Origin of the sequence: Tropicimonas marinistellae (assembly GCF_001509585.1) — a bacterium.
Lineage (GTDB): Bacteria > Pseudomonadota > Alphaproteobacteria > Rhodobacterales > Rhodobacteraceae > Tropicimonas > Tropicimonas marinistellae.
The window spans coordinates 1-114,202 of sequence record NZ_LNCI01000001.1 but is presented as its reverse complement, the minus strand read 5'-3'; the positions used below and the strand labels follow the sequence as shown (position 1 = coordinate 114,202).

Annotated in this window: 102 protein-coding genes and 1 tRNA gene (1 of these 103 cut by a window edge); 43 read left to right on the top strand and 60 right to left on the bottom strand. The window is 60.7% G+C overall.

Translation table 11 applies throughout. The features are described 5' to 3' along the window. On the top strand, window positions 1-7 hold the 3' end of the coding sequence (gene fliP, locus ARC39_RS00520; RefSeq protein WP_078059002.1) for a flagellar type III secretion system pore protein FliP. The gene continues 743 nt to the left of window position 1, outside the view; only the last 7 of its 750 coding nucleotides appear in the window; its start codon lies beyond the left edge, outside the window; the stop codon is at window positions 5-7. 84 nt (window positions 8-91) lie between these two features. On the opposite strand, the gene ARC39_RS00515 is transcribed toward fliP, so the two are convergent. From ARC39_RS00515 to ARC39_RS00475, 9 genes are read right to left on the bottom strand one after another with little or no spacing between them, the layout of a single operon-like run. Further along, window positions 92-661, bottom strand: a complete 570-nt coding sequence (locus ARC39_RS00515; RefSeq protein ID WP_068108442.1) for a flagellar basal body-associated FliL family protein — start codon at window positions 659-661, stop codon at window positions 92-94. A gap of 11 nt (window positions 662-672) precedes the next feature. Then, window positions 673-1,401: a flagellar basal body L-ring protein FlgH gene (gene flgH / locus ARC39_RS00510; protein ID WP_068108439.1), complete on the bottom strand. Its 729-nt coding sequence runs from the start codon at window positions 1,399-1,401 to the stop codon at window positions 673-675. A gap of 27 nt (window positions 1,402-1,428) precedes the next feature. Then, window positions 1,429-1,875 (bottom strand): flagellar basal body P-ring formation chaperone FlgA, encoded by a 447-nt coding sequence (gene flgA, locus ARC39_RS00505; protein ID WP_068108436.1) that lies wholly within the window; start codon window positions 1,873-1,875, stop codon window positions 1,429-1,431. Beyond that, window positions 1,872-2,657: a flagellar basal-body rod protein FlgG gene (gene flgG, locus ARC39_RS00500; RefSeq protein WP_068108433.1), complete on the bottom strand. Its 786-nt coding sequence runs from the start codon at window positions 2,655-2,657 to the stop codon at window positions 1,872-1,874. The genes flgA and flgG overlap by 4 nt, the downstream gene beginning before the upstream one ends. Window positions 2,658-2,670: 13 nt before the next feature. Further along, window positions 2,671-3,384, bottom strand: coding sequence for a flagellar hook-basal body complex protein (locus ARC39_RS00495; protein WP_068108430.1), 714 nt, complete (start codon window positions 3,382-3,384; stop codon window positions 2,671-2,673). A 3-nt stretch (window positions 3,385-3,387) separates the two neighbouring features. Continuing rightward, window positions 3,388-3,657, bottom strand: a complete 270-nt coding sequence (locus tag ARC39_RS00490; protein ID WP_068109991.1) for a flagellar biosynthetic protein FliQ — start codon at window positions 3,655-3,657, stop codon at window positions 3,388-3,390. 1 nt (window position 3,658) lies between these two features. After that, window positions 3,659-3,949 carry a flagellar hook-basal body complex protein FliE gene (fliE, locus tag ARC39_RS00485; RefSeq protein WP_068108426.1) on the bottom strand — a complete coding sequence of 97 codons (291 nt, stop codon included), beginning with the start codon at window positions 3,947-3,949 and terminating at the stop codon, window positions 3,659-3,661. A gap of 12 nt (window positions 3,950-3,961) precedes the next feature. Next, window positions 3,962-4,354: a flagellar basal body rod protein FlgC gene (gene flgC, locus ARC39_RS00480; protein ID WP_068108423.1), complete on the bottom strand. Its 393-nt coding sequence runs from the start codon at window positions 4,352-4,354 to the stop codon at window positions 3,962-3,964. An 11-nt stretch (window positions 4,355-4,365) separates the two neighbouring features. Then, a complete protein-coding gene (locus tag ARC39_RS00475; protein ID WP_068108420.1) occupies window positions 4,366-4,755 on the bottom strand; it encodes a FlgB family protein in 390 nt (129 codons plus the stop codon). Between the two features lie 79 nt (window positions 4,756-4,834). Here ARC39_RS00475 and ARC39_RS00470 point away from each other — a divergent pair, with 79 nt between their 5' ends. Continuing rightward, entirely contained in the window at window positions 4,835-6,160 is a 1,326-nt protein-coding gene (locus ARC39_RS00470) for a FliI/YscN family ATPase (protein WP_068108416.1), read from the top strand. Window positions 6,161-6,189: 29 nt separating this feature from the next. Here the strand turns inward: ARC39_RS00470 and ARC39_RS00465 are convergent, their stop codons facing one another. The 6 genes from ARC39_RS00465 to ARC39_RS26060 form a co-directional block, all read right to left on the bottom strand. Further along, window positions 6,190-6,993 carry a DUF1217 domain-containing protein gene (locus tag ARC39_RS00465; RefSeq protein ID WP_068108413.1) on the bottom strand — a complete coding sequence of 268 codons (804 nt, stop codon included), beginning with the start codon at window positions 6,991-6,993 and terminating at the stop codon, window positions 6,190-6,192. Then, window positions 6,990-7,394: a flagellar biosynthesis repressor FlbT gene (gene flbT, locus ARC39_RS00460; protein ID WP_068108411.1), complete on the bottom strand. Its 405-nt coding sequence runs from the start codon at window positions 7,392-7,394 to the stop codon at window positions 6,990-6,992. Before flbT ends, ARC39_RS00465 begins: the two co-directional genes overlap by 4 nt. Then, on the bottom strand, window positions 7,391-7,768 hold the full coding sequence (gene flaF / locus ARC39_RS00455) for a flagellar biosynthesis regulator FlaF (protein ID WP_068108409.1): 378 nt from the start codon (window positions 7,766-7,768) through the stop codon (window positions 7,391-7,393). The genes flbT and flaF overlap by 4 nt, the downstream gene beginning before the upstream one ends. An 89-nt stretch (window positions 7,769-7,857) precedes the next feature. After that, the gene (locus ARC39_RS00450; protein WP_068108405.1) at window positions 7,858-9,336 is read right to left on the bottom strand and encodes a flagellin family protein; all 1,479 of its coding nucleotides are present in this window, start codon (window positions 9,334-9,336) and stop codon (window positions 7,858-7,860) included. Window positions 9,337-9,546: 210 nt separating this feature from the next. After that, window positions 9,547-9,891, bottom strand: a complete 345-nt coding sequence (locus ARC39_RS00445) for a hypothetical protein (RefSeq protein WP_068108401.1) — start codon at window positions 9,889-9,891, stop codon at window positions 9,547-9,549. Further along, window positions 9,881-10,057: a rod-binding protein gene (locus ARC39_RS26060; protein WP_236545106.1), complete on the bottom strand. Its 177-nt coding sequence runs from the start codon at window positions 10,055-10,057 to the stop codon at window positions 9,881-9,883. The genes ARC39_RS00445 and ARC39_RS26060 overlap by 11 nt, the downstream gene beginning before the upstream one ends. A 251-nt stretch (window positions 10,058-10,308) precedes the next feature. Between ARC39_RS26060 and ARC39_RS25120 the strand changes: the two genes are divergently transcribed. Further along, window positions 10,309-12,291 carry a flagellar hook-length control protein FliK gene (locus ARC39_RS25120; RefSeq protein ID WP_078059000.1) on the top strand — a complete coding sequence of 661 codons (1,983 nt, stop codon included), beginning with the start codon at window positions 10,309-10,311 and terminating at the stop codon, window positions 12,289-12,291. 8 nt (window positions 12,292-12,299) lie between these two features. After that, on the top strand, window positions 12,300-12,977 hold the full coding sequence (locus ARC39_RS00430; protein WP_068108397.1) for a flagellar hook capping FlgD N-terminal domain-containing protein: 678 nt from the start codon (window positions 12,300-12,302) through the stop codon (window positions 12,975-12,977). 19 nt (window positions 12,978-12,996) lie between these two features. On the opposite strand, the gene ubiB is transcribed toward ARC39_RS00430, so the two are convergent. Then, window positions 12,997-14,529 (bottom strand): 2-polyprenylphenol 6-hydroxylase, encoded by a 1,533-nt coding sequence (gene ubiB / locus ARC39_RS00425; RefSeq protein ID WP_068108394.1) that lies wholly within the window; start codon window positions 14,527-14,529, stop codon window positions 12,997-12,999. A 4-nt stretch (window positions 14,530-14,533) separates the two neighbouring features. Further along, window positions 14,534-15,286 carry a bifunctional demethylmenaquinone methyltransferase/2-methoxy-6-polyprenyl-1,4-benzoquinol methylase UbiE gene (gene ubiE, locus ARC39_RS00420; RefSeq protein WP_068108391.1) on the bottom strand — a complete coding sequence of 251 codons (753 nt, stop codon included), beginning with the start codon at window positions 15,284-15,286 and terminating at the stop codon, window positions 14,534-14,536. Window positions 15,287-15,380: 94 nt separating this feature from the next. Between ubiE and mutM the strand changes: the two genes are divergently transcribed. The 7 genes from mutM to gyrB all read left to right on the top strand — a co-directional run bounded on the left by mutM (window position 15,381) and on the right by gyrB (window position 24,302). Further along, window positions 15,381-16,232, top strand: coding sequence for a bifunctional DNA-formamidopyrimidine glycosylase/DNA-(apurinic or apyrimidinic site) lyase (gene mutM / locus ARC39_RS00415; RefSeq protein WP_068108388.1), 852 nt, complete (start codon window positions 15,381-15,383; stop codon window positions 16,230-16,232). Between the two features lie 64 nt (window positions 16,233-16,296). After that, window positions 16,297-17,073, top strand: coding sequence for an enoyl-CoA hydratase (locus tag ARC39_RS00410; protein ID WP_068109985.1), 777 nt, complete (start codon window positions 16,297-16,299; stop codon window positions 17,071-17,073). A gap of 87 nt (window positions 17,074-17,160) precedes the next feature. Further along, entirely contained in the window at window positions 17,161-17,427 is a 267-nt protein-coding gene (gene rpsT, locus ARC39_RS00405) for a 30S ribosomal protein S20 (RefSeq protein ID WP_068108385.1), read from the top strand. A 569-nt stretch (window positions 17,428-17,996) separates the two neighbouring features. Continuing rightward, window positions 17,997-19,406, top strand: a complete 1,410-nt coding sequence (gene dnaA, locus ARC39_RS00400; protein WP_068108382.1) for a chromosomal replication initiator protein DnaA — start codon at window positions 17,997-17,999, stop codon at window positions 19,404-19,406. 104 nt (window positions 19,407-19,510) lie between these two features. Further along, a complete protein-coding gene (gene dnaN, locus ARC39_RS00395; protein WP_068108379.1) occupies window positions 19,511-20,629 on the top strand; it encodes a DNA polymerase III subunit beta in 1,119 nt (372 codons plus the stop codon). Window positions 20,630-20,696: 67 nt separating this feature from the next. Next, window positions 20,697-21,797 carry a DNA replication/repair protein RecF gene (recF, locus tag ARC39_RS00390; RefSeq protein WP_068108376.1) on the top strand — a complete coding sequence of 367 codons (1,101 nt, stop codon included), beginning with the start codon at window positions 20,697-20,699 and terminating at the stop codon, window positions 21,795-21,797. Between the two features lie 87 nt (window positions 21,798-21,884). Then, window positions 21,885-24,302, top strand: coding sequence for a DNA topoisomerase (ATP-hydrolyzing) subunit B (gyrB, locus tag ARC39_RS00385; RefSeq protein WP_068108373.1), 2,418 nt, complete (start codon window positions 21,885-21,887; stop codon window positions 24,300-24,302). Window positions 24,303-24,739: 437 nt separating this feature from the next. Here the strand turns inward: gyrB and cueR are convergent, their stop codons facing one another. After that, a complete protein-coding gene (cueR, locus tag ARC39_RS00380; protein ID WP_068108370.1) occupies window positions 24,740-25,165 on the bottom strand; it encodes a Cu(I)-responsive transcriptional regulator in 426 nt (141 codons plus the stop codon). Between the two features lie 10 nt (window positions 25,166-25,175). Next, window positions 25,176-27,686, bottom strand: a complete 2,511-nt coding sequence (locus ARC39_RS00375) for a heavy metal translocating P-type ATPase (RefSeq protein WP_438273247.1) — start codon at window positions 27,684-27,686, stop codon at window positions 25,176-25,178. A 170-nt stretch (window positions 27,687-27,856) separates the two neighbouring features. Between ARC39_RS00375 and ARC39_RS00370 the strand changes: the two genes are divergently transcribed. Further along, window positions 27,857-29,392, top strand: a complete 1,536-nt coding sequence (locus tag ARC39_RS00370) for a phospholipase D-like domain-containing protein (RefSeq protein ID WP_149866258.1) — start codon at window positions 27,857-27,859, stop codon at window positions 29,390-29,392. Between the two features lie 313 nt (window positions 29,393-29,705). Here the strand turns inward: ARC39_RS00370 and ARC39_RS00365 are convergent, their stop codons facing one another. The 4 genes from ARC39_RS00365 to ARC39_RS00345 all read right to left on the bottom strand — a co-directional run bounded on the left by ARC39_RS00365 (window position 29,706) and on the right by ARC39_RS00345 (window position 33,286). Further along, a complete protein-coding gene (locus ARC39_RS00365; RefSeq protein WP_068108364.1) occupies window positions 29,706-30,377 on the bottom strand; it encodes a hypothetical protein in 672 nt (223 codons plus the stop codon). Then, a complete protein-coding gene (locus tag ARC39_RS00360; protein ID WP_068108361.1) occupies window positions 30,374-31,246 on the bottom strand; it encodes an SDR family oxidoreductase in 873 nt (290 codons plus the stop codon). Before ARC39_RS00360 ends, ARC39_RS00365 begins: the two co-directional genes overlap by 4 nt. 538 nt (window positions 31,247-31,784) lie before the next feature. Next, complete coding sequence (locus ARC39_RS26575) at window positions 31,785-32,147, bottom strand: YMGG-like glycine zipper-containing protein (RefSeq protein WP_068108356.1); 363 nt, start codon at window positions 32,145-32,147, stop codon at window positions 31,785-31,787. Between the two features lie 95 nt (window positions 32,148-32,242). Beyond that, window positions 32,243-33,286, bottom strand: a complete 1,044-nt coding sequence (locus ARC39_RS00345; RefSeq protein ID WP_068108354.1) for a GlxA family transcriptional regulator — start codon at window positions 33,284-33,286, stop codon at window positions 32,243-32,245. Window positions 33,287-33,500: 214 nt separating this feature from the next. On the opposite strand from ARC39_RS00345, the gene ARC39_RS00340 reads away from it, so the two are divergent. Then, the gene (locus ARC39_RS00340) at window positions 33,501-34,754 is read left to right on the top strand and encodes a DNA polymerase IV (protein WP_068108351.1); all 1,254 of its coding nucleotides are present in this window, start codon (window positions 33,501-33,503) and stop codon (window positions 34,752-34,754) included. Between the two features lie 43 nt (window positions 34,755-34,797). On the opposite strand, the gene ARC39_RS00335 is transcribed toward ARC39_RS00340, so the two are convergent. The 3 genes from ARC39_RS00335 to ARC39_RS00325 all read right to left on the bottom strand — a co-directional run bounded on the left by ARC39_RS00335 (window position 34,798) and on the right by ARC39_RS00325 (window position 37,852). After that, the gene (locus tag ARC39_RS00335; protein ID WP_068108347.1) at window positions 34,798-36,336 is read right to left on the bottom strand and encodes a tripartite tricarboxylate transporter permease; all 1,539 of its coding nucleotides are present in this window, start codon (window positions 36,334-36,336) and stop codon (window positions 34,798-34,800) included. A 9-nt stretch (window positions 36,337-36,345) separates the two neighbouring features. Beyond that, window positions 36,346-36,777, bottom strand: a complete 432-nt coding sequence (locus ARC39_RS00330) for a tripartite tricarboxylate transporter TctB family protein (protein WP_068108344.1) — start codon at window positions 36,775-36,777, stop codon at window positions 36,346-36,348. Between the two features lie 85 nt (window positions 36,778-36,862). Then, entirely contained in the window at window positions 36,863-37,852 is a 990-nt protein-coding gene (locus ARC39_RS00325; RefSeq protein ID WP_068108341.1) for a Bug family tripartite tricarboxylate transporter substrate binding protein, read from the bottom strand. A 191-nt stretch (window positions 37,853-38,043) separates the two neighbouring features. Between ARC39_RS00325 and ARC39_RS00320 the strand changes: the two genes are divergently transcribed. From ARC39_RS00320 to ARC39_RS00310, 3 genes are read left to right on the top strand one after another with little or no spacing between them, the layout of a single operon-like run. Beyond that, window positions 38,044-38,715: a response regulator transcription factor gene (locus tag ARC39_RS00320; RefSeq protein ID WP_068108339.1), complete on the top strand. Its 672-nt coding sequence runs from the start codon at window positions 38,044-38,046 to the stop codon at window positions 38,713-38,715. Continuing rightward, window positions 38,708-40,111 carry a sensor histidine kinase gene (locus ARC39_RS00315; RefSeq protein WP_068108336.1) on the top strand — a complete coding sequence of 468 codons (1,404 nt, stop codon included), beginning with the start codon at window positions 38,708-38,710 and terminating at the stop codon, window positions 40,109-40,111. The genes ARC39_RS00320 and ARC39_RS00315 overlap by 8 nt, the downstream gene beginning before the upstream one ends. Then, complete coding sequence (locus ARC39_RS00310; protein WP_068108333.1) at window positions 40,108-41,142, top strand: ABC transporter substrate-binding protein; 1,035 nt, start codon at window positions 40,108-40,110, stop codon at window positions 41,140-41,142. The genes ARC39_RS00315 and ARC39_RS00310 overlap by 4 nt, the downstream gene beginning before the upstream one ends. Before the next feature lie 10 nt (window positions 41,143-41,152). Here ARC39_RS00310 and ARC39_RS00305 read toward each other — a convergent pair whose 3' ends face one another. Then, window positions 41,153-42,016 carry an N-formylglutamate amidohydrolase gene (locus ARC39_RS00305; protein WP_068108330.1) on the bottom strand — a complete coding sequence of 288 codons (864 nt, stop codon included), beginning with the start codon at window positions 42,014-42,016 and terminating at the stop codon, window positions 41,153-41,155. A gap of 162 nt (window positions 42,017-42,178) precedes the next feature. Here ARC39_RS00305 and ARC39_RS00300 point away from each other — a divergent pair. Then, window positions 42,179-42,253 (top strand) — tRNA-Val (locus ARC39_RS00300). Between the two features lie 84 nt (window positions 42,254-42,337). After that, window positions 42,338-42,463 carry a type B 50S ribosomal protein L36 gene (gene ykgO, locus ARC39_RS00295; RefSeq protein WP_068108327.1) on the top strand — a complete coding sequence of 42 codons (126 nt, stop codon included), beginning with the start codon at window positions 42,338-42,340 and terminating at the stop codon, window positions 42,461-42,463. A gap of 82 nt (window positions 42,464-42,545) precedes the next feature. Here the strand turns inward: ykgO and ARC39_RS00290 are convergent, their stop codons facing one another. Further along, window positions 42,546-43,007: an Lrp/AsnC family transcriptional regulator gene (locus ARC39_RS00290; protein WP_368085960.1), complete on the bottom strand. Its 462-nt coding sequence runs from the start codon at window positions 43,005-43,007 to the stop codon at window positions 42,546-42,548. Window positions 43,008-43,148: 141 nt separating this feature from the next. Between ARC39_RS00290 and ald the strand changes: the two genes are divergently transcribed. The 4 genes from ald to ARC39_RS00270 all read left to right on the top strand — a co-directional run bounded on the left by ald (window position 43,149) and on the right by ARC39_RS00270 (window position 48,608). After that, window positions 43,149-44,267: an alanine dehydrogenase gene (gene ald, locus ARC39_RS00285; RefSeq protein WP_068108324.1), complete on the top strand. Its 1,119-nt coding sequence runs from the start codon at window positions 43,149-43,151 to the stop codon at window positions 44,265-44,267. A gap of 801 nt (window positions 44,268-45,068) precedes the next feature. Further along, window positions 45,069-46,595, top strand: a complete 1,527-nt coding sequence (locus tag ARC39_RS00280) for a sugar ABC transporter ATP-binding protein (RefSeq protein WP_068108321.1) — start codon at window positions 45,069-45,071, stop codon at window positions 46,593-46,595. Continuing rightward, complete coding sequence (locus ARC39_RS00275) at window positions 46,592-47,593, top strand: ABC transporter permease (protein WP_068108318.1); 1,002 nt, start codon at window positions 46,592-46,594, stop codon at window positions 47,591-47,593. The genes ARC39_RS00280 and ARC39_RS00275 overlap by 4 nt, the downstream gene beginning before the upstream one ends. Window positions 47,594-47,663: 70 nt before the next feature. Beyond that, the gene (locus ARC39_RS00270; RefSeq protein WP_068108316.1) at window positions 47,664-48,608 is read left to right on the top strand and encodes an ABC transporter substrate-binding protein; all 945 of its coding nucleotides are present in this window, start codon (window positions 47,664-47,666) and stop codon (window positions 48,606-48,608) included. Window positions 48,609-48,744: 136 nt separating this feature from the next. Here ARC39_RS00270 and ARC39_RS00265 read toward each other — a convergent pair whose 3' ends face one another. The 3 genes from ARC39_RS00265 to ARC39_RS00255 form a co-directional block, all read right to left on the bottom strand. After that, window positions 48,745-49,392, bottom strand: a complete 648-nt coding sequence (locus ARC39_RS00265) for a class II aldolase/adducin family protein (RefSeq protein ID WP_068108313.1) — start codon at window positions 49,390-49,392, stop codon at window positions 48,745-48,747. Continuing rightward, a complete protein-coding gene (locus tag ARC39_RS00260) occupies window positions 49,389-50,798 on the bottom strand; it encodes an FGGY-family carbohydrate kinase (protein ID WP_068108310.1) in 1,410 nt (469 codons plus the stop codon). The genes ARC39_RS00265 and ARC39_RS00260 overlap by 4 nt, the downstream gene beginning before the upstream one ends. A gap of 65 nt (window positions 50,799-50,863) precedes the next feature. Continuing rightward, window positions 50,864-52,459 carry a fucose isomerase gene (locus ARC39_RS00255; protein ID WP_068108307.1) on the bottom strand — a complete coding sequence of 532 codons (1,596 nt, stop codon included), beginning with the start codon at window positions 52,457-52,459 and terminating at the stop codon, window positions 50,864-50,866. Window positions 52,460-52,924: 465 nt separating this feature from the next. Here ARC39_RS00255 and ARC39_RS00250 point away from each other — a divergent pair, with 465 nt between their 5' ends. Further along, window positions 52,925-53,941 (top strand): LacI family DNA-binding transcriptional regulator, encoded by a 1,017-nt coding sequence (locus tag ARC39_RS00250; protein WP_078058999.1) that lies wholly within the window; start codon window positions 52,925-52,927, stop codon window positions 53,939-53,941. 239 nt (window positions 53,942-54,180) lie between these two features. On the opposite strand, the gene aldA is transcribed toward ARC39_RS00250, so the two are convergent. Both aldA and ARC39_RS00240 read right to left on the bottom strand, forming a co-directional pair. Beyond that, entirely contained in the window at window positions 54,181-55,617 is a 1,437-nt protein-coding gene (aldA, locus tag ARC39_RS00245) for an aldehyde dehydrogenase (protein WP_068108303.1), read from the bottom strand. A gap of 461 nt (window positions 55,618-56,078) precedes the next feature. Next, window positions 56,079-56,993, bottom strand: a complete 915-nt coding sequence (locus ARC39_RS00240; RefSeq protein ID WP_068108300.1) for a sulfotransferase family protein — start codon at window positions 56,991-56,993, stop codon at window positions 56,079-56,081. 455 nt (window positions 56,994-57,448) lie between these two features. On the opposite strand from ARC39_RS00240, the gene ARC39_RS00235 reads away from it, so the two are divergent. From ARC39_RS00235 to ARC39_RS00225, 3 genes are all read left to right on the top strand, one after another. Beyond that, window positions 57,449-59,317, top strand: a complete 1,869-nt coding sequence (locus ARC39_RS00235) for a sialidase family protein (RefSeq protein WP_068108297.1) — start codon at window positions 57,449-57,451, stop codon at window positions 59,315-59,317. 276 nt (window positions 59,318-59,593) lie between these two features. Then, window positions 59,594-60,676, top strand: a complete 1,083-nt coding sequence (locus ARC39_RS00230) for a hypothetical protein (RefSeq protein WP_068108292.1) — start codon at window positions 59,594-59,596, stop codon at window positions 60,674-60,676. A 33-nt stretch (window positions 60,677-60,709) separates the two neighbouring features. Further along, window positions 60,710-61,750, top strand: a complete 1,041-nt coding sequence (locus ARC39_RS00225; protein WP_068108289.1) for a hypothetical protein — start codon at window positions 60,710-60,712, stop codon at window positions 61,748-61,750. A 13-nt stretch (window positions 61,751-61,763) separates the two neighbouring features. Here the strand turns inward: ARC39_RS00225 and garD are convergent, their stop codons facing one another. The 4 genes from garD to ARC39_RS00205 form a co-directional block, all read right to left on the bottom strand. After that, on the bottom strand, window positions 61,764-63,293 hold the full coding sequence (gene garD / locus ARC39_RS00220; RefSeq protein ID WP_068108287.1) for a galactarate dehydratase: 1,530 nt from the start codon (window positions 63,291-63,293) through the stop codon (window positions 61,764-61,766). Next, the gene (locus tag ARC39_RS00215) at window positions 63,290-64,795 is read right to left on the bottom strand and encodes a tripartite tricarboxylate transporter permease (protein ID WP_068108284.1); all 1,506 of its coding nucleotides are present in this window, start codon (window positions 64,793-64,795) and stop codon (window positions 63,290-63,292) included. Before ARC39_RS00215 ends, garD begins: the two co-directional genes overlap by 4 nt. A 23-nt stretch (window positions 64,796-64,818) precedes the next feature. Continuing rightward, window positions 64,819-65,259 carry a tripartite tricarboxylate transporter TctB family protein gene (locus ARC39_RS00210; RefSeq protein WP_068108281.1) on the bottom strand — a complete coding sequence of 147 codons (441 nt, stop codon included), beginning with the start codon at window positions 65,257-65,259 and terminating at the stop codon, window positions 64,819-64,821. Window positions 65,260-65,355: 96 nt separating this feature from the next. Further along, window positions 65,356-66,396, bottom strand: coding sequence for a type 2 periplasmic-binding domain-containing protein (locus ARC39_RS00205; protein ID WP_068108278.1), 1,041 nt, complete (start codon window positions 66,394-66,396; stop codon window positions 65,356-65,358). Window positions 66,397-66,785: 389 nt separating this feature from the next. On the opposite strand from ARC39_RS00205, the gene ARC39_RS00200 reads away from it, so the two are divergent. From ARC39_RS00200 to ARC39_RS00180, 5 genes are all read left to right on the top strand, one after another. After that, the gene (locus ARC39_RS00200; RefSeq protein WP_068108277.1) at window positions 66,786-67,529 is read left to right on the top strand and encodes a FadR/GntR family transcriptional regulator; all 744 of its coding nucleotides are present in this window, start codon (window positions 66,786-66,788) and stop codon (window positions 67,527-67,529) included. A gap of 209 nt (window positions 67,530-67,738) precedes the next feature. Next, complete coding sequence (locus ARC39_RS00195) at window positions 67,739-69,088, top strand: enolase C-terminal domain-like protein (RefSeq protein ID WP_068108274.1); 1,350 nt, start codon at window positions 67,739-67,741, stop codon at window positions 69,086-69,088. A gap of 12 nt (window positions 69,089-69,100) precedes the next feature. After that, complete coding sequence (locus ARC39_RS00190; RefSeq protein WP_068108271.1) at window positions 69,101-69,889, top strand: HpcH/HpaI aldolase family protein; 789 nt, start codon at window positions 69,101-69,103, stop codon at window positions 69,887-69,889. A gap of 18 nt (window positions 69,890-69,907) precedes the next feature. Further along, on the top strand, window positions 69,908-70,789 hold the full coding sequence (gene glxR, locus ARC39_RS00185; RefSeq protein WP_068108268.1) for a 2-hydroxy-3-oxopropionate reductase: 882 nt from the start codon (window positions 69,908-69,910) through the stop codon (window positions 70,787-70,789). Window positions 70,790-70,793: 4 nt separating this feature from the next. Then, on the top strand, window positions 70,794-72,056 hold the full coding sequence (locus ARC39_RS00180; protein ID WP_068108267.1) for a glycerate kinase type-2 family protein: 1,263 nt from the start codon (window positions 70,794-70,796) through the stop codon (window positions 72,054-72,056). A gap of 120 nt (window positions 72,057-72,176) precedes the next feature. Here the strand turns inward: ARC39_RS00180 and ARC39_RS00175 are convergent, their stop codons facing one another. Beyond that, window positions 72,177-75,854, bottom strand: coding sequence for a cellulase family glycosylhydrolase (locus ARC39_RS00175; RefSeq protein ID WP_068108266.1), 3,678 nt, complete (start codon window positions 75,852-75,854; stop codon window positions 72,177-72,179). 226 nt (window positions 75,855-76,080) lie between these two features. On the opposite strand from ARC39_RS00175, the gene ARC39_RS00170 reads away from it, so the two are divergent. Then, a complete protein-coding gene (locus tag ARC39_RS00170; protein WP_068108265.1) occupies window positions 76,081-76,872 on the top strand; it encodes a DUF1194 domain-containing protein in 792 nt (263 codons plus the stop codon). Between the two features lie 90 nt (window positions 76,873-76,962). Here the strand turns inward: ARC39_RS00170 and ARC39_RS00165 are convergent, their stop codons facing one another. From ARC39_RS00165 to ARC39_RS00105, 13 genes are all read right to left on the bottom strand, one after another. Next, window positions 76,963-77,988 (bottom strand): calcium-binding protein, encoded by a 1,026-nt coding sequence (locus ARC39_RS00165; RefSeq protein WP_068108263.1) that lies wholly within the window; start codon window positions 77,986-77,988, stop codon window positions 76,963-76,965. 608 nt (window positions 77,989-78,596) lie between these two features. Next, entirely contained in the window at window positions 78,597-79,406 is an 810-nt protein-coding gene (gene iolB, locus ARC39_RS00160; RefSeq protein WP_068108247.1) for a 5-deoxy-glucuronate isomerase, read from the bottom strand. A 64-nt stretch (window positions 79,407-79,470) separates the two neighbouring features. Further along, window positions 79,471-80,652, bottom strand: coding sequence for a phytanoyl-CoA dioxygenase family protein (locus tag ARC39_RS00155; RefSeq protein WP_068108244.1), 1,182 nt, complete (start codon window positions 80,650-80,652; stop codon window positions 79,471-79,473). 53 nt (window positions 80,653-80,705) lie between these two features. Then, window positions 80,706-81,611, bottom strand: a complete 906-nt coding sequence (gene iolE / locus ARC39_RS00150) for a myo-inosose-2 dehydratase (protein WP_068108241.1) — start codon at window positions 81,609-81,611, stop codon at window positions 80,706-80,708. Then, the gene (gene iolD, locus ARC39_RS00145) at window positions 81,611-83,440 is read right to left on the bottom strand and encodes a 3D-(3,5/4)-trihydroxycyclohexane-1,2-dione acylhydrolase (decyclizing) (RefSeq protein WP_068108238.1); all 1,830 of its coding nucleotides are present in this window, start codon (window positions 83,438-83,440) and stop codon (window positions 81,611-81,613) included. The genes iolE and iolD overlap by 1 nt, the downstream gene beginning before the upstream one ends. Next, window positions 83,437-85,347, bottom strand: coding sequence for a bifunctional 5-dehydro-2-deoxygluconokinase/5-dehydro-2-deoxyphosphogluconate aldolase (locus tag ARC39_RS00140; protein ID WP_068108235.1), 1,911 nt, complete (start codon window positions 85,345-85,347; stop codon window positions 83,437-83,439). The genes iolD and ARC39_RS00140 overlap by 4 nt, the downstream gene beginning before the upstream one ends. Next, on the bottom strand, window positions 85,340-86,335 hold the full coding sequence (gene iolG, locus ARC39_RS00135) for an inositol 2-dehydrogenase (RefSeq protein WP_068108232.1): 996 nt from the start codon (window positions 86,333-86,335) through the stop codon (window positions 85,340-85,342). The genes ARC39_RS00140 and iolG overlap by 8 nt, the downstream gene beginning before the upstream one ends. Window positions 86,336-86,356: 21 nt before the next feature. Next, window positions 86,357-87,130 carry a TIM barrel protein gene (locus tag ARC39_RS00130; RefSeq protein ID WP_068108230.1) on the bottom strand — a complete coding sequence of 258 codons (774 nt, stop codon included), beginning with the start codon at window positions 87,128-87,130 and terminating at the stop codon, window positions 86,357-86,359. 1 nt (window position 87,131) lies between these two features. Then, window positions 87,132-88,091, bottom strand: a complete 960-nt coding sequence (locus ARC39_RS00125; RefSeq protein WP_068108227.1) for a sugar phosphate isomerase/epimerase family protein — start codon at window positions 88,089-88,091, stop codon at window positions 87,132-87,134. Continuing rightward, a complete protein-coding gene (locus ARC39_RS00120; RefSeq protein WP_068108224.1) occupies window positions 88,088-89,110 on the bottom strand; it encodes a Gfo/Idh/MocA family oxidoreductase in 1,023 nt (340 codons plus the stop codon). The genes ARC39_RS00125 and ARC39_RS00120 overlap by 4 nt, the downstream gene beginning before the upstream one ends. A 95-nt stretch (window positions 89,111-89,205) precedes the next feature. Beyond that, entirely contained in the window at window positions 89,206-90,030 is an 825-nt protein-coding gene (locus ARC39_RS00115; RefSeq protein ID WP_068108221.1) for an ATP-binding cassette domain-containing protein, read from the bottom strand. An 11-nt stretch (window positions 90,031-90,041) separates the two neighbouring features. Further along, window positions 90,042-91,079 carry an ABC transporter permease gene (locus ARC39_RS00110; protein WP_078058996.1) on the bottom strand — a complete coding sequence of 346 codons (1,038 nt, stop codon included), beginning with the start codon at window positions 91,077-91,079 and terminating at the stop codon, window positions 90,042-90,044. Between the two features lie 95 nt (window positions 91,080-91,174). Continuing rightward, window positions 91,175-92,134 carry a substrate-binding domain-containing protein gene (locus tag ARC39_RS00105; RefSeq protein ID WP_068109973.1) on the bottom strand — a complete coding sequence of 320 codons (960 nt, stop codon included), beginning with the start codon at window positions 92,132-92,134 and terminating at the stop codon, window positions 91,175-91,177. A gap of 386 nt (window positions 92,135-92,520) precedes the next feature. Between ARC39_RS00105 and ARC39_RS00100 the strand changes: the two genes are divergently transcribed. Continuing rightward, entirely contained in the window at window positions 92,521-93,549 is a 1,029-nt protein-coding gene (locus tag ARC39_RS00100; protein ID WP_068108218.1) for a LacI family DNA-binding transcriptional regulator, read from the top strand. Window positions 93,550-93,578: 29 nt separating this feature from the next. Here ARC39_RS00100 and ARC39_RS00095 read toward each other — a convergent pair whose 3' ends face one another. From ARC39_RS00095 to ARC39_RS00075, 5 genes are all read right to left on the bottom strand, one after another. Further along, entirely contained in the window at window positions 93,579-94,607 is a 1,029-nt protein-coding gene (locus tag ARC39_RS00095; RefSeq protein ID WP_201455694.1) for a Gfo/Idh/MocA family protein, read from the bottom strand. 3 nt (window positions 94,608-94,610) lie between these two features. Further along, a complete protein-coding gene (locus tag ARC39_RS00090; protein WP_068108215.1) occupies window positions 94,611-95,429 on the bottom strand; it encodes a 3-methyl-2-oxobutanoate hydroxymethyltransferase in 819 nt (272 codons plus the stop codon). Between the two features lie 17 nt (window positions 95,430-95,446). Further along, window positions 95,447-96,640, bottom strand: coding sequence for an NAD(P)/FAD-dependent oxidoreductase (locus ARC39_RS00085; protein ID WP_068108212.1), 1,194 nt, complete (start codon window positions 96,638-96,640; stop codon window positions 95,447-95,449). An 81-nt stretch (window positions 96,641-96,721) separates the two neighbouring features. Continuing rightward, on the bottom strand, window positions 96,722-97,033 hold the full coding sequence (locus ARC39_RS00080) for a MocE family 2Fe-2S type ferredoxin (protein ID WP_068108209.1): 312 nt from the start codon (window positions 97,031-97,033) through the stop codon (window positions 96,722-96,724). Between the two features lie 188 nt (window positions 97,034-97,221). Beyond that, on the bottom strand, window positions 97,222-98,250 hold the full coding sequence (locus ARC39_RS00075; RefSeq protein ID WP_068108206.1) for a sterol desaturase family protein: 1,029 nt from the start codon (window positions 98,248-98,250) through the stop codon (window positions 97,222-97,224). 169 nt (window positions 98,251-98,419) lie between these two features. On the opposite strand from ARC39_RS00075, the gene ARC39_RS00070 reads away from it, so the two are divergent. After that, on the top strand, window positions 98,420-99,448 hold the full coding sequence (locus tag ARC39_RS00070; protein ID WP_068109968.1) for a LacI family DNA-binding transcriptional regulator: 1,029 nt from the start codon (window positions 98,420-98,422) through the stop codon (window positions 99,446-99,448). A gap of 150 nt (window positions 99,449-99,598) precedes the next feature. Next, window positions 99,599-100,597: a LacI family DNA-binding transcriptional regulator gene (locus tag ARC39_RS00065; protein ID WP_068108204.1), complete on the top strand. Its 999-nt coding sequence runs from the start codon at window positions 99,599-99,601 to the stop codon at window positions 100,595-100,597. A gap of 3 nt (window positions 100,598-100,600) precedes the next feature. On the opposite strand, the gene ARC39_RS00060 is transcribed toward ARC39_RS00065, so the two are convergent. Genes ARC39_RS00060 through ARC39_RS00050 form a run of 3 tightly spaced genes read right to left on the bottom strand, consistent with a single transcriptional unit; the run spans window position 100,601 to window position 103,762 of the window. Then, window positions 100,601-101,734, bottom strand: a complete 1,134-nt coding sequence (locus ARC39_RS00060) for a Gfo/Idh/MocA family protein (RefSeq protein ID WP_068108195.1) — start codon at window positions 101,732-101,734, stop codon at window positions 100,601-100,603. A 12-nt stretch (window positions 101,735-101,746) separates the two neighbouring features. Continuing rightward, window positions 101,747-102,640, bottom strand: a complete 894-nt coding sequence (locus ARC39_RS00055; RefSeq protein WP_068108194.1) for a TIM barrel protein — start codon at window positions 102,638-102,640, stop codon at window positions 101,747-101,749. A gap of 12 nt (window positions 102,641-102,652) precedes the next feature. Continuing rightward, entirely contained in the window at window positions 102,653-103,762 is a 1,110-nt protein-coding gene (locus ARC39_RS00050; RefSeq protein ID WP_068108193.1) for a Gfo/Idh/MocA family protein, read from the bottom strand. 122 nt (window positions 103,763-103,884) lie between these two features. Between ARC39_RS00050 and iolC the strand changes: the two genes are divergently transcribed. Genes iolC through ARC39_RS00035 form a run of 3 tightly spaced genes read left to right on the top strand, consistent with a single transcriptional unit; the run spans window position 103,885 to window position 106,567 of the window. Continuing rightward, window positions 103,885-104,868, top strand: a complete 984-nt coding sequence (iolC, locus tag ARC39_RS00045) for a 5-dehydro-2-deoxygluconokinase (RefSeq protein ID WP_068108192.1) — start codon at window positions 103,885-103,887, stop codon at window positions 104,866-104,868. A 23-nt stretch (window positions 104,869-104,891) separates the two neighbouring features. Then, window positions 104,892-105,734 (top strand): 5-deoxy-glucuronate isomerase, encoded by an 843-nt coding sequence (locus ARC39_RS00040; protein ID WP_068108190.1) that lies wholly within the window; start codon window positions 104,892-104,894, stop codon window positions 105,732-105,734. Next, on the top strand, window positions 105,731-106,567 hold the full coding sequence (locus ARC39_RS00035) for a class II fructose-bisphosphate aldolase (RefSeq protein ID WP_068108188.1): 837 nt from the start codon (window positions 105,731-105,733) through the stop codon (window positions 106,565-106,567). Before ARC39_RS00040 ends, ARC39_RS00035 begins: the two co-directional genes overlap by 4 nt. Before the next feature lie 1,031 nt (window positions 106,568-107,598). Here ARC39_RS00035 and ARC39_RS00030 read toward each other — a convergent pair. Further along, window positions 107,599-108,684, bottom strand: coding sequence for a 4-hydroxythreonine-4-phosphate dehydrogenase PdxA (locus ARC39_RS00030; protein WP_078058995.1), 1,086 nt, complete (start codon window positions 108,682-108,684; stop codon window positions 107,599-107,601). A gap of 331 nt (window positions 108,685-109,015) precedes the next feature. Here ARC39_RS00030 and ARC39_RS00025 point away from each other — a divergent pair, with 331 nt between their 5' ends. The 5 genes from ARC39_RS00025 (at window position 109,016) to ARC39_RS00005 (ending at window position 114,090) form a co-directional block, all read left to right on the top strand. Then, window positions 109,016-109,735, top strand: coding sequence for a GntR family transcriptional regulator (locus tag ARC39_RS00025; RefSeq protein ID WP_068108186.1), 720 nt, complete (start codon window positions 109,016-109,018; stop codon window positions 109,733-109,735). A gap of 152 nt (window positions 109,736-109,887) precedes the next feature. Continuing rightward, complete coding sequence (locus ARC39_RS00020; protein ID WP_068109965.1) at window positions 109,888-110,871, top strand: TRAP transporter substrate-binding protein; 984 nt, start codon at window positions 109,888-109,890, stop codon at window positions 110,869-110,871. 58 nt (window positions 110,872-110,929) lie between these two features. Further along, window positions 110,930-111,493 (top strand): TRAP transporter small permease, encoded by a 564-nt coding sequence (locus tag ARC39_RS00015; protein WP_068108183.1) that lies wholly within the window; start codon window positions 110,930-110,932, stop codon window positions 111,491-111,493. Then, entirely contained in the window at window positions 111,490-112,770 is a 1,281-nt protein-coding gene (locus tag ARC39_RS00010; protein ID WP_068108181.1) for a TRAP transporter large permease, read from the top strand. Before ARC39_RS00015 ends, ARC39_RS00010 begins: the two co-directional genes overlap by 4 nt. A gap of 348 nt (window positions 112,771-113,118) precedes the next feature. Further along, complete coding sequence (locus ARC39_RS00005) at window positions 113,119-114,090, top strand: sugar phosphate isomerase/epimerase family protein (RefSeq protein WP_068108179.1); 972 nt, start codon at window positions 113,119-113,121, stop codon at window positions 114,088-114,090. Window positions 114,091-114,202: the final 112 nt, after the last annotated feature.

Genomic DNA, 114,202 nt, shown 5'->3' with positions numbered 1-114,202 from the left:
CTTCTGAAGATACCCCAAGCCAAGGCTGGAACGTGTCGGTATTGCCCACGCCAGGCGCAATTGCACCGCCGAACGCAGAGGATAGGAATTCTCACATGTCCTGCCGCGCGATATCAGTCACAAGCACATCACGCACTCCGCCACCAACAATCCGCTGACTTTCCTCCTGAAGAGCGAGGCGCAAATGGTCCAACGCGCGCCCAGACGTAAATGTGCCGTCGAAACCGCCGGCATTGGCATGGTCGAACAAGACCTGCAACAAGCCGTCACGAATCTTCGGCTCGAGCGCATAGACCTTTTCCTTTCTGCCAATCGCAGTTTCCAAGGTGAGCGACAAAACAACCATGGAACGCATCCGTCCGTTTTCCAGAATCGGGACAATAAACTGGTTGTTGAGTTTGACGAATTCGCTTTCCGACAAGTCGCCGCGCTCGGCGCTGTGGTTTGGAGGTACACTGATATCGGTGTGCGACTCTGCATACCCGTCGGGATGACTGGTTTCCTTGGCGCCATTGCCGGGTTCGCCGTGGACATCGTGCGATTCGACGGCGTCATGCGCCCCCGCACCGGTCAGGTTGGCATCGGGTTTGAAGAAATGCCCTGCTGCCAACCCTGTGCCAGTCCCGACAACGGTAAGAACGATCGGAATAATGAGTCGCATGCGAACCTCCGTTAGAACGGCAGAACGATATCAGCGACCTGTTGGCCGTAGCGCGGCTGCTGCACGTCGGTAATCTGACCGCGCCCGCCATAAGAGATCCGCGCGGAAGCGATCTTGTCATAGGTGATCTCGTTCATGCGCGTGATATCCTCTGGCCGTACGTAACCCGTGACAAGGAGTTCCCGAATCTCGAAGTTCACGCGGACCTCCTGGCTACCCTGGATCTTGAGCACGCCATTTTGGAGAACCTCGACCACCGTCGCGGCGACCCGGAGCGTCAGCTTCTCTCGACGCTGCACAGAACCATCCCCTTCCGATGAACTTGTGGAGTTCGTTTTGACCGCCGGGTTCATCGACGCACCCTCAGGCAGTTTGGTGTCTATGTTCTGCGGCAAGCCGAAAAAATCAGTGACAGCCATCTGTTCACCGGCGCTCCGAGACCGCTCTGTGGAATTGGATATCTCGGCCTTCTCGTCTATCTCGATCACGACCGTCATGATATCGCCGCGCTTGCTGGCACGCCGGTCCCCGAGAAGAGATTGACGATCCCTGCTCCAAAGCGATGCTGTGTCAGTTGGACGGTGCTGCTCAACCGTTTCCGGAAGGGAAATCACCGACATCGCACGGTGTTCATATGTATCCGACGTCGGCGTGAACTCCGGCCTCTTTCCGACATCAGCGACACGCCCGCAACCGACAAGCACAAGTGTTGAGGCGACTAGAATTGCGGTTCGGCGCATGCGCGTCACTCCATGTTCAATGACTGCTTAGTGGTCCGCCACGGCGGACTCGATCACGATTCGTCCTGAGGGATCGACCGTTCCGGTCACCGTAGCGCGGGAGGCGAGGTTCATTGCACGGACACGCTCCCCCGCTGCAGCGCGTGCCAGCGATCGTCCATCAGCTTTGATCGAAAGCCCGCCTTGCAGATACACGAGGCTGACAAGTTGGTTTCTTTCGATCACCGCCGGTGGGCCGATGTCCTCCCTGCGCACCGGCCGGCCCGCATACAAAACGACGCGGGCTTCCATTCCGACAGCCTCGTCCGGATCGGTTAGCGCCCCGAAAACCGTGTCGGGAATGGTCGCAAGGTCCGCGGCGACCAGAACGGTGTTGCTTCGAATGGTTCGAGTCGCAACCAGCGTCTCGGCCGTCGCGGAGACGGTTCCGGCAAGAGAAGTCAGAACAAGTAGGCAGGCGGCGTGGTACATCATCTGATTTGCGTGGTCGCTCCCAGCATCTGGTCGGCGGCCGTGATGACCTTGGAGTTCAATTCATACCCACGCTGCGCCTGGATCAGATCGGTAATCTGGCGGACAGCGTCCACCGAGCTGTCTTCCAAATAACCTTGACGGATCGTTCCCAGACCATCCTCGCCGGGAGCCGCCACGCTCGGCGGACCAGACGCTGCCGACTCCAGGAATAGATTGCTTCCGATCGCTTCCAGTCCCTTTGGGTTCGAGAAGCTTGAAAGAGAGAATTCCCCCAACGACTCGGCTTCCACCTCGCCATCGAAATACGCGAAAACCTCGCCCTCGGGGCTGATCGAAAGACTGCGGGCATCGTCCGGAACCGTGATTTCCGGCACAACCGCATATCCGTCCGACGTGACGATGAGTCCGTCGGCCGAAAGCTTCAGGGCGCCATCGCGGGAGTAGGCGGAAGCGCCACTTGGCAGAGTGACCTCCAGATATCCCGAACCATCAATCGCGACGTCCAGATCGCCGCCTGTGGCCGAGAGGGTTCCCTGCTCCGACAGCACGGTCACGGCGGTCGGCCTTACGCCGAGCCCGACCTGAACCCCCGTCGGCAAAATTGTTCCGTCTGCAGCGTTGATCGTACCGGGCTTGGAATGCTGCTGATAGTGCAGATCAGCAAACTCGGCACGGCGCGCGTCGTAGGCTGTCGTGCTCATATTTGCGAGGTTGTTGGAGATGACATCGACTCGCATCTGCTGTGCGGTCATCCCCGTGGCTGCGATTCTGAGTGCTTGCATTTCTTGCTCCGAACTATCGTGCCAGGGTTTCGGTGACGCTGGAAACGCGCTTGTCGTTGCGCTCCGCAAGCGATTGGCCGAGTTCATAAGCGCGTTGCACTTCGATCATCCGGGTGATTTCCGCAACCGGATTGACGTTTGAACTCTCCAGGAAGCCTTGCTGGATCGTGCCAGCCTCAGCCGGCAAGACTTCACCCTCGACATCAAATAGAGAGCCGGACTGATGGATGAGACTGGCCGACTCGGCGGGGCTGAAAAGACCTATCCGGGACAATGGGCGCCCATCGGCGCTTAGCGTCCCATCGGCGGCGACAGCAATGGATGCGCTGTCTGGCGGGATGAATATTGGCGCACCACCTTCGTCGAGCACGAGGTGGCCGTCCGGTGTGGCCAGATCGCCAGCCTCGTTCGGCACAAATGACCCAGCGCGCGTTAGTCTCGTGCCATCTGGCGTCTGAACCTGAAAGAAGCCCTCACCCTGAATCGCCAAATCCAGCATTCCGCCGGTGGGCTCCAACGCGCCCTGCGCCATGTCGACGTGCCGCGCACGAGCTGCGGACATTGAGACGGACGTATCACTGCCGCCAGATGCCGCGATATACTCCGAAAACACGACGCCTTCTCTACGAAATCCAGTCGTCGAGAGATTTGCTATGTTGTTTGAGATCGTCTGCATTTCGCGCATCAACCCGGACTGGCGGGAAAGGGTGACAAATCCGATACTCATTGATCAGATCTCCTGTACCAGCGGGATGATACTTCCGGTGAAAAAGCTGACGAGGCTTCGGCTCATAAATCCCATCGTCATCCAGAACACGACCACGATAGCCAGCAATTTCGGAACAAAGGTGAGGGTCATTTCCTGAACGGAGGTCAGCGCTTGAAACAGCCCGACGGTCAGACCGGCGACCAGCGCCACCGACAGGATCGGCAGAGACACCATGACTGAAGTCCAGAGCCCCTCACGGAGCGTGTCGAAGAAGACCGTCTCGTTCATTATCTCAAACCGGCATCCGAAGGATTTCCTGATAGGCTTCGACAACGCGGTCCCTCAGGGTAGCCGCTGTTTCTACGGCCAGCTCGGTCTGGCTCAAAGCCATGACCAGAGCATGCGGGTCGGCCTTTCCGACCGCTGCGTTTTTTGCGACATCTTCGCCGGTTTGCAGCACCGAAACGAAGTCCCTCGCTGCACCGGCGAAAGCAGAACCGGCATCCGCTCCCCGTGCGTCTGGTGCGGTCGAGGGTTTTGCCGCCAAATAAACCCGGTCAGCCTGGGTCGAAAGGATGTCCATTCTGGTCTCCTGTTACCGTTTCAACAATTCGAGCAGGCTGGACGTCATCTGACGGGCCTGGTCGAACATCTTGAGATTCGCCTCGTAGCTACGGTGGGCCTGGCGCGCATCAGCGACCTCGATCATTAGGTCGACATTCGAGCCATCGTAGTGGCCGGTCGCGTCGGATAATGGGTGAGACGGATCGTAGATTACCTCCAGATCCGACTGATCAAGCCGCACGGGGCCGCTCTGCACACGCCCAGTGGCTTCCCCTAAGGACATTTCCTCTTCGAACGTGGAAAGCTTGCGTCGGTATCCCGGCGTGTCTGCGTTGGCAACGTTTTCTGAAACGTAGCGCAAGCGGTTTGCCTGCGCTTTCATTCCGCTGGCAGACAAAGCCAGAGACTGAATAAGATCGCTCACAACACAGTCTCCTATCGCCGTCCGAGGCTTGACCGCAGCACATTTAGGCCACTGCGGTAGATCGAAAGCGCGAGTTCGTGCTGTTGACGGACTTCTGCCGCCTTCACGATCTCTGTTTCCAGCGTGACGTTATTTCCGTTTGGTTCGGCAATCACATTCGCGACCTCGAACGTGGTTGGTTGAACCACTGCGCGGTCTGAGTCGATGTGTCCTGCTCGTGTTTGCCTAAGCTGTTCCATGCCAGCCTCCTGCTGCACGAACGCGGCGAAGGGCTCAATATCACGCTGGCGGTAACCGGGCGTGTCGGCATTGGCGATGTTTCGGGCGACAACCGAATGGCGCGAAACGGCATGTTCGGCCAGTCCTCGCGCCAGTTGCAATAGATCCAGATTGCTGAACATCGGGGCTTCTCCCACGTCTTTCAACGATGGTTTAACCCCGATTCCTTTAGAAACGGTGTGCGAGGAACCAGGAGGTCTCATGAACGTCAACACCCTCGACACCCTGGCCCGAGAGATCGAGGCAATGAAACCCGCACGCCCCGTGGGACGCATCGTGCGGGCTGGTCGCGGAACGATCCTCGTCGGCGGGCTCCAGACCGACGCGGCGCTCGGCGACCTCGTGAGCGTCGGCTCAATCGCCGGATTGCTGCGCGGCGAGATTGTGGACATTTCCGAAAGTGGCGCACTTGTTTTGCCCGATGGTGCAGGCGACGGCGTCCGGATCGGCGATCCGGTCACTCTCATGGGGGCACCGGTCATCGCGCCCTCCGACCGATGGATCGGTCGGGTCATTGACCCCTATGGCACACCAATCGATGGCAGGGGTTTGGCGCGAGGACCTATCGGTCGTTCGCTTCGCGTTCCTGCGCCCGCTGCCACACGCCGTCGGCCGCTTGGAATGAGGATTTCAACCGGTCTCGCGGTTTTCGATACATTGCTTCCCTTCGTCCGCGGTCAACGAATGGGCGTGTTCTCCGGGTCCGGAGTAGGAAAGTCCACTCTGTTGGGACAGTTGGCACGCGGTATGGAGGCGGACGTAGCCGTCATAGCCCTGGTCGGTGAGCGGGGCCGAGAGGTGCGGGAATTCGTGGATCAAACACTCGGTTCCGAGGGTCTAGCGAAGTCCGTGGTGATCGCTGCCACCTCCGATCAGCCTCCACTGACACGCCGGCGCGCGCTTTGGTCAGCCATGAGCGTGGCCGAACATTTTCGAGATCAAGGCAAGCACGTATTATTCTTGGCGGACTCGGTGACACGCTTCGCAGAGGCACACCGTGAAGTTGCGCTGGCATCCGGGGAGACGAGTTCCCTGCGCGGGTATCCACCGTCCGTCGCGCATCAGATCATGTCGTTGGCCGAACGCGCGGGCCCCGGTGTTATCGATTGCGGCGGCGATATTACGGCGATTTTCACCGTGCTCGTTGCCGGGTCCGACATGGACGAGCCGATCGCCGATATTCTAAGGGGCGTTCTCGATGGCCATATCGTGCTCGACCGTCAGATTGCTGAACGTGGCCGCTTCCCCGCTGTCGACGTCCTTCGGTCCGTTTCTCGTAGTTTGCCAAACGCATGTTCGGACGCTGAAAACGCTCTGATTCGACTGGCCCGGCAAAGACTTGGCGCTTATGACCGATCCGAAATGATGATCCAGGCCGGCCTATACACTAACGGGAGCGATCCGGACGTCGATGCCGCCATCCGGACCTGGCCTGCATTGGACGCATTTGTTGGTGAAGCCTATACTGACGGACCAGCTGTTGCATTCGAGCGGCTAGCGAGTTGTCTCGGTGTGGCCTGCGAGTGAACCGGTTTGCCAGGCACGGGCCAACGGCCTCAACCCAACCCGGCCCCACCGAGAAGTGTGAGCGCGATGCTGGACGATGATAGCCCCGTCGGGACGTCATCCAGCTCGGACCTCAGTAGAAACGTTTTTACAAGCTCATCGAGTCGATCTGTGTCGGTGAACTGTGAGACCTCTCCATCTCCGAACATTTTCGCGGCCTTGTCCCGAAACACCTCGAGTTGGTCATCCAGATCCAGCGAGGAAAAGGTATCCGGCAATCCGAATGCCGTCTCGAACACCGTTCGCAATGGAGTAGAGCCCATCACGGAATACCACATTCCGTCATCGCTCAGATCATCCGCAGCAATGGCCGACAGAGCTCGCTGTGTATCCAGTGCTAGTCGATAATCCTCGTTTTGCTCACCGACAGCGACCTCGAATTGCCGATCCTCGTAGTCCGAGACGATGCCTTCGGCGAACCCGATGATGCTCGTTCTTCGCTGCTCGCCCTCTCCGAAACCGAAGGCCTCGCTGAACGCCTTGTAGCGAGAATCCGTGAGATTGTTCGCAAAGGCATTCTCCGCTGTCGTACCCTCTTCGAGAACCTTCTGTATGAAGTACTTGTTATCAATATCGTCCTCCAAACCGAATGCTCCCAGAGCAACCTTGAGCAACCGATAGTCGCTGACAAGGTCCCTGGCTGTCCTCACCTCGGAGATGTTCTCAGTGAAGTACTCGGCATCCCTCGCAGTGGCCGGAGATTCTGCAAAGGTCTCCTTTTGCGCTTCGAGCGTCCGGTTCAGGAAAACCCATCCAGCATAGCCGCTTGCGGGCAACATCGGCTGGAAACTCATTGTGGCCTCGTTGCGAGCAGGCGCTCCTCTCTGGGTAACAATCCACGCAGGGCCTTAAGCGCTTGGTAGTGCTGACCGGAAATCACGCCAGTTGTTGCGGCATCCAATTTCTGGCGACTGTCGGGATCGGTCATGATCTGGCTAAGTTGCTCGATTCCCCTCAATAATTGCAGTCGTGCCTCGCTCGGATCCGCATCCCCGGAAAGAACGAGTTGTGCAATGTAGCAGACACGGCGAACCGGTGTGTTCACTTCTTCTGGGTGAATGGCGTCGCGCAATCGCAGGATATTCGCGTTTGGCGTAACGATGCTTAATCTGCTCCGGCGCTCACCATTCTCGATGACAGCGCCATTGATAAGGACCCGCTCCCGGGGTCCGAGCTTCAGCACCAGCCCAGTCATACCGGTGCCCCCTCTTGAGCCAAACCCCGCATCATGGCGGCATTTATCTCGATCAGCGTCTGGGCAGATGCCTCGCCTTTCAGGACCTTTCGACTGTGCTGATCAACGAATTCGCTGAGGTAAAAGATCTGTGCGCGCATTGGCGTTGGCAGTGCATTGCCGTCCTGCGCTACATCCACGGCTAGTGCCAACCACAATCGTCGGTTCTCGTAGAGCGATCTAGCGAGTTTGGCAAAGTCACTGCGACCGGACTTTACACCCTCTACGAGTAGCTTGGTCACCTTGGCGAACACTGCATACTCGGTGCTGCGACTGGTTCTGACGGGTGCTGCAGTTGCCCCGTAGGCCCTTTGGGCCAGATCGACGACGTTCACGGCAATTCCTTCCGGTGTTCGAACGTATACGGTCGCTTTGAACCGCATTTGGTGTGGGGCGCAGACTATGCCGCGCCCCTATGGTTGAATCACTGGAACAGCGACAGAACGGATTGCGGCGACTGGTTCGCAATCGACAGGGCTTGGATGCCAAGCTGTTGTTGAACCTGCAGGGCTTGGAGTTTTGCTGACGCTTCTTCCATGTCTGCGTCGACCATCGAACCGATACCCGATTTCAGCGAGTCAGTCAGATTGCTGATGAATTCGGACTGCGTTTCGATGCGCCCTTCGGCAGAGCCAAAGGCGGCGGCGGCCTCGATCGCCGAATCGATCCAGGTCTCGATATTGGAAAGCGCTGCGGAAACGCCCTCGTCTGTCGTCACGTCGATGTCGTTTACGCCGGCCAAGCCGCCGGTGGCCGTTCCATCAGACCGACCAGCAGATGAAAACGCGAGGGAAGACCCATCATTGTCCACCTGAAGAATCCACTCGCCGGTACTGCTGTCCTGCGTCACATTGGTGGAAATGTCACCGAGACCAGCGCCGTCAATTGCGATCTTTAGGCCACGCGCGACATCTTCGAAGCTCTCGCCCTTTCCGGCCACGTAGTCAAAGTCTTGCGAGCCGATCGTCACACGATAGCCGTCCCCCTCGCTCACCCCGGCAGTTGCGGAAAAAGTCACAGTCTCGGCGCGAGCTTCGAGCTTGTTGTCGCCCGTATATGCGCCTGTGGTGCTGCCCGTGGAGCCGAATGTCAGATCGGTATCTTCGAAGGCGACGGTCGACGACAAGGTGATTGCCGCGCCCGAAACGGTCGCAGAAATCCCCTCAATACCCGCAGCATTGATGGCCGCGGTCAGCCCGTCGGCGGCATCGTTCAGCGTGGTCGTGGTGGCAGTGTACGAAACGGTCGTGTCACCGATCTGCAGCCGCAGAACGTCGTCAACTGCCTGCGCCGTGGACAGAGTTAGAACCTCGGTTACCGCGGTATTGACCGCTGCCGCGGCGGAATCGCTCGTGTTACCTGACAAATCGGTACCAGACGCGTTGTAAACGCCGGCGTCGAAGGTCAGATCCTGACGATCGACGGAAATCGACGCGGAGGTCACCGACCCGTCGGAAGCCCGATCCAGTGAAGAGAGGATGTTAACCGAGTCGCTGCCCTGGATCAGGTTCAACCCGTTAAATTGTGCGGCACTCGCGATTGACGAGATCTGGTCGGTCAGTGCGTCAATGTCGTCCTGCAGTTTGGACCGGTCAACGTTCTCTTCCTGGGCTCCGACAATCTTCTCCTTGATCTCGGTCAACAGGTCAGTCACCGTTTCCGATGCTTCACGTGCTACTGCGATCGTGCTTTCGCCCAATGCCAGGCTTTCAGAGATTGCCTGAAAGCCCTGCACGTCGGATTCCATCACTTTGGAAATCGCCCAAACGGAGGCATTGTCCTTCGCGGAAGAGACGGTCTTGCCCGTGGAGATCTCGTTCTGGATGGTCTCAAGATTGTTGTTTATGCCCTTCAAGGTCTGCAGAGCGACCATCGAGCTGGTGTTCGTAAGAATGCTGGTCATGTTCCTGATGTCCTTCCGAAACGGCGCTTTACGCCGGGAACCTAACCGCCGGACCTCCGACGGCATTTCGGCCTTCTGCGCCTTACGGACGGTCGAGGGACCGTTCGTGCCACCCCTTCCGGTGTGCGTCGGCAGGATTGACCGGCAGTCCCTAAGAGAATGCTAAATCGCGCTACGTGCCTGTTCCGGATTTTATGCAATCTGTTGGCATTAGGCGCGGCGCTCTAAACGCCCACGGCTGGCAATCAGGTTTCTCAACTTGCCACAGTCAGTGTAGGTGTCCAACTGTGTCGCAGCACGGCGAACTTCAGCAAGGCGTGTTTGCGCCGCCTGCAAGCCCGCACGCGATGCCTCAAGTAGCTCGTGATTGCGGCGCGCCTTTTGTTGCAATTGCGCCAAGACCGTCGATGGTTTTCCGCCAGCCTCTCCAAGAAGAGTGATCAATTCCTCCTTCCGATCGGTTAGATCACACGCACTGGACAAGTCTCCCGACATTAGAAGCATCCGCTCCGCGTCAAGCAACTTATTGAGATTCTGTATAACTTCATCGCTCATCGACACTCTCCTTCAAGGATTCGAAAATGCACTCGGCCAATCCGACGCCACCCCTTTCCGAAATCTCCGCAGCATGCGCCTGACGAAGAAAACTGGAGAATTGTTCCTCTCCGATTCCACCGCCAAATGCATCCGACGTCTGGCCGAAGCCTGTGTGCTTCAACATTTCCGAAAGGAAGGTAGCTTCGAATTCCCGCGCGACGGCCATCAGGGCCATATCGTTGGTAGCGTTTGTTGCCTCTCTGCCGGGAACCGTGTGTCGCCTCGCAGGTGCGCTTTCGGGAAGAAGCGGAATATCCATGCGCGATCTCTCTCCAATATATCGGGTATCTCGACGAATAATCGATCGGCGGTAAAGGATCGGTAACTTGCTATGTGCAATGTTACGACGACCAGAGGCAGAAGTCCGAGAGCGGTATGCAAAACATCCAGAATTCCCTCTCGATTTCGAAATCACTTGTTGCCTCAGAACAGAATTCCGCGTCGCCCGAGATTGAAATACCCACGCAATCATCGAGAGAAACCGACGTATTCTTTAGGCTCTTGGATATTCCAGCTTCTGACAGTGAATCTGGGGGTCCGTATTTCACCAAGGTTAGTCCGTCTGGACACGTAGTCACGTCCACAATGAAAGAGGCCGTCACGCGCCAAGACGGCTTGTTGTCTAGCGCGTCTATCCTAACTGACGACTCGCCGCTGACGGTACCTGAACCTCCGATTGCCGAGGCGCCGGATGGGAAAGCTCCATTTCCGGCGCCGCGGCTCTTTGTGGATTTGGAAAGTAACTCGCAATGTAATTCTGCGGTCATTTCAACCGCGTCCACTGACCAGGAACGCGCTCCCGACGTAGCATCCGCGGCAACGAACGGCTCGACCCTGCTTCAAGAAGCGATGATCGAGCGGGCACCCGCCACGATTGAACAGCGCCCCATGGATTCGCGGCCGCCCGAGACGCGAAATCTCATCGGCAACGAGACCGCAACAGATCATCCAACCGCGACCTTGAGGGATTCACCCGTTGAGGAGGCCAGGGACACCCCTGAACCGGCAGCAATACCTGCTCGGGATGTGGTTCTGCCAACTCAAACGACACGTACAGCCCCAGATTACTCACCGGGCTCACCGACAGTGGATCCGCGATTGTCGCGCGATGTTCATTTGGACCAGTCGCCGTCGCGAAGCGCAACCGATAGCCGATTGATGTACTCGGAGCGAGCCGAAGACGTGGCTCCCATAACCACTTCGGGCGCGGAAATCGTGATTGCTCCGGCCGATCTCGGGGATGCAGGCGGGGATCAACCGGCAGGAGAGACCGGCCGAGCGGAACATTCCGCACAGGTCTTCTCGAACCCTGGGTTTCAGGTCGTATCGACCGAAACACAACCGGGCGAGGACGGAACACTGCATTCAGGACTTGCGGACGACCCGCCTCCATCGCGCGAATCGTCAATCTTGCCGACAGAAGAGATTGAGCGCCAAGCACCAGTGCCGATCGTCGAGGCGCCGGTAGCACACGTCTCCGAGCCTCCCGGCAGGTCAACTGCGATGGCTAACTCCACCGTATCGGTTCATTGGGCAAATGCCGAACTCGAGAACCGGAAGGGTTCACAATCTCAGAGCTCTTGGCAAACCGCCGCAACAGTGAACCTGTCGCAAGCCAATTCGCAAACCCTGCCTTCGCGAGATGGGAGCCCAACATTTCCCGTTTTAGGAGAAGACGTCGAGCAGTGGACACGTCCAGCCCAAGAAAAGCCCGTTGCGATGGGTGCCGATGAAACGGCCGAGATGTTCAGAAGAGCACAAGAGCCCAAACTCGATGAGGTGCGGCCCTTAGATACAGAGAAGACAGAGCCAGTGGACAGATCAAGGCTCGACACTCAACTAACCGCGCACGAAGAGGCCGGCCCTGAGAACCGCCTCCCCTCCGGCACGGTGGGACGCGACTCGGGAATCGACGCTACTGCTGCACGACTTGCGACCGCCAATGGGTCTTCACACGTGCAAACGCTACGCACGGCCGCGGCTCAGATCGCCGAGATCACGCGAAACGTTGCGGACGGAAAACTGGAGGTCCGGCTCAGCCCTGAAGAACTTGGCCGTCTGAGCATCTCGTTTTCTGCACGGGATACCGGGCTCGCCGTTACTATTCTGGCGGAACGCCCGGAAACAGTGGAACTCGTTCGCCGCAATGTGGACTCGCTAATGCAAGAGCTTCGGGACCAAGGGTTCGGGCAATTGTCCGTAGATATCGGTTCTTCCCGACAGGAAGACTCGACACACCACGAAGGCGATTCAAACGCCATTGCAGTCGTCGAGCCTGAAACCGCAGAGGAAGATTTGCGTGGCATGGGCGCGCCAGACGCCCGCATCACAACAAATGGACTCGATCTTCGACTCTAGGGGACAGAATGGACACCACCGCGACAACCACCATCTCAACCGCCGATGCTGCCAGCCTGTCGACGACCACCTCTTCGACGTCGGCAAGCGCGATATCGTCGGACTTCGAGACCTTCCTCAAGATGATGACTGCTCAGATCGAGAACCAGGACCCCCTCAATCCGCTCGATAGCTCGGATTTCGCGACGCAATTGGCGACTTTCTCCGGCGTCGAACAGCAGGTCAAAACGAACGATTTGTTGACTGAGATGCTTGCACAATCCGATGCGTTGGAACTCGGGCAGATGGCAAGCTGGATCGGCGAACGCGTGCGGGTTGCTTCGACCGTCGCCTACGAAGGCGATCCAATTCCTGTCTGGGCTGCACCAGATTCGACGGCCGCGAGCGCAGAGCTTGTGGTCTATGATAGTAGCGGAACCGAGGTGAACCGACTCGGAATTTCGACCGATGAAGCCACCGTGGAATGGAACGGTACCAATGCTGATGGCGACGGGGTCAGTTGGGGCACGTACAGCTTCGCGGTGGAGAGTTACGACACTGACGGCACACTGCTTAGCAGCGAACAAGCTGAGATCTATTCCGAGGTGATCGAGGCGCGAACGGATGGCACCGCGTTCCAACTGGTGCTGGACGGCGGCATCGAGGTTGACGCCACAGATGTCACCGCGATCCGTACCGCAGGATGAGTCCGTATGTGCAGCAGATTCAGAAGAGTGACTGGAGCCATCCAGCCAGAACCGCCACGGCCGCACCTGCAGTGAACCAGCCGAACCGACTGCCCATCCCGGGGTTTTTGGGCGCCTCCGGTACCGGCTGGGATTGTGCTGCGAGGAGATCTTCAGCCAGCTGCGGCAATTTCGGTGCGAACCGCGACAACACGACCGCCGTGCGCGAAAAATCCTTGAGCAGCGCTTTCGGTCCGATGCTATCCTTCACATAGGCCTCAACAACCGGCTGAGCGACTTCCCACATGTTGATCTGCGGATAGAGCGATCGCGCGACCCCCTCGACCACGACCATCGTGCGTTGCAGGTGTATCAACTCGACCCGCGTCTTCATACCGAAGCGCTCGGTCACTTCGAAGAGGTAGGCCAGTACCCGCCCCATAGAGATGTCGCCCGCCGACATCCCGAAAATCGGCTCGCCGACGACCCGCAGCGCACTCGCAAATTCGTCGATATCCCTGTCCGCGGGCACGTAGCCCGCTTCGAAATGCACCTCGGCAACCCGCCGGTAATCCTTCTTGATGAAACCGTAAATGATCTCGGCATAGACGCGCCGAGTATAAGCGTCCAGCCTCCCCATGATCCCAAAGTCGAGTGCAACGACGTCACCGTTGGGGGCGATCTTTAGATTTCCCTGGTGCATGTCGGCATGGAAGAACCCATCGCGAAGCGCATGTTGCAAAAACAGCGACAGAATGCGCTTGCCCAACACACTGCGGTCATGGCCAGCCGCGTCGATCGCTTCGAGTTCGTTGGCCGACAGCCCCTCTGCCCAGTCCATCGTCATGATCCGTCGATCCGACAGATCCCAGTGCAATTTCGGCACCCAGAACCCCGGATCGTTTTTTGTGCTGGCCTCGAACTCGGACGCGGACGCGGATTCGAGCCGCAAGTCCAGTTCGCCCCGTACGGATCCCTCGAAATGCTCGATCACGCCACGCGGATTCAGCCGGCGGGACCCTGGCGACAGCGTCTCGATGATCCAGGCAGCGAGATAGAACGCATCGAAATCGCGCCGGAAATCCCGCTCGATGTTCGGCCGCAACACCTTCACGGCCACGTCGCGTCCTGTATCGGCGATCCGGGCACGGTGAACCTGCGCGATCGACGCGGCCGCAATCGGCTCTGAGAACTCGGAAAAAACCTCGTCGACCCGGATTTCCAGTTCCCGCTCGATGGACTTGATGGCGATATCGCGCGGAAAGGGCGGCATCCGGTCCTGAAGGATTTTCAGTTGGCGGGACAGGTCGTCGCCCACCACGTCGGGCCGGGTCGACAGGATTTGTCCGAGCTTCACATAGGCCGGCCCCATTGCCTGCAGCGCCCGCAGCAGCGGCGGAAGGCTCGGGTCTCCCGACCGGCCCATCCAGGCAAACGTCCAGCCCACGGTGCGGGATACGATGCGGACTCCGGCCGGTGCGTTGAAGGCTTCCAGCACAACGCCCATGGCGCCGGTCCGCTGAAACGTGGCACCGGTACGGATCAGGCGCCAGATGTTGTGAGGGCCGCGCAACGGGTCAGATCTTCCAGCCGGAGTGCAGGGCGACGATCCCCATCGACATGTTGCGGTATTTCACCTGTTCGAAGCCCGCGGTTCGGATCATCGCGGCAAAACGCTCCTGATCGGGGAATTTGCGGATCGACTCGACAAGATACTGGTAGCTATCGCGATCCTGCGCCACGATTTGCCCCATCGTCGGAATCACGTTGTAAGAATACCGGTCGTAGGCCCATTGCATTGCCGGATTTGGTAGCTGGGAGAATTCCAGCGTCATCAGCCGCCCCCCGGGGCGAAGCACGCGATAGGCCTCTGACAGCGCATCCTCGATCCGGGTCACGTTGCGGGTGCCGAAGCTGTTGGTAACCACATCGAAGGAGTTGTCGTCGAAGGGCAACTCCATCGCATCGCCCACGATCCAATCGAGCTTGTCGGCGAGCTGTTCGGCCTCCGCGCGCTTGCGCCCCTCTTCCAGCATGTCCGCAGTCATGTCGCAGACCACGGCCGCGGCCCCTGGCGCGCGCCTCAAGAAGCGAAACGCGATATCGCCGGTGCCACCGGCCACGTCGAGCAGACGTTGCCCGTCGCGCGGGGCGAGCCAGTCCATCATCGCATCCTTCCACAGTCGGTGGATGCCGCCGCTCATCAGGTCGTTCATCAGGTCGTAGCGTGAGGCCACGGAAGAAAAGACGCCCTCCACGAGGCCCTTCTTCTCGTCTTCCGTCACAATGCGCTCACCAAAGTGGGTGGTTTTGGTCACGTCGTCACTCATGGGACTTGCTCCCGGTCATTTTCCACCCTCCTTATAGGGTGCTGCCGGGGGGTTACAATGGACCCTGCCCGGGCCTGCGGCGAAGGGAGACAGCATGCCGGAACTTCCGGAGGTGGAGACGGTGCGGCGCGGGCTGGAACCGGTCATGTCGGGCGCCACCATCAAGCGGGCCGACGTGCGGCGCCCGGATCTGCGCTGGCCACTTCCCGAGCGCATGGCGGAACGCCTGACTGGCCGGCAGGTACGACGTCTTCGACGTCGTTCAAAGTACGTACTTGTCGATCTTTCGGGCAACGAATCGCTGCTCATCCATCTGGGAATGAGCGGCCGAATGGTGATTTCCGGCGATGTGCCCGGCAGTTTTCACCATCATGTTCTACCGGCAGAGCGGCACGATCATGTGATCTTCGACATGGACAATGGTGCGCGCATCAAGTTCAACGATGCCCGGCGTTTCGGAGCGATGGACCTACTTGATACGGTTGGCGCAGAATCCCATCCCTTGCTCGCCTCCCTTGGTCCGGAACCGCTCGGCAACGAATTCCACGAAGCCTATCTGATCGAAGCGCTGCGAAAGCGGCGCATGCCGATCAAAAGCGCGCTGCTGGATCAGAAGTTGGTGGCCGGGCTAGGAAACATATATGTCTGCGAGGTGCTGCATCGCGCGGGCATTTCGCCAATTCGGCGCGCTGACCGCATCTCCGAACCGCGAATCGCAAGCCTTGTTCCCGTCATCCGTGAGGTGCTGACAGAGGCTATCGCGGCGGGCGGATCCAGCCTGCGCGACCACCGCCAGGCCAATGGAGACCTGGGCTATTTTCAGCACGATTTCCGTGTCTATGGACGCGAAAGTGCTCCGTGCCGCCTCAACGGATGCGCGGGCACGGTTCGGCGCGTGGTCCAGTCGGGCCGCTCGACGTTCTATTGTCCGCAATGTCAAAGATAGCTTGAATGCGGCGGAGAGGGTGATAACCCTTGCGACCTGTGAAATCACAGAAAGGCTCGGCCGCATGGCTTTCGAGACACTGATCGTCGAAGTTACCGATCACATCTGCCTCATCAGGCTGAATCGCCCCGAAGCTCTGAACGCCCTCAACACACAACTCATGGGGGAACTCGGGCAGGCGCTGACCGAGGCGGAGGAAAACGAGAAGATCCGCTGCGTTGTCCTGACCGGCTCTGACAAGGCTTTCGCTGCCGGCGCGGACATAGCGGAGATGTCTGAGAAGAGTTTTGTCGAAGTCTTCGGGTCCGATCTTTTCGGCAAGGAGGCGGAACCTATCCTGCGGTGCCGCAAGCCGATCATTGCGGCCGTCGCCGGCTATGCCCTGGGCGGCGGGTGCGAACTCGCGATGATGTGCGATTTCATCATTGCCGCCGACACTGCAAAATTCGGTCAGCCAGAGATCAATCTTGGCGTTGTCGCCGGTATTGGCGGCACCCAGCGTCTGACCCGGTTTGCCGGCAAGTCGAAGTCCATGGATATGCATCTGACAGGCCGCTTCATGGATGCCGAGGAAGCCGAACGTGCGGGCCTCGTCTCCCGAGTGGTCCCGGCGAAGAAACTGGTGGAAGAGGCCATGGGTGCGGCCGGCAAGATCTCGCGCAAATCGGCCCTTACCGTCATGGCGGTGAAGGAAGCCGTGAATCGCAGCTATGAGGTTCCGCTGCGTGAGGGTCTCCTGTTCGAAAGGCGTCTGTTTCATGCGCTATTTGCAACTGAAGACCAAAAGGAGGGCATGGGCGCCTTCCTGGAAAAACGTGAAGCCCAGTTCAGGGACAAGTAAGCAGGCTTTTTGTGGTTGACTCGTATAAGCAAGCCGCCTAGAGACGCGGCTTCAGAAAGCAATCACCGAAATTCGGAACCCGATCACATGGCCAATACGCCCCAGTCCAAGAAGCGCGCCCGCCAGAGCGAACGGCGCTATGCCGTCAATAAGGCCCGCCGGTCGCGCATCCGCACGTTCCTGCGGAACGTGGAGGAGGCGATCGCCTCTGGGGACAAGGAAGCCGCCGCCACCGCCCTTCGTGCCGCCCAGCCAGAGCTGATGCGTGGCGTGACCAAAGGCGTTATGCACAAGAACACCGCGGCGCGGAAGATGTCCCGACTCTCTTCGCGTGTGAAGGCACTGAGCGCCTAACACGCTTCAGAACTAGATTTCCGAGCGGACGCACCCCTGCAGGGCGCGTCCGCTCTTGCTTTTTAAATAATCCCTTCAAAACAAAGACTTCAGCAGGGGCGCCGGATTCGTTTAGCCAAAGCGCGAGTCAAGATCGAAGTTAAGTTGCGCCGCTGGAGTACCACTTGCTAGCTTGCTCCTGCGATTCACATCGTCCGGGGGGACATGGATCGGTCGCGGTCGTCACGAACGTTGGGGAAGGTTTCGTGCGCGGCTTGCAGCGAGATCGACCACTTGCGAAGCTGGCGCTGCCGCCAGTCAGCGAGTAGGGCGTAGGCAAAAGCGTGTTGTTTTTTCACGCCTTACCGCGCCCCATGTCCATAGTATTTGTCACGTCGAACCACTGCGCATTCGCGTCGTGGCAGGCGTCATGGGGCGGTTTTTGCCTCTTCTCACCGGTGTGTCTGCGCACCGGGTTTTGTGAGTATGACCTCGAGACGGGCGTTTTGCACATCGGCACCGAGCCCAACCGATTCTCGGAAATCGGCCGGCTTGCGTGTTAAAAAAAAACGAGAACGGAAAAGGGCAAAATGACAAACGACACCTGGGGACGTGTGCAGAAAGATCTTCTGAAGGCGGTGGGCAAGAACAACTACGTAACCTGGATCGAACCTCTGGAATTCGACACGCTTGAGAATGGCGTCGCACGGTTCCACGTGCCGACCAATTTCATTGGGAACTGGGTTTCTCGTAACTTCGCCGACCAGATTCGGCAGCAGTTTTCCCGAGAAGGCACGGACGTGGATCGCATCGAATTCACGGTGGCGCCCGGACGGATGATCAGGGCCACCGATAGAACGGTGAAACATCAACGCTCCGCGGAGTCGACCGGTGCACCACTCACAGCGCCGTCGACCGCTCCGGCGGCAACAGCAGCATCGGGTTCAGTGGCAATCGAGTTGCCCGGCGCTCCGCTGGACAAGCGCTTCACCTTTGAAACCTTCGTCGTCGGCAAGCCTAACGAACTGGCCCATGCCGCGGCACGCCGTGTCGCGGAAGGTGGCCCGGTCAGCTTCAATCCATTGTTCCTCTATGGTGGCGTGGGTCTTGGTAAGACGCACTTGATGCACGCGATTGCATGGCATCTGCAAAAGACCCGACCGGAACTCAGGGTTGTGTATCTGTCGGCCGAACAGTTCATGTACCGCTTCGTTCAGGCTCTGCGCGAGAACAGCTCAATGCAATTCAAGGAGATGTTCCGCTCCGTCGATGTTCTGATGGTGGACGATGTACAATTCCTCGCAGGCAAGGACAGCACGCAGGAGGAGTTTTTTCACACGTTCAATGCCCTTGTGGACCAGCACAAGCAGATCATTATTTCCGCCGACCGCGCGCCGGTGGAAATCAAGAAGCTGGAGGAGCGGATCGCCAGCCGACTGCAGTCCGGCCTCGTGGTGGACCTGCACCCGACCGATTACGAGTTGCGGCTCGGCATTCTCCAACACAAGGTAGATCAGTACCGCGAAAGCTATCCCGGCCTGATGATCCAGGACGGTGTGCTGGAATTCCTCGCCCACCGGATTTCTACGAATGTCCGGGTTCTCGAAGGCGCGCTAACCAAGCTCTTCGCCTTCGGCTCGCTCGTGGGCCGCGAGATCACGCTTGATCTGACACAGGATTGCCTTGCAGACGTGCTCCGCGCCTCTGACCGCAAGGTTACGGTGGAGGAGATTCAGCGAAAGGTGTCGGAGCACTACAACATGCGGCTCTCCGACATGATTGGTCCCAAGCGGCACCGCACAATCGCCCGTCCGCGGCAAATGGCCATGTACCTGTCAAAGAAGCTGACATCGCGGTCGTTGCCCGAGATCGGGAAGCGCTTCGGTGGCCGCGACCACACCACGGTCATGCATGCGGTCAAACGAATTGAGGAGCTAAAGGCGGTCGACAACCAAATCGCCGAGGATCTCGAATTGTTGCGACGGATGCTCGAAGCCTGATCGATGTCGCGAGGCGTCAAACGGCGGCACTGTGTCGAATAGGCACTTGTGCCGCATTGGGAAAGCGATAGTGTGCGGTTCCCGGCTGAAATGGGAGCGTTGGCATGAAAATCAGCATCGAACGCGGCACCCTGCTAAAGGCAGTGTCCCAGGCGCAATCTGTCGTCGAGCGGCGCAACACGATCCCAATTCTCGCCAATGTCTTGATCGAAGCCGAGGGTGATGCCGTAAGTTTCCGGGCGACCGATCTGGATATTGAAGTCGTGGACAAGGTGCCCGCGCAAGTCGAGCGCGCCGGCGCAACGACCGTCTCTGCAGTGACGCTGCACGAGATCGTTCGAAAACTACCGGACGGGGCGCTCGTCAAGCTGACAGACGATGGCGCCGCCGGACGCCTCACCGTTGAGGCAGGTCGCTCCAATTTCACTCTCGCCACCCTGCCAAAGGAAGATTTCCCGGTTATGGCGAGTGCTGAGTATTCATCGAATTTCGGTGCTCCCGCGCCAGTTCTGCGCCGCCTCTTCGACAAATCGAAATTCGCGATCTCGACCGAGGAGACGCGGTACTATCTCAACGGTGTCTACATGCACGTGGCGGATGGCGAGAGCGGGAAGGCGCTTCGCTGCGTTGCGACCGATGGCCATCGCCTGGCCCGGATAGACGCGGATCTTCCGGCGGGCGCGGAAACGATGCCTGGCGTGATCGTGCCGCGAAAGACGGTTGGCGAATTGCGTAAGCTCCTGGATGATGACGAGGCGCAGATCGCCGTCTCCGTCTCCGAGACAAAGGTGCGTTTCGCCACGCCTGAAATCACCCTGACTTCAAAGGTCATCGACGGGACTTTCCCGGATTACGCTCGCGTTATCCCGGTAGGCAACCCTCGCAAGATGGAAGTAGATGCGAGCGAATTCGCCAAGGCGGTAGATCGCGTGGCGACAGTTTCCTCGGAACGCTCCCGCGCGGTGAAACTGGCGCTGGACGAGGACAAGCTGGTTCTCTCGGTTAATGCACCCGACAGCGGCGCGGCAGAGGAAGAACTGCCCGTCGCCTACGGGGACGAGCGGTTGGAGATCGGGTTCAACGCGAAGTACCTGCTGGAGATCGCTTCCCAGGTCGACCGCGAGAATGCCGTCTTCATGTTCAATTCCTCTGGCGATCCGACTCTGATGCGCGAGGGCTCCGATACCAGCGCCGTCTATGTAGTCATGCCGATGCGCGTGTGATGGTCGTTTCGCCGAGTTTTTATGCCTTCGGCGAGGATATTTTCGGACAGAAGAAGACGAGTGCCGGATGGCTGGTCTAGCGGTTCGCTCTCTGGTTCTGTCGCATTTCCGGTCCCATAAGACAGCGCACCTGGAGCTCGGGCCGGAGCCGGTTGCGATCTTCGGACCAAATGGCGCGGGAAAGACGAACATCCTTGAAGCCGTGTCCCTGCTTTCCCCGGGGCGCGGATTGCGTCGCGCTGCGGCGGAGGAGATGGGGCGACGCCCGGAGACGATCGGCTGGAAGGTCTCTGCCGTGGTGGCCTTGCGTGGGCAGGCCCACGAGATAGAGACTTGGTCGGAGGCCGGTGCCGCGAGGCAGGTACGCGTCGACGGAAAGGCCGCGACGCAGCTTTCGCTCGGATCCATCGTGCGTGTTGTCTGGCTTATCCCAGCAATGGACCGGCTCTGGACTGAAGGCGCGGAGGGGCGGCGGCGGTTTCTCGACAGGTTGGTACTCAGCTTCGAACCGAAACACGGCGAAGTGGTGCTGACCTATGACAAGGCCATGCGAGAGCGCAACCGCCTGCTGAAGGATCAGGTGCGCGACGGGGCATGGTACGACGCATTGGAAGCTCAGATGGCAACGGCCGGTGCCACTGTAATTGCGAACCGTGAGGCGACCCTTACCCGAATTGCAGATGCCCAGCGAGATGCGGCCACCGTATTCCCCGCGGCCCATCTGGCACTGAGCGGTCCGGACGGGCCCGAGTTTCCGCAGAGCGAAGCGGAACTCCTGACGGCCTTCCGCGCCGGTCGCCGGGCCGACCTCGCCGCCGGGCGGACACTGACCGGGCCACATCGCGCGGATCTCTCTGCAATCTATGCCGACAAGGGCATTCCCGCACGCGACAGCTCCACCGGCGAACAAAAGGCGCTGCTACTGTCCCTGATCCTCTCCAATGCCCGCGCCCTCGCGACGGACCAAGGCGCACCGCCGCTTCTGCTTCTCGACGAAGTCGCAGCCCACCTTGACGAAGCGCGCCGCGCCGCTCTCTACGACGAGATTTGCGCCCTTGGAGCGCAGGCCTGGATGACCGGTACCGGCGCGGATCTCTTCGCGGAACTCGGTAGCCGCGCGCAACGGATCTCCGTCACCGCGGCCGACGGCCCAGGCGGTGTCGATTGACGAGGCTCCTACCAAATCTTGTAGCAGCTGCGTGACAATCCCCACCTGACCTCGTATAAACTTGCATACTTGGAAAGGATGAGCTGCATGTCAGATGACGCGAACCGGGCGGAAGAATACGGCGCAGAATCAATCAAGGTTCTCAAGGGCTTGGAGGCCGTTCGCAAGCGCCCCGGCATGTATATCGGAGACACGGACGATGGCTCCGGCCTGCACCACATGGTGTACGAGGTGGTCGACAACGGCATCGACGAGGCGCTTGCAGGTCATGCGGATGCAGTGAGCGTCACAATTAACGCCGACAGTTCAGTTTCGGTGCTCGACAACGGCCGCGGGATACCGGTGGATATTCACCCGGAAGAGGGCGTGAGTGCGGCAGAAGTCATCATGACCCAGCTCCACGCCGGCGGGAAGTTCGACAGCAATTCCTACAAGGTGTCCGGTGGCCTGCACGGAGTTGGCGTCTCCGTTGTGAACGCGTTGTCGGACTGGCTGGACCTGCGGATCTGGCGCGACGGCAAGGAACACTACGCGCGCTTCGAACATGGCGAATGCGTCAAGCACCTGGAAGTCGTAGGTGACGCCGAGGGCCGAAAGGGCACAGAAGTGACCTTCATGGCGTCCACCGGTACGTTTTCCAATCTCGACTATTCCTTCAAGACGCTCGAGAACCGACTTCGAGAACTGGCATTCCTCAATTCCGGCGTCCGTATCATTCTGAGGGACGAACGCCCGGCAGAACCGCTGGAAGTGGACATGTGCTACGAGGGGGGCGTGCGCGAGTTCGTGAAGTATCTCGACCGCTCCAAATCCTCCACCATGGAAGAGCCAATCTACATGTCCGGCGAGCGCGACGGGATCGGGGTCGAGGTCGCAATGTGGTGGAACGACAGCTATCACGAAAACGTCCTGCCCTTCACGAACAACATTCCCCAACGGGATGGCGGCACCCACATGGCCGGGTTCCGTGGTGCGTTGACCCGCACCATCAACCTCTATGCCAACTCCTCCGGCATTGCCCGCAAGGAGAAGGTCAACTTCACCGGCGATGATGCGCGCGAGGGGTTGACCTGCGTGCTCTCGGTCAAGGTTCCGGACCCGAAATTCTCCAGCCAGACCAAGGACAAGCTGGTGAGTTCCGAAGTGCGCCCCGCGGTCGAGGGTTTGGTGAACGAGAAACTCGGCGAGTGGTTCGAGGAGAACCCGGCCCAGGCAAAGATCATCGTCGGTAAGATCATCGAGGCAGCGCTGGCCCGGGAAGCGGCCCGAAAGGCCCGCGAGTTGACCCGCCGCAAGACGGCGATGGATGTGGCGAGCCTTCCCGGCAAACTCGCCGATTGCCAGGAGAAGGATCCTGCCAAATCGGAGCTATTCTTGGTAGAGGGCGACTCCGCCGGCGGCTCGGCCAAGCAGGGCCGCGCTCGCGGTAATCAGGCGGTGCTCCCGTTGCGCGGCAAGATCCTGAACGTGGAACGGGCGCGCTTCGACAGGATGCTGTCGAGCCAGGAGATCGGCACGCTGATCACTGCCATGGGCACCGGTATCGGGCGGGACGAGTTCGACATATCCAAACTGCGCTACCACAAGATCATCATCATGACGGATGCTGACGTGGACGGAGCGCACATCCGCACCTTGCTTCTCACGTTCTTTTTCCGCCAGATGCCGGAGATTATCGAAGGCGGCTTCCTCTACATCGCACAGCCACCGCTCTACAAGGTCGCGCGTGGCAAGTCCGAGGTCTATCTGAAGGACGAAACCGCCCTCAACGACTACCTCGTCGAAATGGGGATCGACGGGGCCCGGCTCCGCCTGGGCTCAGGTGAAGAAATTGTCGGCCAGGATCTCCGGCGCGTGATCGAGGAAGCCCGTCAGGTGCGCCGGATGCTCCGCGCTTTTCCCACTCACTATCCGCAGCATATTCTTGAGCAGGCTGCCATCGCAGGCGCCTTTGTGCCGGGGCAGGTCGATGCCGATTTGCAGGGTACGGCCGACCGCGTCGCCGCACGGCTTGATCTGGTATCTGTCGAATACGAACGTGGCTGGCAGGGCCGGCCGACGCAAGACAACGGCATCCGTCTCTCGCGGTCCGTGCGCGGCGTAGATGAGATCAGGCGGCTCGATGGACCGGTGCTCCGTTCCGGCGAAGCGCGCCGCCTAGGGGCCCACACGCAGGCACTCAGCGACACCTACGGACAAACAGCCCACCTTGTTCGCAAAGACAAGGAGGTCGCCATACACGGTCCAAACGGGTTGCTGGCCGCAATTCTCGCCGAAGGCGAAAAGGGGCTGAGCCTTCAGCGCTACAAAGGCCTGGGAGAGATGAACCCCGATCAGCTTTGGGAAACGACTTTGGACCCGGAGGCTCGGACACTCCTGCAGGTGCGAATCGAAGACATGTCCGAAGCGGACGACATCTTCACCAAACTAATGGGCGACGTGGTCGAACCGCGGCGGGAGTTCATCCAATCCAATGCACTAAGCGTGGAGAACCTGGACGCGTAAGTCCCTGTAGGGACGCGCATAGCACTGCGCGTGCCTCAATGCCCTGCCTTGTCGCCCAAAAACCTGCGCCGATTTACCGGCTTGGGTTTCTCGTGGCGAGGCGACGCTGAGTGCCGATGAACTCGCCCGAGTTGAGCGTGCCATTGGGCCGCCGGAGTGCGCGTTGGTGCGCGAGCAACGAGGGGCAAGTCAAGGGCGTTGCGATTATAGACGCTGGTTGCAGATTCACTCGACATTTGCGGAACAACGCTCGGAATGCGTGTTAATCACAGACCCTTGGGCAAAGATCGCGCGGGATCAGCGAGCGAGGACAGCCAACTTGCGACAACTGCATCGGTGAACGCCGCGCAACACTTTGGGCAGCCAATCACCCCATTGGACTCGATGTGAACTCAATCTCCGGCCTTCTGGAGCGCCAATTCAAGGTCCAACACGGGTCACGTGCTTGAAACGTGCTTTTCGCATGGTTGTTCCGCGCCTGCCGCAGCCAGGTCATCAAGGATCGGGCAGTTCGGCCGGTTGTCCCCGGCGCACTCATGCACAAGATGGCTAAGTGTTCTCTTCATTTCGAGTAGCTCATCGATCTTGGCGTCGATCTGGAGCAGGTGCTCATTGGCGATCTTTTTCACATCCGCACTGGCTCTTGAACTGTCCTCGTACAGTTCGAGCAGATTTCGGCAATCGTCGATGGAGAAGCCCAGCGACCGCGCGCGGCCGAGGAAAGCCAATTTGTGCAGGTCACTGTCCCGAAATGAGCGATAGCCGTTTTCACTACGCAGGGGCATCACGAGGCCGATGTCTTCGTAGTAGCGGATCGTCTTGGCGGGCAGGCCCGAGCGGCGGGCGACATCTCCGATGTTCATTGGAAGTCTCCTATTCCGCGGGCGCAGCGGTAAGCGGTATCTCGGCCTCAACGTGCGGCGGGTCGTCGCCCAAAACTGGCTGCACGCGGCGCAGACGCAGAGCATTGGTGAGAACAAAGACCGAGCTGAGCGCCATCGCACCGGCTGCAAGAGCAGGCGATAGCAAGAGGCCGAAGAAGGGGTAGAGAGCGCCGGCAGCGACCGGGATCAGTGCGGTGTTGTAGCCAAAGGCCCAGCCAAGATTCTGCCGGACATTACGCATCGTCCGCGCGGAGATGTCGAAAGCGTTTACCACTCCCCGCAGATCGCCGGTCATGAGCACCACATCTGCACTCTCGATGGCGACATCGGTTCCAGTGCCTATGGCGATGCCAATATCAGCATGGGCCAACGCCGGAGCGTCGTTGATACCGTCGCCCACGAAGGCGAGCTTACGTCCGCCCTCGCGCAACGCTTCGAGTGCTGTGACCTTGCCGTCGGGCAGTACCTCGGCCGCCACATGGTCAATGCCAAATTCGGCGGCAATTGCATCGGCGGTGGCCTGTGCGTCGCCCGTGATCATGGCGACCTGCAAACCGAGGTCGTGCAGCGCGGCGATGGCGGTGCGCGATGTCGGCTTGATCGGGTCGGAAACCGCGATCACGGCGGCAATTTCGCCATCGATGGCGGCAAACAGCGGCGTCTTGCCGGCGGTCGCCAGTCTCTGGCTAGCCGTGGCAAATATTCCGGCTTCGATGCCTTCGCGCTCCATAAGCCTGCGGGCGCCGACGAGGACGTCACGCCCCTCAACCGTGCCGCGCACGCCCAATCCGGTGATAGAGGTGAACCCATCCACCCCCGGCAGCGGCGCATGATCACCCGCCGCGCGCAGGATCGCCTGCGCCACGGGGTGTTCGGAGCTTGCCTCCACGGCGGCCACGAGGCGCAGAACGCTATCGCGGTCTTGGCCTGGCGCCAGCTCCATGTCGGTCAGCGCCGGCTTGCCCTCGGTGATCGTACCGGTCTTGTCCAGCGCAACCACCTGTACCTCCTGCAACCTTTGGAGCGCATCACCCTTGCGGAATAGAACCCCAAGCTCCGCTGCGCGGCCAGTGGCGACCATGATCGAGGTGGGCGTGGCGAGCCCCATCGCGCAGGGGCAGGCGATGATCAGGACAGCAACCCCGGCTACCAGCGCATAGGTCAGCGCCGGAGGCGGTCCGAAGATCAGCCACACCAGCACCGTCAGCGCAGAAAGCGCCATGACGGCGGGCACGAACCACATGGTGATACGGTCCACCACCCCCTGGATCGGCAGTTTGGCGCCCTGCGCCTCCTCGACCATCCGGATAATCTGCGCCAACATCGTATCGGCACCCACCGCGGTGGCTCTGAACGAGATCGCCCCGATACCGTTGACCGTACCGCCGACGACTCTGTCGCCGGTGCCCTTGGCGACTGGGATAGGCTCGCCGGTCAACATGCTTTCGTCGACATATGTCGCACCGGAGATGACCTCGCCATCCACCGCGATCCGTTCGCCCGGGCGCACGCGGATCACATCCCCGGTGGAGATTTGGTCGATCGGAAGCTCGACCGGGCCGGCATCGCGCTCGACAAGCGCCGATTTCGCCTGCAACCCGATGAGCTTACGAATAGCCTGTCCGGTGCGCCCCTTGGCCCGTGCTTCCAGCCAGCGGCCAAGCAGGATCAGGACCACGATGACTGCAGCGGCCTCGAAGTAGACAGCGCGGGTCTCGGCCGGCAGGAGGAACGGCAGGAAAGTAGCGATGACCGAGTAGCCGTAGGCAGCTGTGGTGCCGATGGCCACGAGGCTGTTCATGTCCGGCGCGCGGCGCAGAATTGCCGGGAAGCCCTTCAAGTAGAAGCGCCGTCCCGGTCCGAAGAGCACGATGCTCGTTAGTACGAACTGGATCATCCAGCTTGCCGTATGCCCTATGGTATTTCCGACGAAAGCGTGAAACCCGGGGAAGACATGCCCGCCCATCTCCAGCAGGACGACGGGCAAGGTGAGCGCTCCGGCAAAAATCGTCTGGCGCTTTAGGTCCTCCGTCTCGGCGACCTTTCGACGCGTATTGTCCGGAGCGTCACCGGCTGCCAGCGGAAGTGAGGCTGGATACCCGGCTTCGGTCGCCGCGCGAGCCAAGCTATCCGGCGTCACCGGGCCTTCAAGGTAGCGCACGCGCGCGGTCTCGCTGGCAAGGTTGACCGTGGCTTCGAGAACGCCCGGTACCTTCGCCAGCGCGCGCTCAACCCGGCCGACGCACGAAGCGCAGGACATCGACTCGACCCGCAACGTCACCTCGCCGGTGCGCGCCGGGTAACCCGCCCTGTCGAGAGCCGCAGTGATTTCCACCACATCCGCGGGATCGGCGAATTCCACCCTCGCGCTTTCATTGGCAAGGTTCACGACCGCTCCTTCGACCCCCGGCAGGGCCTTAAGTGTGCGTTCGACGCGGCCAACGCAGGACGCGCAGGACATTCCCTCGACTGTTAGGTTTATCGTGCTCATATCGCTCACCAACGACTCGGATTCATATTGTTGGTTCAACAGATAAAGATTCCACCAACTGGAAGGTCAAGAGTGGCCTTGCGTGTCGTGTCCGGTGGAAGGTCGCTCTCTGTGTTGCATTTCCGGTGTCCGCGCGACACTGTCTTTTGAATTCCCGATTGGCGCGTTGGAGAGCGGATTTGGCGAAGGTTGGGCGAGTAGCGGCGGTTCTGGGGCTGATTGTGCTTGCAAGTTGCACGTCCGTTCCAATCGACGAGCCGAACGTTGTAAGCCGGGCGATTGACCTTCCATTACCGGACTACTCCAACACCGCGCTGACAAGAGCGCTGGCTGCGCGGCCCGGAGACTCAGCCATACTTCCTCTCTCGGACGGAAACGATGCTCTGGGAGCGCGTATCCGCATGATCGAGACCGCCCAGCACTCGATCGACATGCAGTATTTCCTGCTGAAGCCCGATCTTGCCGGTGCGTTGGTCGCCGTTGCCCTCTTGGAGGCAGCCGACCGGGGCGTGCGGGTGCGCTTCCTGTTGGACGACGCGCTGACCACGGCAAAAGACCGGCAGATCGCGCGGCTCGACGCACATCCGAACATCGAATTCCGGATGATCAACCCGCTTTCGCGGCAAAGTCCGACGTTCTGGAACTACTTGTGGGAATTCCAGCGGGTGAACCGGCGCATGCACAACAAGTCGATGGTGGTCGACCAAAGCCTGTGCATTGTCGGCGGGCGCAACATCGCGGACGAGTATTTCCGTGTTGATACGTCCTCTGAGTTCGCTGATTTCGATATTTTCCTCGCGGGCCCAGTCGCCCATGAGATCGGCGAGCAATTCGACCTTTACTGGAACGACGGATGGTCGGTTCCCCTTGAGGCTCTGCGCCCATCCCGTTCCAAACCACTGGACTACAGGGCAGTCGAGCAGGAGATCCGCGCCCGTCGAGCCGAAGCGCTGACTGGCCTGCATCAACGCGCCATCGAGTCCACCTATCTTTCGGATGTTCGAAGCGGGCGGGTCAAACCGATTTTCGCACCGATCGAGGTTTCCTACGACAAGCCAGAAAAACTGAAAGTGCCGGTGCAGGAGGGTGAACGCCACGTTGCCAACGACCTCTTGTCGGCAATGTCGCGTGCGACATCCGAGATCATTCTTGTTAGCCCTTATTTCGTGCCAGAGGATTGGGGTGCGAGGTTCTTCCGAGATTTGGCCGCGCGGGGTGTGCGGGTCCGGATCGTCACCAATTCGCTGGCATCCAACAACCACCCCTATGTACACGCAGGGCTCATGCGGCACCGGAAAGACCTGCTCGCCGCAGGAGTGGAACTCTACGAAATCAAAGCTGACGCCCTGACCGTGACCGGAGAGGCACCGCCCGGTTCCGAAATCACGATGACGATGCACACCAAGCTGGCGGTGATCGATTCCCAGAACCTATTTGTCGGTTCCCTGAACTTCGACCCGCGCTCGATCAAGATCAACACCGAGATTGGGATATTCATCGCGGACGAAAAAGCCGGTGGGGCAATGCATGATGCGCTCGACGCCGTCATGCACGAATATGCATATCGGTTGGCGTTGGACGAAAACGGCAATCTGACATGGATCTATACGGGGGCCGACCGTCAGGACGTCGAGTACCGCGAACCGGGGGCAAGCCCGTGGCGGCTGTTCGTTGCGAACTTCACCCGCTTGTTGCCGGTTGAAGGGCAGCTCTAGCGGACGGCAATCGACGATTCCGCTTTCCGCCGCAGCGAAAGCTCATGCGAAGCAATCGGTGTTGCTGCTCCGCGAACCCCAGGGGCGCTACGCATGGCTTCCGAGTGAGCACACTTGACTGGATCGGAGCGGACGGGTTCGACTCCACTCGCGCGCGGGTGCTGGCAGAAATCATGCAACCTCGTTCAGTCGCATGATCCTCAACGTCCGTTCATCACTGAATGCCACAAGGACGAACGGCAGGGCTCGAACAACCGATTGATCGTTTTATCCAGGAAAGCTTGCCATTGCCAACTTCAGCCAGACGAAGGGCTCACGTGGCGCGGGCGCCGGTTTCACCTCGGGTTCCACGGCTCAGGGCAACTCCTATGGCCACAAACCAAGCCAGCGTTGCAAACCTGAAGACCGCCCCCATCGGCCTCGACAGAGCGGGTACCAACGTTGCCAGTCCTGCCGCGCCGGCTGCGATGCCAAGCATTCGCACCGCGACAGGCAGGGATCGAGCCGCGATCATGCTCCCTGCGAGCCAGAGCGCGCCAGCGATCTCGTTTCCGCCACCCAAACCGTCCTCCACGGCGCGAAGTACTTGCCATAGGACGGTTGCGGCGTGAACGTCCTCTCGCACGATGAACGCAACCGCCGCGAGACCGCTATTCGCGACCATGCCGGCGGCCAGCAGCAGGCCGACCCAAACCATCCCGAAGAGCGATGAGACCCGCATGAGTTGAGGCGCTTCGGACGAGATCAGTTCGTGGAGCGCGACGACGAGGACGCCAAGAAGGATCGCGTTCAGCACGTAGACGATTGTGTTCCACGCAATCATCATTTCGGAGTTACGCATGAGAAACCCAACAGCCTCCTCCGCCGCCGTCGGGTCGAAACCGTAGCCGGCCGGTATCAACACAAGGATCAACAGGGCGACTCCGACTCCGTAGGTCCCGGCAGCGCCAAAGGCGGCAAGGCTACCCGATTGTCTCAGCGTCATCTCCCAACGCCTTCAATGATTCCGGTGACGACGGAGCGAAAATGCTCGGCGAGGTGGCGGTTGCCATAGGAATCTCCAACCATGTCGCGACCCATCGCTGTCAGAAAAAACTGTGCCGGCCCCCGAATATCGCGCGGGGTCGCTACTGGCAGAATCCGCAAGACAGTTCGGCGGATCCAATCCGGCAAGCTGGAGATCGCAGGGGGTTTGCCAAGCGCCTTGAACGCCAGCCGAGCGAGGTCTTGTTGTGTGAACGTATCGGTTCCACCAACCTCCAGCGTCTCCCGTCCTGTTTCGACCGCGTCGACGACTGCCTCCGCCAGATCGGCCCCATGAATCAGGTTGAGCCGCAACGTACCGCTGCCGAAGAGCCACACGCGCCCGGATCGCGCCATCGAGAGGAAATCCTCCATATCGGAAAAGTACCCGCTCGGACAAACCACCGTGGAACGCAGTGGTGCGGCGCGCAACACGTCGACAAAGGCTTGTTTCGCGGCCACTAGCGAGACGTTCGCCATCGCCCTGGCGTTCATTACATGCACATAGCAGAAACGAGGAACACCCGCGGCGAGTGCCTCATTCAAAAGGTGAACATTGGCCTGGTAGTCTACATCGCGATAGCTCAGCCCATCGCGTTGCCGCGTGATGCCGAGCGCACTGACAACAAGGGTTGCGCCCTCCATCGTACCACGCAGCGATTCCGGATCCGTGGCATCCGCCACGACGATCTGCTCGCGTGCCAATCCCCGCGCTTCGGCGCGCGGGGCGTTGCGAACGAGGGCCCGAACCTTCCATCCCCGCGCAAGATAGGCGGAGACGAGGAATGTCCCGAGGTACCCGGACGCTCCCGCGACGACAACAGTGCTCATGGTAAGTCCTTTCAAGTATGCGTGCCCACGTCACGCCAACGGCCGGCACGACTGCGAGCCTCAATGGGGTTACGAGGGTCGCGAGAGGCCGCGCTCGGGCGCCGATTGATTGGCAGCACTTACCTCCGACGGGAGGGTGTTCACGCCGATGCCTCCGCAACCTGTACGGGGCGCGGTCCAAGGTCGGTCACTACCCCATGCTCCCGCGACGCCACCGCCGAGGCGACCTGCAACCCGCCGGTAGGGTTCCCTGTGCCGCGGCCGAGATAGCGATTGGATTTGACGTCGTTTCTGAATGACCGGCCGCCCCTCAAATCATCACGCCGAACGCCAAAGTGACCGCAGGCTGAGGGTCCGGGCCAGGCAGACCGATGTCGCGACGAAGCCACCGCGTTGTCGGAAGCGACGGCGTTGAGCGACGCGAGCGCCCGGAGCCGGAACCGGGAGAGAGAAGGCCAAACAGATTGGCCAAGCGCCCGAGCGGATATTCGGGGGAAAGGTTCATTGCTTTCTCCAAAGCTGTGTGGGGTGCCCGGCTTCAGCCAACAACTCGATGACCTCGACCCCGAAGGCACTCCACGACTATTGCTTCTCTGCGGTCGCTCGCATTCACGGCGCCCGCGGCGGCACCCGCAAAAGCCCCGGCAACGGCTCCACCGGCCGCGTCAGCCTCCTCGTCTGCTGATCCGAGCAGCGCTCCGGCGCCTGCTCCGAGCACTGCGGCTCCCGCCGTTTCCTGATCGAATTGCCGCTGATTTCGAGCGAGGGCCTGGCAAGCGGCCAGGTCCGTCCCGAATTCCTCCGATGGCGCACCATCTAAGATCGGTGTGTAGTCAGCCCCGCTTCCTGCGCAGGCGGACAGAAAGGCAGACGCAAGGATGAAATAGAGCGTTGGTTTCATTGAGAATTACCTCGAATTTGGACATAGTGGATGGATCGCGCAAATCGGATAGGATCTGCGCGGGATCGGGTAAGGTTGCTGGTATGGGGTTTAGGTCAGCCGGGGTTGTCTCGGATCGGCGGATCTCCCGAAGGCGCCCCACTGAATCGTTCGCGGTAGTCGCTGGCAGATACGCCCAAGTGACGCTGGAAGGCCCGGCGCATTCGTTCGGCACTCAGGAAACCGGTCTTTCGCGCAATCCGCTCAACCCCGTGCCCGGTCGTTTCGAGCAACACGCGCGCGGCCTGAACCCGGACGGTTTCGACATAGGCCGCGGGCGTAATCCCGGTTTCCTCCTTGAACCGCCTTGCGAAGGTGCGTTCGGACAGACAGGCTCGCGCGGCGAGCGCGGTGACTGTCAGAGGATCGCCCGGATTACCGAGGATATGGTCGATCGTCGCATTGATTGCCGGATCTTCGGCCTGTTGAGCCACCAGGTGAGCGCTGAACTGCGATTGGCCGCCGGGACGCATCATGAACATGACGTTGTATCGCGCGACCTGCAGCGCGATTTCATGCCCCCAGTCCATTTCGACCAGAGCAAGGGCGAGATCCATCCCAGCAGTCACGCCGGCGGACGTCCAGATGTTTCCGTCGCGGACGAATATCGCGTCGCGATCCACCTGAACATTCGAATAGCGCCGTTCGAGGATCGGGCACCACCACCAATGTGTGCAGGCACGCCTGTTATCGAGCAAACCGGCCTCGGCCAGGATCATCGCCCCAGTGCAGATTGACACGATCCGACGCGACCGCGCGGCCGCGCGACTTACGAACGTCATAAGCGCCTCGTCCTCGAGCGCCGCCGTTGTGCCATGCCCGCCACTGACAATCAGAGTGTCAATGTGGCTTTCGTCTGTCAGGGCATCCATGAAGCTGCGGTTCGCAGTCAGCGACAGTCCGGATGTCGTTGCCACCGGACCGACGTTTTGTGCCACCACGGAAACGACATAGGGCTCCGGACCTTGCGGCAGGAAGTACTTGGTGCCGGTCAGGACCTCGATCGGGCCAACGACATCCAGAATATGCGCTTCTGGAAAAGTGACCATCACGACGTTGCGTTCGCGCTCGTGTGTCAGGCAAGTGGGGTTCTGCTTCATGGCCCGACACTACACCATTCATCGTGACGACGGTTAGGACAACAACCCCACGATTTCTGCCAAACGGATGTATACCCCGCCACCCGTGTGATCTCCGTCAGATGTAGGCTCGGACAGCGGCATGTTTGGGCAGTGCGATACTCATTCACGTTGCTTTGTTCCCATCCAGTCCCGTATTTGTAGGGCACCCGAAGTAATCGAAACCGATGTCTCCATGGCTGCGCTCTGCCGCGACTGCCTTACGCCCTTCGACACGGGCCGCCGTTGTCCGGCCTGCGGGTCTCCGCGCATCGTGACGCATCCAGAATTGTTCGACCTGTCTATCGCGCACATGGATTGCGACGCGTTCTATGCATCGGTCGAGAAGAGGGATGACCCGTCGCTTGCCGACAAGCCGGTAATAGTCGGCGGTGGCAAACGGGGCGTTGTTTCCACCTGCTGCTATGTCGCGCGCACGTATGGTGTGCGCTCGGCAATGCCGATGTTTAAAGCGCTGAAGCTTTGCCCCGACGCTGTGGTTATCAAGCCGCGCGGCAAGGCTTACGTGGAGGCATCACGCGCCATTCGCGCGATGATGGAAGAGATGACTCCGGCCATCGAGCCGCTGTCGCTAGACGAGGCATTCCTCGACCTCAGCGGCACCGCCAGGCTGCACCACGCGCCGCCAGCAATCATGCTGGCGCGGCTGGTCAAGCGGATGGAAGACGAACTCGGACTCTCCGGCTCCGTGGGGCTCAGCCACAACAAATTTCTTGCCAAGGTTGCCTCTGATCTGGACAAGCCACGCGGCTTCTCTGTCATCGGCGCGGCTGAAACAGACTCGTTCCTGCGTGATAAGCCAGTGCGGATGATCTGGGGCGTAGGGCAAGCATTTCAGGACTCGCTTGCACGCGCCGGCATCCGAACCTTCGAGGATCTCCGACGCTGGGACCGCAAGGAATTGCACGCCCGTTTTGGTGCATCTGGCGACCGGCTGTGGCACCTTGCGCGGGGCCAGGACGCCCGCCGTGTCCACCGGAATGCGCCGGTGAAGTCGATCTCCAACGAGATGACATTCTTCGAGGATACCGCTGACGCCGACATTCTCGACGGCCACCTCTGGCGCCTGTCAGAGAAGGTGACTGACCGTGCCAAGGCCAAGGGGATTGCCGGACGGACGGTGCAACTCAAGCTGAAACGGGCAAACCACGCTCTGCTTACCCGTCGCCGGACGCTCGAAGACCCGACGCAAATGGCTGATCGTCTCTATCGGGCCGCGCGCGAGTTGTACGATCAAGTCGGAGATCGCGGGCCGTTCCGGCTGATTGGTGTCGGCCTGTCGGATCTTGTGCCGGATGCGGAGGCCGACCTTTCCGGCGATCTTCTGGACCCGCAAGCGCAACGGCGTGCACGCGCGGAGCGCGCGAGCGACGCCATTCGCGAGCGCTTTGGGCATGATGCAATCCTGAAAGGCCGTGCTCTGCGCTGAGACGCGGCCGGCAGCATGCGCAACCGGCCGAAGTCGTGGCTAATCAGTCCGAGATCGCGCCTTCCTGGTCGCGGCGTTCGTGCATCTGCGCCTTGACCTTGCGGCCAATAAGCAACGGCAAGACGAAGCCGACAATGGCAACCACCCAGAGCGCAATGGACAACGGGCTCTCGATCAGAGTCCACCAGTTGCCATTGTCGATGGTGATCGCGCGGCGCAGGTTGTTCTCCATCGCATTGCCCAGGAGGGTACCCAGGATGATTGGCACCAAAGGCACGTCGAGTTTGCGCAACACCCAGCCCATAATCCCAAACCCGATCATCACGAGCAGATCGAAAGAGGATCCGGATATCCCGTAGATGCCCACAAATGACACCATCGCGACGATCGGCATCAGGATTCGCGGCGGGATCAGCAGAAGGCGGGTGAACAGACCCACCATTGGGATGTTCATTGCCAGCAGCATGAAATTCGCGATGAACAGCGCCGCGATCAGGCCCCAGACAACATCCGGATTGTTGGCAAAGAGCAACGGCCCCGGCGTGATGTTGAGCGAAAGGAGAACCGCGAGCAGAACAGCGGTGGTTCCGGAGCCAGGAACTCCGAGCGCCAGCATCGGCACAAGCGCTCCACCAGCAGCCGCGTTGTTGCCTGCCTCCGGCGCTGCGACCGCGCGCGGATCGCCGGTTCCGAAGGTGCCTTCCTTGTCGACCAACCGCTTCTCCATCGAATAGGAGATGAACGAGCCGAGCGAAGCGCCAGCTCCCGGCAACACTCCGGCAATGAAGCCTAGCAGCGACGTGCGCAACATTGTTGGCGTGCATTGCTTCAGCATCGACAATGGCGGCGTCAGGCGGCCAACCTTCAACTGGTGTGCATCAGCCTCCGCGCTTCCGTGGCGTTCTTCAAGGAAGATGAAGACCTCCGACAACGCAAACAGGCCGACGATGGCGACCAAGAAATCCAGCCCGTCATAGAGGTGGACCTCGCCGAACGTGAAGCGCGGCACGCCTGTTTGCGTATCGACACCGATGGTCGCGAGACCGAGGCCCAGCGCTGCAGCGAAGGCGGATTTCGCCTGGTTGGTGGACGAGACACCTCCCAGGGTCATGAATGCCAGGGCAAAGAGCGCGAAGTACTCCGCCGGTCCGAACAACAGGGCGATTTTGACCAGTTGCGGCGCGAGCAGGATAAGGCCCCAGGTGGCCAGGAAGGCGCCTACAAAGGAAGCCACGCCCGACAGCGAAAGTGCCTCACCGGCCATGCCCTTTCGGGCCATTGGGTGGCCGTCTAGACAGGTCATCATCGCCGGCTCGTCACCGGGTATGTTGAGCAATATGGACGATATACGACCGCCGTACATCGCACCGTAATAGACTGACGTCAGCAAGATCAGCGACGGAGTTGCGCCGAGCCCCATGGTGAACGCCAGCGGAATGAGAATGGCGACACCGTTTGACGGGCCGAGGCCTGGAAGAGCGCCCATGACAGTGCCGAGGAAGCAACCAAGGAGCGCGAGAAGCAGGTTCTGCCATGTGAGGGCAATGGCAAAGCCGTCTGCGAGTTGTGACAGGGTATCCATGCGTCCGCCTCAGAAGCCAAACGGGCCGCGCGCGAGCGACAGTCCGAGGATGAGGTGAAAGACGACATAGATGCCCACGGATGTACCCACCCCGGTCGCCAGAGCGGAAAGCACGCTCGAACCCAGGCGCCACGAGAGATAAGCCGCAGCGACGGCCGTCGCGATGACGAAACCGGCTACGGGAAGGAACTCCGCGTAGAGGATCATGACGACGATGGCGCCTGCAACCTCGGCGAAGCGGCCGAGCGAGGGCCAACTCGGTTCTTCGTCCGGGCGCAGCAGGATGAAGAGGCTCGAAAGGCCCAGGATTGCGGCGATGATCAGGGGAAAGGCCTTGGGGCCGACGGCATCGGAGAGAAAGCTCTCCTCGATCGCCATGGCCGACAGCGCGAAACCGATGGCAAGAAGAATGCCGAAGACCCCGAATATGCGATCGCTCATGCGGATCTCCTTTGGCGGCGGGGATGGATGTATGCGAGGGGCGCCGCATGTTGCGGCACCCCTCAAGATCACGCCAAATTGGCGATTACTTGATAATGCCGATATCTTTCGAGATCTGCTGGATCTGAGCGACCGAGTCGGCAACGAAGCTCTGGAATGCCTCGCCTTGCAGGTCGAGCGGCGCCAGACCGTTGGCGGCCATTACCTCTTTCCACTCGTCGCTCGCATAAAGGTCCGAGACCTTGGCAACCCAGCCATCATATGCCTCGTCGCTCATTCCGCCAGGCGCATAGAATCCGCGCCAGTTGGCGCCGATGGCATCGATCCCCTGTTCCTTTGCAGTCGGGAAATCGGCAAACTCGCCGCCCAGGCGCTCAGGCGCAAGGATTGCGATCACACGAATGTCGCCGCTATCGACGAAACCTTTCGCCTCCGAGATGTCGCCGGTGAAGGCTTGCACCGACCCGGCCAGCAGTTGTGTCACCGCCTCGCCACCGCCATCGAATGCGATGTATTTCACGGAACGAACGTCCTCGATTCCGTAGGCGTTCGCCGCGATTAGAACCTTCAGGTGATCCCAACCGCCCACGGCCGAACCACCGGCGACGGAGATGGAGGCAGGATCGTTCTTGATCATGTCGAGAAGTCCCGGAAGGTCAGCGATCTCGCTATCTGCCGCCACCGCTATGACTCCATAGTCGGCGCCAATGGACGCGAGCCAGCGAACCTGGTCCATTGTGTTTCCGGGATAGGCGCCTTGCGCCAAGCGGGTTGCCGTGGCCGACGAGGCGGCAACGATCAGATCATTGTCATCACCACGCTTGTTCACCACTTCCGCGAATGCCACGCCGCCACCACCGCCGGCGAGATTCACGACTTGCATCGTCTTCTCGATCAGGCCGAGATCCTGCAAGGACTTGCCAACCTGCCGGCAGGTGAAGTCCCACCCGCCACCCGGGTTCGCCGGCGCGATGCATTCGGGGTTTTCAGGGCTGAAATCCTGTGCGGTCGCCGTCAGCGCAGATGCGCCAAGGATTGCCGCAGCGAGGGCTACGCGAGCTGCGTTGAGTTTCATGTTTTTCCTCCTCCTGTCTCGCGGCGCTGGCTGAATGCCTCGCGCCGCCATCCTTCCCCGCTTCGTCACGCCGCCCTTTGCAGGCCTGCCGCGCGCGGGTTAAGGAAAGGAGCTACCGCAGAAACCTGTCGCCAACCTGTCAGCGGGACAGATCGTGGGTTTCCACGGCAGTTGGGAGGGACAGGTTATCAATGCGCGTCCTGCTGGTCGAAGACGCTACCGATCTTGCCGAGGCGATCGTCGCGCGCCTTGGCCAATCCGGCGTGGCGTGCGATGCGGCTCCCAGCGTCTCGGAGGCGCGGGATTTCCTTGCCGTGCAGCGCTACGATGCGCTCGTGCTCGACATCAATCTTCCAGACGGATCGGGGACCGACCTATTGCGCGAATTGCGCGGTCGCGGGGACGGGACACCAGTGCTCATGCTCACCGCCCTGATGGCCGTGGACGACCGTGTGAACGCGCTGGATCTAGGGGCAGATGACTACCTGATAAAGCCGTTCGATCAGCGCGAACTGGAAGCTCGGCTGCGCGCCCTTGTTCGCCGGCAGGCCGAACAGAAGACCGATCTGCTTGTCCTCGGCCCGCTGGAGTTCTCGCCGTCCCAAATGACAGCCACGCTTGGCGGCAACCGGCTTGGCCTGACCCGACGCGAGGCAGCCCTGTTGGGGCTACTGATGCGCACGCCGGACCAAGTGCTGAGCAAGGAACGGCTCTATGACGGACTCTATACGTTCAGCGACGCCGACGTGGGATTGAACGCCATCGAACTCTACATTGCGCGATTGCGAAAGAAGCTCGCCGAAAGCCCGGTCTCGATCAAGACGCTGCGCGGCGTCGGCTACAGGATCGAGTGCGATGGATAACTTGTCGCGCCGAGTGTTTCGGCAGCGCAGTCTCGTCGGTCGCGTCCTGATCGCGGTTCTGACGCTGTTTTTTCTTGGCGGCCTGATCGTCGCGATTGTCGCCTGGCAGAACGGCACACAGGCCGCACGCCAGTCCTACGACCGGCTTTTGCTGGGCGCTGCAACTGACATTGCCGAAACCATTCGCATCGTCGACGGCGGGCCGGCGACAGACCTTCCGGTTTCCGCGTTCGAGTTGCTGGCACAGGCGCCCGACGACAGGATTGCCTATGCGTTGCGCGGTCCGGAAGGCACTCTTATCACTGGCCACGCTTGGGCTCCCACGCCGCCATCGACGGCGCGCCGGTCGGAAACTGTCTTCTTCGACGGCGCAATGCAGGGTGAAGATGCGCGTTTCGTACAGCTTACCCGTCGGTTCGCGGAGCTGGATTTTTCGGGTGTCGTGACGGTTACGGTCGGGCACACCTTGCAGGCCCGCAAGGCTATGGCGCTCGATCTCGTGCTGCATGCGCTGATCCCGGCAGTCGCGGCTGGCCTGGCATTGATGTTGAGCGCCTTTTTCGTGATCCGTTCTGCCATGCGCCCGCTCGCGACTATCGCGCAGGACTTGTCGGGACGCGACCCGCATGACCTGACGCCGATGGATGCAACGAACGTACCGTCCGAAGTTGGCGTGATCGTCAATGCCATGAACCGTTTCATGGGGCGGCTCGACCGGCAGGTCGAGTCGATGCAGCATCTGATCTCCGATACTGCACACCAACTCCGCACGCCCGTGGCCGCCATTCGTGCGCATGCTGAGATGGCGGTCGAGACAGACGAACGTGCGCTCGCGACGGCTTCATTGCAACGGCTGCTGCGCCGAACGCGCTCCCTTGGCAACCTGCTCGACCAACTACTGGCGCGAGCCCTCGTCATTCATCGCACCGAATCTCAACCACGCGAAACGCTTGACCTTCGCGATATCGCTTTGGGCGTCGTCGAAACCCGCGATCACGAATACCTCGCCCCCGACGTCGAGGTGGAATTGTCGATTGGCGAGGCGCCGGCAATGGTCCGCGCCGACGCGTTTTCTCTTGAGCAAGCCGCCGCGAACCTACTGTCGAACGCGCTAAAATACGGCAAACCACCAGTACGCGTTGGCGTAAGCACATCGACCACCGACGCGTGGCTCTGGGTGGAGGATGCCGGGTCCGGGCCGGGAGAGGCGGCACTCTCGCAGGGCCAACGCCGATTCGAACGCTCCGGATCGACGCGGGAGAGCGGCACGGGCCTTGGGCTTTCCATCGTGACCGAGGTCGCCGCAGCTTTCGGCGGGACGCTCGAAATGGAGCCGACATCCCGTGGCTTTCGGGCGTCCTTGTGCCTGCCGCGTTCCGGAGGCGCCCGCGAATGATCCTCCGGCTCTTCCTTTGCGTGTCGATGCTTGCAAGCGGCCACGCAGCCGCGCAAGAGGCGACGGTACAATTCGGTACCGGCGCACAGAGGCTTAACGTGCGATCGACGACCGACATTGCCATCATCGCGCCCGTCCTGGACGGGTTCATAGCGGAAAACCCGCAAATCCGGATCGACTATGAACAATGGGGCTCAAATGCCCTGCAGGAGAATACGCGGCGCGCCTGCGCGGGCGAAATCGATGCCGCCGACGCCGTCTTCTCCTCGGCCGTTCACCACATGGTTGGCTTGGTCAATAGCGCCTGCGCGCGGAGCTATCGCTCTGCCCTGACCGATGCGCTCGCCCCCACCCGGCGCTGGCGCGACGAGCTGTGGGGTATCACCGAGGAACCTGCCGTGTTGATCTACAACACTGAACACGTCGCCCCCGAAGACGTGCCACGCAGCCGTTTCGACCTTCTCGATCTGATGCGGCGCAAACCGGACTCCTACCGAAACCGGATTGCGACATACGATATCGAAGCGTCCGGACTCGGCTACCTCTACGCCTTTAGCGACAGCCTCGAAGCAACCACCTTTGGCTCGCTTCTGGAGGGTTTCGCACGGACGGAGGCCGTCGCGACCTGCTGCTCTGCCGAGATCATCGATGCCGTATCGGAGGCGCGATTTCTTTTGGGTTACAACGTCTTGGGGTCCTACGTGCAAAACGCCGCCGCACCCAATGTCGGCGTCATTCTTCCGGAGGACTACACCGTCTTCCTGTCACGCGCCTACATGATCACGACGGGTGCGAAGAATCCTGATGCTGCACAGAAATTGCTGGATTTCCTGCTCTCCCGCGAGGGACAAAACCTGCTTGCCCGTTCAGGGATGATCTATCCCGATGATCCGTCCGAAACTGGCCTCTTGCCGAGCGCCAAACGCTTTGTCGCCCTTGCGCCGCCCCTGCTCGTCGCACTGGACCGGGGCACCCGCGAGCGATTTCTTGCATTTTGGAGCCGATCCTTCTTCTCGACCCAGATCCCTTGATACGACGGGCTTATTCGGCGGCCAATGGCATGGATCGGGGCCGACCGATCGTGACGATCTCGCCGATGACGCCACGAATCGTTTCGCGAAAACCGGTGAAATCCTTGCTGGGGCGAATACGCCCCTCGTCCATGTAGAGCGCCCTGTCGATTTCAACCTGAATCACGTGTTGCTGGCGCGATGGCCGTCCGTAGTGCTGCGTAATGAAAGCACCCGCAAAGGGCGCATTTCGCGCGACCCGCAACCCCGCCCCTGAAAAGGCCGCTTCAACGCGATCCATGATGTCGGGAGAGCAAGCCGCACCAAAGCGATCACCCAGCACCACGTGCGGTTTACGTCCGTTCGGTCCTGACATCGCCTGCACCGCCTCGTGCGGCATCGAATGGCAGTCGATCAGGATAGCACTTCCAAATTCTGATTTGCTCGTGTCGATCAGCGCCTGCAACTGCGTGTGATAGGGCCGCCAGACCTCCGAAAGGCGCGCACGTGCCTCTGCCAGTTCCAGCTTACCGCTGTAGATTGCCCGACCGTTGGCCACAACGCGGGGAATCACTCCGAGACCCGACGTTACCCGCGGGTTATGGGTGACTGCGCGCACCCCCCGGACAACGGCCGGGTCCATCTCGTCCGATCCGCGGTTGAGATCCACATACGCGCGTGGAGCAAGCGACGCGAGCAACGGCGCACCGAGGCCGGGCGCCGTGTCGAACAGGCGGTCCACGAAGGCGTCCTCGGAGGACCTGATCGACATCTCATCGAGCACCGATTTCCGCAGAAAATCCCATGTATATTCTCGGCCACTATGGGGGGAAGCGAAGATCACACCCGTGGTGTGCTCCCGTGGCATATCCAGTCGGTAGGTCGGCGTCGTCATGGCGTCTCCTTGGCCCCCCCATATAGCGACATATTTTCGCCTGCCAAAAGCCCTTGAACCTCTTCGACCTTCGCTTTATACGGCGCTGCACCGACGCGGACACGGCCCGCGTCCTTTTCCTTTGTGGAGAAGGGCATGGCGGCGCCGAGTCGGCAACGGTCCGGGCGGTTAGCTCAGCGGTAGAGCACTACGTTGACATCGTAGGGGCCACTGGTTCGATCCCAGTACCGCCCACCATGACGAATTCGGGTCAGGCACTTGTCGGCCCACAACCGAAACCAACGGCGCCGTTCAGCGCCCGAGACAGAGAAAGGGACGACCATGAAGGTTCGCAACTCGCTCCGCTCGCTGAAGACGCGGCACCGGGATTGCCGTATCGTGCGCCGCAAGGGCCGCGTATACGTGATCAACAAGACCCAGCGTCGCTACAAGGCCCGCCAGGGCTGATCAGCGAAACGCACGACGCATTCGAAAGAGGCCGCGGTTTTCCGCGGCCTTCTTCTATTGTGGTCCCACTTCATGGCGCGCCCTACCCCGGCACCGGATAGCCCCGCCAACGTTTGATCGACCGGAGTGCGAACGACGTCTGCATGCCCGACACGCCCGGCAGGCGCGCGAGGCAGTTCCGGTGGATATTGTCGTAGTCCGACACATCGCGCGCGACAATGCGCAGGATGTAGTCCGCCGTCCCGGTCGTCAGCACGCATTCGAGGATCTCGTCGTATAGCATGACGGCGCGCTCAAATGCATTCATGGTCTCCTGGCTCTGGGACGTCAGGGTGATGTCGACGAAGACTTCGAGATCCAGCCCCAGGGCACGCGGATTGACCCGTGCCGAATACCCTTCGATCATGCCGCCCGATTCCAGCAGTTTTACCCTTCGGTGACAGGCCGACGTGGACAGGCCAATGCGCTCCGCCAATTGTGCAACTGGAATCTGCGACTCCTTCTGCAACTCACGGAGTATCTGTGCGTCGAACCGGTCCAGCATGATATTCACCCATTTCCACGATTTTTCGGAACTTATGCCGAGAAAGCACCGAAACACACGCGAAATTCGGACCCGCAGCCGCGAATTCAGAGGCAAACTCATTGCAAGCGCACCAATATGCCAGGGAGGAGGAAACCCGACATGCTGATTGGCGTTCCCAAAGAAATCAAGAATCACGAATACCGCGTGGGCCTGACGCCCGAATCCGTCGCCGAACTTGTAACACACGGTCATTCCGTGCAGGTGGAGACGAACGCCGGGATCGGCATCGGCGCTGACGACAGCGCCTATCGTGCGGCCGGCGCAACTATCTCAGATACCGCGTCGGAGGTATTTGCGGGCGCCGAAATGATCGTGAAGGTCAAAGAGCCGCAACCCGCCGAATGCAAAATGCTGCGCCCTGGGCAACTTCTCTACACCTATCTGCACCTCGCTCCCGACCCTGATCAGGCGCGTGCGCTGATGGCGTCCGGCGTTACGGCCATAGCATACGAGACGGTTACCAGCCCGTCTGGCGGCCTGCCGTTGTTGAAGCCGATGAGTCAGGTCGCAGGCCGCATGTCTGTGCAGGCAGGCGCGACAGCACTGGAAAAGGCACATGGGGGCCGCGGCGTTCTCTTGGGCGGCGTGCCAGGTGTTCGACCAGCCAGCGTCGTTGTGCTGGGCGGCGGTGTCGTTGGCTTCAATGCGGCACAGATGGCCGTTGGGCTGGGCGCAGACGTCACCATCCTGGACCGCAACCCGGACGTACTGGAGCGCCTAGCGATCCATTTCGAGAGCCGCGCCAAGACCGCCTATTCCACGCGCACCCGCGTGGCCGAACTGGTCGCCGAAGCCGACCTTGTCGTCGGTGCTGTCCTAATCCCCGGAGCGGCCGCTCCCAAACTCGTCACGCGGGCCGACCTCGCGACGATGAAGCCCGGGGCGGTGCTTGTCGACGTTGCAATCGATCAGGGCGGTTGTTTCGAAACCTCCCATCCCACCACGCACGCAGAACCCACATTCGAGGTCGACGGAATCGTGCATTATTGCGTCGCCAACATGCCTGGTGCGGTCGCCCGCACGTCGACCTATGCGCTCAACAACGTCACGCTGCCCCATGCATTGCGCATGGCAGATCTGGGCTGGCAAGAGGCTCTGCGGCGAGACCCGCACCTTCGCAACGGTCTCAACGTCTGGAATGGCCGGATCACATGTGCGGCGGTGGCGGAAGCGCTCGACCTCGATTACCAGAGTGCCGACAAGGTGTTGGCGGAGTAGCGCACGAATCCGCACTGGAGGATATTCGGCTGCCGTGGTCTCACGACCCGCCCGCGCGGACATCCTTTGGCGACCAGCGCAACGACGGGGCTCGGACATAGCTGAGACGCCCAGCACGGGCCGACGAACTCTAGGCGGACGCTGTGCGAATGGCGTGGCGCGATTCACGCGCCACTGCTACGCGCAGAACGACCCGTTGGCTCGGCCCGCACTGACAAGCCCGGGTCTATTCGCAGGGTGACGACTCGACAGATTGCTCTTCAGGCTGCGGTATCCGCGAAGACACGGAGCGCGAGGGATAGTCGCCGGCGATCGATTCACCAAAAATTGCACCGTTTCGATTTTGCGCGAATTGCCGCAACGCGCACCCAAACAGGTCACCCACTCATCGGCGAAACCTCCCAATTGCACCCACACCCCACCCAACAGACACCCCTTACAACCAATAACCTTTTGATTTAATGTAATTAACACATCACCCCGCATCAACACCCCACCTTGACGAAACCACCTACCCAAACGGAACTGACGTTGCGCGACACGAGAGTATTGACATAACAGTCACGCGGTGATCACATGTCATCGAACCGGTTCGAAACAGCGCCGGCCACCAGATTGAAGGAACGGCCGGAGCGGCATTCGGGGCCTTGAGGAGGGCTTCAGTTTCGTTCTTTGGGAGGAGATCACAGGTTCATCGGGTAGCACCGCTACCCGGCGCTGAAGGACTGGAACCTGCAACGCCCATTGACGACTCTGCTGCGCCCATCCTGCGGCCCACGAGGCGACAGTTGGAGCGCGCAGATGGACAAAATCGTCGAGATGATCGGAGTCGACAAGGGCTTCCCCGGGGTCCAGGCCCTCAAGGACGCTCGCCTCGAGCTCTACAAGGGCGAAGTCCATGCACTGATGGGAGAGAACGGCGCAGGGAAATCCACGCTGATGAAGGTTCTTTCGGGCATCTACAAGAAAGATGCCGGCGAAATCCTGATCCGAGGCAAACCTGAAGAGCCAGTAGGCCCGCGAGAAGCGCAAGCGCTCGGAATCGGGATCATCCATCAGGAACTCAGCTTGATGATGGACCTGTCCGCCGCGCAAAACATCTTCATCGGACGCGAGCCGCGGCTTTCCTTCGGCCGGATCGACGATGCGGAGATGAATCGGAAGGCCGCGACGCTCTTCTCATCCATGCACCTCGATCTCGATCCGCAAACGGTGGTCGGGGATCTCACGATCGCCAAGCAGCAAATGATCGAGATCTCCAAAGCGCTCTCGTTCAACTCCGAAGTGCTGATCATGGACGAGCCGACAGCTGCGCTGAACGATGCAGAGATTGCCGACCTGTTCAACATTATCAACAAATTGAAGGCAAATGGCGTCGGCATCGTCTACATCAGCCACAAGATGGACGAACTGAAACGGATCGCGGACCGGGTCACGGTCATGCGGGACGGTCAGTACGTTGGAACCGTCGACGCCAAGGAAACACCGGTCGACCAGATCATCGCCATGATGGTAGGTCGCAAGGTCCAGCACGATCCGCTCGTCGTTCCTGAAATCTCAGATGTGCCTGTTGCCCTGGAGGTTCGCGGCCTCAATCGCGGCAAGGAGATCCGCGACGTGAGCTTCAAACTGCACAGGGGCGAGGTCCTGGGCTTTGCCGGACTCATGGGAGCTGGTCGCACGGAAGTGGCGCGCGCGATTTTTGGAGCCGATCCGCTGGACGCCGGCGAGGTCTTCGTCGGCGGCGAGAAACGGCACATCACCTCACCACATGACGCCGTGAAGGCAGGGATTGGGTATCTATCCGAGGATCGCAAACGTTACGGTCTTGCGATCACGATGGATGTCGCAGCCAACACCGCCATGCCGAATCTCGAGAACTTCACGTCCCAATTGGGCGTGCTGAACGAAAGCGAGATTGACACCGCGACACAGGAGATGGTCGACAAACTCAATATCCGGACGCCCTCCATTCATCAGGAGGTGAGGCTCCTGTCGGGCGGCAACCAGCAGAAGATTGTTGTTGGCAAGTGGTTGCTGAGGGATTGCGACATCTTCATTTTCGACGAGCCCACGCGCGGTATCGATGTGGGCGCGAAGGCAGAGATCTACAGGCTCATCGAAGACCTGACGGCCCGAGGCAAGGCCGTCATCATGATCTCATCTGAACTCCCCGAAGTCATGCGCCTCAGCCATCGAATTCTGGTGATGTGCGAGGGCCGCGTCACCGGCATCCTCCCAGGCGGCGAAGGCACCACCCAAGAAGACATCATGACGCTCGCGACCCAACGCGACACGAACCAACAAAACGCGGGATACATCCAATGACAGCCTCCGTTGATGCCAAGAAGGAAGGCGGCTTTCTTGCCGGTCTCATCAAATCCGGCGCTCACCAGAAACTGCTGGCCTTCGCCAGCCTCATCATGCTGCTGATCGGTTTCTCGTTAGGCTCGCCGAACTTCATGCAGATGTCGAACATGATCGCCATCCTGCAGGCGACCTCGGTCATCGGTGTGCTGGCAATTGGCGTGACGCTGATCATCATCACGGGCGGCATCGACCTCTCCATCGGCACGATGATGACGTTCTGCGCGGTGATCTGCGGTGTTTTCCTAACGTATTGGGGGCTTCCACTGCCCGTAGGCGTGGTCGCCGGCATCGGCGCGGGCGCGTTCTGCGGCTTCTGCTCAGGTACGTTCGTTGCCAAGATGAAGATCCCGCCCTTCATCGCCACGCTGGGTATGATGCTGATCCTGAAGGGGCTCAGCCTCGTGATCTCCGGCACCCGCCCGATCTATTTCAACGACACACCAGGGTTCGACAAGATCTCCCGCGGTTCGCTGATTGGCGAGGTCATTCCCGGCCTTCCGATCCCCAACGGCGTGTTGATCCTGTTTCTGGTTGCCATCGGGGTCGCCTATGTCCTGAGCAGAACGGTGCTGGGACGTTACACCTATGCGCTCGGCTCCAACGAAGAAGCTGTGCGGCTCTCCGGCGTGAATGCCGACCGGTGGAAGATCGCCATCTATACCTTTGCGGGAGCGATCTGCGGCATCGCCGGCGTGCTCATCGCCTCGCGTCTGAACTCCGCGCAACCGGCCCTGGGGCTAGGCTACGAGTTGGAGGCCATCGCCGCGGTGGTGATCGGGGGCACATCGCTTGCCGGCGGGCGCGGCACGATCCTCGGGACGCTGATCGGTGCGCTGATCATGTCGGTCCTGACCAACGGCCTTCGGGTCATGTCCGTGGCGCAGGAATGGCAGACCGTCGCAACCGGCGCGATCATCATCCTTGCCGTCTATGCCGACATGTCGCGCAAGAAGTGAACGACCGGCTCCGGCGGTGGGAGGCCGGCGGAGCGACCGAAACGACGAACATCGCAAACTGGAGGAAACCATGTTCTCACGTCGTACGATCCTTGGCACCATAGCGGCCACCGCGCTGCTCACCGGCCCCACCGCCGTGTTCGCTGAAGGCGAATACGTGGCGCTCGTTTCGAAGGGCTTCCAGCACCAGTTCTGGCAGGCCGTCCAGTCAGGTGCCGAGCAGGCCGCCGAAGAACTGGGCGTGACGATCACCTTCGAAGGACCCGACAACGAGACCATGGTCGACAAGCAAATCGACATGCTCGCCGCAGCGCTTGCCAACAAACCGGCCGCCATCGGCTTTGCCGCTCTGGACAGCCAGGCCGCCATACCGCTCCTTCGCGACGCAGACGCAGCCGGCATCCCGATCATCGCCTTCGACAGCGGTGTCGACAGCGATATTCCGCTTGCCACGGCCGCAACCAATAACATGGCCGCCGCTGCGCTGGCCGCCGAAAAGATGGCCGAGTTCATCGGCGGCAAGGGCAAGGTCGCCGTGGTCGCACATGACCAGACCAGCCGAACGGGCATCGAGCGCCGAGACGGTTTCCTGGAGAAAATCGCGGCAGACTACCCCGATATCGAGGTGGTCACGGTCCAGTACGGCGCCGGTGATCAGCTCAAATCCACCGAACTCACCAAGGCGATCCTTACGGCCAATCCCGACCTCAGCGGGATCTTCGGAACGAACGAGGGCTCCGCTATCGGTGTGGTCAACGGCGTAACCGAAATGGGCACAGAAGGTGTTGTGATCATCGGCTACGATTCCGGCAAGGCCCAAAAGGACGCGATCCGCAGCGGTCTGATGGCTGGCGCGATCACGCAGAACCCGGTCGGCATCGGTTACGAAACGGTCAAGGCGGCGATCATGGCCGCGCGTGGAGAGACCATCGACTCCGAAATCGATACTGGCTTCTACTACTACGACGCAGAGACAATCGATAATCCGGAAATTGCAGCGGTTCTATACGACTGACCGAGAGGGCGCATCGGCCAGAAGCCCCCCCTCCCCCACTTGCCTCTTGAGAGGCGATCCATCCCCCGCCGGCATCCGGCGGGGGATTTTGCGGACCGGCCAAGGCTTTGTGAACGTCCCGAGATTGTCGGCGAGGTCAGTCGTTTGGCGCCTGGCCGTAGCTCATTCGCCGCATCTGCTCGATGACACGCGCCATTTCTTCATCGTCGATGATGTTCGGCTCGCCAAGCGTCAGAACCTGAAAGTACATCTGCGCCGTCGTTTCGACCTCAATCGCCATCGCGAGTGCGCCGGCGAGGTCCTTGCCGAGTGCAATCTGCCCGTGCTGGCCAAGTAGGCACGCCATCCGGTCTTCGAGTGCCTCCAGCGCGGTGTCCGACAAGGCCTGCGTGCCGTAGGTCGCGTAGTCGGAGCACCGGATATTCGGCCCGCCCGCGATACCGACCATGTAGTGAAAGGCCGGGATATCCAGGAATTTGCAGGCGAGGGTCGCTGCATAGATCGAATGACAATGGAGCACGACGTCCACATCCGTTCGATTCTGCAGGATGTCCCGATGGAAACGCCACTCGGAAGACGGGCGGCGGCCCTCCCAGCTACCGTCGAACTTCATCTCGACGATGTCTTCGGGAATCATCTGGTCGTAGGGCAGCGACGAAGGCGTTATCAGGAGCCCGCCGTCGACCCGGACCGAGATGTTCCCGGCCGTTCCCTGATTGATGCCTGCGCGGGTCATCTCCCGCGCTGTGTGCACGATGCCTGCGCGCAGCTCTTGGTGGTTCATGCCTGTGCCTCCTTGATGTTTGCCTTGGTTCGCAGTTCCCATGTGGCCGCGTACGATTCGAGCCCGGGGATATCGAGGCCGTCCACCCGGTGCGGCTGGGCATCGGACAGCGGCCCCTTGCCGTGGCTCGCCAATTGAGCCGCGCCAAGCGCCACACCGTCGGCACGTGAGTTCACATACACACTGGCGCCGCGATTCAATGTGGCCATGAGGCCGGCAAAAAGCGGATCGCGGATATAGGCGCCGTCGAGGATCACAGCGTTGCTTCGGCCCAGAGCGTCAAGGCACTTCGAAGACAGCAACGCACAGTGCAGAATCGCCAGCGACTTGCGCGCGACATCGCTATCCGGTTTGGGACCCACAATGCAGCCACGACCCGCGGTCCCCGGGAAGAGCCCATCGTCCGCGCCAAAGGTCGGCAACGCCATGGTTCCGTCATTCACGATCCGCCGAACCGCCTCGACCGAAGCGGGCGCTTGCATACTCTCGGCGCCGGTTATTGCAGAAAACTCCCGTCCTCCCATCGTCAGCACGCCGCCGACCACACCACCTGCCGGATCGGCGTTGCAGGTCATACCGCGGTCGGGGTCGAGCCGCTCGAACGGCGTGGCATCGGACATCCCGACGATCCATGTGCCTGTCGAAACTACGCTGAAGCCGGCAAAGCCCATGGCTTGGTACCCGTAGAAATTGGCGCTGGAGTCATGAATACCGGTCAGAATGCGCATCTGCTCAGGCAAGCCGTAGCGATGTGCCAGTTTGGGTCGCACGACGCCCAAGCTCTCCCAGGCTTTTCGGAGTGGCGGTAGCATCTCGGTCCAGCCATGCCGCGCAACAATCCTGGCCGCGCGGTTGCCTGTCAGGTTCCAAAGGCCCGATTGCGCAGCTAGGTATGTAATCTCGGAGGCTACAACGCCTGAAAGCCGCCAGGCCCAATACTGTGGCAGACAAAGGTACAGCGCGCCCGAGCCCATTGCGGCAGGCAACTCCTGCTCCAGCCAAAGAAGCTGCCGCGCCTGGTGCAGTGCGCCGTGAAGGATCGCGCTCCCGCGATCCTCGAAACCGCCGCCAACGGCCACGTACCGCTTCCTGAGCCAGTCAGGTATCTCCTGTTCGTAATCAAGCATGGGACACAGCGGCTCAGAGCGTTCCAGATCGTCCGAACGCACCAACACGCCAGCCGATCCGTGAGCCGCAGTCACAAAAGCCTCCAGTTCATGGCTTTTCGCCAGGTCACCCAAGGATTCGAGCAGCCAACTCTCTGTGCCGGCAAGATCGTGGCGCCAAAACGGGCCATCCTGAATCACGCTGTTGGCAATCGAACTCTGTTCGAGGATCTCACCATCCGAACCGACGGCGAGCAGCTTCACGTTGGTTTTTCCGACATCGAAGACGGCGACGGCCATGGACCCCTCCCATTCGTCGGTGAAACAGCAGATGCGCCGGTCAGACCGGCGCACCGCGCTCAGATTCAGACCGGCTTCACACCGCAGAAACTGACATCGATGCCCAATTCCCTCGCGAGCGCCGCTCTCGCCATCATGGCGCGATCGGCTTCTATGGCAGAGGTCGCATAGGCCAGCTGAATGTGGTTCGCCTTATGCCGTGCCATCATCTGGTCCCGTGTGACACCTGTGAGGACGGCGTGCATGATCGGCCATTGCGGCGTGGTCCCCTCAAGCCTACGCCTCGTCTCCTCCTCGGGTAGCGAGATTGCCTGACCACGCCCGATGTCCATATGCAGGGCACCACCCTCGACGAAGATCCGTGACCAGATGATTTCGCCGGGCTTGGCAACACCATGCAGTGTGCCGCCGCCGTTTGGGAAATACATCGGGGGCTGGCGGAAACTCTCACTGCCGGCCCAACCGCCGGTATTGTGTTCCGGCGGCACAGCGCCGGAAATCAGGAAGACCCACACGTATTCGTCAGTCGTTCCCGAGAGATCAGGCCCGCCCCACCGCAAGTCGTGCAACGTGTTCTCCACCGGCTGGCCGAGCGCCTTGTGCAGGCGGTTGATCAGCAAACCGTCAAGGCCAGCGCATTCGTCCACCTCGTTGAAGTGGGGGATGGCCTCGCCCTTGCGGATCACGCCGTTCGGTCCCGTCACATCCGGGCGGTCGCTGTTATTGAGCGTACCCTCTACAAGGTCGGATGCCGGCATAAGATCCTTCAGCCCCTGCTGGTACTGTATGCCAATGGCCTCGCAGCCGAACTCCTCGGCGATGCGCACTGCGGCGATGTACATTTTACACTGATCCAGCACCTGAGCCTCGGTCAGATCCTCCTCGTGGACCTCTCCAAGGTGGAACTTTAGGCCTTTTTCCAGATACCAGTCGTAAACCGCCCGGGCCTCCGTATCCGGCACCTGGGTCGCGGCGTAGTACAGCGCCGACTGCGACAAGCGTTCCTTGAAGATGCCCATCGGCAACAGCAATTCATCGGGGATGATGGCATTGTGCATTCCCATGCAGCCTTCGTCGAAGACACCCATGATCGTCTTTTCTTGCAGCAGCGAGTCTACAATGCCCTTGACGATCTCTGCGTCTTGCGCCGGAAGCTTCAGTTCCGGACATGGCGTGACGTGATCCACCTCGTGCGTGATCTTCCCGGTCTCTAGCCATTCGTCGATTGCCCGTTCGAAGAAAGGATCGTCGAAATTCTCACTCCAGATCGTCGAATACTCGATACCCGCCTTGGTAAGCGACCCGTTCAGGTTCAGCATGCCAACCAAGCCCGGCCACTGACCAGACCAGTTGGCAAGCGTCAGGATCGGACCACGGTGATGATAGAGACCGGCGAGAACATGATGGGAATACTGCCAAACCGCCTCTGCGACGATCAGCGGAGCTTCCGGATCGATGCTGGCGAAGACGTCCATTCCCTCACGCTGCGATCCAATGAAGCCATGACCTTGTGGTTTAACCGGGTGCCCCCGGGTGATCGTGTGCCCCTTGGCCGCGATCACGTCCATCAGACGCTCCTCCATGGCCTTCTGCGCAGGCCAGCAAACGATATTCGCGCTTTCGCGTAGGTCTCCGTTGGCTACAAGAACGATATCTTTCATCGGGATTCCCTCTTGGCTCCTCTCCAGGGTACGCCGCGCGTTGGTTATTGCGGCGCAAGTTCTCCGTATCGCCGCGCTACCGGCTCCTTCAGTCGCGCATGCAAAGCCGTTCGGCCGCCCGCGTCAGTGGCCCTCATCTCGCGCCCAGCGAACGGGGACGTGGGCAAGCATGCCCTCGCCGCCCACGCCTCGCAAACACGGCATCATTCCTCCTCCAGGCTTGCGCCATCTGACCGCATAGCCAAAACGACCCAGACCACTCCTTCGAGCAGGCTTCAGCACCGCGACGAATCGACAGCGTCGCCCGCCATCGAAACGTTTCTATAATCAGAGAACATCACGCCACAATTCGTGTCAACCCTCAAGCGCGTCGCAACCGCAACCCGCCAAAACGCGATCCGAATTGCCATTCAGCGCATTTCGAGGTACTAAAGTAGCTAGTAATTAACAGGCGGAAAGAAAGACATGGCTACGATACGCGATGTAGCAAAGGCTGCCGGCGTCTCCGTCTCGACTGTCTCCCTGGCCCTCAACCAGAAGGAACGGGTGAGTAGTAAAACGTTTCGAAAAATAATGGATGCCGCCGAGGCGACAGGCTATGTGGCGAACCCGATCGCGAAGAGTTTGCGCAAGGGCCGGAGCCCCTTTGTGAGCCTTATCGTCTCCGATATCGGGACGTACTTTTCCCAGATGTTTCTTACCGAGTTCGAGCACAGGGCATTCGAGAAGGGCTATCTTCTTACCCTATCAGACAAATCGAGTTCCGTGAGCGACGAAGCCGCAGTGATCCGGCAGTTGATCGCACAGCGCGTCACCGGCGTCATGATATCACCCACCCAACAAACCGCAGAACTTCTGCCGCAACTCGATCAAGCCGGAATCCCGGTCGTTCTGTTCGACCACCAGGTGCCCAGCGCCTACTACGACTTCGTCGGACTGGACAATCGCTTGGCGGTCGGAATTCTCACCCGACACCTCTACGGCCTCGGCCATCGCCGGATCGCCTTCATTGCCGGCGAACCCGGCCAATGGTCCGCAATGGAACGCGAGATTGGTTTTCGACGGGCGATGGAAGCACACGGCCTTGAGATCGAGCCAGGCGCCGTTCTCTCCGGCGACTATACGCGGGGAAGCGGGTATCGGGCCTCGATGAAGCTTCTATGCCGGTCGAACCCGGTTACAGCGATAATCGCCGCCAACAACGAGATGATGATCGGCACCTTGCAGGCCGCTCAGGAACTCGGGTTTGACTGCCCCAACGATCTGTCGGTGTGCTGTATCGACGAAGCGCCGTGGGGTGACGTTTTGAGCCCAAGGGTCACTCACGCCGCACAACCCGCACGCGAAATGGCAATTCAGGCCTGCACCTGGATGCTGGAGCGCGTTGAGGACCCAAACGCAGAGATCGAACCGAGGTCGGTGGCATTCGAGCCAAACTTCGTTCGCGGCGAGACGACGGGTGAGCCGGCCAACCGGGACTGAAGAGATCGGCCGTCGGCGGACAATCGGCAGTCAGCAGATTGCAGGAATCCGCAGATCGGCAAACCGGCGCCTCTCGCGCCCGCCCCACCAAACACCTCTTACCACCCGGGTGGTCGGGTTGCGGCCCCGCAATTGGAGCCACAATCGCCACCTACCACGCGCGCGCCCTGCATCAATCATCGCCCCGCAGAACCGGGCGACTCCGATCAGGACTTACGCGCCATGCGGCAACCTCACTGTCAGGCCTGCAGATACACCATGTGGGTTTGCGTGTATTCATAGAGACCATGCTTGCCGTCCGCCCCACCGATCCCCGATTTTCGGACGCCTGCATGATACCCCTGCATTGCCTCGAAGTTCTCGCGGTTTATGTAGGTTTCGCCAAATTTGATGTCCCGGCAGGCACGCATGGCAGCGCCGATATCTCGCGTATATATCGACGATGTCAGACCATAGTCGCTGTCGTTCGCCCGTGCGATGCCTTGGTCCAGATCCTCAATGACATTGACCGGAAGCACCGGGCCAAACACCTCCTTCTGCATGATTTCGCTGTCGTGAGCGACACCGGCCAGGACCGTAGGCTGGAAGTAGTTGCCAGCGCCTAAATCTGCGACCTCACCCCCGGTCATGACTTCGGCGCCCGCGGCAGTCGCACGATCGACAAGCCCGGCAACCTTGTCCGACCCAGCTTTGTTGATCATCGGACCATAGTCCACCGACCTGTCTTCGAGGGGATTTCCGAATGTGCTGCCTGCCATCTTGCGTGTGAGCCGGTCCACGAATTCGTCGGCGACAGCCCGTTCGACATAAACCCGTTCGGCACAATTGCAGACCTGCCCCGAATTTATCACTCGACTGGCTGTAATTGCGTTCGCGGCGAGCTCAAGGTCGGCATCAGCGCACACAATTGCCGGTGCCTTTCCGCCAAGTTCCAGATTGACCTTGGTGATGTTTCTCGCCGCCGCCTCCATGATCCGCGACCCGGTCTCAACCGAGCCCGTGAAGCTCAGCATGCCGACATCTGGGTTTTCGCAAAGTGCGCGACCCGTCGATGCACCGCAGCCGTAGACCATGTTGACCACCCCAGCAGGCAATCCGACGCCCGACAACAGATCCATAAACATGGCGGCGTTGTTGGGCGTTTCCTCCGAAGGCTTGATGACAATGGTATTTCCAGTCACCAGCGCGGGCGCCAGCTTTCGCGCGATCAGGAAGAAGGGAAAGTTCCACGGCAGGATCCCACCCACAACACCAATTGCCTGTCGGAAGAGAAATATGGTCTCGTTGGGCCGGTCCGACGTTACGATTTCACCCTCGATGCGCCGCGCCCACTCCGCCATGTAGTCGAGATAGTCTGCCGTGAAGCCAACCTCGACCTCCGCCAGACTCATGATCTTTCCCTGCTCCTCAACGATGGCCCTCGCCAACGCGGGCGCGTTGCTTCGGATCTCCGCCGCTATTCGGCGCAGATACCCTGCACGCTCGATGGCCGGCAATGCTTCCCAGCCACGTTGCGCCGCCTTCGCCGCACCAATGGCCGCATCGACCTGATCGGCCGACGTATCGGGCACCTCCGAAAGCACAGCGCCCGTCGCGGGATTGCGCACGGGAATCATCGCAGCTCCCGCCGAACTTACGAATGCGCCGTTGATATAGTTCCTGTGCTGACTGGTCATGCCATCCTCCCAAATTGGCCTGAAAATCGCGCCCAGAATGGCCGAACAGTCAGGGAGGAGGCAAGAATTTTCGAATCGTTTCGACAACCATCGAAGACCGTGGAGCTGGAACGGCTTGAGAATTCTGTAATTATTTTTTGTAATTACATGCAGATCTGCGTGAATGCGTACCGAACGTCAGAATGCCTTCGAGCCTTTCGGACGTATACTCGATTCGTTTCGATGACTCGACGGATGATGGACACTCTTACCGCCGCTTCAGTTCTCCCTGCACGCCCGCCGTTCGATCAGAGAGGCAACCAACGATTATGGTTCCAGACCGCGCCGACCTCCAAACGTTACGAGCGATGCCGAGCTGCACGAAACGCGCACCCGTTCAGCGTTTCCACGCCACATGGCCCCATCTGGTGAAGGTTATTTAGTTTCGCTCTGGCGACATGGATGGTCTCGGAACGAGTCGCTCAGTCTGAGAACTTCGGCGCCCAAAGTCGGTCGATCCGCTCAGCACCGAACTTGTTTCGGCAGAACTTGTAGGTAGACCTGTAGTGCTCCCGCACCTGGCGGATCTCGTCGTCTGACGGCCGCTTTTTTTCGCCACCCGCGTTCTTACGGACATCGAGTTTGGGCTCGACGTAGTCAACACCAAGAAACTCGCTGATCCTGGCGATTTCCTCGTTGTTGAACAGGTCTTCGTAGATCCCGTAGTAGATTTGCGACTTGTCGAAATTGGCCTCGAGCGCGGCGATCGTCTTTTCATAGCGCGTTCGAGAGGCTGCCCTGGTCGTACAAGAAAACGGAACGAACTCGCTTTGGCTTGCAGGGACTTTCGTACGCCCGTCGCGGACGAAATTGCGAGCGGCCATTCGGAACGATGAGTAACAGCGTTCGGCCGGGTCCCTCATCAGGAACACGACCTTGACCGGATACCCCATCTTCTCGAGATGATCCCGCACCTTGGCCATGCTCCTCTTGCCCAAACTGGCATAATCCGGAGTGATATCACCGATCAGGCGGGCCTGCGGGTTGCTGTCTACCAGTCGCTCGAAATAGGCCTCGTAGCGATCCGGCTCGTACTGCATGGCAAGCCCTTCGAGCAACGCCACGAGTTTCGCACCATTTCCAGGGTCGCGCCCCCACTTAAGGTTCTCTCCACGCTTGTCGAGGGCGCGCTTAAGCCGACGAAACTGAAACCACATCAAGCCAGGCTGCCCCTTGCGGGCAAGAAGATTGTTGAAGAAGTGGATCTCCTTCATCGGCCCCATGGCGCACTGCGGATGCTGTTGCAGGTAGTCGAAGAGCCAAGTGGTTCCAGCCTTCTGAGCACCGACGCCTAGTATGAACTGCGGCTTGCGGTCGGTAGTGGCGAGAGACTGCATGTCAATGACTTTATGTTGTTGTTGTTTCGTCCTGTGCGGGTAGCAGCGGACAGGAGGATTCGCAAGGTCGTGCGCCCCACCTAGCGGGTAAACGAGCCTACGCCGGGCAGACGTGCAGCGTGCGCGCAGGGATGCGTTCGCAAGCCTTTCGGGTCCTTGCATGAGGGGAGCCATGGTCCCCGTTGACGACCTGCGATCAAGTCGTCCGAAGGATCCGAGACCACGACGACCAACGAAACCTTGAACTGGCGTCGAAGGGAACAAACTCTGACACTCGTTGCAATAGATTAATCGTGAAACACACTGGACGTGCGAGACAAACCGCACGATTCGGACGTACAAAACCCGGCACAACGGCAGCGAAGCACCTAATGGCGCGAACCAGAGCGCTGGCTTGACCCATCTGTATTCATCGGCGCCAACGGGGAGCGTAGATTCTTGAGAAGAAAATCCACATGACTCTGAAAATTCGCAAAAAATCTATTACCGCAGCAGCATTCATAGGCCTGGCGCTGACACTGGTTCTGTCCGGCGCATTGCCCGCCCCGCAGAATGCAGCCTTCGCCGATGGCTCGGATGCTCCTCCTCCACCGGCCAAGATTTCCTTTCTCCCGTACTCTCTCTCCCCGGTCATACCAAAAGGGAACGTTGTCACGGGTGATCCGGAGATCGACGATGGCTTCATCACCGGCGGCAACCTGAGTGGCACAATTCTCTCCGACGGCACGACTGCATACGCGTTCTTCCGGAGCGGCCAGCAAGAACAGGCCGGCATCGGCATGTGGCAGATCGAGTTGTCGAAGATCACGTCACCCATCGATCTGACAGACCGGTCGAAATGGACCAAGACACATCACAAGCATCCTGCAATCGCCATTCAGGACGTCGAGCCGGGTATCAGAGGAAAAATCACCCAGATCAACGCGACCTATGCCGACGGAAATATCCTTCTGTTCTTCCGCGTCGGCCGCTCCAAACAGCGCGATATCGTTGTGCCGGGACAGGACATGCCGGTTGTTGTCGAACTGGGCTATCCGGTCCAATACCCCGAGGACCTCAAGATCACGATTGGCGGGAAGAGAGGGGAAACCCTGCCCCCCGAGGCTTACGAGGTCGAGAACTTGGGAACCGGAGAGGATGCCATCCTCGCAATCGATCAGCCAATCCCGGCAGGCTCCGATATGGTCATTCGCTACTACGACAATGGCTGGCGCTATCGGTCGGTCAGCGAAGATGGCGGCAAAACGTTTTCCAAACCAACGCTCATGCTCGATCAGAACGGCGAGAAAAACGGCTTCGGGGGATCATCCGTCGTGAAGGTCGGCGCGACCTGGTTCATGGCGCACTCCACGCACGACGGGGGTGTAAGGATCAGAGAGTCGATCGACGGAATTAACTGGGGGCCACCGACCCAGGTCATCGACCTGGGACCCGAGGGCAGCGGATACGACCATCACATCGTCGGAAACAACCTCTCAGTCGAGGAATTCGAAGGTCAGGTGTACCTGATCGTTTGCCTGACAGGCGGCGGCGGTCTTATGGACGATGGCAAAGGCCTCCGGGATGCATACGACTATCCGGAGACCGCGCACCTCTGGCGCGCGAAAGTGGAACACGCGTCGGACCGGAAGGGCTGGGAGCCATACGGACAGAATCCAGTCATGATCCGCGGCTCGTCGGTCCAACAAATGGGGGGAGCCATCTGGCAGCTGAATTTCGAGCCGGTTCCCGGGGGCTACGCCGCCCTGTTCGAAGGGTTTGGGCCGGTTCCCGACTATTCTGACTATGCAGAGAACGTCGCCCTGATACGCGACTTCCAGTACGGTACGCCCGTCAACAAGTTTGACGACGAGGTTTTCAGCCAAACCTTCCTGGCCACGTGGGAAGGTACAAGCCTGATGGCGGCCTGGGACAACCGGTTTTACGATCCGGGAACGTTCCTCGTTCAGGCGGCCGCTGGCGGGAAATACCTTTCCTTCGCCTCCAAAGCCGGGGGGAAAGTCGTCCCGTCGCTCGCAAAAGACACAGAGACGATCGGGCTTACCAAGCGCGCCGGTTTTGCGTTGCTTGCCTCGGAGGCAAACCCGTCGGCCTATCTGGTGCAGAATGCTCAGTCGCACCGTGCCGACGTCTCCACAGATGTCGTCACCGGAAAACACAGCGTAGATGCGCGCCATGAGTGGATGATCTACGATGTCGGCGGGGCGAGCTATCTTCAGAACCGCTATTCGGGGAACTTCCTGACCGCACGGGACGGAAAGGTCGTCGCAAGGCCGTTCACTGGCAAGAAAAACCAGCGATGGAGGTTCACCAGGGTGGACTAACGCCAGCAGTCGCAGTTGTTGCAATCGCGACATGGGCGACCTGGTGGATACGCGCAACGGCAATCACCCGAAGCTGTCGCCGTCGTCGAAGATACGCAGCGCGGCCCAATCGGATTGCATCAGGCGACACCTTGAGCAACATTGCGCGCGACCGGCAATCCACGTGGGGAGCGCCGAAGATACGCGTTCACTTGCCGTGGGATCGGAAGGGTGTTTTCGCATGGGAGACCGGCGGGCATCCACAGAACCGGTCCACGCGACCTTGCGGAGAGAGAGATGAAGGCAATTGTCCATATTGGAATGCCGAAAGCCGGTTCAAGTTCGATCCAGGAGTTCCTGTTTCAGAACCGCTTGGCGCTGGCCGACCAGGGGTTCCGCTTTCATCGAAACGTCAAACGGCGTGGGAGCCAGTTCGAATATGTTCTGGCGGCCCTGACCCGAGCCGGAACCCTGCTGCCCCGGCAGCAACAGCGGCTGCACTACAATGCAAGGACCTTGGAGGAGCAATCCGACTCCGCCACCAAGGGTATCGTCGCGCTTGAAGACTACCCAAACCGATGGTCCGAAGACGTCGCCTTGTTTTCCAGCGAGCACATGGAGCCGTGGCTCAAGACCCCGGACCTGATACGGACGGTCGACGGCATGTTTCGGGAAGTTTTCTCGGACGTGCGCTACGTCCTGTATATTCGCTCGCCCGTAGACTCCATCGTGAGCCAGTACTCTGAGTCCATCAAACGCGGCAGCACCCAAACGCTCGACAATTTCGTAAAGCTCAGAGGGCGCCGCGTGGACATCGATCTCGTGACAAGTCGATGGGCCGACATCGTCGGAAAGGAAAGGCTGACGGTGCGCCTTCTTGACAAGACTTTTCTCAAGAACGGTGACTTGATCGAGGATTTCAGCGCTGTCTGCGGGTTCGACCCAACGCCCATGACTCAACCGCCACGGGTAAACGAGGCACTCACGGCGTCCGGAGCAGAATGCATGCGGGCCCTCAACCGGAAAATCCCGGAGGTTCACAGTGAAGGCGGACGAAACCCGCTCCGGTTCAACCTGCTCGCAGCGGTGATGCGATTGTCCGCGGACGGGCCAAAGCTGACACTTTCGCCGGAACAACGCAATCGCGTGGAGAACGCTGTTGCCGACACCAACGAGACTTTCCGTCAGAAGTACTTTCCCGAACGCGACGTCCTCTTCGAGCACCGCCCCCCCAAGGACGCCAACGTGCCGCGGCGGAAAATACTGGACATGGCACTGGATGTCATGACAGACGTCCTGATCGAGTTGCGGCTGAACCAAATCGATCCGCTGACAAGGAAGCAGATGAAGCGTGCCATGGTCGGGCAACTGAAGGAATAGACCCATGAATTGGGTGCAGGCAGGGAACCGCTGATGCGTGTCGTCATTCATCTGGGCCTCCCGAAAACCGGAACGACATCGATCCAGAGGTTTCTTCGCCAGAACGCATCGGCGCTATCCGAGCGTGGCGTCGCCTACGAGCGCATTCCGAACCCGGTTGTGGAACCTCAGGACAGCCAGTTGGAATTCGGTATCTGCCAGTTCGCGAGGGTCGGCAAAGTTGTGCCCTACGATCTCACGGCCCGCGCCTATGGGCTGATCGACGTCGCGGCCCAAGCTGACTTCGCGCGCCAGTACGAGGAGGATTTCCTCCGCGCCCTCGAAGCCCGAACCGAAGACACCTATGTGATCTCTTCCGAGCACATCGGCGCCTGGACCCACAAGCCCGAGCATGTCGCGGCGCTCGACGACTGGATGCGGGAGATCTTCGACGATGTTCGATACGTTCAGTACATTCGCCGCCAGGAGGATTGGCTACTCAGCCGGTATTCACAGGAATTACGGTCCGGCAGTGAGGCCCACCTAGAGAAGTTCATCAAGAAGAACGGCAAGCACAACTTCGGCGTCAAGGCGGACCTCTGGACAGGGATCGTCGGCCACGATCGCTTCTCATTGCGGCTGATGGAACGCGACGCCATGGTCAACGGCGATCTCATCGACGATTTCGCTTCGGCGGTCGGGTTCGACCCCGACGGACTGTCGAGGCCCGAACGCGAAAATGAATCGCTTTCGCCGCAAGCCGCGTTCTTCCTGCGCCGCTTTAATCAAAGAGCGCGCGTTCGCGACGCTGGTGACGACAACGGGCTCCAGTACCAGGTGGAACGAACATTGTCGGAATGGTCCGTGGGCAAGCCCAAGCTGCGCCTTTGGCCGCAACAGATCAGCTGGATTCGGAGCGCCAATGCCGAGCACAACGATTTGGTCAGAAGAAAGTACTTCCCAAACCGTGCCGAACTCTTTCCTGCCAAGCCGGTAGAAAGCCCAGACGGCGCGGGTTTCTCGGACGTTGACCGCGATGCAATTGCCGCAATCGGCACCGATCTCTTGTTCCGGTTCGCCAATCAAACACCTTGATACCCTCCTCGGCTCAGGTGACGGGCGCGGGATTGAAAAGCACGAGATCGTTGACGATTCCGAGCCTGTCTGCTGCGGTAGTCCGCTTGCCGCTGGCCGTATCCAAGATGAGCTTGAAAAGCTCCATACCAAGCGCCTCGATCGTTGCCTCACCGGTGGCGGCAGTTCCGGTATCGAGGTCCACCAGATCGAACCAGCGCTCGGCACGCGCGGAATTGGTGACGACCTTGACGGTCGGCGCCGCGGGAAGGTTGTAGGGCGTGCCACGTCCGGTGGAAAAGACATGCAGGTTCATTCCGGCAGCGAGTTGCAGCGTTCCACACACGAAATCCCCTGCTGGTGTGGCAGCAAATGTCAGGCCCTTTCGGCGAATGCGCTCCCCCGGACCGATGACATCCACGAGTGGACTGCTTCCCGATTTCGCGACTGAACCAAGCGATTTTTCGACGATTCCGGAAAGCCCGCCGGCCTTGTTGCCGGGTGTCGTATTCGCGCTGCGGTCTGCCCCGCCTCGGGCGAGGTATGCGTCGTACCAGGCCATTTCGCGCGCCAGCGCAGACAAAACTTCTTCGTCCGAACAGCGGGGGGCCAGCAGATGCACGGCGTCACGAACCTCGGTCACTTCCGAGAACATGACCGAACCGCCTGCCCGCACGATCAGATCGGCCGCGCAACCGATCACCGGGTTGGCGGTGACGCCGGAAAAGGCGTCGCTGCCGCCGCATTGCACGCCAACCACAAGCTCGGAGGCTGGGCAGGTCACGCGCGTCCTGCGGTTCAACCGTTCAAGATGCGCCTCGGCCTGCTCAAGTATCGCCTCGATCATTGCCGAGAAGCCGATGAGAGACGGATCCTGCAAGGTGAGCATCGAGGCCGAGGGATCGCCTTCGGGCAGGAGCCATTCGGGCCTAAGCTTCTCGCAACCTAGCCCAATCACCATTACCTCGCCGCCGAAGTTCGGATTCTTCGCCAAGTTCTGCACGGTGCGGATGGGTATCACGGCGTCGGGCGCGTTAATCGCCACGCCACAGCCATAGGCATGGTTGAGCGCCACAACGCCATCGACATTCGGGTAGCGCGGCAGCAGGTCTTTCGTCACCCGATCCACCACGTGATCGACCACGCCGGCAACGCATTGCACACTGGTCGAAATGGCGAGGATGTTCCGCGTGCCGACACTGCCATCGGCATTCCGATAACCTTCGAAAGTGTAGCCCTCCAGCGGCGCGGGCGCGTCCGGTTGTGGCGCCGGCGGCGGAAGGTCCTCCAACGTGGGCGCATCCGGCAGGCTGATGCGGTGTTCATTGACCCAGGCGCCGTGCGGCAGGTCTTCCGAGGCGACCCCGATGGTCACGCCATAACGGGTGATCGCGCCGCCACGGGGAATGTCCTTCAGCGCAACCTTGTGACCGAAGGGAACCGCCTCGCGCAACTCCGTGCCGTCGTCCAAAACCGCGCCGGCCTTGAGCCCGCCTTCTGTCAACACGACCGATACGTTGTCGGCACCGTGGATCTTCAGCGCCGGAATGGGATCGTCATTCATACGCCGGATCCGCCGTTCTTCCGCCGCATGGCCCGGACCGTATGATGAACCGAATAGGCCACGGAGATTACGATCAGACCCCAGAGGAAGATCGCAATCGGGCTTTTGGTGAAGAAGATCGTGAGCGTGCCGAAGCTTTCGAGGCTCTTCACGAAGTAGACCTCGGCCTGCCCGCCGAGAATGAAGCCGATGATGAAGGGCGCGACCTCCAATCCGACCTTCTGCCCGAGCCAGGCGAACACACCGAAGATGAGGAGCGTCCAGACATCGAACATCACGCCATAGTTGATCGCGTAGGCGCCGACCACGCACATCATCAGGATGCCCGGATAGAGCAGGTATTTCGGCACCGTTACCACCTTGGCGATATGGCGGATGGCGAAGAACATGATGGTGAACATCACGATATTGGCGAAGATGACGGCGACCATCATCACGTTCCACGTGTCCAGATTCTCGCCAATGAAGAGGGGACCTAGCTGGATGCCCTGAAGGGTGAAGGCGCCGATCAGAACAGCCGTGGTGCTGTCACCGGGGATGCCGAGCGACAGGAGCGGGATCAACGCCCCCCCGGTCAGGCCATTGTTGGCGGACTCCGAGGCGATGACGCCCTCCGGCGCACCTTTGCCGAGTTTCTCCGGCTCCTTCGAGAAGTTCTTCTGCTGGGTGTAGGAGAGCACCGACGCAGCGGAGCCTCCGACCCCCGGCAACATGCCAACGAAGGTGCCTATCGCCCCCGAGCGCGTCAGGTTCACGAACTGGCCCTTGAAGACAGAAAAGGAGAAGGCCGCGCCCTTCTGGAATTTCACGCTGTCGACGGCCTCCTCGCGGACGCCCTTCTCGGCCTCCTGCAGGATTGTGCCGAGACCGAACATGCCGATCAGCACCGGCAGGAGCGAGAAGCCGCTTTCGAGATAGTCGACGAGGAATTCCGGCATCAGCCGGTATTCGCCATTGCCGCCCACCGAGATGTCATAGGTGCCGATCAGGCTGAACCAGATTCCGAGCGCGCCGCTGAACAGCCCGACCAGAAGTCGTTTCGACAGGGAGGCAATAACCGTCAGCGCGAAGAGGATAATCAGGAATTTCTCGATATAGGAAAACTTGATGGCGAAATCCGCCAGCGTAGGCGCGAAGAGGAACAGGACCAGCGCAGAGAACAGCCCGCCGAAGAGCGAGGCGGTGATGCCCGTCTTTAGCGCCTGTTCGCCCAGCCCTTTTTGAGTCATCGGGTAGCCGTCAAAGGTCGTTGTTATCGACGATGGCGTGCCAGGTATATTCAGCAGGATGGCCGGCACGAGGCCGCCGGAGATTCCACCAACATAAAGCCCCAGTAGCAGCGCCAACCCGTTGGTAAGGTCGAGCCCGTACGTCATCGGCAGGCAGACGGCCACTGCCATGGTTGCGGTCATACCGGGAATGGCACCGAAGATGATCCCGACGAGAACGCCAAACATCACCAGCAAGAAGAACATCGGGGAGAGGAGAGAGAGAATTTCCATGGATCGGTCCCGTCAGTCCGCGTTCAGGGGAGGGTGATGAAGAAGAGTTGCGCCAGCACGTACCAGGCCATGAAGGGGGCGATGATCGCGTTGGCGAGGATGATCAGGACCTTCTTGCGGTTGATGTCGTGCACGTAGAGCAGTGACAGGAGCGCCATGAAGGGCATCGAGACCAGCAGGAAACCCATACCGGTATTCGGGAAGAGCTGTCCGACCCAGTTCATCAGCAGAAAATAGGCGATGACGAGTCCGAGCGTTCCAAACAGGCGGAGGCGATCATAGTCGAGCCCGTGTTCGCGATAGCTCTCGGCCCATCCCTGGACATGGTGGATGATCTCGCGCCCATGCACGAGCGCGATCGAAAGGGCCAGGATCAAAAGGACCCAGTGGACGATGTTCGGAAAAAACAGATGCGACTGGGGGAAGTCTATCGCAATGCTGAACGGGTCGGATTCCTGATTCATGCCGGACTCCTCCCGATGGTCCTGCTTGAGTTTTCGGCGGCCCGCCGAAGTGGAGTGGCCCCGCCCGCATGTGGCGGGGCCGTAAGGATCATGTCGTCAACGGATCGATTCGATGATCACTTCATACTGATCGCGCTTGTCCATCAAGTAGGACTGCGCTTCGGCCGAGGGCATGAAGTTCGGAATGAAGAAGGAGTTCTTCTGCGTCTCCTGGATCGCGCCGGCATCGAAGATTTCCTTCAGGCTGGCATCGATCTGCTCGACGATGGCCGGGTCCATGTCCTTGTTGTAAAGGAAGAAAAACTCCTTGTCGAAAGTGAAGTCCTTGGTCCCGTCCTGCGTCACGGAGGCGTTCGGCGTGACGAATTCCAGCAGATCCTCGCGCGAGGTCTCACCCATGCCTTCGGGGTTGGCCTGTTCAATGGTCTCCTTGCGCGCGGTGAGCCAGACGAAGCGCATTGCTTTCTGATCGTCTTCCGGCAGGCGGGTATATTGCTCATTGGCCTGAACGGAGGCGTTGATCACGTCGGCCTGGCCGTCGAACAGCAGCTGGTTCTTGTCGGATTGTCCGCCGGTGTTCACGGCGACGATGTTTTCCTCAGCGCCCGGGAAGCGAAGCTTGACCGCATTCTTCAGCGCCGAGAACCCGATCTCGGACACGCCGCCCGGCTGGATCGCCACGCGGATTTTCTCACCCTTGCCAGCGGCCTGGATGATGTCCTCAATATTCTGGTAGGGGGAGCTCTTCGGCACCGCATAGGCATTGCCGGGGTTGATCGCGACGGTCGGACCGACGGTGTATTCCTCGAAGATATTGTCGTATCCCTTCACGCCGTACAGCCAGCCCAGATAGGACTGGTCGTGGAAGATCATCACGACGGAACCGTTGGAGACGCGGCTCAGTACCTTGAAGGCCTCGCTGGCGCCCACGGCATCGACCTTGACGTTTATACCGATATTCTCGGCAAGCGCCTCGGCAACGATGCTCGAGTTCTGGTAGGTATCGCCGCCGGTCGACTTCGAGCCGATCACCACACGCAGGTTGCCGCGTAGCGGACCGTCGGCAGCAAGCACCGGCATGGCTGCAACGGCACATGCCGTGGCCACGCAGAGTGTTTTAGTGAGTTTGTTTAGCATTCCGATCTCCCTTTACTACGACACCACCGTCGCGGCGTGTGTCCCTCCATCAGACTGCACCGGCTGGGTCCGGCCTCCAGATTGCCGCGCAGCGCGTCCGTTCGCGCGACTTACCCGCCACGCTCCCCGCCCTGCGCGAAACAACTTGTGCGATAACTCATATCTCTTGCCGTCGTCGTGGTCAATATTTATCATACAACTTTGAGTGGCACCCTCAATGCCAGAGGGAGAACTCATGCACCAGGCACGATGGAGACAAAGAGAAGGCAGGCGCCAATCGCAGCGAAGCGAAATCACAGCGCCGTTCGGACGGGACCTCGACGCAAAGTCGTAGAACAGGTAAGAAATTGGCCAGCCGCACAGAAATACCCCGAAAGGCAAACACACTCATGGCGGAACCCCGCGAGGATCTGGACGAACCGACTGCGACCAATGGGCGCCGGACCCTTGCGGCGAAAGTTCGCGCAAATCTCCTCGACCAGATCAATGCAGGAAAATACGAACCAGGCGACAAGCTGCCAAGCGAGGCGCGCCTGACCAGCGAGTTCTCCGTGAGTCGCACAGTGGTTCGGGAGGCAATCGCGTCTCTGCGGGCCGACGGCCTCGTCGACTCCCGGCAGGGATCCGGGGTCTATGTCCTCGCCCCCGAGCGGACCAGCCTTCTCCCATTCCAGGACGTGGACCCCAGCCGCGTGTCATCAATGCTGGAGATCCTTGAGATTCGAACAGCCGTGGAATGCGAATCCGCGGCCTTGGCGGCGGTAAGGCGCTCTCCCGCGCAAGAAGGGAAGATCATTGACGCCTTTCACGATTTCTGTGCTGCAGCCGAGGCCGGCGAAAACACCATTGCTGCCGACTTCGCGCTCCATCTGGCAATTGCCGAGGCCGCAAACAACGCGCGCTTTCCCGAGTTCCTGTCTCTCATCGGCCCCGACTCAATTCCGCGCCGCACGTTGGAAACTGACCCGACCGAAGCGGAGCTAGCAGACTACGTGGGCATCCTTTGCAGTCAGCACGAGGCCATCGTGGACGCCATACTCGAAGGCGACGAAGAGGGTGCGCGCGCAGCAATGCGTGACCATTTGCGCAGCAGCCAGGCGCGGTACAGGGCCCTGCTCCGACGCAAGACCTGACACCCGTCATAACGCCTCGCCACAATCCGAGCTCACCCACGTCGGCCCACGCTCACGCTGACCGCCGCCGCCCCAACGTGCGCTGACGCCATGATGAACTGGCGAATCTATTGTTGCAAAAATTTGTATGATGACTTAGGAACAAATTATGCATCGGCAGATGACCAATACCAACTACCGCATGCGCCCAAGCGGATGAGGACAACGAAATGGCCGAGATCAAGACCGCAAAGGGAGACCTTCCGCAAGTTACGTCAATGCGCGTGGTCCCGGTTGCCGGACGCGACAGCATGCTGCTCAATCTTAGCGGCGCACATGGCCCATACTTCACTCGCAACATCGTCATCCTGTCCGATTCCGCCGGCCATACGGGCCTCGGAGAAGTTCCCGGCGGCGAGAAGATCCGCCAGACGCTCGAGGATGCCATTCCCCTCATCGTCGGGCGAGGTATCGGCGATTACAATGCGGCGCTCAACGCAATGCGACGGGAGTTTGCCGACCGGGATGCCAGTGGGCGCGGACTTCAAACCTTTGACCTCCGCACCACGATCCATGCCGTTACCGCCGTCGAGGCCGCCATGCTGGACCTTCTGGGCCAGTTCCTCGACCTGCCGGTCGCGGCCCTGCTCGGCGAAGGACAGCAACGCAATGCGGTCCGAATGCTCGGTTATCTATTCTATGTCGGCGACCGGACGAAGACGACGCTGGATTATCGCGATGAGAGCTCTGCTGCCGACGACTGGGACCGGCTGCGCAATGAACAAGCGCTGACGCCCGAGGCGGTGGTGCGTCTCGCCGAAGCCGCCGAGGCGCGCTACGGTTTCACCGAGTTTAAGCTCAAGGGCGGCGTGCTGGCAGGCGAGGACGAGATGCTGGCCATCGAAGCCCTGAAGCATCGCTTCCCCGAGGCCGCTGTCAACATCGACCCGAACGGCGCCTGGTCGCTCGAGGAGGCGATCGCGCTCTGCAAAGGGCGGGACGACATCCTTGCCTATGCCGAGGATCCCTGCGGCGCGGAAGAAGGCTATTCGGGCCGCGAGATCATGGCCGAATTCCGCCGCGCCACAGGCCTCAGGACCGCGACCAACATGGTGGCAACCGATTGGCGCCAGATGGGCCACTCGATCCTGTTGCAATCGGTCGACATCCCGCTGGCGGACCCGCATTTCTGGACCATGGCCGGCACCGTCCGCGTCGCACAGATGTGCCGGGATTGGGGGCTGACTTGGGGCTCGCATTCCAACAACCACTTCGACATCTCGCTGGCGATGTTCACCCATGCCGGCGCCGCGGCCCCGGGCGAGATCGCCTCGCTCGACACCCACTGGATCTGGCAGGACGGCCAGCAGCTCACAAAGGAGCCGCCGAGAATCGTTAACTCGATGGTGAAGGTCTCGGAGCGTCCGGGCCTCGGTATCGAGCCCGATATGAACCGGATCGAGGCGGCTCACCAACTCTACAAGAAGAAGGGGCTGGGCGCGCGCGACGATGCTGCCGCGATGCAATTCCTGATCCCAAACTGGACATTCGACAACAAGCGCCCCTGCCTGGTCCGATAAGGAGGAGACACCATGCGCCCCAACAGACTTCGCGAGATCTGGGCCCGCGGCGACGCCGCCGTTAACGGTTGGCTGGCCGTGCCCAGCGGCTTCTCTGCCGAGACGATGGCCCACCAGGGATGGGACACACTCACCGTCGACATCCAGCATGGTGTCGTGGATTATCAGGCCGCAGTGTCGATGTTCCAGGCGATTTCAACGACCGATACTGTTCCAATGGCGCGCGTACCCTGGCTAGACCCGGCCCATCTGATGAAGACGTTGGACGCCGGCGCCTACGCAGTAATCTGCCCAATGATCAACAGCGCCGAAGATGCCGAAAACCTCGTGAGCTACACCCACTACCCGCCCAATGGCACCCGCAGCTTCGGACCAATCCGGGGCCTGCTCTACGGTGGTCCGGACTATCCCCAGCACGCGGACGAGACCATCGTGACCTTCGCGATGATCGAGACGAGGCAGGGCCTCGACAACCTTGAGGAAATCCTCAGCGTTCCGGAGCTCGACGCGGTCTACATCGGTCCGTCCGACCTGTCCCTTGCCCTTGGCTGCACACCGACCTTTGACGATGTGGACCCACCCGTTGCCGAGGCAATCGAGCTCATCGTGCGCAAGGCGAAGGAAGCGGGCAAGGTCGCCGGCTGCCACAACGGGACGCCGGAGTACGCCCTGAAGCGGATCGAGATGGGGTTCCAGTTCGTCACCATTTCCTCTGACGCCCGGTTGATGGCTGCGGGTTCCCAGCAGGTACTCGGAAAAATGCGCGCCGGAATGCCGAAGAACGGCAGCGGCAGTTACTGACTCGACAGGAGCACAGACATGAGCAAACTTGGATTCATCGGCCTTGGTATCATGGGCACCCCCATGGCCGGTCACCTGATTGCTGCAGGGCATGAACTCTTCCTGAACACGCTCAACGAGGTGCCGGCCGAGCTTCTGGACGCCGGCGGGACCGCCTGCGCCACCGCCAGAGAAGTGGCGGAGGCTGCCGAGATCGTCTTCATCATGGTACCGGACACGCCGCACGTAGAAACCGTGCTCTTTGGCGAGAACGGCGTGGCCGAGGGCCTCAGCGCCGGCAAGATCGTGGTCGATCACAGCTCGATCTCGCCAATCGCCACGAAGGAATTCGCGTCTCGGATCAACGAATTAGGGTGCGAATACCTCGACGGGCCGGTTTCGGGTGGCGAGGTCGGTGCAAGGAACGCAACACTATCCATCATGTGCGGCGGCTCAGAGGAGACCTTCGCGAAACTGAAGCCGCTGCTCGACCTGATGGGCGGGAACGTCACTTTGGTCGGCGGCAACGGCGACGGGCAGACCTGCAAGGTCGCCAACCAAATTATCGTCGCGCTCAATATCGAGGCCGTCGGCGAGGCGCTGCTTTTCGCTTCCAAGGCCGGTGCCGATCCGGCCAAGGTGCGCGAGGCGCTGATGGGCGGCTTTGCTTCGTCCAAAATCCTCGAAATCCACGGCGACCGCATGGTGAAGCGCACGTTCGATCCTGGTTTCAGAATCGAGCTGCACCAGAAAGACCTGAACCTCGCCTTGTCGAACGCACGCCAGATGGGGCTTAGCCTGCCCAATACCGCGACCGCGCAGGAGCTTTTCAACGCCTGCGCCGCCCATGGTGGCTCGGCATGGGACCATTCGGCCATGGTCAAAGCACTGGAAATGCTCGGCAATCACGACGTCGCCTAGACCGATGGCGACGCCCGAGGCGCTCCTGCGCGGCATGTTCGACGCGGCGGTCGCGGCGGCCCAGCCGGACCTCTGCGTTCCACCGTTTCTCCCGCCCATGCCGGAGCGGGGGCGCCTCGTGGTTATCGGCGCAGGCAAGGCCTCCGCCGCGATGGCGCGGGCTACCGAACGCCACTACGGCCGGCCTCTCGAGGGGTTGGTCGTCACCCGGTACGGGCATGCCGTGCCCTGCGAGGGGATCGAAGTCGTCGAGGCAGCACATCCCGTGCCGGATTCGGCAGGTCTCGACGCCGCTGCCCGGATGCTGGGCCTGGCAAATGATCTGACGGAAAACGACACCGTGCTGTGCCTGATCTCTGGCGGTGGGTCGGCGCTGCTGCCCCTTCCGCTCGACGGGATCACGCTTGCCGAAAAACAGGCCGTCAATCGCGCTTTGCTGAAGTGCGGCGCGACGATTGACGAAATGAACTGCCTGCGCCGCCATCTGTCTGCGGTCAAGGGTGGACGGCTGGCCGCAGCCTGCCATCCAGCACGGGTGATCAACTTGCTGATCTCCGATGTACCGGGCGACGATCCGGCGAATATCGCTTCCGGCCCGACGGTCGGCGATCCGACAAGCCGACGCGACGCCCTGGGCATCGTGAATCGCTATTGCCTCGACTTGCCAGATCCCGTGCTACGTGTGCTCGCGTCGGACGAGGAAGAGAGCATCAAGCCGAACGACTCGCGCCTTGCGCGTGTCGAGACGCATCTCGTCGCGACACCTCAAATGTCTCTGGCGGCCGCGTCCAGAGTTGCGCGCGGGACCGGCCACAGCGTGCATGTCCTGGGTGACGCAATCGAAGGCGAAGCGCGGGACGTGGCAACAGTCATGGCCGGAATCGCCAAGTACATTGCGCAACACGACCAGCCGTTTTCCCGTCCGTGCATCCTGCTGTCGGGGGGCGAAACCACTGTAACAGTGCGTGGCAACGGTCGTGGTGGCCGAAACGTAGAATTTCTTCTGTCGCTGGCAATCGCGCTGGACGGAGCGCGCGGGATCCACGCGCTGGCCGGAGATACCGATGGCGTGGACGGAGCGACCGAGGTCGCTGGCGCAATAATCCACCCGGAGACACTCGCCAAGGCTGATGGCGCAGGCATTTCTCCCCGCGAAAGCCTTTCGAAGAACGATGGCCACGGATTCTTCGAGTCGCTCGGCGACCAGGTGGTCACCGGCCCTACCCTGACCAACGTCAACGACTTCCGCGCGATCCTGATCGAGTAGACTGCGAGTGTACCGTTCGGTCATATTGCGATAATTCGTGTCTTCCGCTGCCGGACCGAACGACCTCGGCGCGGAACCTGTGCGAATAACGCGGAGCAGGTTTTCACCCCCACCTCGTTGCTACAGCAAGAAGGTCTCGGAATCTGCATACCACTCCGGCGCAGCGGACAATGAGACCAGTGGGTCGAACAGCGCATCGACGGCCGGATACCATTCGCCCGTCGAAACCATGTTTTCCGAATCCCATTTGGTCAGGTCGAACTGCGCCAGGTAAGCCCATACCACCCAGGCAGCATCGATCTCCTCTGCTGCTTCGCGGACAGCACCGAGCCACTCGATGCGCTCGGTCTCTTCGGTCCTCGCCGTCGTGCCGAACTCACCCATGAGGAGCGGAAGGTCACCGGCCTGCGCGTGCCACGCCGCCACGTAGTCAAAGTTGTTCCGCAGCTCCCTCAAGTCATGTTCGCTGCCCCATTCGACGCCGGGAGGCAGCCCCCTGAGCCCCTGGCTCGTGAATTCATCCGGTAGGTAGTAGTGGAAATTAGCCACAAGATAGTCGTCGTTTGGCAATACCAATTCGTACAGGCCATTGGTGCCGCTGTGGACGTTTCCATTGACGATCAGAGCCCGGGTCGGGTTGGTTTCGCGTACCACTTCGACAAGGTCGGCAAGGACCTGGTTGATCAGGTCGGGGCTGAAGTTGTCGTTCGGATCCGACGGAGAGTACTCCGGTTCATTGTAGAGCTGGAAGTACAGGTTGTCGGGGTAATCCGCATAGCGGGTCGCGATCTGATCCCACATGGCGGCGAGCATCGGATAGGTCGCCTCGGGTTCCGCGTTCATCTCGTGGAACCCATGGGCGTTGAGGATCACGTTTAGCCCGGCATCCAGTGCCCAGCCAATTGCTTCGTCGACATGTGGGAAGAAGTCCGGATCGACCCTGTAGGTGGGATCGTTCGGATCGACGTGGAACGACCACCCGACCGGGATGCGCACCGTGTCGAACCCCTTGTCGGCGATCACGCCCATATCCTTTTCCTCTAGCCTCCAGCCCCAGCTATACGGGCCATAGGGCTCGGGGAAGCCGTCGCCCTTGGGTCTGTACGCCTCGAGTGCATTTCCCACGCTGATGCCGCGCTGGACATCGAAACTCAGGATCGGCGCGTCGGGTGCGATATGGAACTCGAAAGTGTCGGACACCGATTGGGTACCTGCAGTTGCGGTAACACGGATCTCCAACCGGTCATCGAAGCCCGCCGGTGCTGTGCCGCGGAACATCGCGCCATCGAAGGTCATCCATGAAGGCAACGCTGATCCATCGGCGAGCGCGGCGTCAACCGTGACCCAATCGCCCAAGCGGAAGGTCTGGTCGTAAAGCCGGAAGGCAAACTCGACGCACGGCAAGCGGGCGCGATCGATGAGTGCGGTGACTGGCGCATAGTCAATTGCCACGACAAAATCGTTGAAATCGAAGTCCGTGGGCACCTCAGCCGTACCGCGGAAATCCTCGAAACCTACCAGGTCCGGCCCACCGGTCGCGCTGTTGTCTTGCCAGATTGCCATGCCCGACCCGATGGCGTCGCTATCGCGGTCCGCATCATTGTCTTGAGTGAGGTCGAGGAAGAGTCCAACGCCCTCGTCTTCCGCGAGATCGGGATAGAGCGCCATGATGCTCTGAGGGGAACCATTGCGCAGGTCGCCGAGCAGGATCTCGGATTCCGGCACGGCAAACCCGTCGGCATCAATTCGGTAGACACCAAGCTCGCTGTAGTCCGTCCCCGTCTTGGCCATCACAAAGGAGAGCTGTATGTCGCCGGGGAAACCCGAAAGCAGATCGGTCGGGACAGGTGTACGTTCCGCTGTTGGCACCGTCACGCTGTCACTCAGCAGATCCGAAGGGAACGGCCCCTTTGCAACGTCCTCCCGCCGATCGAGCACGACGACATAATCGTTGAAGTCGTGGTCTGTTGGAACGCTCGGTGTCCCGGCAAAGTCTTCGAACCCGATGACATACCGATCGTTGTCGACGCCGCCAAATCCGCCAATAGCGAACCCGGAGGCCATGTCGATATCGATATCCGGGCTGTTGGTACCGTTGTCCGTCAGGTCAAGGAACAGGCCGAACTGGTCGCCAATGGAGATTTCAGCGAAGTAGTCCGAAACCTTCACGGTACCGGCATTTACCTCAGGAATGAGCCTGGCACCCTGTTTGACGGCGTCCACAACCCGGTAGATTCCCAGTTCGCCATAGTCCGTCCCTGTTCGCCGTACGCCGAAGGACAGGAACAGATCACCGGTTTCACTGATACGCAGCACGTCGGAATCCACTGAGAAGCGCTCTGTGGGAGTCACCGGCACCGAATCCGAGATCAGTTCTGCGGGGAACAGCGGGTGGCCAAATCGCTGCGGTTGGAGGAAGTCGTCAGCGTCTAGGATAATGCCATCAATGGTGTCGCCGGACCCCGTTTCGGCCAGAACGATCTCGATCCTGTCGATTTCCGAGATCGCGACGTTGATTGTGTCGAGAAATGCCGTGCTCTCGCCGTCGTACTCTGCCCGGATTTCGGATGCGAGAGCATGGAATTGGGGTGGAGCGTTTCCCAAAACATCACTCTCGAATACAACACGAAGTATGTCATTGCCCAACGTGGTGTCGTAGGCCTGCGCACCGTCGGTCGTTAGCCGGTCGTCACCGACGATGACGTCAAACTGCTTAGCATCGTAGTCTTCGCTGAAGTGCCAAACAAAGAGGTCGTCACCGGCCCCACCGATGGCAAGGTCGTTTTCGTGCGTCCCGGCGGGGTCGACGACCGCGATCGGAAGCGGACGAACTCTTCCAACACATGCATCAAAATCGAAACTCTCTGAATCGCATGGGGATGTGGCATCCTCTGCTGCGAGCCTCTTGGCGAATGCTGTCGGGTCAGCGGCCAAAACTCGCGTCGCCGAATACGTCGCAAAGGCGGAATTGAACCTGAGCGTATCATCGCCTGCCTGGCCAAAGACAAGGTCGAACCCGATTGCGCCACGTAGATTATCGGCACCCGGACCGCCGAGAATGACGTCTGACCCGGCGCCACCGTCGATTGTATCGTCACCCGCGAGACCTTCGATGTGGTCATTGCCGTCGCTTCCGGTAATCTGATCCGAAGCATCAGTTCCAAGCAGCGTCCATCCCGGCGACGCGAAGAAATCGGTTCCTCGAACACTGTCTGCCAAATCTGAAATGGAGACGCCAACGACACTAACCGTCCCGCCCAGCGTGGTCGTGATCAAGACGTCATTTCCGGTTTGCACCGCATCTGCGACGCCGTTCTGTTTGAAGCGGAGTATGTCGTTGCCGACCTCGAATCCGAGGATCGTGTCATTTCCGGTGCCCGCAAATGCAGTGATGTGAAACTCGTCGCGAGCGCCGTCTGGAACCAGGCCAGAGACAATCCAATTCCCGGATGCGTCGCGTATAGCCTCCGCTGTGCTCCCGACGAGAACATCGTCGCCGGCTTGCCCCTTCAGTATGTCCCGGCCAATACCGCCGATCAGAACGTCGTCGCCTTCGCCACCGGCAAGTATGTCGTTCCCGCGTTGCCCGGACAGCAGGTCCATTCCGAGACCGCCGGACACCCAGTCGTCACCATCGCCACCTGAAAGCGTGTCGTTTCCACTTCCGCCCCGAACATGATCACTACCGCCGCCGGCATCAACGGAATCTTCTCCAAGGCTGGCAATGATCCTTTCGTCGGTCGCTCCCCCACGAATTATGTCGTCGCCACTGGTACCTCTGATTGTCTTGCGTGCCATGGCTCTCCCTCCCCCCAAAGGATTCGAAGCAGTCCGCGGCGCGTTCCGAAGCACCGCGGATTTTATCAACGACACCAGGATTGCTCCATGACACAGATCACCGCGAAGAATGGCGCTGCCCAATCCCGGACGAGAATGCCATCCACGCCCTTGATGCCGTGGCGGTCGGGCATTGCAGGCGGCAATGTGATTGGACCCGGAGTCCCCATTTTCGCATTCTGTCGCCATGCACAGGATTGCCGCCTTTCTGACCGCCGTATTACTCGCCGCAACAGCCGCCGACGGGATGGAGGTGGACCTCGAACTCGTTCTGATGGTCGATGTTTCGCGATCGATGTCGGAGAACGAGTTGGAGATCCAGCGTCGAGGCTACGCGGCCGCGCTACAGTCGGACGCGGTCTATGCCGCCGTTCAGACGGGCATGCTGCAGCGGGTGGCACTGACCTATGTCGAGTGGGCCGGGGCGCAGGAGGTGATCGTCGACTGGCGACTCTTGGAATCGCGAGAGGATCTTGCAGCCTTTGCCGAGACGCTGACTGCGCGGTTCAACCCGTCCCTTCGGCGCACCTCCATTTCAGAGGCCCTGGTGTTCGGCGCGGAACTGATCGAGACGAACGATTTCAGCGGCTTGCGTCGTGTCATCGACATTTCTGGGGACGGGCCGAACAACCAAGGGCGGCCCGTGACAGAAGCCCGCGACGAAGTTTTGTCGAAGGGTATAGTTATCAATGGCTTGCCGCTCCTGACACGTGAGGGCATGGGCAGCGACTGGCACCTTGAAGGGCTGGATATCTACTATGAGGTTTGCGTCACCGGAGGCCCAGGTTCGTTTGTGATTCCGGTGCTGGACTGGGCGGATTTTGCCGAGGCGGTGCGGCGGAAGCTGATCCTTGAAATGGTCGGCGTCTCGCAACCGGAAACGCTTGTGCCCGCGCAAATGAGCACGCGAAACCCGGCCGATTGCCTGATCGGGGAGAAGATCTGGCAGCAGCGTCGACAATACTGGAACGAACCATAGGGCCATCGCATTCGGTGCAGAGAGTCGGTTAGCAATGCCCGCGCAATAATGTCGTCAGGCAAGGGTTTTGCCTCCACGGGCGTAGGGCGTCTATCCGATGTCCCAAAACTCGATCTCCGCGCTTGCGTCGTGATGGACCTTGGCCAACACGTCACCTGTCGCCGACAATTCGATCAGGACAAAATCACCCGTGTCTGAAAGCGCGATGTCCTCCTCTTGGAGCCCGTCGGCGAGGACAAATTTGTCCGATGCACCCTCAAAATCCGTGATCGTGTCGACACCCGGACTTTGACTTAGCACGAATGTATCTGCCCCCCGCCCCCCGGTCAGTTCGTCGGCTCCCCGACCTCCGATCAATACATCACTGCCCCTGCCTCCAAAGAGCATATCGGCGTTCTGACCGCCTACCAATTTGTCCGAGTCTGCTCCGCCCCAGATACTGTCGCGGCCGGCCCCACCCCGGAGGACATCCGATCCGTTTTGACCGTGAAGCAGATCGGCACCGCCCTCACCAAGAATCAGGTCACTTCCGCCACGCCCGTAAACCACGTCGGCGCCGCCAGATGCTGAGATCTCCTCACCATGTGCCTCGCCGAAGAATGTCTCGGCTGCAGCGGTACCCAGCGTGCGCCAATCGCTTGGCGGTGCGAGCTCGTCCAGAATGTCCCCGAAATTGCCGAACCCGATTGCTTGGGTTGCTGGAACGCCGCTTGGCAGCAAGTCGTACGGATCCTCCCCGGTCCCCGCCAGCAACGCGCCGATGAAGGTGTTAGAATTGCTCGTAAAAGCATTGTAGTCGGGTTCGGTCGCTTCAAAGGAGCGCGCGTATTTCAGCATCAATGCCCAGGCTTGGTCATCGGTCATGCCTGCAAAAGACAAATCTGTCGAGTTCCGGTCTGGTCGGTCCGTCAGCTCTCTGGCGTCGGGCGAGTTCGAAAGCCTGACGTTGTCAAGAATTTCAAAGGATCCGAAGATCTTGAATGCCCCGTCTGGCCCCGCCCGAATGGTGTATTCGATGCCGCTCTCAGCCTCGTAGACGAGGTAGAGATGTTTCACCGGAGACGGCAGGCCACCGGATGTCACGTCGCTGGCTTCGATGAAGATACGTCCGGCCATTTAGTTCCTCAACTCTGGTGAAACACGTCTGTCGAACCGCAAAGGTTCAATGATGGGAGTCTCTGGCACGCCCATGTTACCCGATCATTCCGCATCTGGCATTCATTCTGGCGAGAGGATCCAGACAATTCGATTGTGCTGACGCGACGCGAACGTCCCACCTCAGAAGTCGAATGTTGCGCAACTGGCGTCGGCCACCCGCTCGCGAAACCAGCGCGATGTCGCAGCTACCGATCGTTGCGGGATCGGCAAGTAAACGTGTTTTGCTCAGACCTTAAGACGCTACACCATTGCTATAGTCTCAGCGTTGACGACGGCGAAGGTACGCGCGTCCCATGCTCTTGCGGTGGTATAGGCAATTCTTTTCGGGCGCTTGATTCACCTCAGTTCTACTTCGACTGCATTTGCCCTTACATCAGGTGCCTTCGACGATCCTCGATCCTGATAAATTGCATCAGCCACGCTGGCGGATAACCCTCTAAGGGCAAGGGTGAAGCGCACACCGATGCCTGTGCCGGGTTCACACGGCGCGCGGTCCGGAAGACCATACGGACACGTTGCCTGACGCCCGTCTCTATCGTGATTTGCGCCGTTGTAGGCCCGCGAAATCACCCGGCGTCGCGTTCCATGATCCATTCGACTGGCATCGCGGGGACGAAGCGCCATTTGCGCAGCGGGCCGGCCATGACGTTGAGGTAGTACATCTCGAAGCCATAGGGCGCGCCGCAGGGATGGTGGCCGCGAGGGACGAGCACAACGTCACCGTCGTGCACGGCCATGGTTTCGTTCAGTTGCAAATCATCAGTATACACCCGCTGGATGCCGAAGCCGTCGGCAGGGTTCAGGCGATGGTAGTAGGTTTCCTCCAGATAGGTGATGCGGGGGAAATCGTCCTCGTCGTGACGGTGGCTCGGATAGGACGACCAGTGACCGGCGGGCGTGAAGACTTCCGTCACCAGCAGGCTGTCTGCGTAGTCTTCGTTCTCCATCGCGATGTTGTTTATGTACCTGGTGTTGGTGTCCTTGCCGCGTTCGGTCAGGGTGATGCCGTCCGGTCCGATCCGGCGCGGCTCGTGTCCGCCCTTGCCCGGGGCGGAACAGACCGCCAGGACGCAATCGGTCTCGGCCACCGCGTCCCACTCGGTGCCGTTGGGCAGGTACAGGCAATGCGGCGGCGTCTTCTCGAAGACGCTCTTCCGATCTCCCAAAACACCCCAGTCTTGCCCCGCGCCAGTAATCCGTGCCTTGCCTTCGACCATGACCAGAATGACCTCGGCGTCTCCTGTGGCTTCAGCGGCGGTGTCCCCGGCCCGAAGGTGATAGAGCGAGAACCCGACGTAGCGCCAACCGGCGTTGTGCGGGGTGATCTGATGCACCTTGCCTCGGGTACCGAAGGGTCTTTTCAGGAGATCCGGCATTTCTTGTCCTCTCATTCCGGCCGCCCCGGAAGGGCGGCCGGTGTTGATGATCCGATCCGCCGTATCAGGCGGCTTGTCGCGTTTTCAGGGCGGCCAGTTCGACCGAGAAGGCATCGACCGAAAGGCCCTCCGCCACGGCCTGCGCCAGTAGGTCGGCCTGGCTTGCGGGCGCGTTGCCGCCGACGGGCGGGTCGGTGTCGAGATTGGTCGGGAAAGGATAGCCTTCCGCGGACGCGGCGATGGCCGCGCGCAACATGCTCTCCGACAAACGCCCGGCTTGTTTAAGAGACACCAGCGCCGGCAACAGCGCCGCCGACATGGCTGCGCGATCCACGCTTTCCATTGCGCGGCCGAAGGCCGAGGACACCTGTAGCAGGTTGACCATGCGCTCGATATTGGCGCTGCGGTTCTCGCCCGCCGCATGAAACAACGCCGGGTTGAAGAAGACCGCGTCGCCCTTGGACAGGGGAAGCTGAACACATGCCTCTTCGAACCAGGCACTGTGATCCGCGTCGTGGAAGGCCAGGTAGCCGGGCCCGTAGAGTTGCGAGAAAGGCAGGAGTTTGGTTGGCCCGCTCTCCACCGGCATGTCGCAATGGGCCACGGCCCCTTGCAGGGTCAGCGTGGCCGTAACCTCATGTGCGTGCACAGGGTAGCGGGCCGCGCTCTCGGCGCTCTGGAAGCCGAGATGGTAGTCGCGATGTGCCTGCTGCGCCTTGCCGCCCGGTCGCACCTGGTTGACCTGCGCCGTCATCTGGTAGTTCGGCCCCAGCCAGGCCTCGGCCGCCGCTGCAATCGCGGTGTTGCCGAAATAGAGTGCGAAGCCCTCCGGGTCGCGCAGACAATGCTTCTGAAGCGAGTTCCAGATGCGGTCATTCGCGCCCGAAGCGGCGAAATGATCCCCCTTGCCCGCGTTCGAGGCACGCTCTTCGACGATGATCTGTCGGAAGACGTCCGAAGCACGGTCGATTGGCCCGGTGTCGGTATACGCCTGCTTCAATGCAATGACACCGGCGGAGTTGCGCAACACCCGGGCCCATTCAGACTGTAGTGCCCGGCGCTTCTCCACGTTCTCCAGCGCAGGCGCCAAAGCTGCCATATCGTAGACCGGCACATTCTTTTCCACAGACACGGCATGTGGCACCGCATCGGCAGGCAAGTTCTGGGATGTCAGCACCTTGAATTCATCCAGATCGCAGGACTCGCGACCGAAATACCCGATAAATCCAAGAGGACGATCCACCATGTTAACCTCCGTTGGCATGGCTTGCGGTGTGGCCCCGGACGGGGCCGGTGAAATCAGCTCTCGATGGGCAGCCCCGACCTGCCGCAGATCGAAACGATGTGCTCGTAACCCATCTTAGAGTAGTCGAAGGGCGGCGCCTTGGCCGGGTCCTGCTCCGCCTCGACCACGATCCAGCCGCTGTAGTCCATCGCCTTGAGCCGGTCAGTGACGGCCCGGAAGTCGATACAGCCGTCGGGGTCGCCGGGCACGGTGAAGGCGCCACCCGCCACCGCATCGAGGAAGCTCCGGTCTTCGGCGCGGATGCGGTCGATCACCGGCTGGCGCACGTCCTTGAAATGGACGTGGTGAATGCGATGCCCCCATCTGTCGAGCACCCCGAGTGGGTCGGCTCCTGCGAAGTGCAGGTGTCCGGTGTCGTAGAGCAGCGTCAGCGCTGGGTCGCTGCCTTCCATCAGCCAGTCGATATCCTCGGCATCCTCAATCATACTGCCCATGTGGTGGTGGTAGCTCAGCACCACGCCCTGATCCGCCGACCACTTGGCCAGCTCCGAGAGCTTTGCGGCATAGGCAAGCACCTCGTCACGACCAAGTTTCGGGCGCTGGCTAACCGGCGTGCCGATTTGACCCTGCACCGTGTTGGAGCACTCGGCATAGACGATGCAGGGAGCGTCGAGGGCGGCGAACTGCTCGACCTGCTGGCGGATCGCGTCCCTCTCCTCAGCGAGGCTTGCCTGCATCAGGTTGCCCGAACACCAACCACCGCAGAGCGCAACGCCATAACGGTCGAGATAGGCGCGGAGACCCTCGGTATCCGCCGGCATCCGGCGGCCGCGCTCTACGCCCTGGTAGCCGATGCGCCCGGCATCCTCCATTGCGCCCTCAGTGGTGAAATCCGCCGTCAGGTCCGGCAGATCGTCATTCTGCCAGGCAATGAGCGAAATCCCGATCTTCACGGCCATCAGTCCGCCCTTTGCGTCTTCTTGTTTTCGACGTAGCCAGCACGGGCGGCGTTGACTTCTGCCCGTTCGGAGACCTCGGGCACGCCAACCTCCCACCACGTTCCGCCATGGGGCGTAGACGGATATGGGTCGGTGTCGATGACGATCACATAGGGCCCCTTGATGCCGGCCCGCTTCGCCAGCGCCTCCTCCAGTTCGGCAATCGAACCGACCTTGACGCTTGTTGCGCCCATCGCTTCGGCATGTTTGGCGAAGTCGATGGCCGAAGGCGCCTCGTGAATCGTGTGATCGAGCAGGTTGTTGAATTCCGCGCCGCCGCAGCCCATTTGCAGCCGGTTGATGCAACCGAAGCCGCGATTGTCCGTGACAACGACGGTGAAGGAGATGCCCATCATGGCGGCTGTCGCCATCTCCGAATTGGCCATCATATAGGTGCCGTCTCCGGTGAAGCAGATCACGTCACGGTCCGGCTCCGCCATCTTGATGCCCATGGCGCCGGCAATCTCGTAGCCCATGCAGGAGAAGCCGTATTCCATGTGGTAGGAGCCCGGCCGCCCGGCCTTCCAGAGCTTGTGCAACTCGCCTGGCATGGTGCCAGCGGCACACATGGCAACGGTGTTCTCGCCAGCCGCACGCTGCACTGCTCCAATCACCTGCATATCCGTCGGGAGTTCATTGCCTTCTGGAGCGTCGGTCAGTGGGTCGACCTTGGCAAACCAGTCGGGCTTGAGCGCCTCGGCCGGTACGTCGGCCTTGTAGTCGCCAAGCGTCTTCCAGAGTGCCTCAAGCCCAGCACAGGCATCGGCGCAGATCGGCTCTGCGCCATGTTTTGCTGCATCATAGGCCGCGACGTTCAGGCTGATGAGCTTGCGTTCGAGATTGGCAAATAGTCCCCAGGACCCGGTGGTGAAGTCCTGGAACCGCGTGCCGACACCGAGGATCACGTCGGCCTCGGCGCAGACGCCATTCGCGGGCTCGCCGCCGGTGACGCCGATGGGGCCGAGATTCAGCGGATGGTCCCAGGGCAGAGCCGACTTGCCGGCCTGAGTCTCGGCGACCGGAATCCGATGCGTCTTGGCGAAGAACTCCAGCGCCTCGTAGGCGCCGGAGTAATGCACGCCACCGCCGGCGACGATCACCGGGCGTTTCGCGCTGCGGATCAGTGCTGCGGCAGCCTCGATCTCGACCGGATCGGGCTGCGGACGGCGAATGCGCCACGTCTTGGGCTCGAAGAAGCTCTCGGGATAGTCAAATGCCTCGGCCTGCACGTCCTGGCAGAAGGCCAGCGTAACCGGTCCACAATCGGCCGGGTCGGTCATGGTACGGAAGGCCCGCGGCAAGGCGGTCAGGAGCTGCTCGGGCCTCGTGATGCGATCGAAATAGCGGCTGACCGGTTTGAAGCAGTCGTTGGCCGAAACGGTACCATCGCCGAAATCCTCGATCTGTTGCAGGACCGGGTCAGGCCCGCGGTTCGCGAAGACGTCGCCGGGCAGCAGCAGCACCGGCAGTCGGTTCACATGCGCCAGCGCTGCTGCGGTGACCATATTGGTGGCCCCGGGTCCGATAGACGAGGTGACCGCCATTGCGCGCGTGCGGCGCAGCTGCTTCGAATAGGCTATGGCCGCATGAGCCATCGTCTGTTCGTTATGACCTCGATAGGTCGGCAGTGTGTCCTGCGCGTGATAGAGCGCCTCGCCAAGCCCGGCCACGTTGCCATGGCCGAAGATCGCCCAGCACCCGGCGATGAATGGCACGCCGTCTTCGGTCATCTGCGCACCGAGATAGCGGACCAGCGCCTGCGCCGCCGTCAGTCGGATCGTCTCGCTCATGCTTCGCTCCTCGCAGCTTTCCTTGCCGCATCCCAGATGCCGCAAAGCCGTTGGTAATTCCCTGTCATCTCGGCCACGGCCTCGCCATCGGAAATGGCGCCCGCCATCCAGTTGCGGGCTGCATTGCCGAAGATCGTCCGGCCTACGGCGAAGCCCTTGACCAGCGGTTGCCGGGCGGCCAGCGCGAAGCTCGCGGCAAGCTCTTCCTGTGGCGCATCGAGCCCCAGCACCACGATGCCGCGGGTGCGCGGGTCGTTGCGCTCGATGGCAGCAACCGCGCCTTCCCAGGATGCTTCGGTCGTGAACGGCTCCAGCTTCCACCAATCGGGACAGACACCCAGATCGTAGAAACGCTGTATCACTCTCGGCGTGGTCTCGTCATCCACGGGTCCACATTTGGAGGGGATCACCTCAAGCAGGAACTCCAGCCCATTGCGCCGCGCGGCCGCGAAGAGGCGCAGGACCGTCTGTTCCTGGGTTGCCCACATATCCGCGCCGTCGTCCGGGTGACAGAAGCAAAGGCATTTCACGACCTGGTCGCGTGGCCACTCGTTCAACCGCCCGTAATCCGGCCCGATCTGGGGCTCCAAAGTCAGGGGGCGAGAACCCGGCCATTCCACCGGTCGCCCGATCCAGAGCCCGGTCCCGGTGGCCTTGTAGAGTGCGTCGCGGCCAAGGCGCCCGTCGCACAGGATACCGAAGCCGCCCTCCCCGTTCTGCACAGCCAAGGCCGCCTCGAGGCATAGTTTCTTGAAGCGTCCTATGGCCTCCGGCGTAGCCCCGTCCATCTCTTCCATCTGGCTGCGATGGTCGAAGGCAAAAACGCGCATCTCAGGCCAGTCGCCCGCCCGATTGGTTGCCCAATGCACCTGCTCCAACTCCGTGTCATGCCGCAGATCGGGCCGCTTGATTCCTCGTTTGAAGAAGAATTGAAGTTCTTCCCAGCTCGGATAGGCCGGCGTGCAGCCATGCCGGCTCACGGCAAAGGCGCCGCAGGCGTTGGCGTATTTGAGCGCCGTGGGCCAATCTTCGCCATCGAGCCAGCCCTTGAGCAAACCGGACATGAACCCGTCTCCCGCGCCGAGCACGTTGAAGACCTCGATCGGGAAGCCGGGGCCCGTTTGACCGTCATCAAGCGAGCCGGGGACTTCCCCTTCGAAGGCCACCGCACCAAGCGCACCGCGCTTGCAGACAAGCGTTGCCCCGGAGACAGCGCGCACCGCCTTCAGCGCCTCCAGTGTGTCGGTAGACCCACCCGCGATGTGAAACTCTTCTTCGGTGCCCACGATCAGATCGAAGAGATGCAGCGTCGATTGAAGCTTTGCCGTGACGGCCTCGCTCTCGACGAAGCGGCTTTCTCCCTCGCCGTGCCCGGCCACGCCCCAGAGATTGGGGCGGTAGTCGATGTCGAGCGCGGTCTGCAGCCCCGCCTCTCGCGCGATCTCCAGCGCCTTGATCGTGGCGGCCTCCACCTGGGGGTGCGACAGGTGCGTTCCGGTGGCCACAACCGCGCGCGCACGACGGATGAAATTCGGGTCGATGTCCGTCACCGTCAGACCCATGTCGGCGCAATTCTCGCGATAGAAGATCAGCGGAAACTGCTCCTGGTCGCGAATGCCCAGCAGCACCAGCGCCGTCAGACGGTCGGGGTCGGTCTTCACACCCTCAATATTCACCCCTTCGCGCGCGAGCTGTTCCCGGATGAAACGCCCCATATGCTCGTCACCAACGCCCGTGATCACGGCCGATTTCAGCCCAAGCCGCGCGGTTCCGCAGGCGATATTGGTGGGGGATCCACCGATATACTTGTCGAAGGATCCCATGTCCTCCAGTCGCCCGCCGACCTGGGCCCCGTAGAGATCAACCGACGACCGGCCAATCGTGATCAGGTCCAGATGCTCAGACATCTTCCAACCTCACCGGCGATCCCGTCTGCGCGGACCGGGTTGCGGCTTCGGCCATTGCGAGCGCGGTGATGCCATCGGCGAGCGTTACTGGCATCGGTGCGCCGGAGTTCACCGCTTCGACAAAGGCATTCCACTCTGCCGAGTAGGCCGGCATGTAGCGTTCGAGGAAGAAGTAGGTGGGCTTTGCCCCCGTCACACCGTCGGCCGTCGACTTGACCACGGTGTTCTCCAGCATGTTCTGTGCCTGCAAGAGTCCTTCGGAGCCCAGCAGTTCCACCCGCTGATCATAGCCGTAAACGGCCCGTCGGGAATTTTTGATTACGGCTATCCGCCCATCGGCATAGGTCATCGTCACCACCGCAGTGTCGACATCGCCCGCAGCACCGATCTCGGGATCGACGATCGAAGAGCCCGCCGCCATAACGGAAACCGGTGCCTCACCCATGATGAAACTGGACATGTCGAAGTCGTGGATCATCATATCCCTGAAGAGCCCGCCGGACACCTTGATGTACTCCACAGGCGGCGGGGCCGGGTCGAAGGAGGTGATGGCAAGCAATTCGGGTTTGCCGATCTCGCCGGCCTTCAACGCCACCTTCAATGCCCCGAAATTGGGGTCGAAGCGGCGGTTGAAACCGATCATCACCGGTTTGCCAGTCTTGTCCGCGACTTTCTGGCAGGCGCGTGCGCGGTCGAGGCTCAGGTCCACTGGCTTCTCACAAAGCACGGCCTTCCCTGCCTGCGTCGCCGCCTCGATCAGGTCCGAATGGGTGTCGGTCGAGGTGGCTATCAGTACCGCGTCGATGCTGTCATCGGCAATGATGTCTTCGGTGCTACGCGCCGCGCTACCGTATTGCGCCGCCAGTTTCTCGGCGTTCTCGGGAAAGTAGTCCGACACGGCGGCAAGCGTACTTCCGGTATTGGAGGAGATTGCGATGGCGTGAACGCCGGCGATACGACCAGCGCCAAGGAGTCCCACTTTCAACATGTCATCGTGCTTTCTGTTCAGTTACAACGTGAAGGCGTTGCGGAAGGCCTCCAATGCGTCTTCCGGCTCGCCTCTGGCAAATGCTTCCATCCCAACCGGACCCGTGTACCCCATATCATCCAGGGCGCGCGCAATCACCGGCCAATTCATTTCACCGGTACCCGGTTCACAGCGGCCCGGGTTGTCGGCGACCTGCACCTCGCCGATCCAGGGCAGGCAGGCCTCGGCGTGTCGGATCACGTCGCCCTCGCCGATCTGGGTATGGTAGAGGTCCAGGTTGATGCGCAACTGCGGTCGGTCCACAGCCGCCACCAGCGACAGCACATCCGCCGTCGAGTTGAACGGGCAACCGGGATGCTCGCGCAGGTTCAGGTTCTCTAGCGTGAAACTCACGCCCTCGTCCTCGGCCATGTCACAGATCCGGTGGAGCGTGTCGCGGGCCCGCAACCACATGCCGGGCGCCACGTGCGCCAGTTGCTGGATGGGCAGGCCCCGATCGCCCAGTCCGGTACCGTGCAGATTCAGCCGGTGCACGCCAAGGCGCTTGCCGATCTGCGCGGTTTCGCGGGCCGACTCAAGCAGCAGGTCCGCGCCTTCGGCATCGGCCAACCGCCCTTCCAGATAGCCGTTCATGATGGTGAAGGTCGCGCCTGTCTTTTCCAGTGCATCGAGGTCCCACGCCGGCCAGTTCCAGAGACCGACGCCAAAGCCCATCTCGTGCAGGCGCGACGCGCGCCATGCAATCGGTTTGTCCTGCCAGAGCATTTCGGCGCAGGCTGCAAGTTGAAAGCCCATGTCAGATGTCCTGTGGTTTGAAGTCGGAAGGCGCAATGGGCATCACACCTTTCAGTAGGGCCACGGATTTCTCGAGGCCTTCCAGAGAGTTGAGCAGTACGTCCTCGTGTTCAATCGACAGCCAACCGTCGTAACCCGCCATCTTGAGCCGGTAGCAGAACTGCCGCCACCATTCCTCCCCGTGGCCGAAGCCGAGCGTGATGTAGGACCAACTGCGCGCCGGGATATCCATAAGCGAGCCGTTCTCGAGCAGGCTCGTGGTCGCCTGTACAGGCGCATTCAACAGCGTATCCTTGGCATGAACGTGATAGATCGTATCGCCCAGATCTTCCGCAGCCACCAGCGGATCGGCACCCATCCAGAAAAGGTGCGACGGGTCGAGGTTTGCCCCGATAACGGGCCCGACCGCGTCGCGAAGTTTCCGCAGGGAGGGAACGTTGTAAACACATTGATTTCCGTGCAGTTCGAGCGCGATGCGCTCGACCCCATTCTCGCGAGCGAGATCTGCGATCTCCATCCAGAACGGGATCAGTTTCTCGTCCCACTGGTAGCGCAGGATCTCCTGTGTCTCTGGTGGCCAGGAGGAGACAACCCAGTTCGGCATCGTGTCGGTACGGTTGCCGGCGGGAAGACCGGACATAGTGCAGACGGTTGAGATACCCAACTCTCCGGCAACGCGGATAGTGTCCTTCAGCCCGACTCCCTGTGTCTGGTCGGTGGGATGCAGCGGGTTGCCATTGGCATTGAGCGAGACAACCTCGAGCCCGCGGGTTGAGAAAGCTGTCTGGAACGCCTTTCGGGCTCCGGCATCGCTCAGCATCGACGCGAGGTCGAAATGCGGCGCGGTCGACCAGCCACAGGTATTCACTTCCACCCCACTAACACCCATTCGCACCGCATGGTCGAGCATTGACTCGAAACTTGTGCCACCGAGGCTGTCGGAAACAAAACCCAGTTTCATGCCGCCACTCCCTTGTGACCTTGGTAGAATTCGGGCTTGTCCATCATCGTAACCGGCTGCTTCCGACCCGCCGACAACGCCGCTGCACCCGCCTCGGCAACGACCGTTGCACAGTAGCCATCCCAACTGTCCGAAGCGATTTCCGGAAAGTGGCCTGTTTCGGCGAAACGCAGGAAATCCCGGTTCTGGCGGACGTAGGCTTCGTGGTAGCGCCCGCGCCAATCCGCGTCATAGCTCGTAGAGGCGGCAAGCTTCATGTCCGTGCGGGTATAGGCGACGTTGTTCATGGCGATGGACCCTGCTTCGCCAACGAGTTCCGCGCGTACATCGTAGCCATAGTCTGCGTTGTTGTTGATTTCGATGGTAACAAGCTGCCCGTCACCAGTCTCAAGTACCATCACCACCGGGGCGACACGGTCATCCGACCGGCGCGGCTGGTGCGCGGTCACGGAAATGAACTCGGTGCCAAGCACATGGCGCACGACGTCGAACTCATGCGGCGCGGAGTTGGTGATTGCCATGGCGCCGGTGAAGTCGGTTGCCGGCGTTTCCACGTTGCGGTGGAAATTGTGCATCATCAGAGGGCGTCCGATTTTCCCCTCAACCAATGCCCGTCGCATCTCCACATAAGATTGGTCGTAGCGGCGCATGAAGCCCAGCATCACGAAGCGCGCGCCGGCCGCCTGTTCCGCTTTCATCACCGCTTCGCATTCCGCTGGCGATTGTGAGAGAGGCTTTTCGCAAAGAACGCGTTTGCCGGCCGCGATACAGGCCATGGTGAGTGGCGCGTGCGTGAAATCCGGCGAGGCAATGACCACGGCATCCACGTCGTCGCGCCGAATGGTGGCCTCCGCGTCGGTTGCAACGCTCTCGGCACCGTAGCGCTCGGCCACCATCGCCGCACGCTCCCCGCTCATGTCGCAAACGACTTGCAGCGTTGCTCCCGGGAGATCTTCGGCGACGATTTTGGCGTGATCCTCCCCCATGAGGCCAGCACCGATGATGGCAAGTCGTATCATCCCGACACTCCCGCTCCTTCGGTCAACCCGATGGGCGACCGCATTTGTTCAAATCAAGTCTTGCACCAGCCGGCGGGGTCACACCCGCCAGCCCATCAATGGACGGGCGGTGGAACGTGACCTTCGTGAGATTCCATGTAACCTTCGATATTGGCTTCGAGGTCCGCCATGGATTCGCCGCCTGCCATCAGGTCGGCAATCTCTTCGCGGGTCTTGTCGCCCTTGCGGAAATCGGCCGCGATAGCGCCACGGATCAGAACCGCGAAATGGTCGCCAACGGCCATGGCGTGCATTACCTGGTGAGTGATGAAGATCACCGCTAGCCCGCGTCGCTTGGCTTCGTTCACGATCCGCAACACATGCGCGGCCTGCTTTACACCAAGGGCGGCTGTGGGTTCGTCGAGGATGAGAACCCGGGCACCGAAATACACCGCACGGGCAATTGCGAGCGACTGGCGTTCACCGCCCGAAAGGCCACCGACCAGCCTGTCGCCATCGGTGATCCGGGTGATGCCCATCTTCTGGACCTCTTCCACCGCGATGCGGTTGGCTTTCTCGCGGTCATAGACCTTGAATGGCCAGAATCCCTTTGTTGGCTCGACGCCCATGAAGAAGTTGTGCCCGATCGACATCAGGGGATAGGTGCCGCCGAACTGGTGAACTGTCGCGATTCCACGCTCCTGCGCCTCGCGAGGGCTGGAAAACGTGGTCGGTGCGCCGTCCATGATGATCTCGCCCCGGGTGGGTTGGTGAACGCCCGCGAGGGTTTTGATCAGGGTCGACTTGCCCGCGCCGTTGTCGCCCAGCAAGCAGAGTACTTCGCCTTCGCCCACCTTTAGGCTGATCTCATGCAGGACGTCGATGGGCCCAAACGACTTATCGACATTGCGAAGTTCGAGAACAGGTTGTTTATCCGACATGAGTGCTCTCCTTACTTCTTCTTCGATGTCGACCAGCTGGTCGCCAAGTTGCGGAAGGTGTCGTTCATGAGAACGGCGATCAGAAGCATCACGCCGATAATGAGGAAAGATAGGTTCCGGTCGATCTCCGTAAATCCAATCGCCTGCGTGACGATTGCGAGCGTGAGAACCCCGAAGACGATACCCATCACCGTCCCGAAACCGCCGGTCAAAAGCACGCCGCCGACGACCACTGAGATGATCGTGTTGAAGATCAGTCCGAAATTTGCCTGGCTGGTCGCCGAGTTGAACGTGATCACCTGGAGTGCTCCGGCGAAAGCCGCACAGATCGAGCAGAGCATGAAGAGGCCGATCTTCAATCCGCGCACCGGGATACCGGCGTTGCGGGCGCTTTCCTGATCTCCGCCAAGCGCAAAAACCCAGGCTCCCTTGGGAGACTTGTGAAGGAAGAAATAGAATGCCGTGACCAGAGCAATCCACCAGAAAACCGACGAGTTGAACCCGAAAACCTTGCCGCCAAAGAGTGCCTTGGCCCAGTCGGGGGCGTGGTAGAACGAGTTCGTATTGTTGATGAAGAGGATCGACAGGTACAGCGTCAGACCCGCCACCGCGAAGAGCGTGGCGAGCGTTACGATAAAGGACGGCACTTCGGTTCGCGTAACGATGAAACCGTTGATGAAGCCGACGAGTGCGCCGACGCAAAGCGCCCCGAGAATTCCAACCAGGACGGGAAGCTCATAGTGGCCGCACAGGATTGCAACTGTCATAGCGCCAGCTGGCAGCACCGCACCGGTCGAGATGTCGAGTTCGCCCGCAATCATCAGAAAGCCCACAGGGATGGCAATGATCCCAACTAGGGATGCGAAGTTTACCCAGGTCGTAATACCCGGAATAGAAAGAAAATTTCTGCTGAAACCGAAAATCGCGAAGACGACGAAAACCACGACGAAGCCCATGAACGCCCCGGCGGCGGGGCTGCGAAAGAATTCCGCCAGGGAAATGCCACCAGAGGCGGGTGCGACGTTGCTGTCTGTTGTCGTGTCGGTCATCTGAACTGTCTCCCGAGGATCTGCGACAAGGTGTCAAGTGTAGCCGCTTGGGTCGGGCCCGGCCAAACGGCCGGACCCCGTCTTGTGCCGGTCGCTCAGCGTGCGCCGAGCTTCACGCCTTCGATTGCAGATTCGACATTGGACGCATCGACGATTGCGGGGCCGGTGAGAACCGGCTGGGTCGCGAGTTCAGTGCCAAACTTGAGATTGGCGAAGAGCGTCGAGGTGGCAAGGAACCCCTGCAGGTAGGGCTGCTGGTCGATTGCCATGGTCTGAGAGCCATTGGAAATGCGCTCCAGCACCGAGGCGGACATGTCGAAGGTGCCCAGCATAACGCTATCGCTCTTGCCGAGTTGCTCGATGGCCGAAGCCGAGGCGTCGGCGGCCCAGGCGGCCAGGTTGATCACCGCATCAATGGAATCGTCGGCGATCAGTTCGGCCTTGATGGCTTCCGAGGTGCCGACCATATCGCCGTCGAGGTTCGCCGGGACACGAACGATGTAGACTTCGGCACCCGCTTCCGTCGCACCGTCGTTCACGCCCTCGCAGCGGGTTTCGAGGTTGATCGCGCCAGGGAGCTGGATGTGGCACAGAATTTTCTTGGCGCCTTGCTCGGCAAGGTATTTTCCGCCTGCGACACCGGCGAGGTACTCGTCCGAGCCGAAGTAGTTCAGAGCTCCGTACTTGTCCATTTCGCTCTGGCCAGCGTTGTAGGAGGTGATGACGACGCCCGCCTCTGCCGCTGCGATCAGCGCCGGTGTTTCGGACTCCGGCAGCCAGTTCGGGATGGCGATACCATCTACGCCCTGTGCCACAGCCTGTTCGATCAAAGTTACGAGGTCGGGACCGAAATTGTCGTAGTTCTGCGTCAGCAGGTAGTTGACGGTACCGCCATTGGCCTCGACAACCAGCGTCGCATCATCAACGCCCTTCTTGATCAGATTCCAGAAGCCGTCCTGGGCCGACCCGCCGATCACGGCGATGTCCTGCGCCATCGCGCCGGATGCCATGACCGTCGCAACGGCGGTTGCGGCGAGCGTTTTGGTGATAGTCATGTCGGTGTCCTCCCTTGGATAAGACCGCGGCACCGCGGCCCGACATTTGCAACTGCGGCCGAGCGGCCGGTTTCGCGCATCAAAGTGCAAAGAGACGCCGCGCATCGGCGCAGCGCCGAACCGCGAAGCATGGGGCGAGCCGATCGCATTCGCGAGGCATCGCCATCGCAGCGCGCCCCTCGCATCCATCTGTCGCGCGGGTTCATGACCCGTTCCACGCTGTCCATCGGATCTCCTCCCAGTTTGCCGACGCCCGATTCTTGAGTGAGCGCTATCGGCTCATTTGTCATGCACTATTGACACGGTTCGCATCAACAGCAATCATCATCGTGTCGAAAGATCATATCAAAATATGCCAGCCGCCAACATTCCTGAAACGAAATGACATGAAACGCCCGACCATCCCCGATCTCGCCGAGGCCGCAGGGGTCTCTGTGTCCACGGTCAACCGAGTCTTGAACCAGGCGGACTCGGTTCGGGAACCAACGCGGGAACGTGTTTTGCGAGCGGCGGAGGAAATCGGGTTCTACGGCCTTGGAACAATCGAACACGCCGTTAGGTCGACACAGGCCACGCATCGCCTTGGCGTTCTGTTGCAACGTAGCGCGCGCGTATTCTACCGCATTCTCGGCGAGGCCATCGCCGAAGCGGCAGAGGCTTATCCCGGAGCCAGCATCGACCTGACTTTGGAGTTCCTCGAAGACCTGTCCCCGGAGAAGGTTGCCGCCCATATCGTGTCATTGGGGGAGCGTAACGAGGCCATTGCCATCGTCGCACCTCAGCATCCGCTCGTGGCGGACGCCATCGACACGGTTCTGGATCGCGGCGTTTCAGTTGTGTCGCTCATTGGCCCGCTCTCCGCGCATGGCAACATCAGTTTTGTCGGCCTCGACAACTGGAAAGTCGGGCGGACCGCCGCATGGGCGTTTGACAAGATGGTCCGCGACCCCGGGAAGATCGGCATTCTGGTGGGCAGTCACAGGCTCCGAAACCAGGAGATGAACGAAAGCGGGTTCAGGTCTTACTTCCGTGAGCACAACGCGGATTTCACGCTGCTCGAACCACTTGCCACCTATGAATCCGCGGCGGTCGCCCGCGAGCATGTCGAGAAGCTGCTGACGGACCACCCGGACCTGTGTGGCCTGTATATCTCGGGCGGCGGCATCACGGGCGCTCTTGCCGCCCTGCGTGCTATGCCCAAGAGGGCCGATTTCGTCACCGTCGGCTATGAACTGTTCGACGACACCCGTTCTGCGCTGATCGATGGCACCTTGTCCCTGGTCATCTCGCATCCGCTCAAGACCTTTGCGCGCGAGACCGTCGCGACGCTGATGAAGTCGAAGGAAGCGGGTCGCGATGGTGGCGCCCGCCGGGTCACGTTCGATTTCGACATCCACACGCCGGAAAGCGTCTGACGCATAGCGACACCGCGGGTGGCCCGGTCTCAGAGCCGGACCGTGTGCCCCGCCTCCGCACTTTGGCGCGCGGCATCGAGAACGGCCAGCGTTCGCGCACCGGTTTCCGCCGTGACGGGCGGAGGTGTGCCATCGCGGACGGCGCGCGCAAAGGCCTCGTAGTAATCGTGGTAGCGGCCCTGTTCGGAGGGGACGGTCTCGGTGCCGGCGGAGGTGAAGAGTGTCCCCCAGTTCGTATCCGGTTCGTATCCCCAACTGGTGAGATCATCCGCCGGGCGCTTCCCGGCAAATATGTCCTGTGCCTGCACATCCGTGGTCTGGGACAGATAGCACCCCTCATCGCCATACGCGCGCAACTCCCGCGCGTCGATATGATTGAGCTTGGAGGCCGATAGGTGGCTGTGAGCGCCGCCTTCGTGCCGAAGGGTCAGTGTGAAACAGGCATCCGTCGGCCCCTCCGGCAGTTCCACCATGTCCATCGTCGCCGTTACGGCGCAAACCGGCCCAAGCAGATAGATCATTTGGTCCACCACATGAGAGCCGAGGTCACGCAGCAAACCGCCAGTCGGACCGGCTTCGAGCGTTTGCGGGCTGTCCTGGTCCATGCGGGAGTGAATGCGCCAGACCTTGCCGATGCGCCCATCGGAGATGACCTTTCGGAGGGTCTGCAGATCGGCGTCGAAACGCCGGTTCTGGTAGACCCCGAGGGTCACGCCCTTCGCCTTTGCCGCCCTGTCCAACTCCATACCGCCCTCGAAATCCGGCGCGAATGGCTTGTCCGCGATGACATGGCGCCCAGCCGCGATTGCTTCCAGCACGAGAGCCTTGCGGGTTTGCGGTGGCGTCGTGACCGTTACGGCATCGCAGACGCCCGCCTCGATCATCGCTGTGAGGCTGGGAAAGATCGGCACATCCGGCCAGTCCGCCCGCGCCGTGGCAACGGTCTGCTCTGCCCGCGCCACGATCCCAGCGAGGGCACAACCATTCGCCGCAGCGATGAAGGGCGTGTGGAAATGCTGACCACCCGTGCCATACCCGACAACGCCGATCCTCAGCATCGCTTAGCCTTTCACATTCTTCAGAAAAGCTTCAAACTCCGCGTCGCGGATCGGGACAGTGTGTTCGGCTTCCGGATAGCCGCCGGAGTCCACATCAGCCTTAAACTCCCGGAACGCAGCGATACGCTCGTTCTGCAGCCGCTCCAGCTCCGGCGCAAGGTTGCGGTAGACCTTGCCATGGCGCGGTTTGTGGTTCTTGCCATACCCGCAGACATCCTCGGTGAACAAGTATTGCGCGTCAGCGTATTTACCTGCGCCCATGCCCAGCATCACGAGGGAGGAATTCTCGGTCAGGAATTTCGCCACCCGATCCGGCACGACCTCCAGCTCCGCCCCGAATACGCCGATCTCTTCCAGCTTCTGGGTATGCCGCCACAGCGCCGCGGCTTCGTCTGCGGTTTTGCCGACGGCGCGCCAGCCGGTCCAGGTAATATAACTCGGAATAAGCCCGATATGGCCCACCACCGGGATATGATTGTCACAGAGCACTTTCTGGATGTCATAGGAGGCGGCGCAGTAATACGCATCGCCGCCGATCCCGGCATAGTGGAAGGCGGCGCGCAGGTAATCCTCGGCGGTGGCAATCGGGCGTCCCTCGAACCTCCCCCAACCGCCATAGGGCAGGCCTACCTGCACGAAGCAGTCACCGGCTGCCTCCCGCATCTCCGCATCGAAGTACCGGCCCTCGATCGACAGCATGTGGATACCGGCAGCAGAGGCCGCGGCGGCCTCCTCCGGAGTGGTAACGAAGAGCATGGAGATTTTCTCCCCGCGCTTCTTCATCGCGCGGATGTCTTCGACATGAGGACGGTTGTGATACATCAGTTCTTCCTTTCCGGTCAGGCTGCCCGGAGGAGCCGTTTGAGGTTCAGGGATGGGTCGGCCAGCACGCTGGGATCAACGCGGGCGCCCCGCTCAATCAGTTTTTCAAGGATGCGGATGTCCTTTGAGACGGAGTTACCCGGTCCGATACCAGCCGCGGCAACGAGCACGTTCTCCGCATCGCATTGAAATACGATGCGTTTGTCCTGGCCAGCATCCCGCTGTTGCACCGGGCTGTCGGCATCGAATAACCCCGCAACCTGAAGGGACTGATCGTATTGGTCAGACCAGAACCATGGTACGTGCCTGTATCCACCGTCGTTTGTGCGTCCGAGCATGGCAGCGGCCACAAACGCGCCCTGATCCTGCGCTGCTTTCCAACTCTCGAGGCGAACGCGTGTGCCGCGCCAGACGAAGCTGCAGCAGTCTCCTGCGGCAAAGATCCGTTGGTCAGACGTTCTGAACCATTCATCGACGCGGATCCCGTTTTCGACCGCCAGTCCCGCGTCCGCTGCGAGTTCCGTGTTCGGAACGGACCCGACACCAGCGATCACGGCATCGAAGGTGAGGGTTTCGCCATCGGCAAGCGTGATCGTCCTGTTCGTCGCGCTGGAAACGCCGGTTCCCGTGCGGATTTCAACGCCCGCCGTGCGGTGCCTGGCCTCGACGATGGAGGCAATCTCCGTGGGAACTCCGCGGGCAAGGAGGCGCGGCGCAGCTTCGACCACGGTCACTTTCGCGCCCGTCGCGCGGGCGGTCGCAGCGAGCTCCAACCCGATGAACCCGCCACCGACAATGCCGATCCGCGTGTTGGGCGCCAGGCGCGCCATGATGGCCTCGGCATCGCTGTCCGTGCGCAAGGTCAGACAGCCTCGCAGGGATGGAAAGAGCCTTGCTCGAGCGCCTGTCGCCAGAAGAAGCATGTGATAGGGCAGGTCTACGCCATTGCCCAGAAACACACGGCGCGCCTCGGGGTCGATCCGCGCAACATCCGTGCCCAACACCAGGTCTATTCCAGCTGTGTCATAGGCATCCGCCGGGCGGATCGGCTTTTCCGTGCCGTCCATGGCTTTCGAGAGCGGCGGCCGTTCGTATGGCAGCGCGGACTCGGCGCCGATCAGGGTGATTGCCCCGTCATGCCCGTATTCTCGCAGGCTGAATGCCGCTCGCACACCACACTCGCCTGCACCGATGATCACGATCTCTGTCATGGCGTGCACCCGGAACGCTTGTGGAGCAGCGCTCGGTAGGCACGTGCGCGGTTCTGACTTGGGACACATGAACGGCGCATGTCAGATCTCCACAAAAACACGGCCGCCCTCGATTCTGGTCGGATAGCGCTGCAGGCTCTCACAGGCCGGCGGCGTTTCGACGTCGCCATTGGTGACATCGAAGATCGACGAGTGCTTTGGGCATTCGATTGTCGCCTCAACGACCAGCCCATCCGCCAGGTGCACGTCTTCGTGGGTGCAGAGCCCGTCGGTGCAGTAGTAGTTTTCCTCGTGGTCGCGCACGATGATAAAGGTTCGCGACCCGTGGTCGAAACGGATCACATCCTCTTCCTCGATGTCATCGGTGGCGCAGGCGTCGATCCATTCTGCCATTTGTCTTTCCTCCTCGTTCAGGCGGATGCCCGCGCTCGCGAGCGTTCGAAGTTCATTGTGCGGGTTCTTGTGGGGCCGTCCGGAGCGAGAACGCACTGGACGCTCCAGGTTTCCATGCGTGTGGATGAACGTGCGCTGGTGTGCCTCGCTGTCTCGTTCCGGACGTGCCCGACGCTCTGTCGCTCGCCCTATTCCGCTGGCGTCGAGGCTGCCTGCTTGGCTTTCAGGCGTTCCTTCTTCTTGCGGAAGCGCTCCTTCATCCGCGCGTCCGCCTCCTTGGAACCATCGTGCCACGTGCCGAACAGTTTATCGAGCGGCACAAGACCGTCGCCGCCATAGTTCACCTCGAAGTACTTGTGGTGGAGGTAGTGCACATAGGCGTGGCTATCGAGCGTGGTGTTCTCGGTCAGTTCGAACTTCTCGAAACCCAAATGTCCGTTGACCGCACCAAAGCCAACCGAATGCAGTGTGAAATAGGCGCAGACCGGGTTCGAGGGGATGAGCAGGTGCAGCCATGCCTCGGCCATATAGGGAAAGCCTTCCCCGGGATGCATGCTGAGCGAGGACCACGGGCTCGGGTTGATCGAGTTGTGGTGCACCGAATGGATATGCTTGTAGAGCGGCGGCCAGTGGATGGCCCGATGCAGGAAGAAGAAATAAACTTCATGCACGGCAGGCGCCATCAGGATAACGAAGCTGAGCCAGAGCCAATGGGTGGTCCACGGTAGCCAGGTGGCCCAGGTATTGGCATAGGCCCAGAGCATCACGATCTCGACCACCGTCCAGAGCGGGATGGTGATCAGGAAAGATCGAAGGAAGTTGTCGAGGTTCTGGCTCTTGAACCAGAACACGTCAGAGGGGTGATCGGCCGGAAATTTTCCGTTGTACTTGAACCGGTTCTCTTGCTTGCGTTTGACATAGTAGACCAGCTCGAAGCCGCCGAGAAATACGAACATAGCGACCGCGTTCAGGGCGTAGAGGTAGGCATAATTCGCCAGCGAAAGCGTGGCGAGGCTCTCCCAGCTTGGGATCAGGACAAGCACCCAGAGAAGCGCTGTCGCGAGATGGAACGCGTTCCAGGGCCAGAGGAATTCCGGGATCCATGCGAGCACCTTGGCGAGGTTAAACGGACGATGCCAGATCGGTGCCGGTTCGGCCGGCTTCAACGGCGTCCAGTTGCCGCGCTTGTCGCGCGTCCCGTATTCAAGATCGTCCATTGTTCGCTCCTCCCAGGTGCCGGTCAGGTACCGGTAACTGGCACAGCTTGTCGCACCCTGAGCGGAAACTGATCAACATCAGCTCGCAGTACAGAACTTTTTTGTATCATTTTGACATTAATCTATGCCAAAATGATCTACAATGCACCAGCAAGACATGGGTGAGCCGATGAAACGAATGACCATCGCCGATCTGGCAAGAGCGGCCGACGTCTCAGTCTCAACGGTCAACCGCGTTCTGAATCAACCCGATTCGGTTCGAAAACACACGCGCGAGCATGTTTTGGCCACCGCGGAAGAGATTGGTTTCTATGGCCTTGGAACAATCGAGAGCTCGGTGCGCAAGGGACGTGAGACGCACAGGCTTGGCGTTCTGCTTCAGCAGAGCGGACGCCCATTCTATCGAAACCTCGGGAACGCATTGCGACAGGAAGCACGCGACGTCTCGGAGAGCCCAGTCGACCTGACACTTGAGTATCTTGACGATCTTTCGCCGGACACCGTTGCGGCGCGCCTCATTGAACTCGGAAAGACATGCGACAGCGTTGCGCTCGTCGCTGCCCAGCACCCGAAGGTCGCCGATGCCATCGACACGGTGGCTGGCAATGGCGTACCCGTTGTCGCTCTCATTGCCCCGCTTTCGGCGCGGGTCAACGTCAGCTTCGTGGGCCTCGACAGCTGGATGGTAGGTCGGACCGCGGCCTGGGCCTTCGACAACATGGTTCGGACGCCGGGAAAGATCGGCATTCTTGTCGGCAACCATCGATACCGAAACCAGGAAATGAACGAGAGCGGGTTCCGCTCCTATTTCCGCGAGCACAACACCGGCTTTACCGCTCTTGAACCGCTCGCAACGTACGAATCCGCCGCGGTCGCCCGGGAAATGGTCGAGGGCTTGTTTCGCGATCACCCTGACTTGTGCGGACTTTTCATTTCGGGGGGCGGCATCACCGGGGCCCTCGCAGCCCTTAGAGAGGCCAAAAAACGCACCGACTTCGTGACCGTGGGATACGAACTCTTCAACGAAACCCGCGAAGCCCTGATCGACGGAACGTTGAAGCTAGTTATTTCGCATCCCCTGGAGCGTTTCGCTCGGGAGACGATAAAGACAATGATCCGGGTCAAGAAGGGTGGCTCTGATACCGGCGCACAGCGCGTCGCACTGGGCTTTGAAATCTATACATCCGAGAACCTGTGAAGCCATCTTGCGACGCGTGTAGCGGAGACTACCGGCATGCCCCAAAATACTTGCAACCGATTGCAAATGTCACAGGCGGTTCTCATACTGGAGCGACGCTATGGCTGCCGTACGATGTCCGTCGAGCACTGGCGTTCGGAGAGCCAGGGAATGCCGATTACCTTGAAAGATGTCGCCGAACTTGCGGGGGTATCGCGCTCCGCGGTCTCGCGCACGTTCACCGCCGGAGCGTCCGTTTCCGCCAAAACGCGAAAGAAAGTCGAAACGGCCGCCGCCAAACTGGGCTATAGCCCCAACGCGCTGGCAAGCAGCCTAACGACCGGCCGGACAAAGCTCATCGGGCTGGTGTCCAACAACTTCCGTAACCCCGTCTTTCTCGAAATCTTCGACCAGTTTACCCGGGGCCTGCAGGAACGCGGACTGCGCCCGTTGCTGGTGAACCTCTCCGAAGAAGTGGAGCCGGACAACTCGGTGCGTATGTTGCGGCAATACTCGGTGGACGGGGTAATCGTGGCCTCCTCCACGCTACCGCCCAGTTTCGCCGTGGCGTTCCGCGATGCCGGGATCCCGGTCGTGCACAGTTTCGGTCGGCATGCCAGTTCGCCCCAGGTGCATGTGGTCGGGATCGACAATGTCGAATGCGGTCGCACAGCCGCGCGAACTCTGGCGGAACGCGGCTATTCACGCGTGGCCTTTCTCGGTGGACCGGAAAGCGCGACGTCCACGCAGGACCGAATGGAGGGATTTCGGGAGGAAATGGCGCGCCATCCGTCGATCCGGACCAGCTACAGCTATGCCGCGGCCTATTCGTTCGAGGCGGGACGATCCGAGATGCTGCGCCTTCTGAGCAATACTCCAGCCGAGGCCTATTTCTGTGGCGACGATGTGCTGTCCATCGGGGCGTTGAGCGCAGTGCGTGATACTGGACTGTGCGTGCCCGAGGATATCGGCATCCTGGGGCTGAACGACATGGAGATGGCGGGCTGGCAGAACATCGACCTGACGACGATCCGCCAGCCCATTCAGCAGATCATCCGCGCCTCCATCGAACAGGTGGTCGCGATGCTGGACGAGCCAGACCGTGGCCCAGAGGCCCGCATTTTCCCGTGTACGCTGGTCGAACGCGCCACACTTCGCCCGCGCCCTTGACTGCTACCGGAACATAGGAGGCCGCGCGTCCACCCAGGCGCCACGATTACTGGCCGACTCCACGGCTGCGTGCACGGCGGCCATGGAACGCACACCATCGGCCGCGCCCGGCAGCCCGTCCCGCGACTGGCCGCGGATCGCATCGGCGAGGTCGCAATAGATGTTGGCTACTGCCAGTGGAAAGCCTTCGGGATGGGCGATTGCCACCCGAGACAGACGTTGCGCGTCGTCGTGCAGCCCGCTCTCGCCTTTCTCGATGATCTGCGTTCGTCCGCCCACGGGGGTGTAGATCAACTGGTTGGGGTGTTCGGAAGCCCAGCGCAGCCCGCCAGTTTCGCCGAAGACCTGAATATCGAAACCATGCTGTCGCCCGATCGCCACTGACGAGGTCCAGAGCCGGCCAACCGTTCCGCGGGCCATCCGGAAGTTGACCATCGCGTCGTCTTCCAGCGCGCGCCCGGCGATGGTCGATGCGAAATCGGCGGAAAGCGTTTCGACCTCGTCGTTGCAGATGAAACTCGCCATGTGCAGTGCGTGGATGCCGCAATCCGCGAATTGCCCCGAAACACCGGCCATCGCGGGGTCATAGCGCCAGCGTACCCTCGGATTTTCCGCATCGGCGGCGTCGCCGTGGTGTCCGTGGCTGAAATTGGTTACCACCAGTCGCACCTTGCCGATCTCTCCCGCGCGTACCATTGCGCGGGCCTGTCGCACCATCGGATATGCGGAATAGCAGTAGTTGACCGCGCAGAGTTTCCCGGAGGCCTCTGCAGTTCGAACGATCTGCTCGCCCTCTTCGACGGTCATGGTCATCGGCTTCTCGCACAGGACATTGAAGCCGGCCTCGAGGAAGGCTCGAGTGATTTCGAAATGGGTCGAGTTCGGCGTGGCAACGGTCACAAGGTCTATGCGGTCAGGCCGGTTGCGTTCGCCTTCCAGCATTTCTTTCCAGTCGCCATAGGCGCGGTCGGTGGCAACGCCAAGCCGCTGCGCATATTCCCGGCCCTCATCGGGGCGATGATCCAGCGCGCCAGCCGAAAACTCAAACAAGCCGTCCGCCAGTGCGCCCAATCGGTGCGCGGGACCAATCTGACTGCCCTCTCCGCCGCCAATCATTCCCCATTTCAACTTGGTCATTGGCCTGGTTCCTCACTTGAAGCCGATGGACTCGAGATATTCACGGTTGGAGCGGGAATCCGCCAAGGGACTGCCCGCAAGCGTTGGATCGCAATCCTGCTCCACCGTGCACCACCCCTCGAAACCCGCGTTTAGAAGGACTTGCCGCACGGCCGGGAAGTCGACGTCGCCGAGGCCGAGCTTGCAGAATATCCCCTGCCCGCAGGCGTCGTAGAAGCCTTGCCGGCTGGCAATCGCCGCCGCCTTCACCTCCGGGTCGATATCCTTGAAATGCATGTAGGAAATGCGGCCGATGTGGCGCTTCATGAACGCCACCGGATCAAACCCCGCATAGGAATGATGCCCGGTGTCGAAGCAAATCTTGAGGATGCTCTCATCCACCTCGTCGAGCAGGCGCTCCAGTTCCGGCTCGAAGTCCATGAAGCCCGCCGCATGGGCATGGATGCCAACCGTGAGGCCATATTCCTCCGTACCGATCCGCGCGGCCTCCGCCAGCCGGTCGCGGAAGGCGGCCCATTCGGTTGGGCCCATCTGCTCCGCTTCATCGACACGACCTGCGGTCGGGGCGCGGCGCTCGGCAATCGAGTCGATCAGCACAAGATGCATCGCGCCATGGGCTCTCAGCGCCCTGCAGGTTCGGTGTGTCCCGTCGAGGACATCGTCCCACTTGTCCGGATTGTGAAAAGCGCGGAACACGACGCCGCCGATCAGGGTGAGGTCATGCTCGGCCAGCGCATCCCCCAGAACAACCGGATCTTCGGGCATGAACCCCACCGGGCCCAGCTCAATGCCCTTGTAGCCTGCCTCGGCGCATTCCTTTAGCACCGTTTGCCAGGACGGGTTGCGCCGGTCATCGGCGAATTCGACGCCCCAGGAACAGGGCGCATTGCCTATGCGAATGGTCATGTTCCGAACCTTTCAGGGAGAAACCGGCAGAACGTCCTGCCATGTCTTTGTACGACTGGACTCCAAAGCCGCAGACACGATCCGCTGCACCTCAAGCCCATCGCGAAATGTCGGCCAGACCGGCTGCCCGGTTTCGATGGCCGCGAGGAAATCCTTGGCCTCAATGATGATCTGGTCCTGATAGCCCGTGCCATGCCCCGGGCCCTGGCAGAATGGCAGGAAGTCCGGATGCTCGGGTCCTGCCAGGATCTTTCGGAATCCCCGCGCCGCGTCCGGTCCTTCGGCGCTGTAGAGCCAGAGAGCGTTCTGGTCCTCCTGATCGAAGCGAATAGCGCCGCGCGTTCCATGCACCTCGTAGGCGTAGCCCATCTTGCGCCCTGTCGCGACCCGGCTGAAATGCATCTGCCCCATGGCCCCATTGGCGAAGCGACACATCAACTGAGCCTGATCGTCATTGGTGACAGCGCCGCCAGGCCGCTCGGCGTGGACTGTCTCGACTTCCGCAATCAAGGACTTTACCGGACCAACGAGCGCAAGGGCGGCATTGATCATGTGCGGGGCAAGATCCCCTATCGTGCCATTGGCCACGCCGGATGTCCTCCAGGAGGCCGGCGCTTCGGGATCGGCATAAAAATCCTCGGTGTGCTCGCCACGAAACCACGTCACCGTGCCGATCGCGCTATCCGCGATGAGCTTTCGTGCGTATTGGCTGGCAGGCGTCCGGATGTAATTGTAGCCAACCATATTGGCGACGGCGCTGCCATCGGCGGCCGCCGCCATGGCTTCTGCATCTTCCAGCGACGCTCCCATGGGTTTTTCGCAGAGCACTGGCTTGCCGAGGGCAAAGGCCGCTTCGGCAATGTCACGATGCAGGGCTTGCGGTGTGGCGATCACGATCGCTTCCACCGCCGGGTCATCGACGAGGCGTCGCCAGTCGCCCGTTCCGCGCCGGAACCCGAAGGCACGCCGATACGCCTCGGCCGCCTCCTCAGAGCGCGCGCTGATCATCTCCAACCGGGGCCTAAGGGTGGTGTCGAAAACCGCACCGACGGCGGACATGGCCACGGAGTGCGCCTTGCCCATGTAACCGCCACCGACCACGCCGATACCGATTTCCCGCATGGTGAACCCTCCCCAGATTCGATTTGCAACCGGTTGCAAAATTGGTATCCTCGGAATCGGCATCACGCAAGCGGCAATCACCCGGGGAACGTCACCGGGTTGGCACGGAGGAACCGACCGGGATGAGCGCGCTGATCGACGGCATTCGCAAGAACCGCTTCGTGGTCTTTGGCCGTGCCGGAATGGACATGTTCGCCGACCCGCCCGGTACCAAGGCCGAATTCGCACAGAACTTCCGGTCGGATCTCGGCGGCTCCTCGGCCAACATCTGCGCAGGGCTGTGCAAACTCGGCGCCCATTCTGCCTTGGTGACGTCGATCTCCAACGATTGCGTGGGGCGTTTCTGCACCAACCGCCTCCGGCACTACGGTGTCGATACAAGGTATCTGAGGGTGCTGGACGGTGAGCATCGCATTTCGCTGGCGGTCTACGAGAGCACCATGGAGGACTTCCAACTCTGTATCTATCGAAACAACGCCGTGGATTTTCAGGTGACTGAAGAGGATGTCGACCGGGTGGACTATGGTGCCTATGGCGCGCTCATCACCGCCGGCACGGTGTTTGCGGCCGAACCCTCCCGCAGTTCGACCTTCCGGGCCTTTGACAACGCGCGCGCGGCCCGCGTACCGGTTATTTTTGACATCGACTATCGGCCCTATTCCTGGCCCGCTCCGGACGTCGCGGCCGAGGTTCTGTCCCGCGCCGGTGCGCAGAGCGATCTCATCGTTGGAAATGACGAGGAGTTCGGCTTCATGGCTGGTGGGATCGACAAGGGCCTCGAAAAAGCGCGCGAACTGGCCGCGAAGCCCGGCCGCATCGTGATTTACAAGATGGGACAGGAAGGCGCTGTCACGCTTTGCGACGGGAAGGAGATCCGCACCGGGATTTACCCGGTCACGGCCGTCAAGCCCAATGGCGCAGGAGATAGCTTCATTGCCGGCCTGCTTGCCGGGATCGCCGAAGGGCGGGACCTGCGGGACGCGGTACTGAGGGGCTCCGCCTGCGCTTCGATCGTCGTCTCCCAACCCGGCTGTGCCCCCGCCATGCCCACCTCGGAGCAACTTGAGGACTTCCTTGCCACACATCCGGGGCCGACATCGGCCTGACGGGTTCGCACGAAGGAAACACCATGCACATCCCCCCTTACGACAACGCCAACGCCCCGATCGTCGATGCCGGCGATCCGCGTGTGCCGCTCAATTATTTCAACATCGTCAAGCTGCGGTCGGGAGAGGCATTCGAATACCAGGTACCGGGCTACGAGACCTGCATCGTTCCGGCGACCGGTTCTGTAGATATCGACGTGGATGGCGTGGTGTTTTCCGCGATTGGCCAGCGTGGAGTCGACGTCTGGGACGGTGAACCGGAAGGCGTGTATGTGCCCTCTGGGTCAAAGGCGCGCATGGCCTGCCGGTCTGACAAGGCAGAGGTGTTCGTCGCCGGAGCGAAGTACGATGGCGTTCTAGAGCCCTTCGCGGTACGCACTGATGGCATCGACGTCGTACAATATGGCTCCGACGACACGAAGACGCATCGCAAGATCAAGCATATCCTCGGCCAGCAACAGCACGGCAAGGTTGGAAGGCTTTTGGTGTCCGAACTTTACACGGTTGGTCAGGGGGGCTGGTCAGGCTTCCCGTCGCACAAACACGACACAGATCGCCTACCGGACGAGACCCGCCACGACGAGACCTACAATTTCCGTTTTCGGCCCAACCACGGCTCGGGTATGCAAATGCTTCAGCGCGTCGACAACGAGCCGGGCGACGCCTATCACATCGTCGATGGCTCCACGGTGCTGATCGACAACGGATACCACCCGTGCTGCGCCTTGCCAGGCTACGAGATGTACTATTTCACCATTCTCGGCGGCCTCAGCCAGCGTTCATTGGTCCAGTATTTCCAGCCCACCCACGCCTACCAGGTCGAGACCATTCCTGGCATCAAGGACATGGTGGCGAAGTTCAAATGACGCTGGCCACGCTCGCCGAGGTCTTGCAGCCCGCGCTGAAAAATGGATACGCCGTGGGGGGTCTGGTCACGCTCGGCTGGGAAGACATGCGCGCCTACGTGGCCGCGGCAGAGGCCGAGAATGTGCCTGTGATCCTGCAGGCGGGACCGAGTTGCCGCGAGCACACGCCACTGCCGATCCTGGGCAAGATGTTTCGACATCTTGCCGAGAACGCCTCCGTGCCAGTCGTAGCGCATCTCGACCATGGCTACACATTGGAGGAATGCCAGATCGCCCTCGACAGCGGCTTCACCTCACTGATGTTCGACGGCTCCCGCAAACCGCTCCTGCAGAACATCGAGGAGACCGCCGCGGTTGTCGAACTTGCCCACGGCGCAGGGATCTCCTGCGAGGGCGAGATCGGTTTCGTCGGATACTCGGGAGGCGCTCAATCCGCCGGAACCGACCCCGAGGAAGCGGCCCGGTTTGCGCGCGAAACGGCGGTAGACGCGATGGCAATCTCGGTTGGGAATGTCCATCTGAAACAGAACCGGGACGGCGAATTGGACGAGGCACGGATCCGGGCAATCGAGGCCGTCACGCACGTGCCCCTTGTCATCCACGGCGGCTCGGGTGTGCCAAAGGCACAGCGCGAGGCCCTGGCCCGAAACTCGGCTATTTGCAAGTTCAACATCGGCACCGAACTCAGGATGGTGTTCGGAGAGGCCCTGCGGTCGGCGGTCAACCGGGATCCGGACAGGTTCGACCGGGTGCAGATCCTGAAAGACACCCATCAGCCAATAACCGACGCAGCACGGGAAGTGCTTCGGGAGATAAGCAAATGCCCGACCTGAACGCCGAGTGAGGCGCAACGCACCGACAATCCCATGGAGGCGTCACCTCGCGTTGGACAAGCGCAGTGAGCGATACGGGCAGTCGTGACGGCGCAACCTCATATCTGGAGCTTTTCCGGGCATGATCACGTGTTCGGCGCACCGAGTTCGCAGTGCGGTCATTCCGCAGGTGTTCTAGATTTCACGCGATCGAGACAACCGTGCTTTCGCCGCGTCCCCGACCCTGGGTGTAGCGCATCCTGCTCCGGCAGACTTCGATCGTATCGCAATCGTTCGGCAGACCTTCTTTCTTCAGCCACGCCTGCCAGCAAAGGCGACGGTCGCCCGGCACCAGAAACCTGGCGCGGTGCTTGCTGCTCTCGCAAAGCTCTGGCCTCACCTGATCGGCATGGGAGCTGTCTTGAGTTCCCACTCCCGGCACCGGAGACCGCGCACCTCGGCCGCGAGGCCCGGCTGATCCCGTCATCCTCCGTGAAGCAAGCGTTGAGGGCGGCTCCGACGTGTTTTACGCCGAATACACGGTCCCCCGTGGGGATGATCTGACCGTTGTCCGAATGAGGAGCGCGTTCGGTCGCGGAGGAGCATCGCGCACTTTGCCCGCGCCACGCTTTCGTCCATGTGGAATGCGTCGATCTGGCCAAACAGGTGCCACCCGGGGCGATCTGGAGACTGCTGGACGCAACACGAAAGGCAAAATTGACGACCGCGGTACCGAAGATCACTTTGAGCGGCTAGGTTTCGACCGGCCGCCACTGCGGATGCGCGACTATTGAGCCGTCATCGACCATGACCGGGTGGTGCTGCCGGATAGCGACGTTCCAAGACTGAGCTGTTTCTTCCTGCCCTTGAAAGACCACGAGGAAACGCCGGTTGGAGGGTCTCCCACCTGCTCATTCACCCCTGGCATATTGAGTAGGCGCATTTATCGACACGCTGTCGAACCTCCCCGCCTCACATGGCCCCATGCGACTTCACATGCCACACATGTCGCAGATGAACGGGCTACGTCCACTTGGCTCAGCCCGTGGAATTCAAGCGTCAGCTTTCTCCCAGACGACCTTCGGGTCGAGCGCACGTTTGATACAGGCGGACAGAGGCTCCGTTGGGGCGGGGCTGCTGCGATGGCCGTCCAGCTTGGCCAACTTGCGACCGAGATTTACAGCATTTCGCGTGGCGCCAAGATCGGCGACCCCCTGGCCCGCAATATCATAGGCTGTACCATGAGCCGGTGTCACGATTGGGAACGGGTAGTTGGCGATCAGCGTTACACCGCGGTCGAAGCCGATGAGTTTCATCGCGATCTGGCCTTGGTCGTGATACATCGTCATGACCGCGTCGAACTCACCTCTCACGGCACGAACGAAGACAGTGTCCGAAGGCACGGGACCGGAGACCGCCATCTGACGAGCGCGCGCGCGCTCGACTGCGGGCAGTATGATGTCGTCGTCCTCGGTACCGAAGTTGCGTCCGTCGCCGGCATGCGGGTTTAGCGCCGCGACACCAATTCGCGGACGCTCGATTCCGGCGCCACGCATTACCTTGTCGGTGAGAAGCAGGCTGTCGAAAACCCGCTCTTCCGTGATCTTTCCGGCAACTTCGCTCAGTGGGATATGCGAGGTCACCCGCGCATTCCACACCTCGTCGAGCACATTGAATTCACGCCCGCTTTCAGCTGGGTGGATTGTTGCATCAACGAAGCCGATCTCGTCGATATAGTCGGGTTGCGCAAGCCGCATCGCGTGCTTGTTGAAGGGCGTGAAAAAAACGGCCTCCGCGTAACCCGCACTTGCTGCCAGGAGGGCGGCGCGAAAATTCTGTACCGATGCCAGACCACCGGCAGGACTCGACTCACCCTGCGGAACAACGTCGGGGTCACAATTCTGAAGGTCGATCAGAAAGCTACCCTCGGGCAATCCCCCATCGACCTCACCCGGCGCGAGCACTGGCAGATCGATCTCCACACCGGCATCGGCCGCACCTCGTGCCAGCACCCGGCTGTCGCCCATTATCATGAGATCGCCGAGATTGGACTTGTCATCAACGATTACCTTTGCGGCCAGTTCCGGGCCGATCCCGCCTGCATCCCCGATCGCCATTGCCACTTTGGTGTTCTTCATGGTGCTAACTTCCGTTCTTCCGCTTCTGTTCGCGATGCAATGGACGATGCTTCATCGTTTAAGAAATGCATGATTGACACCGGATAAGGTGCGACGCCGTTCGTTCGGCATCAACGCACAATGCCGCGCCGCCTTGTAGCAGGTCGCGGGCAGCCTCGCTTGTCGAATTGCCTCGGATTCCTCCACCACGCGCCTCCCCGGTCGCCTGATTCCGACCATTGCTTAGCTCATCCGAACGACTGGATCAATATTCTGTATACAAAATTCAAAACACAGTATTGACTCGAATCTGAGCTGGGGACTACAAATTCCGGCAACAAGGGAGGCAACGGTGGACGTAACTGCGTCGTCATCGAAAAATGGAGAGTCCGCACGGGACAGGATTTCGCGCCAGTCTTTGCACGGAGAGATCCTGACACGATTGCGCACCATGATCGTCGAGGGCGATCTGGATCCGGGTATGCGGATCAACGAAGTCCAGATCTGCGAGCAATTTGGTGTTTCACGAACACCGCTTCGCGAGGCGCTCCGATCGCTCGCCAGCGAAGGACTGGTGGAACTGGTGCCCAGCCGAGGTGCCGTCGTCAGGGAATTCACGGCAAAGGAAGTGCGCGACACGATCGTCCTGATCCGAACCCTGGAGCAATTCGCCACCGTCAACGCCTGTGACCTGGCATCCGATGCGGATATCGGGGAGATCCGAGCACTGCACGACGCGATGGAAAAGGCCTACGAGGCGGGCGACAGGCGGCACTACTACGGCCTCAACCAGGACATACACACACGTCTGGTGGCGCTGGCCGACAATGCAGCCCTGTCCCAGGTCCACGCGACTTTGCAGGCGCGCATGAAGCGGTTCCGCTACGCAGGCCATGCAGGACCCGAGAACTGGGCGCGAGCGATGGCCGAGCACGAAGAAATGATCGAAGCGCTGGAGGCGCGCGATCCTGACCGGCTCAGTTCGGTAATTGGCCAACACCTCACCGCGGCTTGGGAGCGCGTGGCCGACCTGTTTGCCGAGACGGAGGACGGAGCAAAGGAAACGCACTGACCGCGGGTCGCCCAAATCGGCTGGCCCGACGCGGAGTGTAGGAGGAACTCGGAAAACTCGAGCCAATGACCGAGCGAACTGCGGCGGGCGCGTTTTTCCAGTTAATCGCGCAGGCGGGAGCGTCTGCATTCATTCAAGAGGGAGGAAATCTCATGAACCAGTTCACAAGAAGCCTGTCTACGGGGGTTCTCGTATGTGCGGTGTCACTGGGCGCAATGCCTGCGGCCGCCGACACCTTTATCGTTGCGGTCGGCGCGGCGGCAAACAGCCTTCAAGGCAAGAGCGCCAAGAAGTTCTCAGACGACCTGCAGGCGAAACTCGGCGACGCCCACACGATCGAATTTTACGCCGACGGCCAGCTTGGCGACGAAAAGGAACTGATGCAGAAGCTCCGCCTCGGGACGGTGCATTTCACCCTGATTTCGTCGATCATGACCAATGTCGCGCCCGAGTTCGCGATCTTCGAGATGCCATTCCTCGTACAGAGCAGAGATCACCTGAAGGCCATCGACACGGAGATTGTCCAGCCCGTTCTGGCACCGAAGGCCGCGGAACAGGGACTGAAGCTGATCTCGACTTGGGAAAACGGCTTCCGCCAGATCACAAATAACGTTCGCCCGATCAATACACCGGAAGATCTCGACGGCCTGAAGATCCGTACCCCGTCCTCCGAGTGGCGCGTTGCGATGTTCAAGGAATGGGGCGCGAACCCGACGCCGATGTCGTTCTCCGAAGTCTTCGTTGCGCTGCAGACGGGCACAATGGACGGACAGGAAAACCCGCTGACGAATATCGTCGGCGCAAACTTCCAGGAAGTGCAGAAGTACCTCAGCCTCACGGGGCACGTGTATTCGCCGACGTATCTCAATACCGGACTCAAAACCTGGGATGAACTGCCGGACGATGTGAAGTCCGCCGTCGAGGAAGTCGCAGCCAGCGTGCAGGATTGGGCGCTCGCAGAGGGCGAGAAGGCCGACGGCGAACTGGTGGACAAGATGCGTGAAGCCAGCGTCGAAGTGAACGAGGCGGACAAAGCGGCGTTCGTTGCAGCCTCCGCTCCCATCTACGAGGCTTTCTCGGCCGAGGTGCCTGGTGCCGACGAATTGCTGAGCCAAGCGCAAGCACTCGCGAAGTAACAGAACGCCAACCAGCCGGCCGGGCAGACCCCGGCCGGCTGGTTTCCGGACAGGAAAAATGACCGCATTCATCGAAAACACGCTTCGGCGCATGGTGGAAACCATATCGCTTGCTCTGCTGGTGGTTCTGGCACTCTCCGTTCTCTACTCCACGGCAATGCGCTACCTTGGGGCCTCTCCGTCCTGGTACGACGAGATCGCCAGTGTGCTGCTCGCGTGGCTCACCTATTTCGGCGCCACCTATGCGATGCTCATGCGTCAACACATGGGATTCGCGGGTCTCGTTACCGCGCTTCCAGGCAATCTGGCGATTGTCATCGCCCTGTTCGGCGAACTTCTTGTCATTGCGTACTTCGCAATCACTGGCTGGTACGGCTATCAGGTGCTTGAGGTCGCCGCCTACGACGCACTGCTCAGCCTGCCGTGGATGTCGCTCGACATCATCCAGTCAATTATCCCGATCACGGCGGTTCTGATGATCATCAGCACTTTGCTGACCATGCCGAAAGCGATCCGCGATGCCGCCCAAGGCGTCGATCCCGAACATGCCGAGATCGACCAAGCGATCGCAGAGGCCGAGGCTGAGGCGAAATCCTACTCTTTCAAGGACGACAGGTCATGACACTGCTTCTCACGACAATAGTGTTGATCAGCCTGATCATGATCAATGTCCCGATCGCAGTCGCCATCGGTATCGTGGCGCTCGGCGGCTTTGCACTGACCACGGGCACAGCGCAATTCTACGATATGGCTATCGCGCTTTACACCGGCGCAACATCGTTTCCGCTGATTGCGATCCCGCTCTTCATTCTGGCCGGCAACTTGATGAACACGTCCGGTATCTCGGTCAAGCTCATCAACTTCATTACCGCCCTGATAGGCTTCGTCCGCGGCGGGCTCGGCATGGTCAACATCGGCGTTTCGATGGTCTTCGCAGAAATCTCGGGCTCTGCCGTGGCCGACGTCGCGGCGACCGGCACGGTTCTAATTCCGGAGATGAAGCGCCGGGGTTATTCCCGCACCCTCGCCGCGGCGATTACCTCGTCCTCAGCTTCGTTGGCAATCATCATTCCGCCTTCGATCGCCATGATCCTCTACGGCGCGATATCCGAGACATCCGTGCTCACGCTCTTCGTCGCCGGTATCATCCCAGGTTTCCTGGGCGGTGGCCTGCTGATGGTCGTGACCTACATTCTCGCCGTTCGCTACGATCTTCCGCGTGCCGAGGGTTTCGACCTCTGCCATGTCGCGAAAACATTCCGCGAGGCGTTTTGGGCCCTGACCCTGCCGGTAATAATCCTCGGCGGCATCCTGACAGGTATCGTAACGGCCACCGAGGCCGCCGGTCTCGCCGTCTTTGCGGCTTTCTTCATTGGCGTGTTCATCTATGGCAATCTCGACCTCGCACACCTTCGCCGCGCCATGCTCGAAGGGATCAGCCAGACCGGCGTCGTTATGCTGCTTGTCGCAACGTCGGCAGCGCTCGGCCTTTTCCTGACGCAGGCGCAGGTGCCGCAAACGCTGGCCGCCGAGATCACGGAATACACGACCAACCCGTTGATTGTGCTTGCTCTTCTGAATCTCCTTCTCCTGGTGCTCGGTATGTTTCTACACGGCGCGGCAGCCATCATTCTGGTCGTTCCGGTCGTGATGCCGCTCGTGAATGCCGTGGGCATTGACCCGGTCCACTTTGGCATCATGCTCACGCTTAATCTTGCGATCGGTCAGCAGACCCCCCCCGTTGCCTCCGTGCTGATCACCTCCTGTTCGATCGCCAAGTCGGGGATCTGGGAAACCTCGCGAACCAACCTCCCCTTTATCGGCGTGCTCGCCTTCATCCTCCTGCTGGTGACCTATGTTCCGCAAGTGTCCCTGACACTGCCGGCACTGTTGGACTGAACGCCGACATGGGCAATGGAGCTACATGCGCAGCAAGGGGGCGACGGGACGCTGCAGCCACCCGTTCGGGTGGGGTTGGACACGCGGTGGGTAAGGGGGGCTGGCATCGCCAGCAAGGGATGCCTACACATCCGGCGGAACGCGTCCCCGTCGCAGGCGGCCATCACTGGGCTCATGCCTCCCTGCCGGTAACGTTCCAGAGCGCATCGACTTTGGCTCGCGCACAGGCTGGCCGGAACCAAAATGACTGGCAAGTTGCGCGGCCATCGCAAACCCCGGCCCATCTGCGGTTCTTCGACATGCCACGGACCGGATTGCAGCCCGGGACCGTCCAAGATGGAGCATGATATGTCCAGCCACTCCGAAAGGTCGCTCTATACCCGCGCCAATTGGCCGATCGCGGCGGCGATGATCAATTTCCCCGGCATCCTTCCGGACGGAAGTTCGGTTCAGGACCAGCAAGCCGAGGAATGGGCCACAACGCTGGAAGAGGTGGCCGACGCGGGTTTCACCGAGGTCGACCCGACCGATTCCTGGCTGCGGGTCGCAGATCTCAGTCCGGACCGCCTGGACGAATTCCTGGGCGTCGTCGAGGATAAGGGCTTGACGATTCCGGGCATCTCGACGTCGCGCAAGAACCTCGTCGACCCGGAGAAAGGCGCCGACAACCTCGCCTATGCGCACAGGGTGATCGACACCGCAGCACGGATCGGTGCGCAGTCGGTGTGCTTCGGACTTTTCGGTCCATTGACTCCGGCACAGCAGAAAGCGCTCTGGTTCTGGACGGTGGCTGGCGAAAAGAACCCGGATGACCCGGAAGTCTGGAACCTCGCGGTCGCGCGCATCCGTGAACTCGGGGACCACGCCGCAGATGCCGGGTTGGAAGTCGCACTTGAGATGTACGAGGACACATACATCGGCACGGCCGATGGTGCCGTGCGCATGGTCGAGGAAGTCGATCGTCCGAATGTCGGAATCTGCGCCGACCTCGGAAATCTGGTACGGCTTCATCGACCCGTCGAGCATTGGTGGAGCATGGTGGAGAAAATCGCCCCCTATGCGCGCTACTGGCACGTGAAGAACTACACCCGCACCGAAGACGGGACTACCGGTTCGATCGTCACCGCGCCCGCACCGCTTGAGTTCGGCGTCATCAACTATCGCAACGCAATCAAGAAAGTGCTGGAGCACGGTTTCAACAGCCCGTTCCTGTGCGAGCACTACGGCGGCGACGGCCTAAGCATCAGCGCCACGAACCGTACCTACCTGCAGCGCATCCTGCCGCGCGAGCGCGTGGGTTCACGTGTGCATCACGGCTAGCTTTGCCCATCGGCGCTACAGCATTGGCGATGGGGTCCGAGCGCATACGACAGCAACGCCACAGACGAAATGATACAGCGGAGATCCGATATGGTTGATACGGAGCATCGAA

What these genes read in the sequence shown, in the direction of transcription:
- ARC39_RS00195 (WP_068108274.1), top strand. Translation starts at nt 67,739, where the DNA reads ATGGCCGAGATCAAGACCGCAAAGGGAGACCTTCCGCAAGTTACGTCA.
- ARC39_RS00165 (WP_068108263.1), bottom strand. Translation starts at nt 77,988, where the DNA reads ATGGCCGGACGTATCTTCATCGAAGCCAGCGACGTGACATCCGGTGGC.
- ARC39_RS00345 (WP_068108354.1), bottom strand. Translation starts at nt 33,286, where the DNA reads ATGAAGCAGAACCCCACTTGCCTGACACACGAGCGCGAACGCAACGTC.
- ARC39_RS00495 (WP_068108430.1), bottom strand. Translation starts at nt 3,384, where the DNA reads ATGAGTATCGGATTTGTCACCCTTTCCCGCCAGTCCGGGTTGATGCGC.
- ARC39_RS00105 (WP_068109973.1), bottom strand. Translation starts at nt 92,134, where the DNA reads ATGACTATCACCAAAACGCTCGCCGCAACCGCCGTTGCGACGGTCATG.
- ARC39_RS00080 (WP_068108209.1), bottom strand. Translation starts at nt 97,033, where the DNA reads ATGGCAGAATGGATCGACGCCTGCGCCACCGATGACATCGAGGAAGAG.
- flgA (WP_068108436.1), bottom strand. Translation starts at nt 1,875, where the DNA reads ATGATGTACCACGCCGCCTGCCTACTTGTTCTGACTTCTCTTGCCGGA.
- iolB (WP_068108247.1), bottom strand. Translation starts at nt 79,406, where the DNA reads ATGCCGGATCTCCTGAAAAGACCCTTCGGTACCCGAGGCAAGGTGCAT.
- ARC39_RS00100 (WP_068108218.1), top strand. Translation starts at nt 92,521, where the DNA reads ATGAAACGCCCGACCATCCCCGATCTCGCCGAGGCCGCAGGGGTCTCT.
- ARC39_RS00255 (WP_068108307.1), bottom strand. Translation starts at nt 52,459, where the DNA reads ATGAAAGATATCGTTCTTGTAGCCAACGGAGACCTACGCGAAAGCGCG.
- ARC39_RS00065 (WP_068108204.1), top strand. Translation starts at nt 99,599, where the DNA reads ATGCCGATTACCTTGAAAGATGTCGCCGAACTTGCGGGGGTATCGCGC.
- ARC39_RS00075 (WP_068108206.1), bottom strand. Translation starts at nt 98,250, where the DNA reads ATGGACGATCTTGAATACGGGACGCGCGACAAGCGCGGCAACTGGACG.
- ARC39_RS00315 (WP_068108336.1), top strand. Translation starts at nt 38,708, where the DNA reads ATGGATAACTTGTCGCGCCGAGTGTTTCGGCAGCGCAGTCTCGTCGGT.
- ARC39_RS26575 (WP_068108356.1), bottom strand. Translation starts at nt 32,147, where the DNA reads ATGAAACCAACGCTCTATTTCATCCTTGCGTCTGCCTTTCTGTCCGCC.
- ARC39_RS00215 (WP_068108284.1), bottom strand. Translation starts at nt 64,795, where the DNA reads ATGGAAATTCTCTCTCTCCTCTCCCCGATGTTCTTCTTGCTGGTGATG.
- ARC39_RS00250 (WP_078058999.1), top strand. Translation starts at nt 52,925, where the DNA reads ATGGCTACGATACGCGATGTAGCAAAGGCTGCCGGCGTCTCCGTCTCG.
- ARC39_RS00110 (WP_078058996.1), bottom strand. Translation starts at nt 91,079, where the DNA reads ATGACCGACACGACAACAGACAGCAACGTCGCACCCGCCTCTGGTGGC.
- ARC39_RS00175 (WP_068108266.1), bottom strand. Translation starts at nt 75,854, where the DNA reads ATGGCACGCAAGACAATCAGAGGTACCAGTGGCGACGACATAATTCGT.
- ARC39_RS00205 (WP_068108278.1), bottom strand. Translation starts at nt 66,396, where the DNA reads ATGCTAAACAAACTCACTAAAACACTCTGCGTGGCCACGGCATGTGCC.
- ARC39_RS00095 (WP_201455694.1), bottom strand. Translation starts at nt 94,607, where the DNA reads ATGCTGAGGATCGGCGTTGTCGGGTATGGCACGGGTGGTCAGCATTTC.
- ARC39_RS00030 (WP_078058995.1), bottom strand. Translation starts at nt 108,684, where the DNA reads ATGAAGAACACCAAAGTGGCAATGGCGATCGGGGATGCAGGCGGGATC.
- ARC39_RS00090 (WP_068108215.1), bottom strand. Translation starts at nt 95,429, where the DNA reads ATGTATCACAACCGTCCTCATGTCGAAGACATCCGCGCGATGAAGAAG.
- ARC39_RS00445 (WP_068108401.1), bottom strand. Translation starts at nt 9,891, where the DNA reads ATGAGCGATGAAGTTATACAGAATCTCAATAAGTTGCTTGACGCGGAG.
- ARC39_RS00125 (WP_068108227.1), bottom strand. Translation starts at nt 88,091, where the DNA reads ATGAAACTGGGTTTTGTTTCCGACAGCCTCGGTGGCACAAGTTTCGAG.
- iolG (WP_068108232.1), bottom strand. Translation starts at nt 86,335, where the DNA reads ATGTTGAAAGTGGGACTCCTTGGCGCTGGTCGTATCGCCGGCGTTCAC.
- ARC39_RS00265 (WP_068108313.1), bottom strand. Translation starts at nt 49,392, where the DNA reads ATGAACCACCAAGAGCTGCGCGCAGGCATCGTGCACACAGCGCGGGAG.
- gyrB (WP_068108373.1), top strand. Translation starts at nt 21,885, where the DNA reads ATGTCAGATGACGCGAACCGGGCGGAAGAATACGGCGCAGAATCAATC.
- mutM (WP_068108388.1), top strand. Translation starts at nt 15,381, where the DNA reads ATGCCGGAACTTCCGGAGGTGGAGACGGTGCGGCGCGGGCTGGAACCG.
- ARC39_RS00180 (WP_068108267.1), top strand. Translation starts at nt 70,794, where the DNA reads ATGGCGACGCCCGAGGCGCTCCTGCGCGGCATGTTCGACGCGGCGGTC.
- dnaA (WP_068108382.1), top strand. Translation starts at nt 17,997, where the DNA reads ATGACAAACGACACCTGGGGACGTGTGCAGAAAGATCTTCTGAAGGCG.
- ARC39_RS00330 (WP_068108344.1), bottom strand. Translation starts at nt 36,777, where the DNA reads ATGAGCGATCGCATATTCGGGGTCTTCGGCATTCTTCTTGCCATCGGT.
- ARC39_RS00260 (WP_068108310.1), bottom strand. Translation starts at nt 50,798, where the DNA reads ATGGCCGTCGCCGTCTTCGATGTCGGAAAAACCAACGTGAAGCTGCTC.
- glxR (WP_068108268.1), top strand. Translation starts at nt 69,908, where the DNA reads ATGAGCAAACTTGGATTCATCGGCCTTGGTATCATGGGCACCCCCATG.
- flgG (WP_068108433.1), bottom strand. Translation starts at nt 2,657, where the DNA reads ATGCAAGCACTCAGAATCGCAGCCACGGGGATGACCGCACAGCAGATG.
- ARC39_RS00015 (WP_068108183.1), top strand. Translation starts at nt 110,930, where the DNA reads ATGACCGCATTCATCGAAAACACGCTTCGGCGCATGGTGGAAACCATA.
- ARC39_RS00005 (WP_068108179.1), top strand. Translation starts at nt 113,119, where the DNA reads ATGTCCAGCCACTCCGAAAGGTCGCTCTATACCCGCGCCAATTGGCCG.
- iolE (WP_068108241.1), bottom strand. Translation starts at nt 81,611, where the DNA reads ATGGCCGTGAAGATCGGGATTTCGCTCATTGCCTGGCAGAATGACGAT.
- rpsT (WP_068108385.1), top strand. Translation starts at nt 17,161, where the DNA reads ATGGCCAATACGCCCCAGTCCAAGAAGCGCGCCCGCCAGAGCGAACGG.
- flbT (WP_068108411.1), bottom strand. Translation starts at nt 7,394, where the DNA reads ATGACTGGGCTGGTGCTGAAGCTCGGACCCCGGGAGCGGGTCCTTATC.
- ARC39_RS00310 (WP_068108333.1), top strand. Translation starts at nt 40,108, where the DNA reads ATGATCCTCCGGCTCTTCCTTTGCGTGTCGATGCTTGCAAGCGGCCAC.
- ARC39_RS00360 (WP_068108361.1), bottom strand. Translation starts at nt 31,246, where the DNA reads ATGAGCACTGTTGTCGTCGCGGGAGCGTCCGGGTACCTCGGGACATTC.
- ykgO (WP_068108327.1), top strand. Translation starts at nt 42,338, where the DNA reads ATGAAGGTTCGCAACTCGCTCCGCTCGCTGAAGACGCGGCACCGGGAT.
- ARC39_RS00130 (WP_068108230.1), bottom strand. Translation starts at nt 87,130, where the DNA reads ATGGGCTTTCAACTTGCAGCCTGCGCCGAAATGCTCTGGCAGGACAAA.
- ARC39_RS00320 (WP_068108339.1), top strand. Translation starts at nt 38,044, where the DNA reads ATGCGCGTCCTGCTGGTCGAAGACGCTACCGATCTTGCCGAGGCGATC.
- ARC39_RS00050 (WP_068108193.1), bottom strand. Translation starts at nt 103,762, where the DNA reads ATGCGGGAAATCGGTATCGGCGTGGTCGGTGGCGGTTACATGGGCAAG.
- ARC39_RS00450 (WP_068108405.1), bottom strand. Translation starts at nt 9,336, where the DNA reads ATGACCAGCATTCTTACGAACACCAGCTCGATGGTCGCTCTGCAGACC.
- ARC39_RS00270 (WP_068108316.1), top strand. Translation starts at nt 47,664, where the DNA reads ATGTTCTCACGTCGTACGATCCTTGGCACCATAGCGGCCACCGCGCTG.
- ARC39_RS00140 (WP_068108235.1), bottom strand. Translation starts at nt 85,347, where the DNA reads ATGTCTGAGCATCTGGACCTGATCACGATTGGCCGGTCGTCGGTTGAT.
- ARC39_RS00235 (WP_068108297.1), top strand. Translation starts at nt 57,449, where the DNA reads ATGACTCTGAAAATTCGCAAAAAATCTATTACCGCAGCAGCATTCATA.
- ARC39_RS26060 (WP_236545106.1), bottom strand. Translation starts at nt 10,057, where the DNA reads ATGTTGAAGCACACAGGCTTCGGCCAGACGTCGGATGCATTTGGCGGT.
- ARC39_RS25120 (WP_078059000.1), top strand. Translation starts at nt 10,309, where the DNA reads ATGCAAAACATCCAGAATTCCCTCTCGATTTCGAAATCACTTGTTGCC.
- ARC39_RS00335 (WP_068108347.1), bottom strand. Translation starts at nt 36,336, where the DNA reads ATGGATACCCTGTCACAACTCGCAGACGGCTTTGCCATTGCCCTCACA.
- ARC39_RS00020 (WP_068109965.1), top strand. Translation starts at nt 109,888, where the DNA reads ATGAACCAGTTCACAAGAAGCCTGTCTACGGGGGTTCTCGTATGTGCG.
- ARC39_RS00225 (WP_068108289.1), top strand. Translation starts at nt 60,710, where the DNA reads ATGCGTGTCGTCATTCATCTGGGCCTCCCGAAAACCGGAACGACATCG.
- iolC (WP_068108192.1), top strand. Translation starts at nt 103,885, where the DNA reads ATGAGCGCGCTGATCGACGGCATTCGCAAGAACCGCTTCGTGGTCTTT.
- ARC39_RS00155 (WP_068108244.1), bottom strand. Translation starts at nt 80,652, where the DNA reads ATGGTGGATCGTCCTCTTGGATTTATCGGGTATTTCGGTCGCGAGTCC.
- ARC39_RS00290 (WP_368085960.1), bottom strand. Translation starts at nt 43,007, where the DNA reads ATGCTGGACCGGTTCGACGCACAGATACTCCGTGAGTTGCAGAAGGAG.
- ARC39_RS00040 (WP_068108190.1), top strand. Translation starts at nt 104,892, where the DNA reads ATGCACATCCCCCCTTACGACAACGCCAACGCCCCGATCGTCGATGCC.
- flgH (WP_068108439.1), bottom strand. Translation starts at nt 1,401, where the DNA reads ATGCGCCGAACCGCAATTCTAGTCGCCTCAACACTTGTGCTTGTCGGT.
- ARC39_RS00305 (WP_068108330.1), bottom strand. Translation starts at nt 42,016, where the DNA reads ATGACGACGCCGACCTACCGACTGGATATGCCACGGGAGCACACCACG.
- ARC39_RS00055 (WP_068108194.1), bottom strand. Translation starts at nt 102,640, where the DNA reads ATGACCATTCGCATAGGCAATGCGCCCTGTTCCTGGGGCGTCGAATTC.
- fliE (WP_068108426.1), bottom strand. Translation starts at nt 3,949, where the DNA reads ATGGACATCCTTTCGACCCAGGCTGACCGGGTTTATTTGGCGGCAAAA.
- ARC39_RS00410 (WP_068109985.1), top strand. Translation starts at nt 16,297, where the DNA reads ATGGCTTTCGAGACACTGATCGTCGAAGTTACCGATCACATCTGCCTC.
- cueR (WP_068108370.1), bottom strand. Translation starts at nt 25,165, where the DNA reads ATGAACATCGGAGATGTCGCCCGCCGCTCGGGCCTGCCCGCCAAGACG.
- ARC39_RS00115 (WP_068108221.1), bottom strand. Translation starts at nt 90,030, where the DNA reads ATGTCGGATAAACAACCTGTTCTCGAACTTCGCAATGTCGATAAGTCG.
- ARC39_RS00240 (WP_068108300.1), bottom strand. Translation starts at nt 56,993, where the DNA reads ATGCAGTCTCTCGCCACTACCGACCGCAAGCCGCAGTTCATACTAGGC.
- ARC39_RS00365 (WP_068108364.1), bottom strand. Translation starts at nt 30,377, where the DNA reads ATGACGCTGAGACAATCGGGTAGCCTTGCCGCCTTTGGCGCTGCCGGG.
- ARC39_RS00190 (WP_068108271.1), top strand. Translation starts at nt 69,101, where the DNA reads ATGCGCCCCAACAGACTTCGCGAGATCTGGGCCCGCGGCGACGCCGCC.
- ARC39_RS00340 (WP_068108351.1), top strand. Translation starts at nt 33,501, where the DNA reads ATGGCTGCGCTCTGCCGCGACTGCCTTACGCCCTTCGACACGGGCCGC.
- ARC39_RS00430 (WP_068108397.1), top strand. Translation starts at nt 12,300, where the DNA reads ATGGACACCACCGCGACAACCACCATCTCAACCGCCGATGCTGCCAGC.
- ARC39_RS00170 (WP_068108265.1), top strand. Translation starts at nt 76,081, where the DNA reads ATGCACAGGATTGCCGCCTTTCTGACCGCCGTATTACTCGCCGCAACA.
- ARC39_RS00120 (WP_068108224.1), bottom strand. Translation starts at nt 89,110, where the DNA reads ATGATACGACTTGCCATCATCGGTGCTGGCCTCATGGGGGAGGATCAC.
- ARC39_RS00010 (WP_068108181.1), top strand. Translation starts at nt 111,490, where the DNA reads ATGACACTGCTTCTCACGACAATAGTGTTGATCAGCCTGATCATGATC.
- ARC39_RS00085 (WP_068108212.1), bottom strand. Translation starts at nt 96,640, where the DNA reads ATGACAGAGATCGTGATCATCGGTGCAGGCGAGTGTGGTGTGCGAGCG.
- ARC39_RS00035 (WP_068108188.1), top strand. Translation starts at nt 105,731, where the DNA reads ATGACGCTGGCCACGCTCGCCGAGGTCTTGCAGCCCGCGCTGAAAAAT.
- ARC39_RS00060 (WP_068108195.1), bottom strand. Translation starts at nt 101,734, where the DNA reads ATGACCAAGTTGAAATGGGGAATGATTGGCGGCGGAGAGGGCAGTCAG.
- ARC39_RS00515 (WP_068108442.1), bottom strand. Translation starts at nt 661, where the DNA reads ATGCGACTCATTATTCCGATCGTTCTTACCGTTGTCGGGACTGGCACA.
- ald (WP_068108324.1), top strand. Translation starts at nt 43,149, where the DNA reads ATGCTGATTGGCGTTCCCAAAGAAATCAAGAATCACGAATACCGCGTG.
- ARC39_RS00070 (WP_068109968.1), top strand. Translation starts at nt 98,420, where the DNA reads ATGAAACGAATGACCATCGCCGATCTGGCAAGAGCGGCCGACGTCTCA.
- ARC39_RS00470 (WP_068108416.1), top strand. Translation starts at nt 4,835, where the DNA reads ATGAACGTCAACACCCTCGACACCCTGGCCCGAGAGATCGAGGCAATG.
- ARC39_RS00230 (WP_068108292.1), top strand. Translation starts at nt 59,594, where the DNA reads ATGAAGGCAATTGTCCATATTGGAATGCCGAAAGCCGGTTCAAGTTCG.
- iolD (WP_068108238.1), bottom strand. Translation starts at nt 83,440, where the DNA reads ATGAGCGAGACGATCCGACTGACGGCGGCGCAGGCGCTGGTCCGCTAT.
- ARC39_RS00475 (WP_068108420.1), bottom strand. Translation starts at nt 4,755, where the DNA reads ATGTTCAGCAATCTGGATCTATTGCAACTGGCGCGAGGACTGGCCGAA.
- garD (WP_068108287.1), bottom strand. Translation starts at nt 63,293, where the DNA reads ATGAATGACGATCCCATTCCGGCGCTGAAGATCCACGGTGCCGACAAC.
- aldA (WP_068108303.1), bottom strand. Translation starts at nt 55,617, where the DNA reads ATGACCAGTCAGCACAGGAACTATATCAACGGCGCATTCGTAAGTTCG.
- recF (WP_068108376.1), top strand. Translation starts at nt 20,697, where the DNA reads ATGGCTGGTCTAGCGGTTCGCTCTCTGGTTCTGTCGCATTTCCGGTCC.
- ARC39_RS00275 (WP_068108318.1), top strand. Translation starts at nt 46,592, where the DNA reads ATGACAGCCTCCGTTGATGCCAAGAAGGAAGGCGGCTTTCTTGCCGGT.
- ARC39_RS00210 (WP_068108281.1), bottom strand. Translation starts at nt 65,259, where the DNA reads ATGAATCAGGAATCCGACCCGTTCAGCATTGCGATAGACTTCCCCCAG.
- dnaN (WP_068108379.1), top strand. Translation starts at nt 19,511, where the DNA reads ATGAAAATCAGCATCGAACGCGGCACCCTGCTAAAGGCAGTGTCCCAG.
- ARC39_RS00280 (WP_068108321.1), top strand. Translation starts at nt 45,069, where the DNA reads ATGGACAAAATCGTCGAGATGATCGGAGTCGACAAGGGCTTCCCCGGG.
- ARC39_RS00325 (WP_068108341.1), bottom strand. Translation starts at nt 37,852, where the DNA reads ATGAAACTCAACGCAGCTCGCGTAGCCCTCGCTGCGGCAATCCTTGGC.
- ARC39_RS00200 (WP_068108277.1), top strand. Translation starts at nt 66,786, where the DNA reads ATGGCGGAACCCCGCGAGGATCTGGACGAACCGACTGCGACCAATGGG.
- ubiE (WP_068108391.1), bottom strand. Translation starts at nt 15,286, where the DNA reads ATGAGTGACGACGTGACCAAAACCACCCACTTTGGTGAGCGCATTGTG.
- ARC39_RS00465 (WP_068108413.1), bottom strand. Translation starts at nt 6,993, where the DNA reads ATGAGTTTCCAGCCGATGTTGCCCGCAAGCGGCTATGCTGGATGGGTT.